Origin of the sequence: Streptomyces sp. 11x1, assembly GCF_032598905.1 — a bacterium.
Classification (GTDB): domain Bacteria; phylum Actinomycetota; class Actinomycetes; order Streptomycetales; family Streptomycetaceae; genus Streptomyces.
In genome coordinates this window covers 793,607-907,992 of sequence record NZ_CP122458.1, presented here as the reverse complement: position 1 = coordinate 907,992, position 114,386 = coordinate 793,607, and the positions used below count along the sequence as shown (strand labels likewise).

Annotated in this window: 102 protein-coding genes and 3 pseudogenes (2 of these 105 running past the window's edge); 51 read left to right on the top strand and 54 right to left on the bottom strand. The window is 71.8% G+C overall.

The window, feature by feature from the left end:
• On the top strand, positions 1-1,152 hold the end of the coding sequence (locus P8T65_RS04390) for a SpoIIE family protein phosphatase (RefSeq protein WP_316724082.1). Its footprint begins 1,476 nt before the window's first position; only the last 1,152 of its 2,628 coding nucleotides appear in the window; the start codon falls outside the window, past its left edge; its stop codon occupies positions 1,150-1,152.
• 12 nt (positions 1,153-1,164) lie between these two features.
• Positions 1,165-1,668, top strand: a complete 504-nt coding sequence (locus P8T65_RS04385) for a metallophosphoesterase (protein ID WP_316724081.1) — start codon at positions 1,165-1,167, stop codon at positions 1,666-1,668.
• Between the two features lie 21 nt (positions 1,669-1,689).
• Here the strand turns inward: P8T65_RS04385 and P8T65_RS04380 are convergent, their stop codons facing one another.
• Positions 1,690-2,799, bottom strand: coding sequence for an XdhC/CoxI family protein (locus P8T65_RS04380; RefSeq protein ID WP_316724080.1), 1,110 nt, complete (start codon positions 2,797-2,799; stop codon positions 1,690-1,692).
• A gap of 326 nt (positions 2,800-3,125) precedes the next feature.
• Here P8T65_RS04380 and P8T65_RS04375 point away from each other — a divergent pair, with 326 nt between their 5' ends.
• Entirely contained in the window at positions 3,126-3,599 is a 474-nt protein-coding gene (locus P8T65_RS04375; protein ID WP_316724079.1) for a hypothetical protein, read from the top strand.
• Between the two features lie 72 nt (positions 3,600-3,671).
• Complete coding sequence (locus tag P8T65_RS04370) at positions 3,672-4,175, top strand: hypothetical protein (protein ID WP_316724078.1); 504 nt, start codon at positions 3,672-3,674, stop codon at positions 4,173-4,175.
• A gap of 71 nt (positions 4,176-4,246) precedes the next feature.
• Here P8T65_RS04370 and P8T65_RS04365 read toward each other — a convergent pair whose 3' ends face one another.
• Positions 4,247-4,810: a hypothetical protein gene (locus P8T65_RS04365; RefSeq protein WP_316724077.1), complete on the bottom strand. Its 564-nt coding sequence runs from the start codon at positions 4,808-4,810 to the stop codon at positions 4,247-4,249.
• 592 nt (positions 4,811-5,402) lie between these two features.
• On the opposite strand from P8T65_RS04365, the gene P8T65_RS04360 reads away from it, so the two are divergent.
• On the top strand, positions 5,403-7,286 hold the full coding sequence (locus P8T65_RS04360) for an endoglycosylceramidase (protein WP_399098311.1): 1,884 nt from the start codon (positions 5,403-5,405) through the stop codon (positions 7,284-7,286).
• On the opposite strand, the gene P8T65_RS04355 is transcribed toward P8T65_RS04360, so the two are convergent.
• Positions 7,279-8,544 (bottom strand): PQQ-binding-like beta-propeller repeat protein, encoded by a 1,266-nt coding sequence (locus tag P8T65_RS04355; protein WP_316724075.1) that lies wholly within the window; start codon positions 8,542-8,544, stop codon positions 7,279-7,281. The two genes, P8T65_RS04360 and P8T65_RS04355, sit on opposite strands and share 8 nt — an antisense overlap.
• A gap of 163 nt (positions 8,545-8,707) precedes the next feature.
• On the opposite strand from P8T65_RS04355, the gene P8T65_RS04350 reads away from it, so the two are divergent.
• Complete coding sequence (locus P8T65_RS04350) at positions 8,708-9,400, top strand: TetR/AcrR family transcriptional regulator (RefSeq protein WP_316724074.1); 693 nt, start codon at positions 8,708-8,710, stop codon at positions 9,398-9,400.
• A 96-nt stretch (positions 9,401-9,496) separates the two neighbouring features.
• Here P8T65_RS04350 and P8T65_RS04345 read toward each other — a convergent pair whose 3' ends face one another.
• Entirely contained in the window at positions 9,497-10,726 is a 1,230-nt protein-coding gene (locus P8T65_RS04345; protein ID WP_316731474.1) for a glycosyltransferase, read from the bottom strand.
• A gap of 145 nt (positions 10,727-10,871) precedes the next feature.
• On the bottom strand, positions 10,872-11,237 hold the full coding sequence (locus tag P8T65_RS04340) for a nuclear transport factor 2 family protein (RefSeq protein ID WP_184902749.1): 366 nt from the start codon (positions 11,235-11,237) through the stop codon (positions 10,872-10,874).
• Positions 11,238-11,448: 211 nt separating this feature from the next.
• On the opposite strand from P8T65_RS04340, the pseudogene P8T65_RS04335 reads away from it, so the two are divergent.
• Both P8T65_RS04335 and P8T65_RS04330 read left to right on the top strand, forming a co-directional pair.
• Positions 11,449-11,732: pseudogene (locus tag P8T65_RS04335) on the top strand (hypothetical protein); the annotation flags it as partial.
• A 187-nt stretch (positions 11,733-11,919) separates the two neighbouring features.
• Positions 11,920-13,380: an aldehyde dehydrogenase family protein gene (locus P8T65_RS04330; protein WP_316724073.1), complete on the top strand. Its 1,461-nt coding sequence runs from the start codon at positions 11,920-11,922 to the stop codon at positions 13,378-13,380.
• 25 nt (positions 13,381-13,405) lie between these two features.
• Here P8T65_RS04330 and P8T65_RS04325 read toward each other — a convergent pair whose 3' ends face one another.
• The 3 genes from P8T65_RS04325 to P8T65_RS04315 all read right to left on the bottom strand — a co-directional run bounded on the left by P8T65_RS04325 (position 13,406) and on the right by P8T65_RS04315 (position 15,705).
• Positions 13,406-15,166 carry an ABC transporter ATP-binding protein gene (locus P8T65_RS04325; protein WP_184902752.1) on the bottom strand — a complete coding sequence of 587 codons (1,761 nt, stop codon included), beginning with the start codon at positions 15,164-15,166 and terminating at the stop codon, positions 13,406-13,408.
• 88 nt (positions 15,167-15,254) lie between these two features.
• The gene (locus P8T65_RS04320; RefSeq protein ID WP_316724072.1) at positions 15,255-15,437 is read right to left on the bottom strand and encodes a hypothetical protein; all 183 of its coding nucleotides are present in this window, start codon (positions 15,435-15,437) and stop codon (positions 15,255-15,257) included.
• A 4-nt stretch (positions 15,438-15,441) separates the two neighbouring features.
• Positions 15,442-15,705 (bottom strand): hypothetical protein, encoded by a 264-nt coding sequence (locus P8T65_RS04315; protein ID WP_316724071.1) that lies wholly within the window; start codon positions 15,703-15,705, stop codon positions 15,442-15,444.
• A gap of 72 nt (positions 15,706-15,777) precedes the next feature.
• On the opposite strand from P8T65_RS04315, the gene P8T65_RS04310 reads away from it, so the two are divergent.
• The 4 genes from P8T65_RS04310 to P8T65_RS04295 all read left to right on the top strand — a co-directional run bounded on the left by P8T65_RS04310 (position 15,778) and on the right by P8T65_RS04295 (position 19,325).
• Positions 15,778-16,281 carry a transketolase gene (locus P8T65_RS04310; RefSeq protein WP_316724070.1) on the top strand — a complete coding sequence of 168 codons (504 nt, stop codon included), beginning with the start codon at positions 15,778-15,780 and terminating at the stop codon, positions 16,279-16,281.
• A 163-nt stretch (positions 16,282-16,444) separates the two neighbouring features.
• Positions 16,445-17,533 (top strand): S-(hydroxymethyl)mycothiol dehydrogenase, encoded by a 1,089-nt coding sequence (locus P8T65_RS04305; protein ID WP_316724069.1) that lies wholly within the window; start codon positions 16,445-16,447, stop codon positions 17,531-17,533.
• The gene (locus P8T65_RS04300; protein ID WP_184902757.1) at positions 17,533-18,162 is read left to right on the top strand and encodes an MBL fold metallo-hydrolase; all 630 of its coding nucleotides are present in this window, start codon (positions 17,533-17,535) and stop codon (positions 18,160-18,162) included. The genes P8T65_RS04305 and P8T65_RS04300 overlap by 1 nt, the downstream gene beginning before the upstream one ends.
• Before the next feature lie 248 nt (positions 18,163-18,410).
• Positions 18,411-19,325, top strand: coding sequence for an SDR family oxidoreductase (locus P8T65_RS04295; RefSeq protein ID WP_316724068.1), 915 nt, complete (start codon positions 18,411-18,413; stop codon positions 19,323-19,325).
• Here P8T65_RS04295 and P8T65_RS04290 read toward each other — a convergent pair.
• A complete protein-coding gene (locus P8T65_RS04290) occupies positions 19,316-19,945 on the bottom strand; it encodes a hypothetical protein (RefSeq protein WP_316724067.1) in 630 nt (209 codons plus the stop codon). The two genes, P8T65_RS04295 and P8T65_RS04290, sit on opposite strands and share 10 nt — an antisense overlap.
• Positions 19,946-20,034: 89 nt before the next feature.
• On the opposite strand from P8T65_RS04290, the gene P8T65_RS04285 reads away from it, so the two are divergent.
• The gene (locus tag P8T65_RS04285; RefSeq protein WP_316724066.1) at positions 20,035-20,841 is read left to right on the top strand and encodes an SDR family NAD(P)-dependent oxidoreductase; all 807 of its coding nucleotides are present in this window, start codon (positions 20,035-20,037) and stop codon (positions 20,839-20,841) included.
• Between the two features lie 33 nt (positions 20,842-20,874).
• On the opposite strand, the gene P8T65_RS04280 is transcribed toward P8T65_RS04285, so the two are convergent.
• Positions 20,875-22,287, bottom strand: a complete 1,413-nt coding sequence (locus P8T65_RS04280; RefSeq protein WP_316724065.1) for a pyridoxal-dependent decarboxylase — start codon at positions 22,285-22,287, stop codon at positions 20,875-20,877.
• A 328-nt stretch (positions 22,288-22,615) separates the two neighbouring features.
• Between P8T65_RS04280 and P8T65_RS04275 the strand changes: the two genes are divergently transcribed.
• From P8T65_RS04275 to P8T65_RS04250, 6 genes are read left to right on the top strand one after another with little or no spacing between them, the layout of a single operon-like run.
• Positions 22,616-23,206, top strand: coding sequence for an antibiotic biosynthesis monooxygenase (locus tag P8T65_RS04275; protein WP_316724064.1), 591 nt, complete (start codon positions 22,616-22,618; stop codon positions 23,204-23,206).
• Between the two features lie 28 nt (positions 23,207-23,234).
• On the top strand, positions 23,235-25,382 hold the full coding sequence (pabB, locus tag P8T65_RS04270; protein ID WP_316724063.1) for an aminodeoxychorismate synthase component I: 2,148 nt from the start codon (positions 23,235-23,237) through the stop codon (positions 25,380-25,382).
• Positions 25,379-27,019 (top strand): benzoate-CoA ligase family protein, encoded by a 1,641-nt coding sequence (locus P8T65_RS04265; RefSeq protein WP_316724062.1) that lies wholly within the window; start codon positions 25,379-25,381, stop codon positions 27,017-27,019. Before pabB ends, P8T65_RS04265 begins: the two co-directional genes overlap by 4 nt.
• Positions 27,020-27,022: 3 nt before the next feature.
• A complete protein-coding gene (locus P8T65_RS04260) occupies positions 27,023-28,645 on the top strand; it encodes an AMP-binding protein (protein WP_316724061.1) in 1,623 nt (540 codons plus the stop codon).
• Positions 28,642-29,823, top strand: a complete 1,182-nt coding sequence (locus tag P8T65_RS04255) for an FAD-dependent monooxygenase (protein WP_316724060.1) — start codon at positions 28,642-28,644, stop codon at positions 29,821-29,823. Before P8T65_RS04260 ends, P8T65_RS04255 begins: the two co-directional genes overlap by 4 nt.
• A 25-nt stretch (positions 29,824-29,848) precedes the next feature.
• Positions 29,849-30,643 (top strand): aminotransferase class IV, encoded by a 795-nt coding sequence (locus P8T65_RS04250; protein WP_316724059.1) that lies wholly within the window; start codon positions 29,849-29,851, stop codon positions 30,641-30,643.
• 146 nt (positions 30,644-30,789) lie between these two features.
• On the opposite strand, the gene P8T65_RS04245 is transcribed toward P8T65_RS04250, so the two are convergent.
• On the bottom strand, positions 30,790-31,275 hold the full coding sequence (locus tag P8T65_RS04245; protein ID WP_316724058.1) for a carboxymuconolactone decarboxylase family protein: 486 nt from the start codon (positions 31,273-31,275) through the stop codon (positions 30,790-30,792).
• A gap of 134 nt (positions 31,276-31,409) precedes the next feature.
• Between P8T65_RS04245 and P8T65_RS04240 the strand changes: the two genes are divergently transcribed.
• Positions 31,410-32,105 carry a L,D-transpeptidase family protein gene (locus P8T65_RS04240; RefSeq protein ID WP_316724057.1) on the top strand — a complete coding sequence of 232 codons (696 nt, stop codon included), beginning with the start codon at positions 31,410-31,412 and terminating at the stop codon, positions 32,103-32,105.
• Between the two features lie 40 nt (positions 32,106-32,145).
• Here the strand turns inward: P8T65_RS04240 and P8T65_RS04235 are convergent, their stop codons facing one another.
• The 3 genes and pseudogenes from P8T65_RS04235 to P8T65_RS47170 form a co-directional block, all read right to left on the bottom strand.
• Entirely contained in the window at positions 32,146-33,348 is a 1,203-nt protein-coding gene (locus tag P8T65_RS04235) for a Gfo/Idh/MocA family oxidoreductase (protein ID WP_316724056.1), read from the bottom strand.
• Positions 33,349-33,362: 14 nt separating this feature from the next.
• A complete protein-coding gene (locus P8T65_RS04230; protein ID WP_316724055.1) occupies positions 33,363-33,497 on the bottom strand; it encodes a hypothetical protein in 135 nt (44 codons plus the stop codon).
• Between the two features lie 143 nt (positions 33,498-33,640).
• A pseudogene (locus tag P8T65_RS47170) lies at positions 33,641-33,778 on the bottom strand (sugar ABC transporter permease); the annotation flags it as partial.
• A gap of 169 nt (positions 33,779-33,947) precedes the next feature.
• On the opposite strand from P8T65_RS47170, the gene P8T65_RS04220 reads away from it, so the two are divergent.
• Together P8T65_RS04220 and P8T65_RS04215 are read left to right on the top strand one after the other, a co-directional pair.
• Positions 33,948-35,108 carry an ROK family transcriptional regulator gene (locus P8T65_RS04220; protein ID WP_316724054.1) on the top strand — a complete coding sequence of 387 codons (1,161 nt, stop codon included), beginning with the start codon at positions 33,948-33,950 and terminating at the stop codon, positions 35,106-35,108.
• Positions 35,109-35,186: 78 nt separating this feature from the next.
• The gene (locus tag P8T65_RS04215; RefSeq protein ID WP_316724053.1) at positions 35,187-35,369 is read left to right on the top strand and encodes a hypothetical protein; all 183 of its coding nucleotides are present in this window, start codon (positions 35,187-35,189) and stop codon (positions 35,367-35,369) included.
• 113 nt (positions 35,370-35,482) lie between these two features.
• On the opposite strand, the gene P8T65_RS04210 is transcribed toward P8T65_RS04215, so the two are convergent.
• The 3 genes from P8T65_RS04210 to P8T65_RS04200 form a co-directional block, all read right to left on the bottom strand.
• A complete protein-coding gene (locus P8T65_RS04210; protein ID WP_316724052.1) occupies positions 35,483-36,859 on the bottom strand; it encodes a S1 family peptidase in 1,377 nt (458 codons plus the stop codon).
• 98 nt (positions 36,860-36,957) lie between these two features.
• Positions 36,958-37,479 carry a GNAT family N-acetyltransferase gene (locus P8T65_RS04205; protein ID WP_316724051.1) on the bottom strand — a complete coding sequence of 174 codons (522 nt, stop codon included), beginning with the start codon at positions 37,477-37,479 and terminating at the stop codon, positions 36,958-36,960.
• On the bottom strand, positions 37,479-38,315 hold the full coding sequence (locus P8T65_RS04200; protein ID WP_316724050.1) for an SAM-dependent methyltransferase: 837 nt from the start codon (positions 38,313-38,315) through the stop codon (positions 37,479-37,481). The genes P8T65_RS04205 and P8T65_RS04200 overlap by 1 nt, the downstream gene beginning before the upstream one ends.
• 266 nt (positions 38,316-38,581) lie before the next feature.
• Between P8T65_RS04200 and P8T65_RS04195 the strand changes: the two genes are divergently transcribed.
• Positions 38,582-39,217 carry an HAD family acid phosphatase gene (locus P8T65_RS04195; RefSeq protein ID WP_316724049.1) on the top strand — a complete coding sequence of 212 codons (636 nt, stop codon included), beginning with the start codon at positions 38,582-38,584 and terminating at the stop codon, positions 39,215-39,217.
• Positions 39,218-39,311: 94 nt separating this feature from the next.
• Positions 39,312-39,701: a PPOX class F420-dependent oxidoreductase gene (locus P8T65_RS04190; protein ID WP_316724048.1), complete on the top strand. Its 390-nt coding sequence runs from the start codon at positions 39,312-39,314 to the stop codon at positions 39,699-39,701.
• 17 nt (positions 39,702-39,718) lie between these two features.
• Here P8T65_RS04190 and P8T65_RS04185 read toward each other — a convergent pair.
• A pseudogene (locus P8T65_RS04185) lies at positions 39,719-39,931 on the bottom strand (response regulator transcription factor); the annotation flags it as partial.
• A 149-nt stretch (positions 39,932-40,080) separates the two neighbouring features.
• Between P8T65_RS04185 and P8T65_RS04180 the strand changes: the two are divergent.
• The gene (locus P8T65_RS04180; protein WP_316724047.1) at positions 40,081-40,875 is read left to right on the top strand and encodes a peptidoglycan-binding domain-containing protein; all 795 of its coding nucleotides are present in this window, start codon (positions 40,081-40,083) and stop codon (positions 40,873-40,875) included.
• A gap of 411 nt (positions 40,876-41,286) precedes the next feature.
• A complete protein-coding gene (locus P8T65_RS04175) occupies positions 41,287-43,677 on the top strand; it encodes a SpoIIE family protein phosphatase (RefSeq protein ID WP_316724046.1) in 2,391 nt (796 codons plus the stop codon).
• Between the two features lie 79 nt (positions 43,678-43,756).
• On the opposite strand, the gene P8T65_RS04170 is transcribed toward P8T65_RS04175, so the two are convergent.
• Positions 43,757-45,667, bottom strand: a complete 1,911-nt coding sequence (locus tag P8T65_RS04170) for a phosphatase PAP2 family protein (RefSeq protein ID WP_316724045.1) — start codon at positions 45,665-45,667, stop codon at positions 43,757-43,759.
• 96 nt (positions 45,668-45,763) lie between these two features.
• Positions 45,764-46,678, bottom strand: coding sequence for a BadF/BadG/BcrA/BcrD ATPase family protein (locus tag P8T65_RS04165; RefSeq protein ID WP_316724044.1), 915 nt, complete (start codon positions 46,676-46,678; stop codon positions 45,764-45,766).
• Positions 46,679-46,922: 244 nt separating this feature from the next.
• Here P8T65_RS04165 and P8T65_RS04160 point away from each other — a divergent pair, with 244 nt between their 5' ends.
• The 6 genes from P8T65_RS04160 to P8T65_RS04135 all read left to right on the top strand — a co-directional run bounded on the left by P8T65_RS04160 (position 46,923) and on the right by P8T65_RS04135 (position 55,184).
• Complete coding sequence (locus P8T65_RS04160) at positions 46,923-48,044, top strand: ROK family protein (RefSeq protein ID WP_316724043.1); 1,122 nt, start codon at positions 46,923-46,925, stop codon at positions 48,042-48,044.
• 275 nt (positions 48,045-48,319) lie between these two features.
• Positions 48,320-49,645 (top strand): sugar ABC transporter substrate-binding protein, encoded by a 1,326-nt coding sequence (locus P8T65_RS04155; RefSeq protein WP_316724041.1) that lies wholly within the window; start codon positions 48,320-48,322, stop codon positions 49,643-49,645.
• Positions 49,646-49,768: 123 nt separating this feature from the next.
• Complete coding sequence (locus P8T65_RS04150; RefSeq protein WP_230223141.1) at positions 49,769-50,680, top strand: carbohydrate ABC transporter permease; 912 nt, start codon at positions 49,769-49,771, stop codon at positions 50,678-50,680.
• Entirely contained in the window at positions 50,677-51,579 is a 903-nt protein-coding gene (locus P8T65_RS04145) for a carbohydrate ABC transporter permease (RefSeq protein WP_184902800.1), read from the top strand. The genes P8T65_RS04150 and P8T65_RS04145 overlap by 4 nt, the downstream gene beginning before the upstream one ends.
• A 2-nt stretch (positions 51,580-51,581) precedes the next feature.
• On the top strand, positions 51,582-53,282 hold the full coding sequence (locus P8T65_RS04140) for a hypothetical protein (RefSeq protein WP_316724040.1): 1,701 nt from the start codon (positions 51,582-51,584) through the stop codon (positions 53,280-53,282).
• Positions 53,283-53,351: 69 nt separating this feature from the next.
• On the top strand, positions 53,352-55,184 hold the full coding sequence (locus P8T65_RS04135; protein ID WP_316731473.1) for a hypothetical protein: 1,833 nt from the start codon (positions 53,352-53,354) through the stop codon (positions 55,182-55,184).
• 84 nt (positions 55,185-55,268) lie between these two features.
• Here the strand turns inward: P8T65_RS04135 and P8T65_RS04130 are convergent, their stop codons facing one another.
• Positions 55,269-55,928: a nucleoside/nucleotide kinase family protein gene (locus P8T65_RS04130; RefSeq protein ID WP_316724039.1), complete on the bottom strand. Its 660-nt coding sequence runs from the start codon at positions 55,926-55,928 to the stop codon at positions 55,269-55,271.
• Between the two features lie 93 nt (positions 55,929-56,021).
• Between P8T65_RS04130 and P8T65_RS04125 the strand changes: the two genes are divergently transcribed.
• Positions 56,022-56,900 (top strand): ANTAR domain-containing protein, encoded by an 879-nt coding sequence (locus tag P8T65_RS04125; RefSeq protein WP_316724038.1) that lies wholly within the window; start codon positions 56,022-56,024, stop codon positions 56,898-56,900.
• A gap of 236 nt (positions 56,901-57,136) precedes the next feature.
• Here P8T65_RS04125 and P8T65_RS04120 read toward each other — a convergent pair whose 3' ends face one another.
• The 5 genes from P8T65_RS04120 to P8T65_RS04100 all read right to left on the bottom strand — a co-directional run bounded on the left by P8T65_RS04120 (position 57,137) and on the right by P8T65_RS04100 (position 61,783).
• Positions 57,137-58,252 carry a serine hydrolase domain-containing protein gene (locus tag P8T65_RS04120; protein ID WP_316724037.1) on the bottom strand — a complete coding sequence of 372 codons (1,116 nt, stop codon included), beginning with the start codon at positions 58,250-58,252 and terminating at the stop codon, positions 57,137-57,139.
• A 129-nt stretch (positions 58,253-58,381) separates the two neighbouring features.
• Complete coding sequence (locus tag P8T65_RS04115; protein WP_316724036.1) at positions 58,382-59,737, bottom strand: CAP domain-containing protein; 1,356 nt, start codon at positions 59,735-59,737, stop codon at positions 58,382-58,384.
• A gap of 40 nt (positions 59,738-59,777) precedes the next feature.
• Positions 59,778-60,095 carry a YkvA family protein gene (locus P8T65_RS04110; protein WP_184902814.1) on the bottom strand — a complete coding sequence of 106 codons (318 nt, stop codon included), beginning with the start codon at positions 60,093-60,095 and terminating at the stop codon, positions 59,778-59,780.
• 104 nt (positions 60,096-60,199) lie between these two features.
• On the bottom strand, positions 60,200-60,583 hold the full coding sequence (locus P8T65_RS04105; protein ID WP_316724035.1) for a hypothetical protein: 384 nt from the start codon (positions 60,581-60,583) through the stop codon (positions 60,200-60,202).
• 276 nt (positions 60,584-60,859) lie between these two features.
• Positions 60,860-61,783, bottom strand: a complete 924-nt coding sequence (locus P8T65_RS04100) for a MurR/RpiR family transcriptional regulator (RefSeq protein WP_230223158.1) — start codon at positions 61,781-61,783, stop codon at positions 60,860-60,862.
• 155 nt (positions 61,784-61,938) lie between these two features.
• Between P8T65_RS04100 and P8T65_RS04095 the strand changes: the two genes are divergently transcribed.
• Entirely contained in the window at positions 61,939-62,325 is a 387-nt protein-coding gene (locus P8T65_RS04095; RefSeq protein WP_316724034.1) for a hypothetical protein, read from the top strand.
• Positions 62,325-63,152 carry a DUF1206 domain-containing protein gene (locus tag P8T65_RS04090; protein ID WP_316724033.1) on the top strand — a complete coding sequence of 276 codons (828 nt, stop codon included), beginning with the start codon at positions 62,325-62,327 and terminating at the stop codon, positions 63,150-63,152. The genes P8T65_RS04095 and P8T65_RS04090 overlap by 1 nt, the downstream gene beginning before the upstream one ends.
• A gap of 67 nt (positions 63,153-63,219) precedes the next feature.
• Here the strand turns inward: P8T65_RS04090 and P8T65_RS04085 are convergent, their stop codons facing one another.
• The gene (locus P8T65_RS04085) at positions 63,220-64,932 is read right to left on the bottom strand and encodes a cholesterol oxidase substrate-binding domain-containing protein (RefSeq protein WP_316724032.1); all 1,713 of its coding nucleotides are present in this window, start codon (positions 64,930-64,932) and stop codon (positions 63,220-63,222) included.
• Positions 64,933-65,079: 147 nt separating this feature from the next.
• Between P8T65_RS04085 and P8T65_RS04080 the strand changes: the two genes are divergently transcribed.
• Positions 65,080-65,598 carry a DUF6328 family protein gene (locus P8T65_RS04080; protein WP_316724031.1) on the top strand — a complete coding sequence of 173 codons (519 nt, stop codon included), beginning with the start codon at positions 65,080-65,082 and terminating at the stop codon, positions 65,596-65,598.
• A 64-nt stretch (positions 65,599-65,662) separates the two neighbouring features.
• Positions 65,663-68,884 (top strand): amidohydrolase family protein, encoded by a 3,222-nt coding sequence (locus P8T65_RS04075; protein ID WP_316724030.1) that lies wholly within the window; start codon positions 65,663-65,665, stop codon positions 68,882-68,884.
• 22 nt (positions 68,885-68,906) lie between these two features.
• Here P8T65_RS04075 and P8T65_RS04070 read toward each other — a convergent pair whose 3' ends face one another.
• The 6 genes from P8T65_RS04070 to P8T65_RS04045 form a co-directional block, all read right to left on the bottom strand.
• Positions 68,907-70,130 carry a 4-hydroxybenzoate 3-monooxygenase gene (locus P8T65_RS04070; RefSeq protein ID WP_316724029.1) on the bottom strand — a complete coding sequence of 408 codons (1,224 nt, stop codon included), beginning with the start codon at positions 70,128-70,130 and terminating at the stop codon, positions 68,907-68,909.
• An 84-nt stretch (positions 70,131-70,214) separates the two neighbouring features.
• The gene (locus P8T65_RS04065) at positions 70,215-71,210 is read right to left on the bottom strand and encodes a pyridoxal-phosphate dependent enzyme (RefSeq protein WP_316731472.1); all 996 of its coding nucleotides are present in this window, start codon (positions 71,208-71,210) and stop codon (positions 70,215-70,217) included.
• Between the two features lie 294 nt (positions 71,211-71,504).
• Positions 71,505-71,855: a UBP-type zinc finger domain-containing protein gene (locus tag P8T65_RS04060; RefSeq protein ID WP_316724028.1), complete on the bottom strand. Its 351-nt coding sequence runs from the start codon at positions 71,853-71,855 to the stop codon at positions 71,505-71,507.
• The gene (locus tag P8T65_RS04055) at positions 71,852-73,336 is read right to left on the bottom strand and encodes an ATP-binding protein (protein ID WP_316724027.1); all 1,485 of its coding nucleotides are present in this window, start codon (positions 73,334-73,336) and stop codon (positions 71,852-71,854) included. The genes P8T65_RS04060 and P8T65_RS04055 overlap by 4 nt, the downstream gene beginning before the upstream one ends.
• Positions 73,337-73,355: 19 nt before the next feature.
• Entirely contained in the window at positions 73,356-75,032 is a 1,677-nt protein-coding gene (locus P8T65_RS04050) for an FAD-dependent oxidoreductase (RefSeq protein WP_316724026.1), read from the bottom strand.
• 96 nt (positions 75,033-75,128) lie between these two features.
• Positions 75,129-75,485, bottom strand: a complete 357-nt coding sequence (locus P8T65_RS04045; protein ID WP_316724025.1) for a VOC family protein — start codon at positions 75,483-75,485, stop codon at positions 75,129-75,131.
• 57 nt (positions 75,486-75,542) lie between these two features.
• On the opposite strand from P8T65_RS04045, the gene P8T65_RS04040 reads away from it, so the two are divergent.
• Complete coding sequence (locus P8T65_RS04040; protein WP_316724024.1) at positions 75,543-76,415, top strand: universal stress protein; 873 nt, start codon at positions 75,543-75,545, stop codon at positions 76,413-76,415.
• 58 nt (positions 76,416-76,473) lie between these two features.
• On the opposite strand, the gene P8T65_RS04035 is transcribed toward P8T65_RS04040, so the two are convergent.
• Positions 76,474-77,721 carry a DUF4032 domain-containing protein gene (locus P8T65_RS04035; protein WP_316724023.1) on the bottom strand — a complete coding sequence of 416 codons (1,248 nt, stop codon included), beginning with the start codon at positions 77,719-77,721 and terminating at the stop codon, positions 76,474-76,476.
• A gap of 157 nt (positions 77,722-77,878) precedes the next feature.
• Complete coding sequence (locus P8T65_RS04030) at positions 77,879-79,801, bottom strand: AMP-dependent synthetase/ligase (RefSeq protein ID WP_316724022.1); 1,923 nt, start codon at positions 79,799-79,801, stop codon at positions 77,879-77,881.
• 314 nt (positions 79,802-80,115) lie between these two features.
• Between P8T65_RS04030 and P8T65_RS04025 the strand changes: the two genes are divergently transcribed.
• A complete protein-coding gene (locus P8T65_RS04025) occupies positions 80,116-80,640 on the top strand; it encodes a hypothetical protein (protein ID WP_316724021.1) in 525 nt (174 codons plus the stop codon).
• 15 nt (positions 80,641-80,655) lie between these two features.
• Here the strand turns inward: P8T65_RS04025 and P8T65_RS04020 are convergent, their stop codons facing one another.
• The 3 genes from P8T65_RS04020 to P8T65_RS04010 are packed head-to-tail and all read right to left on the bottom strand — an operon-like array spanning position 80,656 to position 83,688.
• Entirely contained in the window at positions 80,656-82,155 is a 1,500-nt protein-coding gene (locus tag P8T65_RS04020) for a tripartite tricarboxylate transporter permease (RefSeq protein WP_316724020.1), read from the bottom strand.
• Between the two features lies 1 nt (position 82,156).
• On the bottom strand, positions 82,157-82,702 hold the full coding sequence (locus P8T65_RS04015; RefSeq protein ID WP_316724019.1) for a tripartite tricarboxylate transporter TctB family protein: 546 nt from the start codon (positions 82,700-82,702) through the stop codon (positions 82,157-82,159).
• The gene (locus P8T65_RS04010; RefSeq protein WP_316731471.1) at positions 82,699-83,688 is read right to left on the bottom strand and encodes a tripartite tricarboxylate transporter substrate binding protein; all 990 of its coding nucleotides are present in this window, start codon (positions 83,686-83,688) and stop codon (positions 82,699-82,701) included. Before P8T65_RS04010 ends, P8T65_RS04015 begins: the two co-directional genes overlap by 4 nt.
• 474 nt (positions 83,689-84,162) lie before the next feature.
• Between P8T65_RS04010 and P8T65_RS04005 the strand changes: the two genes are divergently transcribed.
• Positions 84,163-85,806 (top strand): ATP-binding protein, encoded by a 1,644-nt coding sequence (locus P8T65_RS04005; protein WP_316731470.1) that lies wholly within the window; start codon positions 84,163-84,165, stop codon positions 85,804-85,806.
• Positions 85,803-86,525 (top strand): response regulator, encoded by a 723-nt coding sequence (locus P8T65_RS04000; RefSeq protein WP_316724018.1) that lies wholly within the window; start codon positions 85,803-85,805, stop codon positions 86,523-86,525. The genes P8T65_RS04005 and P8T65_RS04000 overlap by 4 nt, the downstream gene beginning before the upstream one ends.
• Before the next feature lie 23 nt (positions 86,526-86,548).
• Here P8T65_RS04000 and P8T65_RS03995 read toward each other — a convergent pair whose 3' ends face one another.
• Genes P8T65_RS03995 through P8T65_RS03970 form a run of 6 tightly spaced genes read right to left on the bottom strand, consistent with a single transcriptional unit; the run spans position 86,549 to position 92,534 of the window.
• A complete protein-coding gene (locus P8T65_RS03995) occupies positions 86,549-87,298 on the bottom strand; it encodes an alpha/beta fold hydrolase (protein WP_316724017.1) in 750 nt (249 codons plus the stop codon).
• Complete coding sequence (locus P8T65_RS03990; RefSeq protein WP_316731469.1) at positions 87,295-88,173, bottom strand: STM4011 family radical SAM protein; 879 nt, start codon at positions 88,171-88,173, stop codon at positions 87,295-87,297. The genes P8T65_RS03995 and P8T65_RS03990 overlap by 4 nt, the downstream gene beginning before the upstream one ends.
• Positions 88,174-88,181: 8 nt before the next feature.
• Positions 88,182-89,522 (bottom strand): STM4012 family radical SAM protein, encoded by a 1,341-nt coding sequence (locus P8T65_RS03985; RefSeq protein WP_316724016.1) that lies wholly within the window; start codon positions 89,520-89,522, stop codon positions 88,182-88,184.
• Positions 89,519-90,325: an STM4013/SEN3800 family hydrolase gene (locus P8T65_RS03980; protein WP_316731468.1), complete on the bottom strand. Its 807-nt coding sequence runs from the start codon at positions 90,323-90,325 to the stop codon at positions 89,519-89,521. Before P8T65_RS03980 ends, P8T65_RS03985 begins: the two co-directional genes overlap by 4 nt.
• A gap of 31 nt (positions 90,326-90,356) precedes the next feature.
• Positions 90,357-91,532 (bottom strand): STM4014 family protein, encoded by a 1,176-nt coding sequence (locus P8T65_RS03975; RefSeq protein ID WP_316724015.1) that lies wholly within the window; start codon positions 91,530-91,532, stop codon positions 90,357-90,359.
• 33 nt (positions 91,533-91,565) lie between these two features.
• Complete coding sequence (locus P8T65_RS03970) at positions 91,566-92,534, bottom strand: STM4015 family protein (RefSeq protein WP_316724014.1); 969 nt, start codon at positions 92,532-92,534, stop codon at positions 91,566-91,568.
• 259 nt (positions 92,535-92,793) lie between these two features.
• Here P8T65_RS03970 and P8T65_RS03965 point away from each other — a divergent pair, with 259 nt between their 5' ends.
• Together P8T65_RS03965 and P8T65_RS03960 are read left to right on the top strand one after the other, a co-directional pair.
• A complete protein-coding gene (locus P8T65_RS03965) occupies positions 92,794-93,120 on the top strand; it encodes a hypothetical protein (RefSeq protein WP_316724013.1) in 327 nt (108 codons plus the stop codon).
• A gap of 73 nt (positions 93,121-93,193) precedes the next feature.
• The gene (locus tag P8T65_RS03960; RefSeq protein ID WP_316724012.1) at positions 93,194-94,219 is read left to right on the top strand and encodes a DUF6745 domain-containing protein; all 1,026 of its coding nucleotides are present in this window, start codon (positions 93,194-93,196) and stop codon (positions 94,217-94,219) included.
• Between the two features lie 21 nt (positions 94,220-94,240).
• Here P8T65_RS03960 and P8T65_RS03955 read toward each other — a convergent pair whose 3' ends face one another.
• Positions 94,241-94,861, bottom strand: a complete 621-nt coding sequence (locus P8T65_RS03955) for an L-threonylcarbamoyladenylate synthase (RefSeq protein ID WP_033528678.1) — start codon at positions 94,859-94,861, stop codon at positions 94,241-94,243.
• A 144-nt stretch (positions 94,862-95,005) separates the two neighbouring features.
• Positions 95,006-96,370: an FAD-dependent oxidoreductase gene (locus P8T65_RS03950; protein ID WP_316724011.1), complete on the bottom strand. Its 1,365-nt coding sequence runs from the start codon at positions 96,368-96,370 to the stop codon at positions 95,006-95,008.
• A gap of 238 nt (positions 96,371-96,608) precedes the next feature.
• Here P8T65_RS03950 and P8T65_RS03945 point away from each other — a divergent pair, with 238 nt between their 5' ends.
• Positions 96,609-97,094: a hypothetical protein gene (locus P8T65_RS03945; protein WP_316724010.1), complete on the top strand. Its 486-nt coding sequence runs from the start codon at positions 96,609-96,611 to the stop codon at positions 97,092-97,094.
• A 54-nt stretch (positions 97,095-97,148) separates the two neighbouring features.
• On the opposite strand, the gene P8T65_RS03940 is transcribed toward P8T65_RS03945, so the two are convergent.
• Complete coding sequence (locus P8T65_RS03940; RefSeq protein ID WP_316724009.1) at positions 97,149-98,132, bottom strand: aldo/keto reductase; 984 nt, start codon at positions 98,130-98,132, stop codon at positions 97,149-97,151.
• 192 nt (positions 98,133-98,324) lie between these two features.
• Between P8T65_RS03940 and P8T65_RS03935 the strand changes: the two genes are divergently transcribed.
• Positions 98,325-99,107: an alpha/beta fold hydrolase gene (locus P8T65_RS03935; RefSeq protein WP_316724008.1), complete on the top strand. Its 783-nt coding sequence runs from the start codon at positions 98,325-98,327 to the stop codon at positions 99,105-99,107.
• Here P8T65_RS03935 and P8T65_RS03930 read toward each other — a convergent pair.
• The 4 genes from P8T65_RS03930 to P8T65_RS03915 form a co-directional block, all read right to left on the bottom strand.
• On the bottom strand, positions 99,088-99,480 hold the full coding sequence (locus P8T65_RS03930) for a hypothetical protein (RefSeq protein WP_316724007.1): 393 nt from the start codon (positions 99,478-99,480) through the stop codon (positions 99,088-99,090). The two genes, P8T65_RS03935 and P8T65_RS03930, sit on opposite strands and share 20 nt — an antisense overlap.
• Positions 99,447-99,881 carry a hypothetical protein gene (locus P8T65_RS03925; protein ID WP_316724006.1) on the bottom strand — a complete coding sequence of 145 codons (435 nt, stop codon included), beginning with the start codon at positions 99,879-99,881 and terminating at the stop codon, positions 99,447-99,449. Before P8T65_RS03925 ends, P8T65_RS03930 begins: the two co-directional genes overlap by 34 nt.
• A 106-nt stretch (positions 99,882-99,987) precedes the next feature.
• Positions 99,988-100,875: a Gfo/Idh/MocA family oxidoreductase gene (locus tag P8T65_RS03920; RefSeq protein ID WP_316724005.1), complete on the bottom strand. Its 888-nt coding sequence runs from the start codon at positions 100,873-100,875 to the stop codon at positions 99,988-99,990.
• Positions 100,876-100,937: 62 nt separating this feature from the next.
• Complete coding sequence (locus P8T65_RS03915; protein ID WP_316724004.1) at positions 100,938-103,715, bottom strand: SpoIIE family protein phosphatase; 2,778 nt, start codon at positions 103,713-103,715, stop codon at positions 100,938-100,940.
• A gap of 329 nt (positions 103,716-104,044) precedes the next feature.
• Here P8T65_RS03915 and P8T65_RS03910 point away from each other — a divergent pair, with 329 nt between their 5' ends.
• From P8T65_RS03910 to P8T65_RS03895, 4 genes are all read left to right on the top strand, one after another.
• Complete coding sequence (locus tag P8T65_RS03910; RefSeq protein ID WP_316724003.1) at positions 104,045-106,111, top strand: DUF1996 domain-containing protein; 2,067 nt, start codon at positions 104,045-104,047, stop codon at positions 106,109-106,111.
• Positions 106,112-106,209: 98 nt separating this feature from the next.
• Entirely contained in the window at positions 106,210-106,848 is a 639-nt protein-coding gene (locus tag P8T65_RS03905) for a histidine kinase dimerization/phosphoacceptor domain-containing protein (RefSeq protein ID WP_316724002.1), read from the top strand.
• Positions 106,848-107,150, top strand: coding sequence for a hypothetical protein (locus P8T65_RS03900; protein ID WP_316724001.1), 303 nt, complete (start codon positions 106,848-106,850; stop codon positions 107,148-107,150). Before P8T65_RS03905 ends, P8T65_RS03900 begins: the two co-directional genes overlap by 1 nt.
• A 273-nt stretch (positions 107,151-107,423) precedes the next feature.
• Positions 107,424-108,938 carry a hypothetical protein gene (locus tag P8T65_RS03895; RefSeq protein ID WP_316724000.1) on the top strand — a complete coding sequence of 505 codons (1,515 nt, stop codon included), beginning with the start codon at positions 107,424-107,426 and terminating at the stop codon, positions 108,936-108,938.
• Between the two features lie 36 nt (positions 108,939-108,974).
• Here the strand turns inward: P8T65_RS03895 and P8T65_RS03890 are convergent, their stop codons facing one another.
• Entirely contained in the window at positions 108,975-109,439 is a 465-nt protein-coding gene (locus P8T65_RS03890) for an SRPBCC family protein (protein ID WP_316723999.1), read from the bottom strand.
• 309 nt (positions 109,440-109,748) lie between these two features.
• Between P8T65_RS03890 and P8T65_RS03885 the strand changes: the two genes are divergently transcribed.
• On the top strand, positions 109,749-110,726 hold the full coding sequence (locus P8T65_RS03885; protein WP_316723997.1) for a hypothetical protein: 978 nt from the start codon (positions 109,749-109,751) through the stop codon (positions 110,724-110,726).
• Between the two features lie 265 nt (positions 110,727-110,991).
• Here P8T65_RS03885 and P8T65_RS03880 read toward each other — a convergent pair whose 3' ends face one another.
• Complete coding sequence (locus P8T65_RS03880; RefSeq protein WP_215453523.1) at positions 110,992-111,357, bottom strand: cupin domain-containing protein; 366 nt, start codon at positions 111,355-111,357, stop codon at positions 110,992-110,994.
• A 147-nt stretch (positions 111,358-111,504) separates the two neighbouring features.
• Between P8T65_RS03880 and P8T65_RS03875 the strand changes: the two genes are divergently transcribed.
• Entirely contained in the window at positions 111,505-113,814 is a 2,310-nt protein-coding gene (locus tag P8T65_RS03875; protein ID WP_316723996.1) for an MMPL family transporter, read from the top strand.
• Positions 113,815-113,861: 47 nt separating this feature from the next.
• Here the strand turns inward: P8T65_RS03875 and P8T65_RS03870 are convergent, their stop codons facing one another.
• Positions 113,862-114,386, bottom strand: the final stretch of a protein-coding gene (locus P8T65_RS03870) for a M4 family metallopeptidase (RefSeq protein ID WP_316723995.1). 1,755 nt of this gene lie beyond the right edge of the window; 525 of the gene's 2,280 nt are visible here — the last part of the coding sequence; its start codon lies off the right edge, out of view; its stop codon occupies positions 113,862-113,864.

Here is a 114,386-nt window from a genome sequence, read left to right as displayed (position 1 = left end):
GCCCTGCTCACCGCCGCCTCGGGCCTGGCCGGGCAGGCCCTGATGCGGGCCCACGCCTTCGACGCCGAGCACGAACTCGTCGGCATGCTCCAGCGCACCCTGCTCCCGCGCCGACTGCCCCAGCTGCCCGGCGCGGTCGCCGTCGCCCGCTATCTGCCCACCACCGCCGGTCTGGAGGTCGGCGGCGACTGGTACGACGTGATCCCGCTGCCCGACAACCACGTGGCCCTCGTCATCGGCGACGTCCAGGGCCACAACGCGGGCGCCGCCACTCTGATGGGCCAGATGCGCACCGCGCTGCGCGCGTACGCCGTCGAGGGACACCCCCCGGACGTCGTCGTCTCGCACGCCAACCGGCTCCTCATGGACATGGAGACCGACCTCTTCGCCACCTGCTGCTACGTCGACATCGACATGGAGGAGGGCTCCGCCTGGTACGTCCGCGCCGGACACATCCCGCCTGTGCTGCGTCACCCGAACGGCAGCACCGAGATCAGTGAAGCCGAGGGCGGCCCGCCGCTCGGCGTCATGTTGCAGGCCGACTTCCCGATGAGCCCCCTGCGGCTGACCCCCGGCACCCTGCTGGCCCTCACCACGGACGGCCTCGTGGAGTCCGCCGACGTCGACGTCGAGGACGGCCTCGACCAGCTCGCCGCCGAACTGTCCGCCGCCGACCCCGCGCACCTCGGCGTGGTCGCCGACACCCTGCTCGGCGGCGCCAACCGTGACGACGACGTGGCCCTGCTCCTCGTCCGCTACGACGGCATGGCCCTGCGCCCCCAGCGCGAGAACTGGAGCGTGTGGCGCGTCCCCCAGGCGGTCGGCCAGGCCCGCCGCTACACCCGGCGCGTCCTGCGCCGCTGGGGCGTCGACTCCATGGCCGACACCGTGCTCCTCGTGGTCTCCGAACTGGTCACCAACGCCCTCGTGCACACCGACGGCCGCGTCCGCCTCGACCTCACCCTGCTCGCCGACCGCCTCCGGGTCTCCGTCGCCGACTCCTCCCCCCGTACCCCGATGAAACCCACCGTCATCGGCTGGGAGGCCACCGGCGGCCGTGGCATCCTCCTCGTCGAGGCCATGTCCACCGCGTGGGGTTCGGTCCCCGTCAGTGGCGGGAAGCAGGTGTGGGCGGAGATCCCCATCGAGTGACACGCTGGCCGGGTGCGCCTGCTGCTCCTCTCCGACACTCATCTGCCCAAGCGCGCGAAAGCGCTGCCCGCACCGCTCCTCGCCGAACTCCCGCGTGCCGACGTGGTCGTGCACGCCGGTGACTGGGTCGACGAGGACACCCTCGACCTCCTCCGGACCCGCTCACAGCGGCTGATCGCCGTGTACGGCAACAACGACGGCCCCGGCCTGCGCGCCCGTCTCCCCGAGGTGGCCCGCGCCGACCTCGCCGGGCTCCGCCTCGCCGTCGTCCACGAGACCGGCCCCGCCCAGGGCCGCGAATCCCGCTGCGCAGCCCGGTTCCCCGACACGGACGTCCTGGTCTTCGGCCACAGCCACATCCCCTGGGACACGACCGCCTCCACCGGCCTGCGCCTGCTCAACCCTGGCTCCCCGACCGACCGCCGCCGACAGCCCCACTGCACCTACATGACGGCGACGGTGGCGGACGGCGCGCTCACTCAGGTGCGCCTGCACCGACTGCCGCCCAGAACCTGACCCGGGGTCACGCCGTGCCTCTCACCCCGGCGGGGCCGGCGGATGGATCAGCCCGGTCGTCGCCGTCAGCGGCATCCCGCTGCCGCCCCACCTCAGCGCGACGATCTCCGCCGCGACCGACACGGCCACCTCCTCCGGCGTACGGGCGCCGAGGTCCAGGCCGACGGGGGAGCGCAGCCGGGACAGCTCCACGGTGCCGAGCCCGGCCTCCCGCAGCCGCCGGGCGCGATCCTCGTGCGTCCGCCGGCTCCCCATCGCCCCGATGTACGCGGCCGGCCGCCGCAACGCCTCCTCCAGCAGCGGCACGTCGAACTTGGGGTCGTGGGTGAGCACACAGACGACCGTCCGGTCGTCGGTGGCGGTGCCGCGCAGATAGCGGTGCGGCCAGTCGACGACCACCTCCACGCCGGCGGGGAAGCGTTGCGGGGTGGCGAACACCGGGCGGGCGTCACACACCGTGACCCGGTACCCAAGGAAGTCACCGATCCGGGCCACCGCCGCCGCGTAGTCGATCGCGCCGAAGACCAACATGCGGGGCGGGGGCGCGAACGAGTGCAGGAAGACGGCGACGGTGTCCTCACGCCGCTCGCCGTGCGGACCGTAGTGCCGGGTCGCGGTGACCCCCTGAGCCAGCTCCCCGCGAGCGTCGGCGGCCACCGCGGCGTCCAGGCCCGCCGTGCCGAGGGTGCCGAGGGCCCCGTCCGGCCACACGGCCAGCGTGGCGCCGCGCCGCCCCGGGCCGTCGAGCACGGTCGCCACCGTCACCGGGCCCCCGGCCGCCACCGTCTCGACGACCCGCCCGAACGACGGGTCCTCGGCCGCCGTCACCCGGCGCACCAGGAGCGTGATCTCCCCACCGCAGGTCAGCCCGACCGCGAACGCGTCGTCGTCGCTGTACCCGAAGGTCGCCGACCGCGCCTCGCCGGACGCCACGACCTCCTGGGCCAGCTCGAACACCGCGCCCTCCACACAGCCGCCGGACACACTGCCCACGACCTCGCCACCGGGCCCGACCGCCATGGCCGCTCCCGGATCGCGCGGCGCGCTCCGGCTGACCGCGACGACGGTGGCGAGGCCGAAGGGGGAGCCCGCCGCATACCACTCGCCGAGCGCCGGGAGGATCTCACGCATCGCCCGCTCCTCTCGCCACCACCGCGGGACGCCCGAGCGGGCCGGACGGTGGATGTGCCGGGGGGCCGCAGCCCCGGGGGTTCCCTTTCATCCAAGTACGAGGGCCGGGGTACGGCACACCGTCGGGTCGCCCCCGGCTGACGTGCGCACGTGGGCAGGCGGCCGATCGGGTGAACGGTCACCCAGGAGGGCGATGGCTCGCGCCTCTGTTCGGGTGGCCTGAGCCGTCCGCCGCGCAAGGTGCGTTGCCATGCATGGCCTGCGTGCATGGAATGACCATGCTCCTGAGTCCGAGCACCCACAGTCACAACCATCTGGGAGGATGCATGCCCTCAGCCACTGCCCGCGGCGCTGTGACGCTCGGCGCCCTGGCCGCAGCTCTCACCCTGTCGCTCGCCGCGCCGGCCGCGGCGGACGTCGGGGACGAGGACGTCGTGCGGGTCAAGCTCGTCGGTCATGCCGCGTACGACATCGCCCCGGAACACACCGCGCCGGGCGACAGCTGGACCACGTACCTGCACCTGCACGACCCGAAGGGCAAGTACGTCGGCGACGGCGGCTCGCGCTGTGCCGTCGTCGAAGCGGACCAGCACCGGTTCACCGCCCAGTGCACGCGGGTGCTGCGCCTCAAGGGCGGGGAGATCACCCTCCACGACATGATCAGCCGCACGGGTCACAAGCCCGTCACCGCCAAGACCTCCATCGCGGGCGGCACGGGCATCTACAACGACGCCGAGGGCGAGGGCTACATCACCCTGGAGCGCAAGCACATCGTCTTCGACCTCTACGTCGATGACTGACCGGCACACACGCGCCGACGGCGAGTCGGCCGTTCCGCCGTCCGAGTGCACGCTGTCCGACCTGGAGGTTCTGTGATCACATCGGCTGTCCGCAGGGTGGTCGTGGCCGCCCTCGGCACCGCTCTCGCCCTTCTTCCGACGTCGGCGCAGGCCGAGCAGAAGGACGAGGACAACGACATCGAGAAGGTCGAGCTCGTCGGCGTCAACCGGGTCGCCACCTGGCCGTCCCTGGACGGTGTGGTCGGCGGTACCTGGACCACGCCGCTGGACCTGTACTCCGAGCACAAGGTCAAGAAGACGGGGAGGACGGAGTTGCGCCACGCCGGTGACGGCGAGTCGGAGTGCGACGTGGTGCAGCGCCGGGCCCAGACGGTCACCGCCCAGTGCACCCGCGTGCTGCGCCTGAAGAAGGGCACGCTGACCCTCAGCGACATGGTCGACTACCGGCCCATGCAGCCGGTCACGGCCAAGACCGCCATCGTCGGCGGCACCGGGCACTACCGCTCCGCCTACGGAGACGGCTACATCACCCTGGACGGTTACCGGACCCACATCGTGCTGAACGTCGACGAGTGACGCGAGGCTGACCCCAACCGGTGTGGGAGACGTGATCCGCGTCCCCGCACCGGTGCCGTTGCGTGCCGTCCTCAGTCGTTCACGCCGGAGGTCTTCTCGATGAGGCGGGTGAACACGATGAGCGCGCCCAGGGCGGGCAGCAGACCGGCCAGTGTCCACAGGACGCAGAAGCCCGCCGACGCGCCGACCGTCATGAGCAGCAGTGTGGGCGCGTCCTCGGAGATCCCGGCCATCAGCAGCAGGAACACGATGGACAGGATCCCCATGCCGATGATGGTGAAGAACGGCCACAGATAGTGGACGACGGGGAGGAGGCGGGCCTTTCTCGCCTTGCGCAGAAAGGTGTTGTCGCAGGCGCGGGTGATCATCGCCAGGACGGCGAACACGGAGCCGATGATGACGCCCACCATGGACACGGCGACGCCCAGCACCTCGTCCATCGGCAGGTCGTCGTCGTGCCCGATCCAGGCGCCCCCGAGACCGCCGAGCGTCGCGGCCAGCGGTTCCCCCCACCACCAGCTCCGCAGGCTCACATGGACGACCCCCATGAACTCCTTGAAGTACTTGTTCCCCGTGGTGCGTCCCGAGGGCTCCTCCGGGAAGGAGTCGGTGTCGGTCCGCGGTTCTGTGCCCATGCAAGCCCAGCCCGATGGTGGTCCGTCTCGCCGAGCCCCTCACGCACGGCTCGGTCTCTGTCGCGTCACTTCGTCACGGGCCGGGCAGGAGGTTCTCACCACCCCGCCGGAGTCTCTCCGCCTCCACCGCGGCCTCGTACCTGCCCATGTCCCGTATCGCGTCGTACAGCGACGCACAGCGCTCGGCGCGTGTTTCCGGGGGCTTCAGGGCGCTCCTCGGGTCGAAGTCACGTGTGCCTGGCTTGTGTTCACGGAGCTCGCGAAAAGAGCTGTTCACCGCTGGTACCGCCTTTCATGTGTGTCGGACGGACTACGGAACAAAAAGGCGCAAACTGCGCTCAACCATAGGCCGGTTCCGTCGACAAGGCCCTTCGTGGTGACGTTCGGGTGAACATCGGCTGAATTCTGCGGGGTGCGGCGGCTGGTGTCACCCGTTCGGCTCGGAGGGCTCCGCGGCCGACGTGCGGCCCCCGCGCGGTGGTGCGTGGGCAAAGAATCGGTCGTAAAGGGTGAACTCTTTTGCGAAAACGGGTACTTACTCGTGCGTCAGTTGCTATTGACGGCTCGCCTGCCGATTGGGACGGTAGTGCACATGTCGAATGTGGCGGACATGTCAAGATTGCGCACTCGTCTGCTCGGTGTCCTGATCCTTGTCACCGGCTTCCTGACCACGGCGGGCCCCGCCCGGCCCGCCTCCGCTCTCACTGACGAACTCTGGTTCGACGCCCAGGCCGCGGCCACCCTCACGGTCGACGGCGGCACCTTCAAGGACGGTCTCGGCCGCGAGGTCGTCCTGCGCGGCTACAACGTCTCGGGGGAGACGAAACTCAAGGAGAACAACGGTCTGCCCTTCGCCTCGGTCGCCGACGCGAGGAAGTCGGCGACCGCGCTCAGGGCGCTCGGCGGCGGCAACTCCGTGCGCTTCCTGCTCTCCTGGGCGTACGCGGAACCGGTGCGCGGGCAGGTGAGCTCCGCCTACCTGTCGGCGGCCACCGCGCAGATGGGCGCGTTCCTGGACGCCGGGATCAAGGTCTACCCCGACTTCCACCAGGATCTCTACTCCCGCTGGCTGTTCGACTCCGACAGCTGGTACACCGGCGACGGCGCCCCCAAGTGGGCCGTCGACCTCGGTGACTACCCCGACGAGTACTGCGGGATCTGCCCGTTCTGGGGCCAGAACATCACCTCCAACGCGGCCGTCACGGAGGCGACGTACGACTTCTGGCACAACACCTACGGGCTCCAGGACTCCTTCCTGGACACCGCGCAGAAGACCATGACCTACATGAAGGCGAACCTCACGACCGCCCAGTTCCAGGGCGTCGTCGGCTTCGACCCGTGGAACGAGCCGCACCCCGGGAAGCTCGACTCCGGGCAGACCAGCCGGACGTGGGAGAAGAACGTCCTGTGGCCGTTCTACGTCAAGTTCCGCGCCCGGATGGACTCGGCGGGCTGGCAGTCCAAGCCGGCGTTCGTCGAGCCGAACCTCTTCTGGAACGCCAACATCGACTTCCAGAGGCAGGAGGGCGGCCTCCTCGACGCGGGCACGATCGGACCGCGCTACGTCTTCAACACCCACTTCTACGACCAGAAGGCGATCTCCGGCATCTTCATGTGGGGCAAGGCGGGGAACGGCCAGTACGTGAACGACTTCGGGACCGTCCGTGACCGCGCCGCCGCCGGCGGCACCACGGCGGTCGTCAGCGAGTTCGGGCACCCGCTCAACGGCTCGGTCTCCGACAAGGCGCCCACGGTCTACAAGGCCATGTACCAGGCGCTCGACTCCCGGGTGAAGGGCGTCGACTGGTGGTCGAACCCGGCCGCCTCCGGCCCGGTCCTCTCCGGTTCCCAGTGGCAGTGGGACATCTACTGGGGCCGCCACCACGAGCTGATGAACGACAACCCCGACAAGGTGCAGGTCGAGGGCGACGCCTGGAACGGCGAGGACCTCTCCGCCGTACGGCTCGACGACTCCGGCACGGCCGTGCTCCGCCAGGACGCCCGGATGCTGGACCGGATCTACCCGAGCGCCACCGCGGGCAGGGCCGTCGCCTTCACCTACGAGGACCGCTCGCGCGACGGCTCCACGACGCTGACGTGGAACCCGGTGCCCGGCTCCCTGCCGAACGTCTCCTCGCTCGTCGGCTCCGGCCAGTACTCCCTGCTGGTCTGGCGCTCGGACGGCAGCACCGAACCGACCGAGCTGCACCTGCCGGTGTCCTTCCCCACCGCGTCCACCACCGTGGTGTCCGACCTCGGAGTGACGGCCGCGCCGCCGGCGTACACCACCTCCACGCCGATCGCCGCCGCCAGGGAACCCGGTGGCACCGGCAGCCGCCGCCTGCTCCTCACCGCCGCCGACTCGGGCAAGCTGCACTACGCCCTGGTCACCAACGGCGCGACAGCCCCGACCGCGACGCAGCTGAACGCGGCGCGGACGGAGCTGTCGAACTGGCTGACCGTCAGGTTCAGTTAGCCGAAGGACCGGTCCAGTCGGCGGGCACCTTCGCCACACGCACCCGCTGGGGGTGGTCGCCGACTGCGACGGACACGGTCTTCTTCCCGGTGGCGAAGTCGATCGCCGTGACCTGGTCGGCGCCGCTCTCGGAGACCACACAGGACTTGCCGTCACCGCTGACGGTCGACCAGTACGGCTTGGAGACGGGGACCAGCGGGCCCTCCTGGAGGGTCGCGCGGTCCACGACGGTCGCGTAGTCGTCCATCGTGCCCGCGATGCACAGCTTGGTGCCGTCCGGCTTCATCGTCAGGCCGTGGTGGCGGGAGTCGTTGACGAAGGTGGTGCGGTCGTCGCTGACCCCGGGGGACTTCGGCAGGGTCTTGGTGCGGGTGATCTTGTCCGTGGCGATGTCGTACTCGAAGAAGCCGTTGAAGAACGACACCTGGAAGTACAGCTTCGTCTCGTCGGGCGAGAACGCGGCGGGCCGGACGGCGTCCGAGTAGTCGTTCAGCCCGATGGCGTTGAGCCGCTCGCGCATGTCGATCACCTTCACCTGCTGGAAGGTGTTCGCGTCGGCGACCGTGATCTTCCGGTCGCCCTTCGTCCAGTCCAGCCAGGGCGCGTCGGTCTGGGTGTTCACATCGCCGATCGCCATGTTCCAGATGTACTTGCCGTCCTTGGTGAAGATGTTCTCGTGCGGCTTGTCGCCGGTCTTGAACGAACCGACCTGCTTGCCGGTGACGATGTCCAGGACGTGCACGGTGTTCCCCGTCGACGCGGACACCGCGACGCGCTTGCCGTCGGGGGAGACCGCCATGTGGTCGGCGCGGTAACCGGACACCGCGAAGCGCCAGTTGATGGCGCCGGTCCTGATGTCGATGGAGACCACGTCGGCGAAGCTCGGCCGGGAGACCACCATGGAGGAGCCGTCCGGGGTGGAGTACATGTCGTCCACGAACTGGTCGTGGCCCTCGCCCACGCTGTTGCGGATCGTCATGAACGCGATCCAGCGGATCGGGTCGGCGTTGATCTCCGCCATCCGCGCGTTCTTGTCGGGGATGACGTTGACCCGGCCGATCTTCGCGAAGTCGCCGGAGGACTTGATGACGTCAGCGGTGCCCTCCCAGTTGTTGCCCACGAACATCACCTCCCGCAGGTCGGCGGCGGCGCTCGCCGGGGTCGCGGTCGCCGCGGCGGAGGCGGTCAGCGCGAGCGCGACGGCGACGGCACCGAGGTGCCGGCTTCTGCGACTACGGGGAGTGGGGGAGAGGGGCATGTCGGATCCTCCTGTGCGGGCGGAGTCTGAACAGGGCAGTTTTCAGAGCAGACTTACTGGAAAGTAAGGAACGGTCCCGCTTCACCACAAGACCAGGGACACGACAAAATCGAGCGACGGCGGCATCGGCCGTCGTACGGTGAGTCCGTCGGAAGGGAGAAACGTGTCGGGCAGGCTCAAACAGCCCACCGGCCGTTACGGGGGCAGATCCGCGGCGGAGCGCCGGGCCGAGCGCCGGGACCGCTTCCTCGACGCGGGGTTGCAGCTCTTCGGCGACAGCCCCGGCTACCGGGGGACCACGATCGGGGCGCTGAGCGAGGCCGCCGGGTTGTCGACCCGCCAGTTCTACGAGGAGTTCCACTCCCTGGAGGATGTGCTCGCCGCCCTCCACCTGCGGGTCAACGACTGGGCCGAGGAGGCCGCGTTCACCGGTCTCGCCACGGCTCAGGGGCGGCCGATCGCCGAGCGGGCCACCGCGGCGTTCCTCGCGTACGCCGCCAATGTCACCGGCGACCCGCGCCGGCTGCGCATCACCTTCACCGAGATCGTCGGCGTCAGTGCCCGGATGGAGCGCCAGCGCCTCGAACGCCGCGCCCGCTGGATCGACTTCATCTGCGCCGAGGCCGACGCCGCGGCGGAGCGTGGCGAGGCCGTCCACCGTGACTACCGCATCGCCGCCACCGCCTTCATCGGCAGCGTCAACGGCCTCCTCCACGACTGGCAGGCCGGCTGGGTCGACGCCCCCCTCGACGAGGTTGTCGACGAACTGGTCGGCCTGCTGCTGGGAATACTCCGCCCGCCGGGTTGGCGACCGGAGGAGGGCGGAGCGGTAGAGGGCGGAGGAGCAGAGCGGTAGGGGCGGCAGGGTGGTGCTGCGGGTGCGGGTCCGGTGGTGCTTCTCGCGCAGTTCCCCGCGCCGTCGCCTTTCAGGCCCGCAGGCGTCCTCGCACGCTCAACCCGCCAGACGGTTCACCGCGGTCAGGACCGGGGCCACTCCGTCCTCCGTGCGCAGTTCGGCCGCCAGGGTCCGGGCGCGGTGTGCGTACGACGGGTCGCCGGTCGCCCGGCGCAGGGCGGCCGTCAGGGCGGTGGCGGTGAAGCCCCGCAGGGGGACGGCTCCCGGCGACACCCCGAGGGCGACCAACCGGGCCGCCCAGAAGCCCTCGTCGAACTGCACCGGCACCGGCACGGCCGGGACCCCGGCGCGCAGGCCGGCCCCCGTCGTGCCCGCGCCCGCGTGGTGCACGACGGCCGCCGTCCTCGGGAAGAGCAGCGAGTGCGGCACCTCGCCCACGGTGAACATGTCGTCGCCCTCGCCCCGCAGTTCGCCCCAGCCCCGCTGGATCACCCCGCGCAGCCCGGCCGCCCGCAGGGCCCGTACGACCTCGCCGCTCATCCGCTCGGGATCGGGCACGGTGGCGCTGCCCAGGCCCACGAAGACCGGCGGCGGACCGGCGTCGAGGAAGTCAAGCAGCGGGGCGGGCAGCCGGTCCTCGCGGTCGTAGGGCCACCAGTAGCCGGTGACGTCCAGCCCGGCCCGCCAGTCCCCGGGGCGTGGCACCACCCGGGGACTGAAGCCGTGGAACACCGGCCGGTCCGGCCGTTCCCGGGGGCGCCGCGCCGCAGTCGGGCCGGTGGGCGCGAGTCCGTACGCGGCGCGCAGCCTGCGCACCTCCTCCTTGAAGATCCACTCGACGGCCGAGTTCACCGCGTGCCCCGCCGCCCGGTTGCCGAGCGGACCCCAGGAACGCACCCCGGTCATCGGGGGCGCGAACTCCCGTGTCGGTGCCAGGGGTTGGAGGTTGACGCCCAGGCTCGGGATCGACAGGCCCTGGGCGATGGTGTGGCCGAGGGGCGCGAGGGTGCCCGCCAGCAGCAGGGCGTCACTGGTGCGGGCGGCGGCCACCAGATCGCCGGCCATCCGCCCGACCAGACTCCGGGCCATCTCCACCGCCCGGTACAGCTTCCCGGCGCCCGTGGAACTGCGGTGCAGGCCCCGCCCGCGCTCCGACTCCAGCTCTGCCCGCGGATCCACGGGCAGCGCGTGGAAGGCGACCCCGGAGCCCGCAACCAGCGGTTCGAACCGGGTGTGGGTCACCAGCGTGACCTTGTGCCCCGCCCGCACCAGCCCGTGTCCGAGCCCGGTGTACGGCGCCACGTCGCCCCGGGAACCCGCCGTCATGATCGCTACACGCACGCCCGCCAGTATGGCGGCGCGACCACACCGAGTCAGGGGGAGCGCACCGGGATGACCCGAAACAGCCCCTGCGACCGGCCCGTTCGACGACGGAGCGACCTGCTCGTCCCCGGTGTCCCGGCCATCCCGACTATTCGTCCCAGGCCTGGATCATCGTGTGGTCGACGATCTTCCCGTCCTTCAGGGAGATCATCGAACTCGCCAGGACCCGCACCCCGTCGGGGTACTCGCAGGACTCGGTGAACGCGACCTGGTCGCCCTGGACCAGGCACTGCTCGACCTTGTGCGTCATCTCCCGGCTGCACACGTCGTCCAACATCGCGCCGATCTCGGACCGGCCGTGCAGGACCTTGGGGTGGCTGGGCTGGGTGTTGCGGTCCACGACGCGCAGCTCGGCGTCTTCCGCGTAGAGCGACGTCAGAGTCGCCGCGTTCGCTTCCTCCGTGCCCCTGCGCAGCGCTTCGACATCGAAGGCGGGGTTGGTCGAGGTGCCCATGGATGACCTCCTTCGAAGGCCGTGGCCCGGCACGGGTCAGCGGGCCGCGAACGGCCTCTCCCCACGAGACTCCTCCGCCCGGCGCGACACGGCAAGCGCAGGCGCGAGCGTGGGCGCGCGCGGCGGTGTGGGGCCCACGCCGCGCGTCCCGGGATGCGCCTCACGGGTGAGCGGCCGTGACCGTCGAGGGCTGGGGGCCGCCCCTGAGGGCATGATCTCAACTCGACGTATCGTCGCCGCCGTGGGTCTCGCCGTCGGCGTCACGGGCCTGGCCGCACCGATGGCGAACGCGGACGCCGTCGCGGAAGCGACCCGATGACCACGCTGGACTCGCTCGCCGTCAGCGACCTTCCCGAGGACCACCGGGCGGCCCTGCCCCGCCCCTCGCAGCAGCTGAAAGGCCTCAACCAGGTGCACGAGCTGAACCGGCTGAACGAACTGCACCCGGTCACCGACCTGGCCGCGCCCGCCCTCGGCCTGCTGGGCGCCATCGAGTGGCGGAGCCGGTCGTGCACGGACCGGGAGCCCCGCCACGGACCGCGTGGTGGGGCTCTTGACACGCCCGGGGACCGGGCAGAGGATCACGGAACAGTAACGTAATTGAAATTCGCACTACGAACGCTCCCGACCGATCATGCTCGATCACGTACCGTCGTCGATACGTACCCCCGAGGAAGCCGCAATGGCCATCACCCGTGACCTTCTGATCGGCGGCAAGGACGTGCCCGCCACGTCCGGCCGCACCGCCCATGACCTCGACCCGTACACGGGGGAGGTGTACGCGACGGTCGCGGCGGCCGGGCGGGAGGACGTCCGGCGGGCCGTGGACGCCGCAGACGCCGCCTTCGAGGAGTGGGCCGCGCTCACCCCCTTCGCGCGACGGGCGATCTTCTTCAAGGCGGCCGAACTGCTGGAGGGCCGGGGCGACCAGGTCGCCGAGATCATGGCCCGGGAGGCGGGCGGCACCCGGCCGTGGGCGTACTTCAACGTGGCGCTGGCGGCGAACATCCTGCGGGAGGCGGCGGCCGCGATCACCGCGCCGCGCGGCGAGGTCCTCAGCAGCCAGAAGGAGGGCGCGCTCGGTCTCGCGGTGCGTGAACCGCTGGGCGTGGTGGCGGCGTTCGCGCCGTGGAACGCGCCCGTCATCCTCGGTGTACGGGCCGTCGCGGCGCCGCTGGCCGCCGGGAACACGGTCGTCGTCAAGCCCAGCGAGGACGCGCCGATCGCCTGCGGCCTGCTGGTCGCGGACGTGTTCCGCGAGGCGGGCCTCCCCGACGGCGTGCTCAACGTCGTCACCAACGCCCCCGAGGACGCCGCGGAGATCGCCGAGGCGCTGATCTCCGACGAGCGGGTACGCGCGGTGAACTTCACCGGCTCCACCGGCGTCGGCCGGATCATCGGCGAGCACGCGGCCCGTCATCTCAAGCCCGCCGTGCTGGAGTTGGGCGGCAAGAACTCCGTGATCGTGCTCGACGACGCCGATGTGGACTACGCGGTCGACGCCGTCACCTTCAGCGTCTTCATGAACGCGGGGCAGATCTGCATGTCCGGCGACCGCATCCTCGTCCACGAGTCGCTGGCCGAGGAGTTCGCGCAGAAGTTCACCGCCAAGGTCGCCGGTCTCCAGGCCGGGGACCCGAACCACCCGCACACCGTGGTCGGCCCGCTGGTCAGCGCCTCCGCCGCACAGCGGATCGCCTCGCTGGTCAAGGACGCCGTCGCCAAGGGCGCCACGGTGCTCACCGGGGGCGGGCAGCCCGAGGGCGCGGTGCACCCGGCGACCGTGCTCACCGACGTCCCCGAGGACGCCGACCTCTACTACCAGGAGTCCTTCGGCCCGCTCTGCGTCGTGCGGTCGTTCGCCGACGACGCGGACGCCGTGGCGGTCGCCAACGACACCGACAACGGTCTGAGCTGCGGCATCATCACCGAGAACGCCACCCACGGACTGGCCGTCGCGCGCCGGATCCGTACCGGCATCGTGCACGTGAACGACCAGTCGGTGGCGGACGAGCCGATGGCCCCCTTCGGCGGGATCAAGGCCTCCGGCTACGGGCGCTTCGGCGGCCGCTGGGGCATCGAGGCGTTCTCCAACACCCGCTGGGTGACCATCGCCGGCCAACAGTCGCACTTCCCCTTCTGACGCCCCGGGGCGGGCGAGGCCCCGGCTAACCGGCCGTCGCGAGGAACTGCGTGGCCGCCAACTCCGCGTACAGCGGGTCGGCGGCCACGAGTTCACGGTGGGTGCCGACCGCGCGGACCCGGCCCGCGTCCATGACCACGATGCGGTCGGCCATCGTCACCGTGGACAGCCGGTGGGCCACCACCAGCACCGTCGTCGTGCGGGCCACGTCGGCGACCGTGTCCCGCAGCGCCGCCTCGTTCACCGCGTCCAACTGGCTCGTCGCCTCGTCGAGCAGCAGCAGCCGGGGGCGGCGCAGCAGGGCCCGCGCGATGGCGACCCGCTGACGCTCACCGCCGGAGAGCTTGGTGCCTCGGTGCCCGACCAGGGTCTCCAGGCCCTGCGGGAGCCGGGCGACCAGCCCGTCCAGCCGGGTCGTCTTCAGTACCCGGCCGACATCGCCCTCGTCGGCCAGCGGGTTGCCGAGGAGCAGGTTGTCCCGCAACGTCCCCGACAGCACCGGCGCGTCCTGTTCGACGTACCCGATCGCGGACCGTAGCCGGGACAGGTCCCATTCGGCGACATCGCGGCCGTCGACTGTGATGACGCCCGCCTCGGGGTCGTAGAACCGCTCGATCAGCGAGAAGACCGTCGTCTTGCCCGCGCCCGAAGGGCCGACGAACGCCGTCATGCCCCGTGCGGGGACCTCGAAGGTCACCCCGTGGTGGACGTACGGCAGGTCGTCGGCGTACCGGAAACGGACCTCGTCGAAGGCGAGCGCGGCCGGCTCCGCGTCCGGGGACGGCAGCGGAGCCGCCTCGCCGGCCGGTTCGGCGGGCAGCCGCAGCGCCTCCTGGATGCGGGCGAGCGCGGCGGCACCGGTCTGGTACTGCGTGATCGCGCCCACGACCTGCTGTATCGGCGACATCAGATAGAAGACGTACAGCAGGAACGCCACCAGCGTGCCCACGTCGATCGCGCCGGTCGCGACCCGCGCGCCGCCCACCGCCAGCACGGTGATGAAGGCGATCTGCATGGCGAGCCCGGCCGTGTTCCCGGCGGCCGCCGACCACTTGGCGGCCCGGACGCTCTGCCGCCACGACTCCTCGGCCGCCGCGTGGATCGTCTCCTCCTCGCGGTGCTCGGCGCCGGACGCCTTCACCGTGCGCAGCGCGCCGAGGATCCGCTCCAGCGAGGCGCCCATCGCGCCGACCGCGTCCTGCGCGGCCCTGCTCGCCCGGTTGATGCGTGGCACGATCACCCCGAACACCACGCCCGCGCCCACGATCACGCCCAGCGTCACGACCAGCAGCACCGGGTCCACCAGACCCATCAGCACCACCGTCGCCACCAGGGTGAGCCCGCCGGTGCCGAGGCCCACCAGGGTGTCGGTGGTGACCTCGCGCAGCAGAGTGGTGTCGGAGGTGATCCGCGCCATCAGATCGCCCGGCTCGCTGCGGTCCACCGCGGTGATCCGCAGCCGCAGCAGATACGACGACAGGGCGCGCCGCGCGCCGAGCACCACCGACTCGGCGGTGCGCCGCAGCACGTACGAACCCACCGCGCCCACGGCCGCGTTGGTGACGACCAGCACGGACATGAGGACCAGCGCCCAGGTGATCGTCCGGTCGTGCGACAGGTCGTCGATCAGCTCCCGGGCCACCAGCGGCAGGGCGAGGCCGGTGGCTCCGGTGACGAGCGACAGCACCGCGCCCAGCAGCAGGGTCCAGCGATGGGGCCGTACATAGCCGAGCAGCAGCCGCCAGGTGGGTGGCTGCCGCTCGGCGGTGGTCTCAGGGGTGCTCACGAGGCTCCTCGGCAGGTCGGTCGGGGAGTGGGGACCGGGGCGCGGAGCTTCAGCCTACGTCGGGAGCGAGGAGCACCGGGAACGACTTTCAACCGCCCAGCAGCAGCTCCCGGTCCCGGGTGACGGTGAGCACGGCCGACGGGGTGGTCGTGCCGATGTCGTCGGTCGGACATTCCTCGGTCGTGCGGGTCGGCACCTCGCCCGGATCCAGTTCGAGGTACGCCCACACACCGTCGCGGCGCAGCACGTCGAGCGCGTCGGAGAACCGCACGGGATCACGCAACTCCCGTACCCGGATGTCCGGTTCGGTGGCCTCGACCGCGACCGGCCGCGCGGTGAAGTCGGAGAGGCAGCGGGGTGTGCGGGGGCCTGAGGTCCAGGGTCCGCAGGGTGGCCCGGTACTCGTCGAGGAGGGGATCGAGGTGGGCCGAGTGCGCGGCCAGTCCCACGCCCAGCAGCCGGGTTCGACGGCCCCGGTCCGCCCAGCCGTCGTGCAGCGCCGTCACCGGGTCCCGGTCGCCGGTGCTGCTCGCACTCACCGAGACCGTCCCCGAGCGGCGCGAGCGGGGTGGAGTGCTCGTGGGCTGCGGAGCCGTGGACGAGCTGAACCGGTGCGCGACCACGCCCGGCTGGACCGTGCACGCCCCCGGACACCCCGACGAGGTGCGGCGCACCGTCACGGCCGCCCTCGCCCGCGGGGAGCGCGCGTACTCCTTGTCTCCGCGCGCTCCAACACCTCCGCGTACGAGGCCACCGGCGGCTTCCGTCTGGTACGACCGGGTCTCGACGGCGTCGTGCTCGCCGTGGGCGCCGCCCTCGACCCCGTGCTGCGCGCCACCGCGGGACTGGACCTCGCCGTCCTCGACGCCACCACCATCCGCCCCTTCGACGAGATCGGCCTGCGCACGGCCGTCCTCGCCGCCGACCACGCCGACGTCGTCCTCGTCGAGCCCTGCCTGCCCGCCACGACGGCGAGCCGGGCCGCCCGGACCCTCGTCCACGTGCCCCACCGTCTGCCGGCCCTCGGCGACGCGGACGGCCTGGACGAGAACGGGATCGCCAGGACCGTGCGGGACTTCCGGCGCTGGCGCGGCCGGCGCGTGCCACGCACGTGAGTGACCGCCGCGAGGCGAGGGAGGGCAGGGCGCCCCCCAGGTGTCGCGGGCAGCCTGTTTCGGCCACGGCTCCGGCCGCTCGGGAGGCCCTACTGGCTGGTCAGTCCGTAGGGTGACCGTGGGCGGGCGACCGCCCTCTCAGGGATCGACGGAAAGGTTCACCATGGCGCAGGAAGTACGCGGCGTGATCGCCCCCGGCAGGAACGAGCCGGTGCGGATCGAGACCATCGTGGTGCCCGACCCGGGACCGGGGGAGGCAGTGGTGAAGGTTCAGGCGTGCGGGGTGTGCCACACCGATCTGCACTACAAGCAGGGGGGCATCAACGACGACTTCCCCTTCCTGCTCGGCCATGAGGCGGCCGGTGTGGTGGAGTCGGTGGGGGAGGGAGTCACGGATGTCGCGCCCGGTGATTTCGTCATCCTCAACTGGCGTGCGGTGTGCGGCAGTTGCCGGGCCTGTCGGCGCGGTCGCCCCTGGTACTGCTTCGCCACCCACAACGCGACGCAGAAGATGACCCTCGCCTCCACCGGTCAGGAGCTGGCGCCCGCCCTCGGGATCGGCGCCTTCGCGGAGAAGACGCTCGTCGCCGCGGGCCAGTGCACCAAGGTCGACCCGGCCGCCGCCCCGGCGGTCGCCGGACTGCTGGGCTGCGGGGTGATGGCGGGCATCGGTGCCGCGATCAACACCGGGAACGTGGGGCGCGGGGACAGCGTCGCCGTCATCGGCTGTGGCGGCGTCGGGGACGCGGCCATCGCCGGGTCCCGGCTGGCCGGCGCCGAGAAGATCATCGCCGTCGACATCGACGACCGGAAGCTGACCACCGCCAAGAGCATCGGCGCCACCCACACGGTCAACTCCAAGAACACCGATCCCGTCGAGGCGATCCGTGAACTGACCGGTGGTTTCGGCGCCGACGTCGTCATCGAGGCGGTCGGCCGCCCGGAGACCTACAAGCAGGCCTTCTACGCCCGTGACCTGGCCGGCACGGTCGTCCTCGTCGGCGTGCCGACTCCGGAGATGAAGCTCGAACTGCCCCTCCTGGACGTCTTCGGCCGCGGCGGCGCCCTGAAGTCCTCCTGGTACGGCGACTGCCTGCCCGACCGCGACTTCCCCATGCTGATCAACCTCTACCTCCAGGGCCGCCTGGACCTGGAGGCGTTCGTCACGGAGACCATCGGGCTCGACGACGTGGAGAAGGCCTTCGAGCGGATGCACGGCGGCGACGTCCTGCGATCGGTGGTGACGCTCTGATGGCCGCCCGTATCGAACACCTCGTCACCTCGGGCCAGTTCAGCCTCGACGGCGGCACCTGGGACGTCGACAACAACGTCTGGCTCGTCGGCGACGACCACGAGGTGATCGTCATCGACGCCGCCCACGACGCCGACGCCATCGCGGAGGCCGTGGGCGACCGCCGGCTGAAGGCCATTGTCTGCACCCACGCGCACAACGACCACATCGACGCCGCCCCCGCGCTCGCCGAGCGCACCGGGGCGCCGATCTGGCTCCACCCCGACGACCTGCCGCTGTGGAAGCAGACCCACCCGGACCGACTGCCCGACCACTGGCTGGCCGACGGGCAGGTCATCGAGGCCGCCGGCGCCGACCTGACCGTCCTGCACACCCCCGGCCACGCCCCGGGCGCCGTCTGCCTCTACGACCCCGGCCTCGGCACGGTCTTCACCGGCGACACCCTCTTCTCCGGCGGCCCCGGCGCCACCGGCCGTTCCTACTCCCACTTCCCGACGATCATCGACTCGATCCGCGACCGCCTCCTCGCCCTCCCGCCCGACACGGTCGTGCGCACGGGCCACGGCGACAGCACGACGATCGGGGCCGAGGCCCCGCATCTGCAGGAGTGGATCAACAGGGGCCACTGATCCGGAGGAGTCCCGCACCCGCGCCCCGAAAGGGGCGCGGGGCTGTATCGAATATGCGGATCCGCCGCGTGGGCGCGACAAGCCACGACGAACCGGCAGCCGCCCGAACACCCCATCGACCGAGCTACTGGGCGCCCCACAGAAAACCCGACAGAAGATGTCCGGCTTCCACGACACCCTCGTGTCGACGACGCCGGACCACCCCCGGCGTCGGCCAAGCTGTCACCCGTACGCAATGGAGGTCGCAGATGTCGAAGCCGCTGGACGGCAGGGTCGCACTGGTCGCGGGAGCCACCCGCGGAGCGGGCCGGGGGATCGCAGTGGAGCTGGGGGCGGCCGGAGCGACGGTCTACGTGACGGGGCGTTCCACGCGGGAGCGGCGCTCCGAGTACGACCGCCCGGAGACCCTGGAGGACACCGCCGACCTGGTCACCGAGGCGGGCGGCCACGGCATCGCCGTACCCACCGACCATCTCGAACCGGAACAGGTCCGCTCCCTCGTCGACCGGATCGCCGAGGAGCGGGGCCGGCTGGACGTCCTGGTCAACGACGTCTGGGGCGGCGAGAAGCTCTTCGAATGGGAGAGTCCGGTCTGGGAGCACGATCTCGACAACGGGCTGCGGCTGCTGCGCCTCGCCGTCGAGACCCATGCCATCACCAGCCACTTCGCCCTGCCGCTGCTGCTGCGCAACCCCGGCGGCCTGGTCGTGGAGATGACCGACGGCACGGCCGAGTACAACGGGGCCAACTACCGCGCCACCTTCTTCTACGACCTCGCCAAGTCCGCCGTCCTGCGCATGGCGTTCGCCCTCGGCCATGAGCTGGGGCCGCGCGGCGCCACCGCCGTGGCCCTCACCCCCGGCTGGCTCCGCTCGGAGATGATGCTCGACGGGTTCGGGGTCACCGAGGAGAACTGGCGGGACGCCCTCGAACGCGTCCCCCACTTCGCCATCTCCGAGACCCCCCGCTTCGTCGGCCGGGCCGTCGCCGCCCTCGCCGCCGACCCGGAGGTCGCCCGCTTCAACGGGCAGTCCCTCTCCAGCGGTTCCCTCGCCCGGACCTACGGCTTCACCGACCTCGACGGCAGCCGGCCGGACGCCTGGCGCTACATCGTCGAGGTCCAGGACGCGGGCAAGCCGGCGGACACCACCGGCTACCGCTGACCGCCGTCACCGGCACCGGGTGGGCCGCCGTCACCGGCACCGGGTCGGTCGGTGTCACCCTGGTCCAGCCGTTCACCGTCGCCGTAATGGGGTGGCGGGGACGGCAGCTGCCAGCGCGCCGCGTGGCCGGGCGGGAGCGCCAGGTCCTCGCGCACGGCGACGTAGTAGGCCTCCCGCCCGGCGCGCTGCCGCTCCAGCAGCACCTGCCAGGCCGCCGGGTCACGGGTCCCGGCACGCAAGAACTCCTCCATCCTCATCACCGTGACGACCCAGGCGCGGGCCTTCTCCACCACCTCGGGGCTGCCGAGGAGCAGCAGTGCCTCGCCGGAGGGGTCCCGGGCGACCGTCGCCTCCGCCATGAGGGGCGCGGCCTCCTCCGGTGACAGGGGGTGGGGATGGGGGTCGTCGCCGAGATGGGAGGCGACCCGGTACGTCAGGGTGATGGACTGCTTCAGGGCCCGTGCCCAGTCGGCGTACACCGAGAGCCGCCGCTCCTCCCAACGGGTCTCCCGCTCGCGCCGGAACCGCACCTGCTCGCCCCGCATCACCACGAGGTACGAGCCGAGCGCGCCGATCACCACGCCGAGCAGGGCCGGGAGTTGCTGGATGAAAGTCGACATGATCAGACCGTATCGGGGGCCAGGATTCGCGGGCGAAGGGCGGCGTGACGGGCGGCTGTCGGCGGTCGGCGCGGAGTACGTTCTGCCGTATGCATGCGACGGGACGCTTCGAGGCGTACGGGGTTCTCATCACGGGCGCGGCGCGCGGGATCGGCGCGGCGACGGCCCGGCGGCTGGCCGAGGAGGGAGCACATGTACTCGTCACGGACGTCGACCTGGCGGCGGCCGAGCGTACCGTGACGGAGCTGCGGCAGCGGGGGCTGGCAGCGGAGGCGTACCGGTGCGACGTCGGGGACCGGGGGTCCGTCGAGGCGGCGGTCACGCACGCGGTGGCCGTCCTCGGTTCGCTCGACGTCCTGGTGAACAACGCCTTCGGCTGCACCCCGGACGTGCCGCTCTTCGAGGACACCCCGGACGAGGCCTGGGCCCGCGACCTCGACCTCACCCTGACCGGGGCGTTCCGGTGCTCCCGCGCCGCTCTGCCGCACCTGGTGGCCTCGGGGCGCGGTGCCATCGTCAACATCGGCTCCGTGAACGGCCTTCAGGACTTCGGCAACCACGCCTACAGCGCCGCGAAGGCCGGCCTCGGCTCCCTGACCCGTACCCTCGCGGGCGACGCAGCGCCCCGTGGCGTCCGGGTCAACCTGGTGGCCCCCGGCACGGTCCGCACCCCCGGCTGGGCGGGCCGCGAGGCCCACTTGGACGACCTCGCCGAGATCTATCCCCTGGGCCGTGTCGGCGAGCCGGCCGACATCGCGGCGGCCGTGGCCTTCCTCGCCTCCCGGGACGCGGCCTGGATCACCGGCACCACACTGCGCGTCGACGGCGGTCTGCTGGCCGTCAACACCGCGTTCGCCCGGGCGGCGCGAGCCTGGCGGGACGAGGAGCGGGCATAGGACCCTGGTGGGGTCACGGCCCGGCGGCAGCGGTCACGGTCCGGTCGCCGCGTCGACCGTCTCCGTCGCGGCGACCACGGCTGCGAGAACGCGTTCCGTGTCCGCCGCCGTCGTACGCCAGTTGCTGAACGCGGCCCGCAGTGCGTGCGTCCCACCGAGGACGGTCGGAGTCACGAAGGCCTCGCCGGAGACGGCGATCGCGTGGGCCAGGGCCTGGACCCGTTCCCGGGTGGGCCGTTCGGCGAGGGTGAAGCAGACGACGTTCAGCCGGACGGGGGCCACCAGGGTCAACCCCGGTACCTGGGCCAGCCGTTCACCGAGGGCACGCGCGAGCTCCACGTTGCGCTCGACGATCTCGCGGTGCCCTGCCCGGCCGTACGCCACGAGCGAGAACCAGGCCGGGAGGGCGCGCAGCCGACGGGAGTTCTCCGGTGTGAGGTGCAGGAAGTCGGGGTCGCCGGTGGGCAGGCCGAGGTACGGGGAGTCGTTGCGGAAGACACGCACCTGGAGGTCCTGGCGGCGGGTGAACTGGACGGCGGCGTCGTAGGGCACGTTCAGCCACTTGTGGAGGTCCACGCAGATCGAGTCGGCGCAGTCGAGGCCGTCGACGAGATGCGCGTACGACGGCGACAGCGCGGCGAAGCCGCCGAACGCGGCATCCACGTGGAGCCAGAAGTCATGGCGTTCCTTGAGCGCGCCGACCGCCCGCAGGTCGTCGAAGTCGACCGAGTTGACGGTCCCGGCGTTGGCCACGACGATCGCCGGCCGCCCGTCCAGTGCCTCCAGGGCGGCGGCGAGGGCCTCCACGTCCACGGCCTCACGGCCCCCGGGCAGCAGGGGGACGGTACGCAGCCGGTCACGGCCGACGCCGAGCACCGAGAGCGCCTTGGCGACGCTGGAGTGCGGGCTGCCGGAGAGCACGTCGACAGGGCCGAGGGCGGCGACGCCCTCCTGGGACACGTCCACGCCCAGCCGCTCGCCGAGCCACTCGCGGGCGACGGCGAGCCCCACGGTGTTGGAGACGGTCGCGCCGGTCACGAAGGCGCCGCCGTACTCCGCGCCCAGCCCGAACAACTCCCGCAGCCACCCCAGGGTCTGCCGTTCCAGGGCACTCGCGGAGGAGTCCTGGCCGCCCGAGACGTTCTGGTCGTACGCACCGGTCAGCCAGTCCCCGGCGACGGCGGCAGGCGTGGCCCCGCCGGTGACGAAGCCGAGGTACCGGGGGCCGGCCGATCCGGAGAATCCGCCGGCCCAGCGCTCGGCGAACTCCGTCAGGGCCCCAGACGTGCCGACGCCCTCGACCGGCAGCGGTACGGTCCCGGGCGGTCCGTCGAGCCGTGCGACGGGCCGGTCCGCGAGGCCCGCCACCTCCCCGGCGGCGAAGTCACGGGCGGCCTGCAGCAGTTCGGGAAGCCGGGAGAGATCGTCGGCGAGTACGGGGTCCATGATCGGCAGCGTAGGGCGGGGAGCGGAGCGTGGTCCCGGTCCACTCGCGAGCAACTGGACCTGTCGGCGAGCGAAGGCGTCCGGAGGCTCCGGGGGTCCGGGCACTCCTTCCCTTTACGGTGATTGGCCGGGGGCTGTCGGCGAATGATGCGCCTATTCCCACTCATCGGGCAAGCGCTTCCGTAAAATTACTGAAGTTACCCCGGCGTACTCCGCGACAGAAGCCGTCAAGGCATCTGAAAGACCGTCATAGGAGTGCGATCCGGACACCGTCGAAAAACTTCGTTGAGGCTTGAACGGCGCCCACGTTCTTCACGTATTCCACACCGTGAGCAGGATTCCCGTTACCGTCACCGTCGCGTACCAGGTGGTGCCGGGGCGTGAGGCCGACTTTCACTCCTGGGGGTGGGCCGCGCTGCGTACGAGTGCGCAGCAGCCGGGTTTTCTGGGAGGTGGCGTGCTTGTCGACGGAGAGGCTGATTGGCATGTGGTCTACCGCTTCGACAGCGAGGACTCGGTCCGGACCTGGGAGAATTCCGTGGTCTGGGCACAATTATCGGCCCGCGCCGACCCATTGGCGCAGGAGACGGGTCGTCGGAGCATCGTGGGTTCCAGGGCCTGGTTCGACGCCCAGGCCGCGCGGGCCCCGACACCGGCAGGCCCGCCGGGGCCACCCCCGAAATGGAAACTCTGGTTGGTGAATTCCAGTGCGGTCTTTCCGCCCGTGTTCTTGTTCAACCAGGCAATACTTCCCTATCTCAACGACCTGAATCCGCTTTTCCGTACACTTCTGCTGTGTCTGACCGTGGCAGCCATCGTCACCTGGATTCTCATGCCGAGACTCCAGAGATTCCTGAAGAAATGGCTGTATCCGCCGTTGCAGGCGTTGCGTGGTCGGCACAAACGACGGACCGCCTAGGTCCGAGAACGAAGAGGGGGGTGGGCGGGTGAAGACCCTGCTCATCGACAATTACGACTCGTACACGTACAACCTGTTCCAGCTGATCGCCGAGGTCAACGGCGAGGAGCCGGTGGTCGTGCTCAACGACGCCGACGACATTCCGGCGTTGGGGGAATTCGACAACGTGGTGGTGTCGCCGGGACCCGGCCACCCCGCACGAGCGCGTGACTTCGGTATCGCGGCCCGGGTGATCGCCGAGGCCGAGATTCCCGTCCTCGGCGTCTGCCTGGGACATCAGGGCATCGCTGTGGGGGAGAGAGCCGATGTCGAGCCCGCGCCGTGGCCCCGCCACGGTCACCTGTCCACGGTCCGGCACAACGGCCGCGACCTGTTCCGGGGCCTGCCGCAGAACTTCACGGTCGTCCGCTACCACTCGTTGTCCGTGCGCGAGCCGCTGCCGTCGGCCCTGGAGGCGACCGCCTGGTCCGAGGACGGCGTCCTCATGGGGCTGCGGCACCGCGAACGGCCGCTGTGGGGCGTCCAGTTCCACCCCGAGTCGATCCTCACCGACCACGGTCACCGGTTGCTGGTGAACTTCCGCGACCTCACGGCGGAACGGGCGGGCAGCCCCCGTACCGAGAACACGGCGGTCGCTCCCGTCCCCGGTGCCCACCCCGCCGTGCCCGGCCCTCTCGCGGCCGCCATCCCCCGCCCCCGGCGGGCCCCCGGTTCCGCGTACCGGCTGCACACCCGTCGCATCGCCGGCGCCGTCGACGCCGAGGCCGCCTTCACCCGGATGTACGCCGACGCGCCGCACGCCTTCTGGCTGGACAGCTCCCGCGTCGAGCCGGGCCTGTCGCGGTTCTCGTTCTTCGGCGACGGAGGCGGCCCCCTCGCCGAGGTCGTCCGCTACGACGTCGACAGCGGCCTGTGCGAGATCGAACGCGAGGGCCGGCCCACCCGCCGGGTCCGGGCGAGCGTCTTCGACTACCTCAAGCGGCAGTTGGCCGGCCGCAAGGTCGACGCGACGGGCCTGCCCTTCGACTTCACCGGCGGCTACGTCGGCTACTTCGGCTACGAACTCAAGGCCGACACCGGCTCCGCGAACCGGCACAAGGCCCAGACGCCCGACGCGGCCTGGCTGTTCGCGGACCGGCTGATCGCGGTGGACCACCAGGAGGGCCACACCTACGCGGTCTGCCTCTCCGAGGACACCCCGGCGGCCTGCCGCGAGGCCGGCGACTGGCTCGACACCGCGCTGGCCCAGCTGACCTTCGTCGGCTCGGACGCCACGGTCCCCCTGAAGGCGGCCACCGCGCCCTACCCGCGCGCCGCCGAACCCTGGCTGGTCCGCGACCGCGCCACCTACCTCGCCGACATCGACGCCTGCAAGGCGGAGCTGAACGCGGGCACCAGCTACGAGGTCTGTCTGACCAACGCGGCCCGGTTACCCGCTCCCTACGACCCGTACGACTTCTACCGGGTGCTGCGCCGGATCAACCCCGCCCCGTACGCCTCCTACCTGAGGTTCGGCGACCTCGACATCGCGGGCTCGTCACCCGAGCGCTTCCTGCGGATCACCCGCGACGGCATCGCCGAGGCCAAGCCCATCAAGGGCACCGCGCCCCGGGGCACCAGTCCGCAGGAGGACGACCGGCTTCGCGACGAACTGGCCGCCGACGCCAAGACCCGTGCCGAGAACCTGATGATCGTCGACCTGCTCCGCAACGACCTCGGCCGCGTCTCGCGGACGGGCTCCGTGAAGGTCACCCGTCTCATGGCCACCGAGACCTACGCCACCGTGCACCAACTCGTCTCCACGGTCGAGGGCAGACTGCGCGAGGGCACCGACGCCGTGGACTGCGTCCGGGCCTGCTTCCCCGGCGGTTCGATGACCGGAGCGCCCAAACTGCGCACCCTGGAGATCATCGACGCGCTGGAGACCGAGGCGCGCGGCGTGTACTCGGGAGCCCTCGGCTACCTCGGGTGCAGCGGCGGCGCGGACCTCAGCATCGTCATCCGTACCGCCGTGTTCCAGGGCGGCCGTATGCACCTGGGCGCGGGCGGAGCGATCGTCCTCGACTCCGATCCCGCCGCCGAGTACGACGAGATGCTGCTGAAGACGGCGGCACTGATGCGGGCCCATCGGGAGCATGCCTCCGCCCCGGCCGTCACCGAGGAGCCAACGCGATGACGATCACCACGACGTCCCGGCCCGCACGGCGGGCCGCCGACGCAGGCGCCCCCGGCAACCTGGCGGCCCATCTCGCCGCCCGCGCCGAGCGACGGGGCTGGGCCGACCGTCCGGCCTTCCACCAGGGCCACCGGGCCTGGTCCCACGGCGAGATCCACGACCTCGCGGCCCGCACGGCCACCGTCCTCGCCGACCACGGCGTCCGCCCCGGCGACCGCGTCCTCCTCGCCCTCCCGGACTCCGTCACCTGGGTCGCCACCTTCCTCGCCCTGGCCCGCCTGGGCGCGGTCGCGGTCCTGGTCAACCCCGAACTCACCCCGCCCGAACTCCAGTTCATGGCAGAGGACACGAACGCGGTCCTGTGGGTGACGGGACCCGGGCTGGACACATACCGTTCGGCCGGCATCCCCACGCCCCGTAAGGAGCGCGGGGCTGTGACACCTGCGGCTCCGCCGCGTGGGCGCGACCAGCCACGCACGAGCCGCACCGTGAAGACGGCCAAGCAAGCGCCGCGCCTCAGTTCCGACCAGCTGTCGGCTCTGAGCACCACAGCCACGCCCAGAAAGACGGCCCACCCCGTCGACGCCCACACCCCCCTCTACATCCAGTACACCTCGGGCACGACCGGCCACCCCAAGGGCGTCGTCCACGTCCACGCCGACCCCGAGACGTACCACGACCTCATCGGCCGGCGGCTCCTGCGCATCACCCCCGACGACGTCACCCTCTCCGTCTCCCGGCTGTACTTCGCCTACGGCTTCGGCAACGCCCTGGTCTTCCCGCTCTTCTCCGGCTCCTCCGCAGTTCTCGTCGACCGCCGTCCCACCCCCGCGGCGGTCGACGAACTCGTCGCCCGGCACCGTGTGACGCTGCTGTACTCGGTGCCCTCCGCGTACGCCGCCCTCGTCACCGACCTGGCGGACGGCCACCAGGACTGCTTCGCCTCGGTGCGCGCGGCGGTGTCGGCCGGTGAAGGCATGCCCGCCGGACTCGGCACGCGGGTCACCGAACTGCTCGGCGCCCCCGTCCTCGAACAGATCGGCTCCACCGAGGCCGGCCACGCCTTCTGCGCCAACAGCTTCGACCACAACCACCCCGGTACGGTCGGCCGGCCCGTCCCCGGCTTCGAGGTCGAACTCCGCGACCGCGCCGGCAAGCCGGTGCCGGACGGCGAGGCGGGCGAACTCTGGGTGCGCGGACCGACGGTGACACCCGGCTACCTGAACCGGCCCGAGGAGACCGCTCGCACCCTCGTCGGCGGCTGGCTCGCCACCCGGGACCGGGCCGTCCGCGAATCCGACGGCACCTACCGCCATCTCGGCCGCGCCGACGACATGGAGATGGTCGGCGGCATCACCGTCTCCCCGCTGGAGGTGGAGGCGCTGCTGCGCACCCATCCCGGCGTCCGCGACGTCGCCGTCGCCGCCGTCACCGACGAGCGCGGAGCCAGCAGACTGCGGGCCTTCGTCGTCCCCGTCCCGCCCATCGGGGTGGGCCTGGAGGCCGAACTGATCTGCATGGCCCGTGACAGACTCGCCGCCTTCAAGGTCCCCCGCAGCGTCAGCTTCGTGCCCACGCTGCCCCGCACGGCGACCGGCAAGCTCCGCCGCCACCTCGTCCGCCAAGGAGCGTGGTGAGCCATGGCCGACACCCTCGTCCCCGCAGAAAGGTCCGCCGCCATGCGAGACCGGCTCCCCACCGACCGGCAACCCGCCCTCGCCGGCCGCGGCTTCTACCTGGGCTCGATGTTCAGAGAGGCCGCCGACCGCCACGGACCCGTCTTCGTCACGCTGGACCGGCCCCTCGACGTCAACCCCGACATCGGCACCGACCTCACCTACACCGTCCTCGCCGACCTCGTCGACGAACTCTCCGGGCGCCTGTGGGAAGCGGGCGTCCGCCCCTCCGAGGAGGTGGTGGTCCACAAGACCGACAACGTCGACATCGTGCTGCTGACCTGCGCGGTCTCCCGGATCGGCGCTGTTCCCGTCCTGCTCTCGCCGGGCCTCGCCGGCCCGGTGGTCGGACAGCTCCTCGAACGCCTGCACAAGCCCTGGCTGATCACCGACCGGGCCAAGCTCGATGGGCCCCTGCAGGACGTCGACCTCACCGTCCTGGTCCGCCGGACACTCGGTGTCGACGACGCCCCGGGCGCGGAACCGCTGCAGAAGTACCAGGGCGCCCCGACCCCGGCAGCGGTCCGCCTGCACCCCCGGGACGCCTCCCTCATCACCCACAGCTCCGGCACCACCGGACTGCCCAAGCTGGCCGTGCACTGCCCGAACACCATGTGGAACCGGCTCGTCCCGCAGAAGGCGATGGGCTGGCCCACCCGGGGCGAGACCGCAGCCCTGCACATGTCGTTCGTGCACTCGCGCTTCTACCACCTGCTCGGCGTCCTGCTGCACTTCGGCAGCCCGCTGCTGCTGATCATCGACCCGGAACCGTCGAACGTCGGCCCGTTGCTGGCCCGCCACCGCCCCGGCATCGTCGAGACCCACCCCAACACCTTTGTGCTGTGGGAGGAGTTGGCCGACGCACCCGGTGCCCCGCTGTCCCGCGTCCGCTCCTACGGCTCCACCTTCGACGCCATCCACCCACGGACCGTGCAGCGGCTCCTGGACGCCTCGCGGCGCCGCTCGCCCTGGCTCATCCAGCTGTACGGGCAGAGCGAGACGGGCCCGGTCGCCTTCCAGTGGTTCACCCGCCGCAGCGCCGCCCGCGCCGACGGCCGCCGGGTCGGCATCGGCATCCCCGGCTTCACCCGCGTCCGGGTCGCCGACGACGCCGGGCGGCGGGTCGCCCCCGGCACCGCCGGCCGGATCGAGGCCCGCACCCGCGGCCGCATCCTCACCTACCTGGGCGCCCGGGACCGCTATCTGCGCCAACTCGACAGCGGTTGGTGGCAGATGGGCGACATGGGCTACCAGAGCCGCTGGGGCGCCCTCTACCTCATCGACCGTGAGATCGACCAGATCGACTCCGTGCACAGCAACCTGGAGGTCGAGGACACCCTGATGTCCCGCCTGGAGGAGCTGCGCGAGGTCGTCATCGTTCCCGGCGCCGACCGCGAACCCGTCCCCGTGGTCTGCGTACGCGGCGAACGGCCCCTGGACCTACTGCGCTGGCACGAGGCCACGGCCGATCTGCCCGCCATGGCGGAGCCGAGGCAGTGGCGCTTCGACGAACTGCCGATGACCTCCACCTGGAAGGTCAAGCGCGTCGAGATCACCCGCATGCTCGCCGAGAGCGCCCGCGCATGACGACCCCCGCCCTCGTCGTGGGCGCCGGGCCCGTGGGGCTGGCCGCCGCCCTCGCCCTGCGCGCCCACGACCTCCCCGTCACCCTGCTGGAAGCCGACCCCGAGGGCCGTGAACGCCCCGGCAGCCGCGCCCTGTTCGTGCACCGCGAGACCCTGAACCTGCTGGAGGAGATCCGTCCGGGGCTCGCCGCCGAGATCGCCGGGTACGGGCGGACCTGGCACACCAGGCGTACCCTCTACCGGGGCCGCGAGGTCTACGCCCGCACCTTCCCGCCGCCCACCGGCACCCCGCCCTTCACGAGCCTCCGCCAGGTCGACACCGAGCGCTTCCTGCTCGCCGCCTGCCGGGAGGCCGGCGTGGAGTTCGTGTGGGACGCCAGGATCACCGCCGTACGCACCGACCCGGACGGGGTGACCCTCACCGGCGAGGACGGCCGGACCTGGACGGGCATCCACGCGGTCGCCGCCGACGGCGCCCGCTCGGCGGTACGCCGCGAACTGGGCATCCCGCTGGAGGGCACCCACGGCGAGGGCTTCCACGTCGTGGTGGACCTCGCCGACATCCCCGGCGCCGAACTGCCCCTGGAGCGGGTCTTCCACTACGAGCACCCGGCCCTCGGCGGCCGCAGCGTCATGCGGGTGCCGTTCACCGGCGGCTTCCAGCTCGACCTCCAGTGCCGCGACGACGACGCGACAGAGGACTACGGCACCCGGAAGGCCGTACGCCGCTGGCTGCCCGACGTCGTCGGCGACGGCTACGGCGAGCGGATCCTATGGGTGTCCACCTACCGCTTCCTGCGCAAGGTCGCCGCCGACTTCGCCGACCCGCACCGCCGGGTGCTGCTGGCCGGCGAGGCCGCGCACCTCTTCCCGCCGTTCGGGGCGCGCGGCATGAACAGCGGCATCGCGGACGCGGTCGCCGCGGCCCGAGCGATCGCGGAGGGCACCCCCGAGGCGGTCGACTCCTTCGCTGGGATCCGGCGTGCGGCGGGCCTGTTCAACAGCGCCGCCGCCGGCACCGCCCTGGACCATCTGCGGCCCCGGCGCCGTATCGTCCGTGTCAAGCAGCGGGCGGCGGCCGCCCTCGCCCCGGTGGTGCCCCGCTGCGGAGCCTGGCTGGAGCACGCGCCCTACGGCCCCCGGCACGGCGCCCCGGCCGTCGCGGGCCGCAAATACTGAACCGGAAGACCCACAGGAGCACTGAGTGACACAACCCGCCATCGCGGAAGGTCTGCTGACCTGGTCACCCGAACACGGCCTCGTCCCCGGCCAGGCACAGGGCGGACGCCTCCTCGTAGCGGACTCGTGGCTGCTGCGCGACGGACGGGTGCGCGGCTTCGATCGGCACCGCGAACGGTTCGTACGGTCCTGCGGCGAGTGCGGCGCGCCGCCCCTGACACAGGTCGTCGACTTCTGGCAGGACATGACCGGCGCCCTGCCACGCACGGGGGAGTGGTTCCCCCGGGTGGAACTCGCGGCGGGATCCCTGGAGTTGAGGGTGCTGCTGCGGCACGCCCCGCAGCTCACGGCCGAGCTCCGGGTGTGGGCGGCCGGCCAGCCCGACCCGCGCACGGTGCCCCGCCGCAAGGGACCCGACCTCGACGCCCTGGCCCGGGTGCGCAGACGGGCGGCCGGGGCCGAAGCCGACGAGGCGGTACTGATCGCGCCCTCCGGTCTGGTGCTGGAGGCCGCCAACTCCAGCCTGCTGTGGTGGGAGGAGGACACCCTCTGCCTCCCGCCGCCCCGGCTGCCGCTCCTCGCCGGTGTCACCACGGCCCTCGTCCTGGAGCACGCGGCCCGCACCGGAGTGCGGGTCGACCACCGCGAGCGCTCCCTCGGCGAGTTGGACGGGCGTGAGGTGTGGCTCGTCAACGCCCTCCACGGCATCCGCCCGGTCGTCGCCTGGACCGGACGACCGATGACCCCCGGCCGGGCCGTCCGCGCCCCCGAATGGCGCCGCTGGCTGGACGGGCTCATGCGGCCGCTGCCCGACCACTGAATTCAACAGCGATGTAGGGGCGCGCAGAAGCGCCGGGCCGAAGAGGAATTCGGCCCGGCGCTGAAAGTCGTTCGCGGTACTTCTTCGCGGCATTTCGACGAAGCGTCTGGAATTTCCCGGAATTCCGGAATACCGGGCCTGCGGGGCTACTTCTGGGCGGGCTGGTAGGACCCCGGGACCATCCGCGTCGCGATGGCGATCCGGTTGTACGCGTTGATCACGGTCGCCGCCCAGATCAGCGCCGCGATCTGCTCCTCGTCGAACACCTCGGCGGCCTCGGCGTAGACGTCGTCGGGCACGTGCCCGTCGTGGACCAGCGTCACCGCCTCCGTCAACGCCAGGGCTGCGCGCTCGCGGGCGGAGAAGAAGGGGGTCTCGCGCCAGGCGCTGAGCGCGTAGATCCGCTGCTCGGTCTCGCCCTGCGCGCGGGCGTCCTTGGTGTGCATGTCCAGGCAGAAGGCGCAGCCGTTGATCTGCGAGGCACGAATTCGGAGCAGTTCGAGGATCTCGGGCTCGACCTTCGCGTCCCGGGCCGCGGAAACGGCGGCACCGTGCAGGGAGCCCATCGCCCCGGAGACATCGGGGGTAACTTTCTTCAACGCCACGCGAGTTATGGATTCGCTGTTGCTCATGGGGGTAACTGTATATCCGAATTCCCGGCTGTGTAACTGTTTCGTCTCAGCGTGGGCTCTCCCACAACCGTCGCAGCCGGTGGTCTGTCTAGGCAGGCAGGACATACAAACCACGTGAAAGGGAAAGGCCCGCCATGGGGGACATAGGCAGAAGAGGCGCCGTCGCACTCACGATCACCGGACTGCTGACACCGCTCACGCTCGCGCTCGGCACCGCGCCCGCGCAGGCGGCGAGTTGTACGACGTCGACGGGGCCGTACCAGAAGCAGGTCGAGAAGTTCCTCGGCCGGACGGTCGACGGCAAGCAGTCCGCCGGCGACTGCAAGGCGATCAAAGCCTTCCAGGCCAAGCACGGCATCACCCCGACCATCGGCTACGCGGGATCCGTCACCTGGGGCGTGATGGACCTCATGAACAAGCAGAAGGCCGTGGGCAAGAACCCCAACAAGGCCGGCAAGTGCCCCACGAACAAGGGCCGCATCGCCTGTGTGAACCTCACCCTCCAGCTCAGCTGGATCCAGGACGGCGGCAAGCTCGTCTACGGCCCCGTCCCGGTCCGCACCGGCCGCGACGGCTACGAGACCCGCACCGGCCTGAAGAAGATCTACTGGCGGAACATCGACCATGTCTCGTCGATCTACCACGTGCCCATGCCCTACGCCCAGTTCTTCGACGGCGGCCAGGCCTTCCACTCCGTGGGCGTCAGCATGTGGAACCCGCCCGGCTCCCACGGGTGCACCAACATGAGGAAGACCGACGCCAAGAAGTACTGGTCGCTGCTGAAGAAGGGCGACGACGTCTTCGTGTACGGCCGCAAGCCGGGCACCTGACGGACGGCCAGGAGCCCGGCTTCGCGACGAAGGCGGAACGTCACGCCTCGGGGGCGTCCCCGAAGTCCGGGATCTCCAGCCGGACCCCACCCTGCCGCGCGGACTCGTGCGCGACGATCCCCGGCAGGGTGTAGCGGGCCGCCACCCAGGCGTTCACCGACGGCAGGGTGCGGGTGTTGACGGCGGTCACGAAGTCGTCCACCAGGAAGTGGTGGCTGCCCTCGTGCCCGTTGTGCAGATGGTCGAACTCCCTCGGCAGCCGCGACCGGTCGTGCACCGGCGCGGAACCGGAGGTGAAAGCGGCCCGCAGATCCGGCGCGATGTGCTGGAGCGAGGGATCGTCCGGGGACAGGGTGGGCTTGGGCTCCAGGAGTTCACTGATGTCCTCGACGCCCTTCTTGTCCTGCCAGAACGCCACCGTCGCGAGCTGCTCCATGCTGGCGTCCGTGCCGAAGAACCGGAAACGCGACTCCCGTATCTGCGAGGGGTAACCGACCCGCCGGAACTCGTTCGTACGGAACGAACCGCCGCCCGCCACCTCGAACAGCGCGGTCGCGTTGGAGAAGTCGTTGCCGAACTGGCTGACCTCCTTGTCGAACACACCGTCACCGCGCCCGTCCACGACGCCGATCGCGGAGACGCTGACCGCGTGCGTCCGCCAGGCACCGAGCACCCCGCCCACCGAGTGCGTCGGGTACAGCAGCGGCGGGTAGCTGGCGGTCCGCTTCCACTCCTCGCCGCCGCTGTACCGGTAGGCCTCGTAGAACCCCAGGTCCATGTCGTGGACGTAGTCGCCCTCGGCGTAGAAGACCCGCCCGAACGCGCCCTCCGCCATCCGGTTGCGGGCGTGCACGGTCGCCGGGTTGTACTGGCTCGTCTCACCCATCATGTACGTCAGCCCGGTCGCCCCGACCGCGTCGATGATCGCCGCTGTCTCGTCGGCGGTGATCGCCATGGGGACCGCGGAGTAGACGTGCTTGCCGGCGTTCAGGCCCTGGAGCACCAGTGGCCCGTGAGTCCAGCGCTGGGTGAAGATCGCGACGGCGTCGACCGCCTTCGACTCCAGCATCGCCTCGTACGACGGGAAGGTGCCGGCCAGTTGCTGGGCGGCCACGAGGGTTTCGGCCCGCTCGGGCAGCAGGTCGGTGACGTAGACGTCGCCGACGCCGGGGTGCGCCTGGAACAGCGTGGCGAACTGGCCGGAGAACTGGCCGGCGCCCACGATGCCGAGGGAGAACGTCATCTGAGGAATGTCCTTCACTGGTCGGGAATCAGGTTGATCTGGTCGTCGGCCTCGTCGGGGCCGCTCACCGGCGCGCCGTTGCCGGCCGGGGTGGCGGGGAGGACGCCCCCGTACCGGCCGACCGTGGTCCGGCAGGGGCCGTTCATCATGCTGGCGCGCTTGCCGGTGGGCGCGGCAGGGGTCGCCGGGGTGGCCATGCGAGTTTCTCCGTCCCGTCAGCCGAGGTCGCTCCGGCCGGCCCTGGTGAGCCGGTACTGCGCAGACCCGCCACCACGTTGGACATCAGGTACGGCGTGAGCACGATGCCGCGCAGGGTCGGCCAGAGCAGGAAGACCAGGAAGCCGAGCATCGCCGGGGCGACGAAGTCGGCGGCCAGGAGGCCGGTGCCGCGCCTGCTGCGGGTCGGGGGACTGCTGGAGGCGGTGGTCATCGGTGCTCCCTCATCGGCGGCGGGTGCCTCTGACTCCGGCTTACTTTCGTGGCGAAAGAATTGTGGCGTCAAGGGGTAGGGGAGCGTCTTCTGGAACGGGCTTCGATCGGCTTGGAGCGGCTATGTTGTTTCCGTGACGAAAGGAAAAGGGTGTGGGAGTCTGGCCCCCATGACCGCACGCGATGCCGGCTGGCCGCCGCTCAGTCCCGGAGAACGCGCCGTGGCGATCCAGGTGCTCGTGCACGGCCCGCTCTCGCGTACGGACCTCGCCCGGCGCCTCGGCCTGTCCGCGGGGAGCCTCACCCGGCTGACCAAGCCGCTGATCGAGTCGGGGCTGCTGGTCGAGACCGCCGAGGGCGCCCCCTTCCCCGAGGTCCGGCAGGGACGCCCCTCGCAGCCGCTGGACGTCGTCGCCGAATCCCGCTCCTTCGTCGGGTTCAAGATCACCGACGACATGGTGTACGCCGTGGTCACCACGCTGCGCAGCGAGATCGTCACCCGCCACGACCGTCCGCTCCCCACGCACGAGCCGGAGCGGGTCGCCGACCTGCTCGCCGAGATGGCCGCCGAACTCGCCCGTACGCACCCCTCGTTGGCCGGCATCGGCATCGGGGTGGGCGGCCTCGTCCGGCGGCGCGCGGTGGTCGGCGAGTCGCCCTTCCTGTCGTGGCGCGACGTGCCGCTGGCCGAACTCGTCGAGGAGCGCACCGGTCTGCCGGTGGTCGTCGAGAACGACGTCGCCGCGCTCGTCGAGGCCGAGACCTGGTTCGGCGCGGGACGCGGCCTCGACCGGTTCGTCGTCCTCACCATCGGCGCGGGGATCGGCTACGGGCTGGTCCTGGGAGGCCGGCGGGTGCCCTGCGCCGAGGAGGACCGGGGGTTCGGCCGCCACTGGATCGTGGACCCCACCGGACCGCTCACCCCCGACGGGGAGCGCGGCAGCGCCGTCTCGCTACTGAGCATCCCCAGCATCCGCTACCAGGTGGAAGCGGCGACCGGACGTGCGGTGACGTACGAGGAGATCCTGGCCGGCGCGGCCGAGGGGGAGCCGATGTGCGCGCGGGTCGTCGGCGAGGCGGGGCGGGCACTGGGGATCCTGGTGGCCCAGATCGCCAACTTCGTGATGCCGCAGAAGATCCTGCTGGCGGGGGAGGGGGTGGGGCTGATGGCGGTGGCCGGGGAGAGCGTGCGCGAGGCGGTCCGGGCCCATCGGCATCCGCTGGCCCAGCCCGTGCCCCTGGAGACGAAGGTGTCCGACTTCCACGACTGGGCCCGGGGGGCGGCCGTGCTGGCCATTCAGGTGCTCGTGCTCGGAACGGTGGAGCCGTAAACGCAGAGTGATCAGCTTCACGGTCCGCAATGTCGGAAGTGGCACCTTTACTCACATCGGCTTCACGTTCGAGGACATATGGTTTACACCATGTCCACTACCCCTGATGTCGTCCTGGAAAGAGCGGAAGTACCGGCGCGAACGGCCGCCGAGGTCAACGAGGAGATCCGGGCGCTCTGGTTCCGGAGCGGTGGGACGTTGAACAGGGAGCAGCGGAGCGAGTACGAACGTCTGGTTCTCGAGTGGGCGGCCTCTTCGTAGGTCGTCGGCCGCGGGCCGGTGGGGGGCTGCTCGCGCAGTTCCCCGCGCCCCTTCGGAGCGCGCCCCTCGAAGGGGCGCGCTCGACTCGTTTCCAGCCCCGGCTCTGTGCGTTTCTAGCCCCAGCTCCGTGAGTACTGGCGGCGGTACGCCTGGCGGTCCTGTTCCGTGCGGATGAAGCGGGTGGCCGCCAGGGCGACCATGCTGCCGGCGATGACCAGCAGCCCGGGGCCGACGTTGCGGGGGTCGACGAGACGGTCGATGAGGTCCGAGGCGGCCTCGATGGACTCGACGGACTCCACGGCACCCGGTTCGGCGGAGCCCGGGGCGGCGGCACCCTGGGCATCCTCCTCGGAACCGTCGCCCGCCGCGGTCGGCCGGACGGCGGACTGCGGCAGACCGTTCAGCTGGACACCGAGATCGTCGAGGGCGTCGGACAGCGGCTGGAAGAACGTCGTGCCGCCCTCCTCGCAGTCGCCGTTGCCGCCAGAGGTCACCCCGAGCGCCACGCCCTCCGAGAAGAGCGGGCCCCCACTGTCGCCCGGCTCGGCGCAGACCGTGGTCTCGATGAGACCGGAGACCGTGCCCTCGGGGTAGTTGACCGTGGCGTCGAGGCCGGTCACCTCGCCGTTGCGGAAGCCGCTGGTGCTGCCGCTGCGGAAGACCCGCTGGCCGACCGCAGCGTCACCGACGGAGGTGATGCGCACACCGCGGCCGTCGCCGACGGAGACGACGTTGGTCTTGTTGCTCGGCGCGTCCTGGAGGTACTGGACGAGCGAGTAGTCGGCGCCGGGGAAGTTGGTCTCGGTCGTCCGGCCGATCTCCTGCCGGCCCTGGTCGTCCGAGAACCAGACGGAACCCGCGGGGCCGCAGTGCCCGGCGGTCAGCATGAAGTCGTTCTCGCCGTCGGTCACGTTGAAGCCGATCGAGCAGCGGCCGCCGGTGCCGAAGATCGGCTGCGCGCCGTTGAGCCGCATCGTGTACGCGCCCTCGGTGCGCTCCATCCGTACGGAACCGCCGATCTCCTCGGCGAGGTCGGTCAGGCTCGACCAGTCCTTCTTGGAGACGGTGCTGTCGGCGCGCACCACCACCTCGTTGGAGGCGGGGGCGATCGCCCAGGAGGTGCCCGGCACCCGGGGCGCCGAACGCAGTGCCTCCGTGGCGGACTTCAGGTCCTCGCCGCTGTACTCGACCATCTTCGGGCGGGCGCCCGCCCGCTCGACCTCGGCGGCGGCCTTCTCGTCGGTGACGGCGACGACCGGGCTGCCGTCCTCGGCGATCCAGGTGCCCGCCGTCCGCTCGGTGCCGAGTTCGCTCAGCAGGCTGTTCCCGGTGCCGGACGCGGCCAGCACCGCGCTGGGGGTCGCGGGCGGGGTGACGGCGGGTTCGGTCGCCATCGCCGCCTGCGTGACCATCAGGGCTCCGCAGATCACTCCACCCGCGGCTGTCAGCCGCGCCACCCGCTTCACGACTCGTCGTCGTGCGTGCCTCATCGCCTGGCTCCCGAACCCCGTCCGACACGGTGTCAACACCGCCAGGGCGTCCGGTCCTTGAGCGCCCTCCTTGCATACGTGCGATGACCGGCACATGTTCACCAGTTCGCGTCGACGTATCCCAACGTCCGGTTCATGGCGATCGCACGGCTGTTGGCCGGGTGGTGGACCGTACGGACGGTGCTCACCCCGCACATCCCGGCGAACCCGATGCCGAAGGTCTTCATGGCCACCGAGATACCCCGGCCGCGATGGCCGGTCCGCACGCCGGTCATCTCGTTGAACACGTATCCGGAATCGCGGCGGTCCGAGGTGGCCGCCATGCCGATCCACCGGTCGCCGTCGAGGGCCAGCACGACACCGCGCGGGTCGTAGGAGGGCACCTCGAAGCGGAGTCGGTGGTACTCGTCGTAGGCGAAGAAGGCGCCTCGCTCGGGGATGTCGGCCGAGCACTCCTTGTTGAGGCCGTACAACGCGCGGCGGTTCTCCGGGGTGTCGCCGAGTTCGGAGAGGGTCGTCAGCCGGATGCCGGAGGTCCGGCACTTGTCGACGTACGGCTGGAAACGTGCCAGGTCGAAGTGGGTGACGTCCAGTTGGAGCCGGACCAGGTGCGTCGCCATCAAGGCTTGCCTCCCACGCCGCAGTACATGGCCACTTCCTCCGGTTCACCGGCGTCCTCGTCGGTGGGCTCCGGGCGCCAGCGCGAGCAGGAGACGACGCCCGGTTCGAGGAGGTCGAGTCCGTCGAAGAAGCGGGCGATTGTCGCGGGGGTGCGCTGGTTCAGCCGCGGGGTGCCGTGCGCGTTCCACCAGGCCGCCGCGATGTCCACGTCGGGCCACCGCGGGTCGGTGACGGTGTGCGAGAGCATCAGATGGCTGCCGGAGGGCAGCGCGGCCATGAGGCGGCGGACGATGCCCTGCGGGTCCTCCTCGTCGGCCACGAAGGCCATCACGTCGAGCAGCATCAGCGCGACCGGCCGGCTCAGGTCCAGGGTCCGCGCGGCGTGTTCGAGGATCGAGTCGACGTTGCGCACGTCCTCGTCGACGTGGTCCGTACGGCCCTCGGGCGCGCTCGTCAGCAGGGCCCGCGCGTGCACCAGGACCAACGGGTCGTTGTCGACGTAGACGATCCGGGCGTCCGGGAGGACGCGCTGGGCGACCTCGTGGGTGTTCTCCGCGGTCGGTAGCCCGGCGCCGATGTCCAGGAACTGCCGGATCCCCAGGTCGGCGGCGAGATGGCGCACCGCCCGGCGCAGGAACCGCCGGTCCGCCCGCGCGTAGTCGTGGATGCTCGGATGCAGTCGGCGGATCTCGTCCCCGGCCTTGCGGTCGACCTCGTAGTAGTCCCTGCCGCCGAGCCAGTAGTTCCAGATCCGCGCGGCGCTCGGCCGCGTGGTGACGATGCGACGGTTCAGCGACGAGGAGGGGAAGTCCGAGGTGGCCGGGTTGTCCGTCACGGCATCAACTCCTGGATCTTCTGTGAAAGTGCGCTCGTCCAACGGGCAATGTAGACCCGCCGGTTGGTGTTTGCCGAGCGTTCTGCGATCTTCACGGCCCGCGGCCGGGCCCACAGGCCTCGTCCCGTCGAAGAACGTTCGTCGCGACCTCTCTACTAATCAGTAACTCTTGGGTAGTCTCCCGGCCACTGATGGACATGACCATGACGACTGCGGCGAGGGGTCCGACCACCTCGCCGCTTTGACATGACTAGAAGGGGACGAACATGACAGCAAGCGGTGTGGGACGCCGCATCACCACGGTCGCCACGGTGGCCGTCCTGGGCCTGGGCGCCTCGATGACCGCCGCCGTGCCGGCCGCCGCGGCGGCCGGCACGGCCGCGATCACCGCGGCCGCGGCCGCCGAAGTGGACTACGCGACCTGGCAGAAGGACGTGAAGACCGTCATCGACACGGCCACGCCCTACATCCAGCAGCGCACCGCGAACTCCTCGGGGCAGAGGCTCGCCATCGTCTTCGACATCGACAACACGACGCTGGAGACGCACTACACGCCCTGGTACCAGCTGCCGACCCCGGCGCTGAAGCCCTCCCTGGCGCTGGCCAAGTACGCCAAGTCCCGTGGGGTGGACGTCTTCTTCGTCACCGCCCGCCCCGGCATCATCGAGTCCCTCACCGAGTGGAACCTGAAGAACGTCGGCTACCCCGTCGACGGGCTCTATGTGCGCGACCTGCCCGATCTCTTCTCCGAGGTCTCCGCCTACAAGACCGCCTCGCGCGCGGACATCGAGTCCGACGGGTACACGATCATCGCCAACGTCGGCAACAACACCACCGACCTCGTCGGCGGCCACGCCGAGCGCACGTACAAGCTCCCCGACTACGACGGCCTGCTGGACTGACGCCGTCGCACCGTCCGTTGCTGGGAGTACGGCCGCCACGGTTCCGCCGGCGGTCGTGCGCCCGGGCCCCGCGCAGGGGCCCTAGACTCCTGTCATGGCGGACGACACCACGCTCGACGCGCTCGGCGCGGGCAAGTACCTGCTGGTCACCACCTACCGCAAGAACGGCTCCACCGTGCCGACTCCGGTGTGGGTGGTACGGGACGGCGACGCCCTCGGAGTCTGGACCGTCGCCGACTCCTGGAAGGTCAAACGCATCCGCAACCGCGCCGACGTCCTCGTCGGCCCCTGCGACGTGCGCGGCAACCCCACCGGCGACTCCGTCCCCGCCCGCGCCGACATCCTGGACGCGGCCGGCTCCGCCGCCTACCGGCGGCTGATCGCCCGCAAGTACGGGGTCCTCGGCCGGCTCACCCTCCTAGGCAGCCGACTGCGCCGCGGCGCCGACGGCACGATCGGCATCCGTATCACCCTCACGACGTGATCCTCACGCGGTGACCCTCACGCGCCGTCGCCCGCGTGCCCCGTCCGCCACGCCCACGCCCACGCCGCGATCTCGACCCGGTTCCGGGCCGCGAGCTTGAGCTGGATGCTGCCGAGGTGGGTCTTGACCGTGGAGAGGGACACGAACATCGAGGCGGCGATCTCCGCGTTGGTGTGCCCCAGCGCGACCAGACGGACGACGTCGAGCTCGCGGTCCGTCAACGCCTCCTGCGGGCGCGGGAGCACGGCCCCGGCTGGGACGTCGTCGCCGTGCTCCCGATCGCCCCCCGCAGCCGCCCCCTGCGCTGAACCTCCCGGCCCGGCTGCCCGTATCTCCTCTCGGGGATGGCGGGAGACCGCGTGCACGGAAGGAGAAGAGCGTGTCGAAACCGCCCGAACCGGGCCGGACGGCGAAGCGTCCCACGATCGAGCCGACCTACGTCATGCGCCGGCGCAGGACCGAGGCCCTGGCCGAGCTGCTGCGTGAGTTCGAACAGTACAAGGGGACACCCGCGCCCGACGACGAGTACGAGTCCGTCGTCGTACCCCCCACCCCGGCATCGGTGCCGACACCGCCGCCGTCGGCACCGACCCCCGCGGCCGCGACGGAGCCCGCCCCCGAGCGCATCCTGCCCCGGACGGAGTACGAGACCGAGGAACTCCCCCCGGTCATGGTCGGCGAGGACTTCGGCTCGGACGCGGTTCCGCGCGACGAGGGACACCGGCGACGGCAGCGGCGTCGGCCGGCCCCCGGCGACGGGCCGGGCCTCAAGCGCGCCGCCGTGGTCGTCGGCGTCGGCGCGGCCGCCCTGCTGGGCTTCGGCGCCGCACTGCTCCTGCCCGGCGGCGGCACGGAGAAGGAGGCACGCGTCGTCACCCCGACCCCGACCCCGTCGGCCCCCGCGACCTCGGCGCCCGCCCCGGACGACGGCGCCGACCCGGACGGCCCCGGCACCCTCCGCGAGGGCGACAGCGGCCCCGAGGTCTCCGAACTCCAGCAACGGCTGCTCCGTATCCCGAACGTGTACGACAACGGCTCCACCTCGGGCCGGTACGACGTCGTCCTGAAGGAAGCGGTGGCGCGTTTCCAGCTCTGGTACGGCATCCGGGGCGACGAGACCGGCGTCTACGGCAACGACACCCGCAAGGACCTCGAATCCCGCACCGTGCTCTAGGAGACCGCTGAAGATCTTGCTCTGGCCGCCCGACTCGCCCTGGATTGCCGGTAAATGTCAATCGCCATCAAGTAGGGCAAGCCGGGCGCATTTTCAAGATCTTCAGGACGCTTCTAGGCCCTGTCGTCGCATTCCCGTCGTCGCCCGAAGGGCGGCCCCGCGGCGTCGTGGGGGCACCTCCCGGTCGAGCGCAGCCGAGACCGGGGGAGCGTGCTCTCGGCGTGCCGGGCACTGACTCGCGTACCGGACGTACTCGGGTCGGTGCCCGGTGCGTCGAGAGCACGTGCAGGGCGCCGCGGGGCAGACGGGAATGTGACGCCAGGGCCTAGCCGCCCGGGCGGGGCCGCGACACCGGTGCGTCACGGGCGCACCCGGGTTGTTGCCCCGCCCTGGACGGACCATCCTGGCCATATGGTGACGAAGGCGTCCGGCGCGTCGCGGGCTGCCACGGCCGGTGAGGCGATGGCGGTGGTCGACGCGCGCGGCCTCGTCGCGGGGTGGAGCGAAGGCGCCCGACGGCTCACCGGGTACAGCGCCGAGGAGGTGACCGGCAGGCCGGCGGCCGACCTGGTGGACGGGGACCCGGCCGCGGTCTGGCGGACGCTGCTGACGCACGGCGACGCGGTGGTGGACCTGCGCTACCGGGACGGACGTCGGCAGAAGGTCGCGGTGCGGATCTGCCCGGTGCGGGGCGCGAAGGGGGAGCGGCGGCGGTTCGTCCTCCAGGCCGCGCCCGACCCGACCGAGCGGGGCCTCGGCGAGCTGGCCTTCACCCAGGCCTCGATGTCCATGTCCGTCTTCGACACCGGGCAGCGCTATCTGCGGATGAACGACTGGGCGTGCAAGGTCATGGGCCGGCCCGAGGAGGAGTTCCGGCACCAGTACTTCCCCGACACCGTCGAGGACGTCGAGCCCCACCAGGGCTTTCTGCGCCATCTGGAGATCGTCGTGGAGACCGGGCAGCCGGTCCGTTACGAGAGCTGGACCCGTTCGCCCTCCGGTCGCCGGATGCACGCGTGGACCTCCCAGATGTGGCCGGTGCGCGCCGCCTCCGGGGAGCTGATCGGCACCGCGCTCGCCGCCTTCGACAGCAGCGAGCAGTTCGCTGCCCGCCGGCGCCTGGCCCTGCTCAACGAGGCCGGCGCCTCCATCGGCACCAAGCTGGACGTCGTCCAGACCGCGCGTGAACTCGCCGAGCTGATCGTCCCCCGGCTCGCCGACTTCGCCAGCGTCGACCTCCTGGAGTCCGTCCTCCAGGGCGAGGAACCCGAGATGGGCCCCGTCGACGACGGTGTGCGGCTGCGCAGGGCCGCACACCACTCCGGTACGCCCGGTGTGCCGGAGGCGGCCATCGAACTCGGCGCCGCCGACGTCTACCCGCCCTTCTCCCCACCCGCCCGGGCTCTGCTCAGCGGTGAGCCCGTGCTCACCCGCACCGGCGAGGCGGACCTCGACTCCTGGTTCGCCCGGCACGGCGCCCGCACCGCCAAACTCCAGGAGGCCGAGGCCCCGGACCTCTCCCTGATGGCCGTACCGCTGGTCGCGCGCGGCATGACCCTCGGTGTCGCCGTCCTCGTACGGACCCTCACCCCCGAGCGCCCCGACGCCTTCGACCAGGACGACGTGTCCCTGGCCGAGGAGCTCTCCAGCCGTGCGGCCGTCTGCGTCGACAACGCCCGCCGCTACACCCGGGAACGCAGTACGGCACTGGCGCTCCAGCGCAGCCTGCTGCCGAAGACGGTCGCCGGGCAGGCGGCCGTCGAGTTCGCCTCCCGCTATCTGCCGGCGCTGTCGCAGGCCGGGGTGGGCGGTGACTGGTTCGACGTGATCCCGCTGTCCGGGACCCGGGTGGCACTGGTCGTCGGCGACGTGGTCGGCCACGGCATCCACGCCTCCGTCACCATGGGCCGACTGCGCACCGCCGTGTGGACGCTCGCCGACGTCGACCTGCCGCCCGACGAACTCCTCACCCACCTGGACGACCTGGTCGAACACCTCGCGGCCGGCGACGGCACAGGGGAGAGGGAGATCGGCGCGACCTGTCTGTACGCGGTCTACGACCCGGTGGACCGCAGCTGTTCGATCGCCTCGGCCGGACACCTCCCGCCCGTCGTGGTGCGGCCCGACGGCAGCGTCCAGGTCGTCGAGGTGGCGGCCGGGCCGATGCTCGGCGTCGGCGGCCTCCCGTTCGAGACCACGGAGCTCCAACTGCCCGAGGGCTCGGTCCTCGCCCTGTACACCGACGGTCTGGTCGAGGCCCGGGACCGTGACGTCGACACGGGCACCGCCGCCCTGTGCGCCGCGCTCGAAGGGCCGGTCGACGGCCTGGAGCGCGCCTGCGACACCGTGCTGAAGGCACTGCTGCCCGAGGTCCCGGCCGACGACGTGGCGCTGCTGCTCGCCCGCACCCGCGCCCTCGACGCGGAACAGGTCGCCGTCTGGAACCTCACCGACGACCCGGCGCTGGTCGCGGGCGCGCGCAAGCTCGCCACCGACCAGCTGAAGGGCTGGGGCCTGGAGGAGGCCGCGTTCGTCACCGAACTCGTGGTCAGCGAACTCGTCACCAACGCCATCCGCTACGGCGGCGCCCCCATCCAGCTGCGCCTGATCCGCGACCGCACCCTCATCTGTGAGGTCTCCGACGCCAGCAGCACCTCGCCCCATCTGCGCCGGGCCCGCAGCCTCGACGAGGGAGGCCGCGGTCTGCTCCTGGTCGCCCAGCTCACCGACCGCTGGGGCAGCCGCCCGAGCGGGGCGGGCAAGACCATCTGGGCCGAGCAGGCGCTGCCGCCGAGCCTGTAGAGGGCCGGAAGGTCGGAGGGCCGGAAACGGCTGTCAGGGCGGCGCACGCCACCCCCGACAGCTCTGCTCCCTCCGGGAGTTACTTCTTCCGCAGACGCACCGACACCCCGTGCGCGGTGAAGACCTGCTCAGCCGTCCAGCCCTCGACGGCCACGGAGACCTCTGCGAACCGGCCCTGCAGGGACCGCGCCGCGACGACCGCGACCGTGCTGCCGGAACGCGGCGCCTGCTGCGCGTCGAAGCGGACCACCAGCTTGCTGCCCCGCTCCAGGACCGCGCGCCCGTCGACCACGAGGGCGGCGCCGGTGCCCCGGTCCAGCGTCACGTCGAGGACACCGGCCTGCGCGTAGCCGCCGCGCACCCGCACGGTGCGGTCGCCGGTGGCCAGCGTGCCGCCCTTCACCCGGACGTCACCGCGCCCGAACGCCTCCTTCGAGCCCGCCGCGAGGACACCGGCCTCCACGACCGTGCCGCCCGTGTACCGGTTGGCCCCGGACAGGGTGAGCGTGCCGCTGCCCTTCTTGACGAGCCCGCCCGCACCGTCGATGTCGTTGCGCCAGGTGTCCGCCGCGGCGAAACCGCCGAGCGCGGCGTCCAGCGTGACGGTGACCTCCGAGTCGAAGGCGCCGTAGCCGTCCGCCGCCGCGAACAGGTTGAGCCGGCCCCACTGCTCCCAGCCGTCCAGCAGCACATAGCCCGACGGCAGCGCGGTCGTGCGCAGCACCTCGCGCCGCTGCGCCGCGTCGAGGTACGGCAGCCGTGTCTCCAGCAGGACCTCGGCGCCCTTGGGCACGGTCAGGTCCTCGGAACGCCCGCGCCGGGTCAGCACGTACGTCAGCTTCGGCTCGACCAGCCGCGCGTTGGCACAGCGGTCGGAGTACGGGTCCGTGTCGCTGCCCGCGGAGTGCGCGTACGCGTACAGCGTGTCGGCCGTCGTGCCGGTCTCGGCCTGGAAGTACTCGGCGGCCTGCCGTCGCGCGGCGGCCTTGAGCTCGGCGTTCTTCGGGTCGGCGAGCGCCGCGGCGGCCAGGGCCGTGGCCATGACGCGACCGCCGAGGACGTCGACCGCGGAGTGCATGCCGGAGATGATCCGGTCGTGGCTCGCCTCGAAGGCGCGGGTCACCATCTCCTGGAAGCGCTCGGGGACGGCGTACGCGTAGGCCAGGGCCGCCAGGTGCAGCGCGTTGGTGTGGCCGCTGGGGAAGCCGCCGTCCTCGGCCGGGTTCTCGCCGCGCTGCCGCAGCAGTTGCGGGGCGACGATCACGGCGGAGTCGTACACCGGGTACCCGAACTCGTCGATCGCGCCGGTGTCGACGACCTCGCTGTTCTCGTTCATCCGCCAGGGGCGCGGGTACTGGTAGGAGAACTTCGCGGGGTTGCTGGACGCGAACGGCCCGCGCACGGTGTTGACGAGTTCGGCCACCTTGCCGAGCCGCGAAGTGGTCGAGCCCGCGCCGTTCGCGGATCCGGCGGGCGCGTCGGCGGGGACGGAGTCGCTGATCTTGCCGGACGGGGTGCCGTCGGGGGCGGAGGTGATCGAGGTGACCGCCATGGCCCCGGCCTTGTACAGGTCGGCCAGCGGGCCGAGACCGCTGATCACCGAGTAGCTCTGGTGCTGCCGGTCGGTGATGAACGCCTCGCGGGCCTGCGCCTGGGTGCGGCGGCCGGTCAGGCGCGCGCAGTAGCGCATGTTGGCACGCAGGATCTCCGGCAGCAGCGGGGTGCCGGTGTTCCAGGCGTCGCCGGTCTTCCAGATCAAGGCGAAGCCGCCGAGCGCCCGGACCACGGCGTTGGTCTCGGGGGTCCGGTTCGCCGTGACGTTGGTGGTGTAGTCGTCGACGAACGCCGCGAACGCGGTGGCGGCCTTGGCCTCGGGCGCCTGCCAGAGGTTCGCGACGGTCGGAGCGGCGATCAGGCCGGCCGAGACGCCGAGGGAGTTCCGGAGGAAGACACGGCGGTTGAGGGTGTGGTGCCCGGCAGATGACGGCATGGAGCGCCGCTCCTTTCGCGGTGGGTTGGTCGGGTGCGGGCTGAGCGTGGAACTGACGGATGACCGGTCCATGCCCGGTCGACGACCGGGCGGTGATCAGCCGGTGGCCGGTCGGAGGAGAGTACGTGCAAGCGCCAACGCCCCTTCGACCGGGGGCACTTGGAGCACATGCGGTCGCGCGGACGGTACAGCCTCGGCGAGGGCTTCGGCGAATGCCGCGTACAGGGCGGGCCGGGACAGGATCGTCCCGCCGGCCACCACCACGTCGTCGACGGGGACCCGGCGGGTGTCGAGCCGCGCCACGAGCGAGGCGAGCGCGCGGCCCCCGTCCAAGATCACCCGGCGGGCGAGTTCCGAGCCCTCCTCGTCGGCCTCGAACACCTCGGGAGCGTGCCGGCCCCAGTCGGCGGACATCGCTGTGGCGGCCTCCAGGGCCCCGCCGAGCGCCGGCACCTCGCTCACCCCGAAGGAGGCGACGAGCCGGTCGGCGAGCGCGTCGGGTGCCTCGCCCCGGTCGTGCGCGGCCCAGACGGCACGGCATGCCTCCCGGACCAGACCGGCGGCGCCGCCCTCGTCACCGAGAACCGCGCCCCAGCCGCCGACCTGCACCGCCGTACCGTCGGCGGACCGGCCGACGGCCACCGAACCGGTGCCCGCGACCAGTCCCACCCCTTTGTCGAAACCGGCGGCCGGAGCCAGCAGCTCGGCGTCGCCCACCACCAGGCACGGCACCTGAAGCCGTTCCTGGAGGGCGAGACGTATCTCCTCGCACTGCCGGGGCGTCTCGCAGGCATGGGCGCCGACGGCCACGGCGGACGGAGGAGTGTGCGCGGGCAGCACCTCCCCGACCAGCGTGGCCAGCCATGCGGCCGCGGCCGCCCGGTCGTGCGGCCGCCAGCCACGGCTGGTGCGGATGTGGTCGGCGACCGGGTCCGTCCCCGTGACAGCACGGAGATGGGTCTTGGTGCCGCCCACGTCGATACCGACCGCGACGGGCCTTGAGTCCGGCACGTGAGGCCTCTTTCGTCGTTGCGTTGCGATGGGCGCAGCGACGGCTGGGCGAAACCGTGCCTGGACACACAGGGTCTGTGGGGGGTGCTCGGGAAGCCCCGGGACGGGCCTCTGACGGTGCGGTAGGCGAGTACCGCTTGACTTCGTTAGGAAATTAACTAACGAATAAGGGTGCGTCAAGGGTGAGGACGACGGATACCGCACAACCGTGCGGCCGGATGATCGCGGCACGACTGGGGAGACCATGCAACTGAGCGAGAGCGCGCGCGCCGTCTTCGCCGTACTGGCCGCGTCGAGCACCGCCACCCGACCCCAACTGGCCACCGGGGCGCGCCTTTCCAAGCCGACCGTCTCCACCGCCGTGGCCGAGCTGGAGGCCGCCGGGCTCGCCGCGCGCTCCGGCACCCTCACGGGCGGAACGGGCAGGTCAGCGGCCGTTTATGACCTGGGGATCGCCGCCGGCGCGGTCCTCGCCGTCGACCTCGGCCCGAGCGTCACCAGGGTGCGGGTCTGCGCCCTGGACGGTGCCCTGCTCGCCGAGGGCACCGGACCGCGGGCGGACACCGTCGACGTCGTCGCCAAGGCCCTGGGGCGGCTGTCGGCCGGGGCGCCGCTGCGGGCCATCGTGGTCGCCGTCGGCGACGTCACCACCCAGGGCCGGGAGGGCACGGCCGTGCGGCCCGCGACCGCCAAGGCGGGCCCCATCTTCGATGCCCTGACGGTGGCCCTCCCGCCCGGCGTGCCCGTGCACGTCGAGAACAACGTGAACTGCGCCGCCCTCGCCGAGCTGCACGAAGGCGCGGCCCGGGGTCGGGACACCTTCGGCTATCTGCGGATCGGCGTCGGCATCGGTCTCGGTGTCGTCATCGGCGGCCAGGTGCTGCGCGGCGCGAACGGCGCCGCGGGCGAGGTGGCCCGGCTGCCCTACCCGTGGGACGCGGACCGGGAGCCCCGCCACGAGGGCCTGGAGGCGCACATAGGAGCGGGTTCCCTGCTGCGGCGGGCGGCGGACGCCTGGCGGGGCGTGGACGGCGTGTGCCCCGACACCGTCGACGGGCTGTTCGCGCTGGCCGACGCGGGACACACCACGGCCCGCGCCGTCGTCGGCCGGCACGCCGCCGACGTGGGCCGACTGGCCGCCGCGGCGACCGCCGTGCTGGACCCCGGCCTGATCGTGCTGGGCGGCGCCGTCGGCTCCAAGGCCCGCCTGCTGCCCGGCGTACGGGCGGAGCTCGCCCGCCTGAGCTGGCCCACCGAGGTCGTGAGCAGTGCGCTCGGCGACAGCGGCACCGTGGTGGGGGCCAGCCGCCTGGCCGTGGCCCGGGGAATCCAAACCGTGACCGGAGGCTCGGGGGTGAAGCATTGACGGACTCCACCGGCATCTGCCAATGTCCGGACAAGCGCTTTCTAAGTCGGCCGGGACGCCGACTTGGGGCGAGCCATCCCGCCCGTACGCGACGTACGGCAACCGCACGAGGGCGTGCCCGTGCGGTGACAGCCAGAACGGCTGGGGAGCCCGCCCCGCGTGAGACGCGGCCGGGCGAGGCCGCGCCCGGAGAGCGACGTTTTCTGCAAACTGCACCCGTGCCGCCTCGGTCGGCGCCGTGCTCTGTCCCCATACGACGAAACAAGGGATCGAAGATGACCACTGTGGGTGTGCGGCGCTCCAGCCGACTCGGCCGCGGCGGTACGCGCCGCCTGGTTCCCCTCGCTGCCGGAGTCTCGGCGGCCGCACTGTTGCTCTCCGCCTGTGGAGGAGGGGAGTCCGACTCGGGCGGTACCTCCAAGTCGCTGACGTTCTGGATCTCCACGGTTCCGGGGCAGGACGCGGGCTGGAAGAAGATGGTGGCGCAGTACGAGAAGGAGACCGGCGTCAAGGTCAAGCTCGTCAACATCCCCTACGAGGGCTACACGACGAAGCTGCGCAACTCCGCGCAGGCCAACTCGCTCCCCGACGTGGCGGCCGTGCCGGCGCTCGACCCGATCTGGTCGAACAAGCTGATCGACCTCAGCGACATCGCCGACAACAAGGCGAACAAGATCAACGCCAACTTCCTGGCCAAGGACTCGTCCGGGAAGGTGCTGTCCATCCCCTCGGACGTCACCGCGTCCGGCATGTTCATCAACAAGTCGCTCTTCGAGAAGGCCGGCGTCGACTACCCGACCTCCCCCGACAAGACCTGGACCTGGGACGAGTTCATCAAGGCGGCGAACGAGGTCCAGGAGAAGACCAAGGCCAAGTACTCCCTGACCTTCGACCCGTCGCCGTCCCGGCTGCGCGCCATGGTCTACGAGATGGGCGGCAAGTACGTCCACGCCGACGACTCCGGCAAGTTCTCGGTGGACGACGCGACCAAGAAGGCCGTGAAGACCTTCGTCGGCTGGAACGACGACAAGACCATGCCGAAGTCGGTGTGGACCAGCGGCGCCGACCCGTCGGCCATGTTCCAGAGCGGTGACGTCGTCGCCTACTGGTCCGGCGTGTGGCAGGTCGCCGCCTACTCGGAGAGCATCACCAAGTTCGAGTGGGCGAGCGTCCCGACCCCCGCCCAGCCGGTGCAGGCCAGTGACGTCAACAGCGGCGGCATGACGGTCGGCTTCAACAACAACGCCGACGCGGCCGGCGCCGCGAAGAAGTTCCTGTCCTGGCTGTACGAGCCCGACCACTACAGGACGCTGTGCGAGACCTCCGGCTTCCTGCCGGTCGAGAGCGGTCTGAACCCGAAGTACCCCTTCAAGTCCGAGGCGGCACAGGCGGCGTTCAAGCTCTACAACGAGTCCATCCCGCTCTACGACCCGATCTCCGGCTACTTCAACAGCGCGCAGACGAACTGGGTGCTGAAGGGCAAGAGCCTCGCCGAGGACCCGACCAAGACGGAGCTCGGCAAGGCGATCAACGGCCAGCAGTCGTCGGACAAGGCCCTGGAGAACATCGTGGCGGGCTACAACCAGCAGGTCGGCGGCTGAGCGTAGGCCGACAGTCCCGGGCGGCGGGTTCGAGACGCCGCCGCCCGGGCCCCGGGCCCGCGTGATGCCGGGCTCAGGTCCTGAGCCCACCGGAACTCAATCCACCAGCACGGAGTCAGGAAGATGACCAAACGCGCCTCGGCCGTGTCCGCGAGCCCGCCCAGGAGACGCAGCAAGTACACCCTTGCGCCGCTCGTGCTCATCGCGGCCAATGTCGTGCTCTTCTCGCTGTTCTTCGTCTGGCCGGCGGTGATCGGGCTCGTCTACTCCTTCACCAACTACACAGGCGTGGGGGCGTTCCAGTTCATCGGACTGGACAACTACGACAACCTGCTCGGGGACTCCACCTTCTACGACGCGCTGACCCGGACGCTGCTGTACACCGTCCTCTTCGTCCCGCTGAACTTCGTGGTCTCGCTGCTCGCCGCCAACCTGGTGGTGAGCAAGCACGCCAAGGGCGGGTCGGTCGCCCGTGTCCTCTTCTTCATCCCGTGGCTGCTGTCGCCCATCGTCGTGGGTGTCCTGTGGCGGTGGATGTTCGGTGAGAACTTCGGACTGGTCAACTACGTCATCGAGAAGTTCGGCGGAGACGCCGTTCCGTGGCAGTCGAACGCGGACCTCTCGCTGCTCGTGGTGGTGATGGCGTCGGCCTGGGCCTGGACGGGCTTCACCATGCTGCTGTTCATCGCGGCGATCAAGAACGTGCCGGTGTCGTACTACGAGGCCGCCTCGCTCGACGGCGCCGGCCCCTGGCGCCAGTTCTTCAGCATCACCCTGCCGAGCATCGCGCCCACCTCGTTCATCGTCATCCTGCTCAACACGATCAACGCGATGAAGGAGTACCCGGTGTTCGTCGCCCTCAACAACGGCGGACCCGGCACGTCGAACAACCTGCTGGTGCAGTACATCTACGAGACCGGCTTCAAGCGGGGCCAGATCGGCTACGCGAGCGCCGCGTCGTTCGTGCTCATGCTCATCCTGATGGCCGTCGCGATCATCCAGCTGATCGTCAACCGGCGGGTGGAGAACCGATGACAACCACAGACATCCCACGCCCGGTCGACGCCGGTTCCGGTCGGACCGTCTCCAAGAAGCCGCCCCGCCGCGGGGGCCGCGGCGGTCTCCGGCAGGCGGTGTCCGCGACGACCCTGCTGTGGATCCTGGCGTGCCTGTACGGGCTGCCGGTGCTGTGGTTCGTCCTCAGCTCCCTCAAGCCGGCCGGCGACCTGTTCTCCGTTCCGCTGACGCTGATCCCGCAGAACCCCACGCTGTCGGGATTCAGGGCGGCGTGGGACAGCGCCAACTTCTCCCAGTACTTCATCAACACCACCATCGTGTGCGTGATCACGACGATCCTCACGGTGGGGGTGAGCTGCTGCACCGGGTACGCGTTGGCCAAGTACGACAACAGATGGCTCAAGGCCTTCTTCCTCTGCATCCTGGCCACCACGATGCTGCCGGGCGAGGTCATGCTCGCCCCGTCGTTCCTGGTGGTCCGCGACCTCGGCCTCTACAACTCGTTCGCCGGCATCATCCTCCCGGCCGTGCTCACCGCGACCGGATGCTTCATGTTCCGCCAGTTCTTCCTGACGGTTCCCGACGAACTCGTGGAGGCCGCGCGCATCGACGGCGCACGTGAGCTGTCGATCTTCCTGCGGATCATGGTGCCGATCTCCCGGCCCATCATGCTCACCCTCGCCATCCTGTCCTTCCAGTGGCGGTGGAACGACTACATCTGGCCGCTGCTGATGCTGAACGACCCCAACAAGTTCACCGTGCAGATCGGCATCCAGAGCATCGTCGGCGCGCAGAACATCAACTGGTCGGTCCTGCTGGGCGCCTCGGTGATCTCGATGATCCCGCTGATCGCCGTCTTCCTGGTCTTCCAGCGCTACGTCATGAACGCCGACATCAACGCCGGACTGAAGGACTGACCTTGCCCGTGCCGCTCGACCACGAATTCGTGCGCGCGGCGGCCCGCGCCGCCGACGGGTCGGCCGACCCGTCGGCGGACTTCATCGAGCCGCACCGCGCCCTGGCCCGGCGGGTGAAGACCCTGGTCGCGGCGTACCGCTCGCCGGAGTCGGCCCTGCACGGCAGCGAGCGGGCCGTCGCTGCCGCGCTGACCCACCTCCGTGCCCTGCGGTCCGTGCAGACGGCCTCCGGCCTCTTCGCGGGCGGCGACAACGTCCAGTCACCACCGGACTCCGCGTTCACCGTCAACGACGTGTGCGACGCGCACGTCCTCGCCGCGGGCGCGGGGCCCGAACTGGCCGACGTCACGGCGGCGCTCGCCGAGATCGCCGACGCCGCCACCGGCGCTCTCCTGACGGGCGGGGTGCACACCCCGAACCACCGCTGGGAGCTGAGCGCGGCGCTCGCCCGTCTGCACCGGTCGTTCCCCGACGACCGGCTGCTCGCCCGCGCCGAGGAGTGGCTCGCCGAGGGCGTCGACATCGACGCGGACGGCCTGTACTCGGAGCGGAGCGCCGTCTACGCGTCCATAGTGACCAACCCGGCGCTGCTGTTGCTGGCCGAGGTGCTCGGGCGTACCGACCTGGTGGACGTCGTCGAACGCAACCTCACCGCGACCCTGGACCTGATCAGGCCGGACGGCACGGTGGAGACGGTCCACTCGCGCCGCCAGGACCAGAGGCTGTCGTTCGCGCTGTGGCCCTACCTGCCGCACTACCGGCTGCTCGCGATCCGCTCCGGCCGGGGCGACTTCGCCCGCGCGGCCCGCCTGGCGGCGGCCGACGGTATCCACGACCCCGACCTGCTCGCCCAGACCCTCCTCACCCCGGACCTGTGCCGCGCCCTGCCGGCTCCGGACCCGGAGACACTCCCGCGCCACCGGTACCTCGCCACTGCACGCCTCGCCGCACACGCCTCGCCCACCGCGCACACGGTGGTGTACGGCGGCTCGGACGTGCCCGAGCACCGCCGCGTCCGCTCGGGCCTCGCCTGCAACCCCACCTTCCTGCGCCTGTTCGCCGGCGACGCCGTCCTCGACGCGGTCCGTCTCTCACGCGGGTTCTTCGACCTGGGCCCCTTCCGCGCCGCCGACATGCGACAGCTCACCGACGGCCGGTACGAGCTCACCCAAACCCTCACGGCCGCCTACTACCAGCCGCTCCCGGCGGACCGGCGACGGGACGACGGCGCGTACCGGCTGGTCGACGACGGACGTTTCTCGGCCTCCATGGCCTTCCCGGACCGGCCCCGCGACGAGGTCTCTCACACGACCCGCGTCGAGGTGGACCTGCGGGACGACGGCGCAGACCTGCGGATCGACATCAGCGGACCCCGGGTGCCCTGGGCCCTCGAACTGACCTTCCGGCCGGGCGGCGTGGCTGAGGGCGCCGAACCGATCGGCGACGGACGCTGGTGCCTGACGACCGGACCGATGACCTACCGCGTCGGAGACGACGAGATCAGGGTCGAGGTCGCCGTCGAGACGGGCGAACCGCTCGCCGGACCGGACCGGAGCGACGTATTGCGCTACGACCCCGGGCAGGACTACACCGTGGTCGGCGGCACCGACGCGACGACCGGCAACCGCGTCTGTCTCGGCGGACTCGGCCCGCACACCCTGACCCTCGCTCTGCGTGCCCGCCGGGCCGCCCCCGCCGGGTGACCCGATGAACCACACCATGGCCACCACAGGCATGAAGGACTGATCCCCGTGCACCCCACGTCCCCTCCCGTGCATCTCCCGCGCCAGCTCTACCCGCTGCACGACCTGCCGGACAGCCCCGAGGCGTACGACGCGGTCCTCGCCGACGTCGTCGAGCAGGCCCTGGAGCGGATCACGCCCGAGGGCAACCTCGAACACCCCGACTGCGTCGACGACATCGGCGACACATCCCTCGGCATCACCTCCCTGCTGGCCCTCGCCTGGCAGCGCACGAAGGATCCGCGGCTGCCGGAGGCGGTCGGCCGCAGCACGGACTTCCACCTCCGGGAGCGCGTCTTCACCGACGACAACCCCGGCTACCCGAACCTCAAGGTCCGCGACTCGGGCTTCCCGTACGCCCGTTACACCCTGGCGCCCGGCGCCCACCCCATCGGCGACTGGCCGAGCACCGTCTGGGCGCTGCTCCAGGCAGTCAACCTGCTCGACCTCGCCGACGGCCTCCTCACCGACGAACAGATCCACGCCCTGCGGGAGACCAGCCTCGGCTACTGGCGCTGGCTCACCGAGGCGACCTTCTTCAACCCGCAGGAGGCCGGCAACCAGGCCATCGGCTGCGTCGTCGGCGGCCTGATGCTGGCCCACCACCTTCCCCCCGAGGACGGCAGGCGGATCCGCGAGCAGGCCATCGCCCTGTACGTCGAGGAGATCCGTGCCCACCGGGTACGCGACCGGGGCGCCCTCCTCCCGCCCGAGCACGGCGGCGCCTACGACAACAACTACGGCCCGATCTCCCTGTCCTTCCTCGCTCAGGCCCACCTGGTGAGCGGCGAGCAGATCTTCGCCGAGGACGGGGAGGCGGTCGCCCGCTACATCGACGCGCGCCTCACGGTCGGCGGCTTCGACAACGGCGGCCCCCGCTACAGCGAGCAGCACTCCGGCTTCGAGTCCGTGCTCGGCCTGCGCTACTTCGGCCACCGCGTCGGCGCCGACCTGGGCCGCTACCGGGGCGACACCCGATGGGGCCGGCACGCGGTCAAGCCGGACGGCGGGGTCGACGGCCACTTCGCGTGGATGCTCATCTGGCAGATCCAGGACACCACGCCCTGGCACCGCACCCCGTCCACCGATCCGGTCAGGCACCAACTGCGCGCCGGCCGGGTCTCGGTCGCCTTCGACTCGAGGATGACACCCGCCCTGGTCGAGGCCGACGGAACGTACTTCCTCCCCGCCGCCGTCAACCGCCAGCACGGCTTCGGACCGGTCGTCGACGGCTTCCTGCTCTGCCGCCCCATGGGCGAGACCCGGGTCCGGGACGTCCGCGCCCACGGCCTGACGGCCAAGCTCGTCACCAAGCCCGTCGTCACCCGCGACCACGTCCTGCGGCACGTCCGGTCCCTGTACGTCACCGACGGCACCCGGCTGTGGACCACGGTCGCCGTCGAGCGCCTGCCCGGGGAGCCGTACCTCCTCGCCGGACTGCCGTACGTGGCGGACAGCGCCGAGGGCCTGTGCCGGATCGCGGACGCCGACGTCGCCTCCGCCGGGGACCTGTGGCTGACCCATCCGGCCGCCGAGGGCCCGGAGTTCTTCGACGCCCGCGCCGACACCACCCAGGAGCGCGCCGCCTTCGCCCTCGCCGCCGATCCCCGCGGCTACGGCAACCCCGACGAGGGCTGGTCCCACCTGGTCGCCTCCACGGCCGTCGAGGCCACCCCCGCGCCGGACGCGCCGGACGACCTCACCGTCTTCGCCGTCCGCCACGGCGGCTCCGGCGAGGTCTTCGACCCCGCCTTCGACCGTGTCGCGGAGGGGCTGAGGGTCCGCACGGAGGCGTTCACCGCCGTGATCGGCGATCCGGCGGGCGACCACCGGGGCGAACCGACACTGACCCTGCGAGTCTGACCTCCGCGGCCCCACCACGGGCCCCACGAGCCGGCAGCCCGACGTTCCTGACGACGTCGGGCTGTCTCGTTCCCCGGGCCGCCCCTACGCTCCCGCGTCCACCGCGGGCATCGCCGACCCCGGCACGATCAGGTCCGCGTACGGCCTGGTCGACGCCACCAGCTCCGCATTGCGCTCGTCCGTACGCAGCACCCAGTCGACCGCCTCGTCGTGCCCCTTGCCGAACTCCTCGTGCCGGGCCACCAGACGACGGACGCGTTCGGCCTCGTCGAGGTCGCAGAACCACACCTCGTCCAGGTGGGAGCGGACCCGCGACCAGGGCTCCCCGTTCACCAGCAGGTAGTTCCCCTCGGTGACGACCAGACGCGCGGACGGCGGGACCGGGATCGACCCCGCGATCGGCTGCTCCAGGGTCCGTTCGAACCCCGGCGCGTACACGACGTCGTCCTCGTCACCCCGCAACCGCTCCAGCAGGGCCGCGTACCCCGCCGCGTCGAACGTGTCCGGCGCGCCCTTGCGGTCCCGGCGGCCCAGGCGGTCCAGCTCCACGTCGGCCAGATGGAAACCGTCCATGGGGACATGGGCGACCCAGGGCTCGCCGCCGCCGTTGAGCTCCTGGGTCAGCCGCTCGGCCAGAGTGGTCTTCCCCGCGCCGGGGCCGCCGGCGACACCGAGGAGGGCACGACGGTCGGGGCGGACCAGGGCGGCGGCACGACGCAGCAGGTCGTCGAAGGTGACAGGCATGGGGAAGACGGTAGACCCGCCCGGCGTAGTCGCGCCCGGACCGGGCAGACGACCTCTGCTGTCATCGGAAAGTGAGCGAAGCGGAAGGTGCCCATGCGTGCGAGACCCTGGTCGGAGCCGGACGGCGACGACGAGGCGGTGCGGCAGGAACTGGCGCGACTGCGCGCCGAGGTACGGCAGCTGCGCACCCGGATGGAGGGCCGCCCGCTGGTCGCCCAGGCCCAGGGCATGCTGCGGGAGCGCTACGCCCTGCCGGACGCCGAGACCGCGTTCGCGCTGCTCCAGTGGGCCTCACAGCAGTACAACGTCAAGCTGCGCACCCTCGCCGAGGCGGCTGTGGGCGCGCCACGTCCCGATGACCGCGGCGCGCTGTGGTTCCCCGGCCGGGCCCGGCACGCCGAGCCGGCCCTGAGCTTCGATGAGGAACAGGACCGCCGTGCCGGACGCGGCAACCGGAGTCGCGTCCTGACCGCCGTCCTCAGCCAGACCCTCGCGATCGTCGACACCGACATGGGCAACGTGCAGATCGCCGACCGCACCGAGGGCGGACTGCGCATCGAGCGGCACACGGGACACACACCGGACTTCGTCGACTTCTTCGCGTACGTCGGGGACGAGGGCACCTCCTGCGCCAAGGCCGCGCGGGAGGTCGCCCAGGTGACCGTCGAGGACGTGGCGACGGACGCGGTGTTCAGCGAGGACGCCCGCTCCGCCATCCTCCACGCGGGCAGCCGGGCGTGCCACAGCGTGCCGCTCATCACCGCCTCCGGGCTCTGCGTGGGCATGGTCTCCGCTCATTTCGAGCGCCCGCTGAAGGGGCTGACGCGAGCTCAGCTCAAGGCGTTGGCCGTCGCCGGCGCCGAGGTGGGCGAGTGGCTGGCCTGGTACGACCGGACCGTCGTCCTGGACGCCCTCGAACACCTCCACGCCCTCGGCCGTGCCCACGGCGGCGGCAGCATCAGTCGCCGGTGAGAGGGGTTCTCACCCGTGCGGCCCACTGACTCCCGCCCCGCGGGGAACCCCCACCCCATGACAGACACGGCCCGCCCGACCACGTCGACCGGAGCGACCGACCACGGCGAGCGGGTCACCCTCGACGGGGGACAAGCCCCGGCGCCTGGACATCCCGTCCCCGAAACGACCCGGCTCGGCGCCGGACCAGCCCCCGCACCGGCGCCCGGGCCGCCACCGGGGCCGAGCGGGCTGAGTCAGCCGCAGAAGGCGGACTCCAGCGTGCGGTTCACCGTCGTGTACACGGTGCCGTTGTTCGACGTGTTGGCGAACGAGGTCACGCTGCGCTTGCCGTTCTTCGAGGTGAACGCCCAGGTGTAGTAGCCCTGCACGGTTCCCGTGTGCCCGTACACCGAGACCCCGCACGACAGGTCGCGCCGGCGCAGTCCCAGGCCATACGCCTGGGTGCTGTTGACCGGCGTCCACTTCAGCATCTCCTTCAGCCGGGCCGCCGAGGTGAGCTTGCCCTGCACCAGCGCGGACATGAACTTGTTCAGGTCCTTGGCACCGGAGACCAGACCGCCCGCGCTCTGCGCCCACGACGTCGTCTGCAACGTCGAGTCGATCTTCTTCCCGGTGGAGTCGGCGGTCATGTAGCCGCGCGAGTGCTTGCCGGGGATCGTGTTCTTCGGGTGGACGTAGAACGTGTCCGCCAGCTTCAGCGGTGTGATGATCCGGTCCTGGTACGCGGTCGCCACCGGCTTCTTGGTGAGCTTCTCGATGAGCATGCCCGCGACCACGAAGTTCGCGTTCGAGTACGCGTAGGACGCGCCCGGCTTGTTGGTGAGCGGCTTGGCGAGCGACAGGTCCATCAGCTGACGGTAGGTGAACACCTTGTTCCGTACGTTCTCGAACCCCGCCACGCTGGGGGAGAAGAGGGTGTTGGCGTAGTCGTACAGTCCGCTGCGGTGGCTGAGCACATGGCGCACGGTGATCTTCTTGTCGGGCAGCAGCCCCGGCAGATACGTGTTGACGGAGGTGTCGAGCTTGATCTTGCCCTCGTCGACCAGCTGCAGCAGGACCACCGCCGTGAACGTCTTGGTGACGCTGCCGACCCGGATGCGGTCCCCGGTACCGAGGGCCCGCTTGGTGGTCCGGTCCGCGACGCCCTCCGCCAGGTGGTGCACCTTGCCGTTGTCGTCGATCCTCGCGAACGCGCCCGGCGCTCCCTGTGACAGCGCCGTGCGCAGCGTTTTTCGCAGCTCGGTCGTGTCGGGCTCCGCCGCCGGGGCCGCGTGGGCGGGGACCGTCAGCAACGACAGCGCGACCGCGCCCAGCGTCACCACACCCGTGCCCACCGTTCTCGAAACCATCTGATCCGTCTCCTGTCACCCGCTGTCATCGACAGGGTGCATTGGAGTCGAGCGGTAACGGAGAGTCAAGTAGCGCAGTGCGGGGGTGAGTTGCCCGACTCGAAAGAGGGACAGTTCGACGGGTCGGTTTCATCCGCCGAAGAGCTGGGTCCAGTAGGTTCCGGCCGCGCCGCCTCCGGCGAAGCCGATACCTACATGGGTGAAGCCGGGTTTGAGGATGTTCGCCCGGTGGCCGGGGCTGTTCATCCAGCCGCGCACCACCTCAGCGGCGGATCGCTGACCGCAGGCGATGTTCTCGCCGATGGAGCGGCGGGTGGAACCGGCCGCCGCCGCGCGGTGCCAGGGTTCGCGGCCGTCGGGGGAGGTGTGGGAGTAGAAGGCCCTGGCCACCATGTCGGCGCTGTGCGCCTGGGCGGCGGTGGTGAGAAGGGGGTCGGGGGAGAGTGGGGGCAGGCCGGCCCCGGCCCGTTCGGAGTTGGTGAGGGTGATGACGTCGGTCGCGGTCCGGTGGAGGCCGTCGGAGGAGAAGGGGTGGGCCCAGAGGGCCGTCCAGAAGACGGTGCCCGAGCGGGGGTCCGTGGCCTGGCCGAGGCCCGTCTCGCTCCAGGAGGGTTCGCGCAGGGTGCGTCCGGCTTCGGGGTCGGAGCGGCAGTAGTCCACGAACTCGGCGGGGGTGCGGGGGCCGGAGACCAGGTGTTCGCCGATGGTGAGGTAGGCGTAGCCGGTGGTGGTGACGCGCTGGTGGACGGAGACGCCGTCCTTGCCTTCGGCCGCGAGGCGGCGCTGGGCGGCCATCGCGGTGGCGTGGGCCCGGGCGGCGGCCGAGAGGCGGGCGTCGAGAGAGACGGGGCGAGAACCAGCCGTGGCTCGGGTGGAGTTGACCAGGTCGAGGTAGTGGGTGAGGGGGTCGGTGGGAGGCCGTGCGCTTGTGGGGCGCGTCCACGTCGGTGGGGGCTCGTCGCGCAGTTCCCCGCGCCCCTGGAGGGGCGCTTGTGCGGGCGCCTCCTCTTCCAGCACCTCCACCCCGAAGTCCCTCGCCACCCCCGCCAGTCCGTCCGCGTAGCCCTGGCCCAGGGCCCGCAGCTTCCAGACCGGCCCCTTGCGGTACAGCTCCGCCAACAGAAGTACCGTCTCGCGGGTGGGTCTCGGTGGGGTGAAGCGGGCGAGCGGGCGGCCGTCGGGGGCGGTGACGAGCAGGGTCGGGGCGGGCAGGTGGCCCAACGGCGTGTCGGGAACGGACGGGCTGATCGCGAGGGTGAGACGAGTGGCGCCGGGACGCAGGCCCGGTCGGTTCACCGTCAGCGTGTCTCCGGACAGTCGGGCGCCGGGGGCCGTCGGCTGGTTGTAGAAGACGAAGTCCGCGTCCCCGCGGACCTTGCCGGTGTCGTCCGTGACGAGGGCGGAGACGTCGAAGGGGCCCGGCACCCTGATCGTCAGGGGGCCGGTCGGCAGAGGGGTGTTGCCCCCGGGTACCAGCTCGTTCATCGGTGCCGTCCGTCGCAGTGACCGTCAGCCCGACAACGTCTCATCCCCGCAGGGCGGTTCCCGTGCCCTCCTGTCGCCCCATGGCGGCCAGGGCGTCCTGGCGGCCGGAACGCATGGACCTGATCGCCAGGAGCAGGACCCCGATGTCGTCCAGGTAGACCGGGTCGGGGACCAGGTCGGTCGGCAGGACGAGATAGAGCACGGCGCCCCAGAAGACCCACTTGGGGCCGGTGGGGAGTCCGGCACGGCGCAGTTCGCGCCGGGTGCGGACGAGCCGGAGGAGCAGCCAGACGGCCGCTCCGAGAAGAGCGGCCGCGACCACCGCGACCGCGACGATCACCCACGTCCAGGAATCCATCGGTCCCGCCCCTCTGTCGGGCCGGGCGGTCCGCCCGGCCGGTGCCTGTCCATCGTCTTCCCCCCTGGGACGCGGTGTACCGCGACGCGCGGGGGAGGGGCGGGTCAGTGCGAGGCGCGGGCCAGGTTGTGGTCGACGAGGGCCTGGCTGACGGCCCGGATGGAGCGGGCCATGTGGTTCAGCTGCATGACCTCGGCGGCGTACATCTTGATGGTGTGCTCGATGACCGACTCGGACATGCCGAGGCTGGGCAGCTCGGAACGGGCGGTCTGCAGGGCGGTGCGGGCGACCCGGATCTCGTGCTGGACCTGGATCTGCGCGTGGCGGGCGAGCAGCACGGGGTGGCGCATCATCGCCGGGTAGGAGCCGTAACGGGCCGGTACCAGCTCGCGCAGCCACCTGGCCGCGGACCTCTCCCAGTCGTAACTGCCCGGTGTCTTGACCTGACACGGCCAGTCCGTGCGGAGGGGCGAGGAGGTGAGGGCCATGTTCAACGCTCCGGTCTTGCATCGACGCCATTGTGTGCAACGGGTGTGGAGTCTGGGCGGCCCCGGCATAGGGGATGGCCGGGGCCGCCTCACCCGGGGCGCCGTGCGGGTAGGAGCGGACGGACCCGGGTGGACGGCGTGCCCCGGAGTCCCCCGGGTCACGATCCGCGAGCAGTATTTATATATACCGATGAGTTTGCAAGGGCATGAAAAAATTCATGTCGGGAAAGCGGTGAATAACCCCCTGCTGTCCGGACCAGACCGGGGCGAACGGGATCAGTCCCGCAGGAAGAACTGGTGCTGCTCCGAGACCTGCTCGTACGCCTCCAGGCGGGCCTGGGTGCGCTCCGGGTCGGCGTCGGTCATGGCCTGGAGCAGGGCGGAGGACATCATCACGGGCGCCGCGTAGGAGTCGAAGACCAGGCGTGAGCCGGTGCCCGTGGCGAAGACGGCGTCCGCCTCGTCCGCGAGCGGCCCGAGCGCCAGATCGGTCACCAGGGCCACCCTGAGGCCGGCGCCGTGGGCGACCCGCAGCGCGGTCAGGGTCTCCTGCGCGTGCCGGGGCATGGAGAACGCCAGGACCCAGGTGCCCCCCGCCTCGCGGGACTGCAGCAGCGCGTCGTACGCGACCGTGCCGCCCTTCGTCACCAGCCGGACGTCGGGGTGGATACGGCGGGCGGCGTACGCGAAATACTCGGCGAGCGCGCCGGAGATCCGGAGGCCGAGGACGGTCAGCGGGGCCGAGCGGGACAGGGCACGGCCGATCTCGATCACCTGGTCGGGGTCGGCGAAGTCGCGCCGCAGGTTCTCCAGGTTCTCGATCTCGGCGTCCACGGCGGCCTGCAGTTCGTTGCTGCGGTCCGCCGCGGAGAGCGTCGGGGCACTGCCGAGGGTGGCGAGCGCGATGGCCTGGAGCCGCTCCCGCAGCGCGGGGTAGCCGCTGAAGCCGACGGCGGCCGCGAACCGGGTCACCGAGGGCTGGCTGACGCCGACCCGTTCCGCGAGATCGGTGATCGACAGGAACGCGGCCTCGGTGATGTGCTCGATCAGGTACTGGGCGATCCGCCGCTGCCCCGGGGAGAGGCGGGGGCCGTCGAACAGCTCTCTGAGCCGGGACGTGGGCGACTGCTCGGTGTCCGCGGCCGTCCGCCCCGACGTGATCGCTGATGCCTGCGCACGTGCCTGTTGCGGCGATGGCACCCGCGCGCCTCCTTCGTCTCCCACGAGCACTCAACATAGCCCACGGCCCGCGCGATGCCGGGTGGATCCCGCGACCTGCGAGAACCCCGTTTCGGGCACACCATGGGGGTACCCGGGGTACCCGCACCCTGTCGTCCACACGAGGGAGAAGGCTCGTGACCTTGCCCAGCCTGCCCGTGTCCCAGGTGGAGGTCGTGCTCTGCGACTGCTCCGCCCAGGACGCCGAACGCGTCTTCGCCTGTCTGCGCGCCCACTTCGAGTCCGACCGGCGCCCCGACGACCCGCCGCACGAGACCGGCACCGACCGGCCCACGATGTGGACCGGCATGTACGACACGGCCGCCGCTGTCACCACCGGCGGCCGGCACCCCGAGCCGCCGTCCGCGCCCGTCACGGTCGAGGTCCAGGGCAGCCCGCCGGCCGTACGGCTGCTGCGGTCCGCGCTGGAGGAGGAGTACGCCGTGCGTCAGGTCGGCGTCGAGGCCGGTGACCAGGAGGTCCAGCTCCAGCTGCGGGTCGAGGGGCGGGAGGGGCGGGGCTGATGACGACTCTGGGGGTGGGCGGCGGGCGCGCGGCACGGGGTTCGGTGACCGAGGGCGCGGCCCGCGCGGGACTGACGGCACGCGGTGTCATCTATCTGCTGGTCGGGGCGCTGGCTCTGCAGATCGCGTTCGGCGGGAGTTCGGAGCAGGCGGACCGGCAGGGCGCCCTGGAGGCGATCTCCGAGAAGCCGCTGGGCTCCGTGATGCTGTGGGCCCTGGGCATCGGCCTGGTGGGCATGGCGCTGTGGCGGCTGTCGGAGGCCGTGTTCGGGGCGGCGGGCCCCGACGGCTGCAAGTGGACCAAGCGGCTCGCGTCCGCCGCGCGCTTCGTCTTCTACACCTTCGTCGCCTACTCGGTGCTGACCTTCGCGGCAGGCGGTGGCAGCGGCGGAGGAGGCGGCGGTTCGAGCGACGAGCAGTCCCGGGACGTGACGGCCCGCGCGCTCGAACTCCCCGGCGGCCAGTGGCTCGTGGGCGCGGCGGGTCTCGGCGTGATCGCCGCGGGCGGCTGGATCGGCGTACGGGCCGCGATGCGCTCGTACCACAAGCACCTCCGGCTCGGCGAGATGTCACGGCGCACGCGCCGCCTCGTCGACGTCACGGGCGTGGCCGGCGGGGTCGCCCGCGGCCTGGTCTTCGCCACGGCCGGTGTCTTCGCCGTGCGTGCCGCTGTCGAGTACGAACCCGACAAGGCCAAGGGGCTCGACGACACCCTGCGCTCCTTCGCCGACTCCCCCGCGGGGCCGACGCTGCTGGCCTGTGTCGCGGTCGGGCTGGTCCTGTTCGGGCTGTTCTCGTTCGCCATGGCGCGCTGGCGCAAGGTGTGAGGCACGTCAGGAGAGCGAGCCGGCCGGAGGGCGGGGCGTACCGTCTCCGGCCGGGTGCCCGATTCGCTCACGGGAACAGTCGGTCGAGGAAGGCGTTCCCGTAGACCTGGTGCGGGTCGTGCCGGTCCAGGACCTCCCGCGCACCGGCCCAGTCCGGCCCCGCGCCGTCGTCGAAGGAGGCCGGTACGACCGTGCCGAGCACCTCCTCGTCGCTCCAGGCGGCCTCGTCCGTGTAGCCCCAGCCCTTGGACCACTCGACCCGGGTGAGGGCGTGGTCACCGTCGTACGTGGTGAGCAGGAACCGCTCCAGCTCCCGGAAGAACGCCTCCGCGTCCGGCGTCCCCGGCAGCGTCAGCACGTCCAGCCACACGGCGGTGTCCCACTCGGGCCGGTCGGCGCGCGGCCGCAGCGCCGACAGCAGCGGGGCTCGGGCGCCCGCCACCCCGACGTCCGCCGGGTCGTCGAGGCCGGTCACCCGGATCTCCACGGACCCGTTGACCGGGTACCGCCCCCGGGCCGCGTACGCGGCGAGCCGCTCCCGGTAGAACGCCGCGAACTCGGAGACCACGCGCTGCACCTGGTCCCGTGCGGTGAGCACCGCGTACCCGTTGGCCGTCACCCGCAGCGTGGTCGGCTTCAGATAGAGGAGCGTGTTCTTCGACGGCCCCCAGATGTCCGCCGAGAACGTGGCCGCCAGACCCGACGTGGCCGTGGCCAGCTGCGCGTTGCCCAGCACCGGCGCCAGATACCAGGCGGCATCGGACACCATCCGCCCGACGAGGTCGGCGACGACGGTCGGCACGTTGTCCGAGAAGGGGTAGTTGTAGGGCGAGGTCACACGCCGGGAGGTGAGCGGGCGGGTCGGCTCGACGCTCCACACCTTGAACCAGGGGAACTCGGTGAACGCGAACCAGATCGCCTCCAGGCGCCCCGCCTCGTCCAGGAAGCTCGCGAACGTCCGCCCTCCGGTGCCGGGCGCGGCGAACAGCTCCCCGGCCGGGATGTCGGTCCGGCTCAGGCACCGCAGATTGCTGTTCGCCCCCACCCGCAGCACGACCTCGGTGACCAGCGCGCGGCCGACATGGGTGAGCAGCGCGGCCCCGTCCGCGTCGTCCCGCCGGAAGGTCCGCAGGACGTAGGCGTCACTGCCGGCGTCCCACACCACCGCCGTCAGCGACAGCACGAGATTGCTGAGCGAGCCGTACGTGTGACCGGCCGGTCGTGTCTCCCCGGCCGCGGGTACGGCCGTGCCGTGCGCGTCGACCGCGAGGGCGCCGCCGAGGGAGAGGTCCCCGGGCGCGGGGCAGGCGGTCACTCCGAGGCCGTGGCCCTCCAGGAAGGTCAGCAGCGCTTCCAGCGAGGCGCCGGAGCCCACCCGGACGGCGGCCGGCTCGGTGGACTCCAGGGTCATGGCGGTGAGGTGCGTGGTCGTGTCGACGAGCAGCACCGGGGCGTCCGCGTCGGTGCCAGGGGTGATCGTCAGGGGCGACCAGCCGTGGGAGTGGCCGCGTGCGCGGACCGTCCAGCCCTGCCGCCGTGCCCAGTTGACGACCGCCACCACCTGCTCCGCGTCGGCCGGCGCGCACGCCCACAGGCCGGACGCGGTGATCTCCCCGTCCCAGTTGCGGTACACCGACCTGTACAGCTCGACGTCCGCGGGGAAGCCGGGCAGTTCGGCCGCGGCGGCGGCCGGGTCCTGGCGGACGAGCTGCGGGGTGAGGGCGAGGGCTGCGGTGCCGAGGAGGAAACCCCGGCGGGAGGTTGCTGAGGAGTCGGTCACGGTGATCACGCTAGGCCGGACATGGGCACAAGTGACCGATCCGCCATCTGGATTCACTCGTGCGAGTGAAGCCTCGGTGGGGTGGGCCAGGGCGGCGAGGTCACGGCACCATTCAGGGAAGGTGACATCGACCGACCGGGAGGACCTGTGACCGAGGTGCACGGCAGCCAGGGCCGAGGCCGCGACGAGACCGAGGACGAGCGGGCCGACCGCCGCTGGACCGACCTCATCCAGGAGGTACGGGTCGCCCAGACCGGCGTGCAGATCCTGTTCGGCTTCCTGCTCACCGTCGTCTTCACCTCGCGTTACGAGGACCTGCCGCAGACCGATAAGACCATCTACATCGTCACCGTCGTCCTCGGCGCCGCCACCACCGGCGCCCTGGTCGGCCCCGTATCCTTCCACCGGATGGTCGCCGGACGCCGTATCAAGCCCGCCGCCGTCGAGTGGGCGAGCAGACTGACCGTCGTCGGTCTGGTCCTGCTCCTTGTCACGATGACGGCGGCGCTGCTGCTGGTCCTGCGCGTGGCCACCCACGACGAGTACGTGCCGTGGCTCGTCGGCTGCGTGGTCCTCTGGTACCTGCTGTGCTGGGTCGCCCTCCCGGCCTGGATCCGCCGCCGCTACGCCGGCGACGAGCCGGGGCGTCGTCACACCCGCGAGTGAAGTCCCCGGTGGCGTGATTGGCGGTGTTGCCCATGGGCCGCGTGGTGCGCGAGCGTGCCGTGTCATGGACCGTGACCAGAGTCGCCCCACCCCACCCCTGACCCGCCGTCAACTCCTCGCCGCCACCGGTGCCACGGGGGCCGCCGCGGTCATCGGCACCGTCGGCCCGGCCGCCCACGCGGCCGCCCGGCCCCGTACCGCCGACGCGGCCCTCTCCCTCACCTTCACCCGGGCCACCAACGGCTCGGCGACCCTCGCACCCGCCGGCGACACACTGATCGCCGAGGCCCAGAGCGGCCTGTGGTCGCTTCCGCGCGGCGGCGGCCAGGCGGTCCCCCTCACCCCGGCCGGCCTCGAACCCAACCGGCCCACCCACTCCCCGGACGGCGCTCTCGTCGCGTTCTGCGCCTACCAGGGCGGCGGCTTCCACCTGTGGACCATGCGCCCCGACGGCTCCGACCTGAGGCAGCGCACCGACGGCCCCTGGGACGACCGGGCACCGGCCTGGTCGCCCGACGGCACCCGGCTCGCCTTCGGCTCCGAGCGCGGCGGCGACCCCGACGCCCCCTTGGGCGGAAGCCCCTACCGCATCCACGTCCTGCACCTCGGCACCGGCGCCGTCACCCCCGTCACCGGTCTGCCCGACCAGGACGGCCCCCTCCAGGACGGTCCGTGGGAGGACTTCGACCCCACCTGGTCACCGGACGGCACCCGGCTGCTGTTCGTGCGGGCCAAGGTCGTCACCACCGGCACCACCCCCACCGTCGAGTCCCGCACGATCGCCGCAGTGGCCGCCGACGGCAGCGGCGCGGTGACCGTCGAACACACCGAGACCGCCGCCGCGCAGGTCATGACCCCCGCTCTCGCCGCCGACGGCCGTCTCGCCCACCTGCGGACCACGGCCTCCCCGAACGGCTACTGCACCCTCGTCGTCGACGGGCGAGCCGTCCCGGTCGACGGCGACCTCGCGCCCGTGCCACCCCGCTGGACGCCGGACGGCCGACTGCTGGTCACGCTCGACGGCGCCTTCACCCTCGTACGCCCCGAGGAACCCGCGAAGCCGGAGGAGATCCCCTTCGAGGGCGTCCTCCCGGTGGAACGGCCGCGCTACCGCGTCAAGGAGTACGACCTCGGCCAGGAGCGGGTTCGCCCCGTGCGCGGCATCCACCTGCCCGCGCTGTCGCCGGACGGCCGCAGCATCGCCTTCGCCGCCCTCAACTCGCTCTGGCTGGCTGGTACTTCGGGCGGTCGCCGACCGAAGCGGTTGCGCGAGTCGCCGGCCACCCGCACCCTGCTCGCGCCCTCCTGGGCACCCGACGGACGCTCGCTCGTCTACGCCGACGACCGCGACGGACTGCTCGGTGTCTACCGACACGATCCGGCCACCGGCGAGGAGACCGCCCTCGCGACCGGCGGCCGGGTCATGCCCGCCCTCTCGCCCGACGGCGAGCGGCTCGCCTGCCTCGACATGGTCGGGCGGCTCGTCGTACGGGACCTGGCGAGCGGCGCGGAACGCGTCCTCGCGGCGCCGCTCGGCGGGGGCGGCATCCCCGGCAGACCGAGCTGGTCGCCCGACGGCCGCCACCTCGCGCTGTGCGATCGCAACCGTCTGGGCGCCCGCTTCCGGGAGGGTTACAACCTGATCCGGCTCGTCGACGCCACGACCGGCGCCGACCGGCTGCACACGGTCGCGCCCCACACCTCCATCGCCGACCGCTACGACTCCGGGCCCGTGTGGTCACCCGACGGACGCTGGATGGCCGTGATCGTCGAGTCCGCGCTCTGCCTGCTGCCCGTCACCCCCGACGGCACCCCGCGCGGCAGACTCCGCACCCTCACCACCGAACCCGCCGACCACCCCACCTGGTCCGGCGACTCCAAAACCCTGCTCTACCAGTCCGGCACCCGGCTCCGCCTGATCGACGTCTCCGGCGACCACGCCCGCACCGTCCGCGTGCCGCTCGACCACACCCGGCCCACCCCCGCCGACATCGTCGTCCACGCGGGGCAGGTGTGGGACGGCACCGGCGAGACGGTCCGCGACGACGTCGACATCGTCGTACGCCGCGGCCGGATCACCGCCGTCGAAGCGCACCGGGGCAACCGCCGCGCCGCGCTCCGCCGGATCGACGCCTCCGCGCACACCGTGATCCCCGGCCTCTGGGACAGCCACACCCACCCCTGGCAGAGCACCTACGGCAGCCGCCAGGCCACCGGACAGCTCACCTACGGTGTCACCACCGCCGTCTCCCTCGGCGGCTTCGCCCACGAACAGGCACGCATCCGCGAGGAGGTGAACGCCGGCCGGCTCGCCGGACCCCGGCTCCTCACCACCGGCGAACTCCTCGACGGCGCCCGGGTCGCCTACAGCATGGGACGCGCCCACCGCACGAGGGCCGGACTGCGCCGCTCCCTCGAACGCGCCGAGGCCCTCGACTGGGACTTCGTCAAGACCTATGTGCGGGCGCCCGGTTGGGTGATGGGTGAGGCGGCGCGCTTCGCCCACGAACGCCTCGGCGTGCGCACCGGCGGCCATCTGCTCTCCCCGGGCGTCCAACTCGGTCAGGACCTGACGACCCATCTCCAGGCCACCCAGCGCGCGGAGTTCGGCCACGCCATCACCACGACCGGGCGGGCCCACCAGGACGTGGCCGAGATCTACACCCGGCAGGGCGTGGACTTCTCCCTGATCGCCACCCCCTTCACGGCCTCACCCCTCATGGGCGCCGACCCGGCGCTGGCCGACGACCCCCGGGTCACGGTCGTCATGCCGCCGTGGGACGCCGCCGTCGTCCGGCAGGGCGCGGGGGCCCCGCCCACCCCCGCCCAACTCGCCGCCCTGCGGACGGAGACCGACATCTACCGGCGGATCCTCGCGGCGGGCGGCGTCGTCGCCCTCGGTACCGACCAGCCGCTCGGCCCCGTCGGCCTCTTCCTCCACCTCGCCCTGCGCGCCCTGCACGCCGGGGGCCTCAGCCCCGCCGAGACCCTGCGCACCGCGACCGTCCTTCCGGCCCGGCTCTTCGGTCTCGACGACGACCTCGGCACGGTCGAGACGGGCAAGCTCGCCGACCTGACGATCGTCGACGGAGACCCCTTCACGGACTTCGCCGACCTCGTCCGCACGGTGACGGTGCTGCGGGGCGGAACGCCGTACACCACCGAGGAGTTGGTGGCCGCCTACCGGCCCTCCGCCCGACGGGTGAAGGCCGCCGGGACGGAGGAGGACTGGCTGGAGGTCGGCCGGCTGATGCGCCGGGACGGCTGCTGCCACGACGGTCACTGAACGTCCCGACGACCGCTCGGGATCAGTGATCGGTTCCCTTGCCGATGAACAGCTCCGCGAAGGTGGACGCGGCGGCGGGAGAGCCGAGCACCCGGCGGAGCCTCGCGGTGGCGGCACCGGCCCGGAACGGGTCGCCGGACGACGGCCCGTGCAGCAGCTCCGCCAGCCACTGCGAGAACTCCTGGTAGTGCCAGACCCGGCGCAGGCAGGCGTCCGAATAGCCGCGCAGCCCACGGTCGTCGCCCGTGCGGAGGCGGGCGCTCAGGGCGTCCGCCAGCAGCAGGGCGTCGTACAGGGCCAGGTTCATGCCTTTCGCGGCGATGGGTGCGACGAGGTGCGCGGCGTCACCGGCGAGGTACAGCCGGCCGTACGTCATCGGCTCGGTGACGTAGTTGTGCATCTCGAGCACCCGCTTCTCGACCAGCGGGCCCTCGGTGAGTGGCCGGGCGCCGGGCGCAGCGAGGCGGGTGTGCAGCTCCGACCAGACCCGGTCGTCCGGCCAGTTCGCCGGGTCGTCGCCGGCCGGGACCTCCAGGTAGTAGCGGGTGACCTCGGGGCCGCGCGCCATGTGCCCGGCGAAGCCCCGGGGATGCACACCGAGGACGACGCAGTCGGACGACGGGGGTGCCTCCGCGAGCAGCGCCAGCCAGCCGACCCCGTGGTCGTGCCGGGCGACCGTGGCGTGCTCGGCCGGCAGGGCGGTCCGCGTGACACCTCGGGCGCCGTCACAGCCGACGACGAACTCGCAGGCGAGGACGTGCCGTTCACCGGTCGCCGGGTCCAGGTACGACACGGACGGGCGCTCGCCGTCGATGTCGTGCAGCGCGACCTCGTGCACGCCGAACCGGATGTCACCGCCCCGGACGTCCGCGTACTCCCTGACCAGATCCGTCACGAGCAGCGGCTGCGGGTAGACAAAGTGGTGATGACCGGTGATCTCCGTGTACGGGAAGCGCTGCCGCCCGCCCGCGAAACGGAACTCGAACTCCGTGTGCACCGGGGCCCGTTCCAGGAGCCGTCCGGCCAGTCCGCGCCGCTCCAGCGCGCGCACCGCCCACTCCTCCAGGAACCCGGCCCGGGGCCGCCCCTCGATGTACTCGCGGCTCTCGGTCTCCAGTACCACGCAGTCCACGGAGGCGGCGCGCAGGATGTTGCCGACGGTGAGCCCGGCCGGTCCGGCGCCGACGATGACGACGGGGGTGCGCTCGGGCGGGTGCGGACCCGGGAGGGGAGTGGGGGTGGTCACCCGAGCATTATGCCGGGTGACCGGAGACCGGGGGCTGTCCTCAAGTGCGGCGCGAGGTATGGGAGTCGGGGGCGGGGTTCCCCGTCACCTCAGTTCGAACCGGCGGGCCCACTCCGCGACGTCGGCCGTCGTCGCGTTCCCACCGCAGACCACGAGGCCCAGCCGGGCGCCGTCGCCGACGCGGTCGAGGACCTGCCGGGCGGCGGGCAGCAGACAGCCGGCGGCCGGCTCCGTCCACACCTTGCCGTGTTCGGCGAAGTCCAGGACCCCTTGCACCGCCTCGGCGTCGGAGACCACGAGGACGTCCTCGACGAGGGCGGTCACATGGTCGTAGGTGAGCCGGGAGACGGACGGGGCGCTGAGCGTGGTGACGACCGAGGAGAGAGGGACGGTCACGGGCCCGCCCGCCGCGATCGCGTCGGCCATCGCCGTGGCCCCGACGGTTTCCACGCCCCAGACCCGGACGCCCGGCAGCAGCGCCCTGAAGGCGGCGGCGACACCGGCGACGAGACCGCCGCCACCGATGCTGACGAGCACGTCCGTGGGCGCGCCGGCGTCCCCGGTGGCCGCCGTCGCCCCGGAGTTCCCGAGGTCCTCGGCGAACTCCAGGCCCACGGTGCCCTGCCCGGCGATCACCAACGGGTCGTCGAACGGGTGGACGAGGGTGAGGCCCTCCGACCGGAGCCGCTCGGTGAGCGCGAACGCCTCCGCCATCCCGTCGGTGAGCCGCAGCGAGGCGCCGGCGGCCTCGACGAGGTCGGCGGCCCGCCGGGGCGCGGACCTGGACATCACCACGGTCGCCTTGATGTGCAGGGCGGCGGCCATGTGCGCCAGCGCGATGCCGTGGTTGCCACCGCTGACCGCCACGACCCCGGCGGCCTGCTCCGCCTCCGAGAGCGTCAGCAGCTTCGCCGTCGCGCCGCGCGCCTTGAACGAGCCGGTGCGCTGCAGCAGTTCCAGCTTCGTGGTCACCGGGGCGCCGAGGAGCGCGGACAGCCCCGGGCTCGGCACGGTGGGCGTCCGCACGACATGGGCGGCGATCCGCTGGGCGGCGTCCTGGATCTCGCCGATCCCGATCAACACGATGTCACTCCGTTCGGTGGGGTGGGGGTGCCTGGGGTGTGGGTGCGGGTGCGTCGTCGGGTGCGGGTGAGTGGGGCTTCTCGCGCAGTTCCCGGCGCCCCTGAAAAGCAGGGGCTGCGCCCCGTGCCTTTCATCCCCGCCGGACCGTTGCATTTCAGGCCCGCAGGGCCTGGTCCTGCAGGCCCGTAGGGCCGTTGGTTTCAGGGGCGCGGGGAACTGCGCGAGAAGCCCCACCGGGCCCGCAGTCGACAACGCACCCCGCACCCGAATCCCCGCGCTCCCCCGCTGGGCTCACCGTAGCGCCGACGTCCAGTCCCGCGGGACGCGCCCCGCGGGGCCCGGCGACGGCTGTCCCTCCGGATGGCTGAGGGGCGGCGCGAGGTCCGGCCCCGACTCGTACATCTCGTCCGTCTCGTAGTTCCAGAACCACGACTCGCCCGGCTCGTAACTCTGGACGAAGGGATGCCCGGTGGCTCCCGCGTGGGCCGTGGCGTGCTGGGCCGGGGAGGAGTCGCAGCAGCCGACATGGCCGCACTGGGCGCAGCGCCGCAGGTGGAACCACCAGCCGCCGGCCTCCTCGCACTCCACGCACCCGTCGCCGCTCGGCGGAACGGTGGGGTCGATTCCGGCGGGCAGGGTCATGGGGTCTCCTCGGGGTCGTCGGCGAGCGTGACGTCCAGGTCGGCGGCCGGTGCCGTCAGCGGCAGGAGGACCTGGAAACGGGTCTCCCCCGGCCGGGAGTGGACCTCGATGTGTCCGTGGTGCTTGTTGACGACGATGCGCCAGGAGATGTCGAGGCCGAGCCCGGTGCCCTGCCCCACCGGCTTGGTCGTGAAGAAGGGGTCGAAGATCCGGCCCTTGATCTCCGCCGGGATGCCGGGGCCCGTGTCACGGAACTCGATCAGGACCTGATCGCGGTGGTCCAGTGCCGTCCGCACCGTCAACGTGCCCGCGCCACCGGTGTCGTTGATCGCGGCGACCGCGTTGTCGATCAGGTTCGTCCACACCTGGTTCAGCTCGCCCGGATACGCGGGGATGCGCGGCAGCGAGCGGTCGTACTCCTTCACCACCTCGATGCGGTCGCCGATCTTCCCGGACAGCATCAGCAGGGTGCTGTCGAGGAGTTCGTGGACGTCGGCGTTCTGGTAGGGCGCGCGGTCGAGCTGCGAGTACTGCTTCGCCGCGTCGACGAGCTGGGTGACACGGGCCGTGGAGTCCTCGATCTCGTTCATCAACAGCTCGGTCTCGACGGTGTAGTTGAGCCAGCGCACCGCGCCTTCGAGGGTGTGCTCGTCCACGGCCTCGGCGACCTGGTCCAGCCACGCGGTGTCGAGTCCGGCCTGCACGAAGTTCGGCGCGAGCTGCCAGCCGCCCGCGATCCCGTGGTCGTCGAGCCAGTCCGTCAGCTCGTCCTCCCGGTCGGAGGCCTCCAGCGGACTGAGCGGCGTCGCTTTCGCGACCTGCTCGGCCGTCCGCTCCTGCAGATCGACCAGCGACTCCAGCATCGCCCGCTTGTACGGGCCTGCGGCGATCGCCCCGAGCTTGTGCCGCATCCCGGCCACCCGCTCCCTCAACGCCGAGGTCGCCCGGACGGCCGCCGCGGCCGGGTTGTTCAGCTCGTGTGTCAGCCCGGCCGACAACGAGCCCAGCGCCAGCAGCCGTTCCCGCTGGTTGATGGTCCGCTGGGTGTTCTGGCTCCCGAAGAACAGCCCCTCCAGCAGATGGACCGCCATGGGGAACCAGTCACGCATGATCTGCGCGAAGGCCGCCGCGGGCAGGACGTAGAAGCGCGAGGGGACGGTGACCCGCATGGAGCCCTTGTAACGGGCCTGGTCCGCCTGGTCCCCGAGATACGCCTGGAAGGCGCCCGCGTACACCCCGACCTGGGAGCTGCGGCTGACCTCCACGTCGTCGTCGCCGACCTGCCGCGACAGCACCACCGTGCCCTCCAGGAGCACGAAGAAACAGGTGGCCGGCTCGCCCTCCCGGTAGACGTGACCCGGCTCGAACCGCTCCACCCGGCCCTCGCGGCACAGCCGGTCCAACTGCTCGTCGTCCAGCTTCTCGAACAGGAACAGACGGCCCAGCTCGGCCCGGTCGCACGGCGACGGCTGCCCGCTCACGACGACACCCCGGCGAATGTCATGACTGCTCCAGATACCTGTGCACCAGCATCACGGCCATCGCTCCCTCTCCTACGGCCGACGCGACCCGCTTCGCGGACTCTGACCGCGCGTCCCCGGCGACGAACACCCCGGGGACATTGGTCTCCAGGTGGTACGGCGGCCGGTCCAGCTCCCAGCCCGCCGGCGGGCCCCCGTCCGGGGTCATGTCCGGCCCGGCCACGATGAACCCGCGCTCGTCGCGCAGCACGGTCCCCTCCAGCCAGTCGGTGTGGGGCTCGGCGCCGATGAACACGAACAGCCACTGCGCGTCGACGAGTTCCTCACGCCCGCTCGCCACGTCCTTCAGCGTCAGCTGCTCCAGCTGGTTCGTGCCGTGCGCGGCCTCCACGACCGTGCCGGGGCGCACGAAGATGTTGGGGGCCTCGGCGAGCTGCTGGATCAGATAGTGCGACATGGACGCGGTCAGCGACTCGCCGCGCACGAGGAGGGTGACCGACTTGGCGCCCCGGGACAGGTACATCGCCGCCTGCCCGGCCGAGTTGGCGCCGCCCACGATGTACACGTCGTGCCCCTGGCAGCCGGCCGCCTCGGTCAGGGCGGAACCGTAGAACACCCCGCAGCCGGTGAGGTCCGCGCAGCCCGGCGCGGCGAGCTGCCGGTACGACACGCCGGTCGCGAGGATCACGCTGTGCGCGGCGACCGTCGAGCCGTCGGAGAACCGGACGGTCCGCGCCGCCCCGTTCACCTCCAGCCCGCTCGCCTCACGGGCGGTGAGGATCTCCGCGCCGAACTTGGTGGCCTGACGGCGCGCCCGGCCGGTGAGCTGACCGCCGGACACCCCGTCGGGGAACCCGAGGTAGTTCTCGATCCGTGAGCTCTGGCCCGCCTGGCCGCCCGTGGCCGACCGCTCGACCAGCAGCGTCCGCAGTCCCTCCGAGGCGCCGTACACGGCGGCGCCGAGCCCTGCGGGTCCGCCGCCGATGACGACCAGGTCGTAGAACTCCTGGGCCGGTGTGGTCGCCAGCCCCACCTTCTCCGCCAGCTCCGGGTCCTCCGGCGCCACCAGCGGCGTACCGTCCGGGGTGACGACCAGCGGCAGCCGTGTGCCGTCCGCCCCGGCCGCCGCGAGCAGCCGCCGTCCCTCCGGCTCGTCCGACGAGAACCAGCGGTACGGCACCTGGTTGCGCGCCAGGAACTCCCGTACGCCCGACGACCGCGCCGACCAGCGGTGCCCGACCACCTTCGTCGTGCCCGCGCGGGTACGGTCGGTGGCCCGCCAGGCCTGGAGCAGGTCGTCCAGGACCGGATAGAGCTTCTCCTCCGGCGGGTCCCAGGGCTTGAGCAGATAGTGGTCGAGGTCGATGACGTTGATCGCGTCGATCGCCGCGCCGGTGTCGGCGTACGCGGTGAGCAGGACCCGCCGCGCGCCCGGATGGACGTCCAGGGCCTGTTCCAGGAACTCGATGCCGTTCATCTCCGGCATGCGGTAGTCGGCCAGGATCACCGCCACCTGGTCGCCGCGCAGCTTCAGCTCCCGCAGGGCCTCCAGCGCGGCCTGCCCGGTCTCCGCCCGCACGATCCGGTACGACTCGCCGTACCTGCGGCGCAGATCCCTCGCCACCGCACGGGAGACCCCGGGATCGTCATCCACCGTGAGGATCACGTTCCGCGCGGGACCGACAGCCTGAGTCATACTCCTCCACCCCGAGACCAATGGGCCCATCGTATGTTCGACCGTGCCGCTGCGCGCGGCTTCCGCGCAGCCACGGTCCGGGGCCCGAGGGCGCCGTCAGGTCCGGCGCGGGGCCAGCACGCAGAACTCGTTGCCCTCCGGGTCCTGGAGCACGACCCAGGGCTCGTCACCGGTCTGCCCGATGTCCGCGTGCCGGGCCCCGAGGGCGAGGAGGCGGGTGACCTCCGCCTCCTGGTCGTCCGGGCGGAAATCCAGGTGGAGGCGGTTCTTGCCGTTCTTCGGGTCGGGGGCGCGCCCGAACAGGAGGCCGGGCAGACGGTCCGGGGCCGTACGGATCTCGTACTCGTCGGGGGACTCGTCGACCGCCACCCACCCGAGCGCCTGTGCCCACCAGCGGCCCAGCGCCGCCGGATCGGCCGCGTCCACCAGCACCTGCTCCCACTGCAAGGTCATGCGGCGAGCGTAGTGAAGACTGGAGCCGTCAGCCATGTGACAACCGAGAGGTGGCCGATGACGACGCGCCCGATCACCGCCGCAGTGGACGGTACCCCCGAGAGCCTCGCCGCACTGGCGTGGGCCGGCCGGGAGGCCGTACGCCGGGGCCTGGCGCTGCGGGTGGTGCACGCGTGGCGGTGGGAGCCGCACGAGGCGATCACCGTGGACCGGGACGGACAGGCGCGGTGGGCCGGCGAGGCCCTCGCCGAGACCGCGCGGGGGGTCGCCGAACGGCACCCGGAGCTGGAGGTGACCGCGGACCTCGTGGAGGGCCCGCCGGTCGAGACGCTGGTCGGCGCCGCCGAGCACGCCGAGACCCTGGTGCTGGGCTCGCGCGGGCACGGCACGGTGGTCGGCTTCCTGCTGGGCTCGGTCGGACAGCAGGTGATCGTCGAGTCACCGCGTCCCGTTGTGCTGGTGCGCGCCGAGGACACCCCGAGCACCGAGGCCGCCGGACGCGAGGTCGTCGTCGGCCAGCAGGGCACGCCGGAGGACAGCGCCGACACGCTCCGGTTCGCCTTCGAGACGGCCGCCGCGCGCGGGGCGTCCCTGCGCGCGGTGCGGGCGTGGACGCTGCCCCCGCTGTACGCGTACAGCCCCGGCTCGCTGAAGCTCCTCGACGAGGCCGGCGGGCTTGAGCCCTACGAGAAGAAGGCGCTGGCCGCCGCACTGGAGCCGTGGCAGGAGCGGTTCCCCGGGGTGCGGGTCACCCAGCACGTCGAGATGGGCAGCGCCGGGCAGGTGCTGCTGTCCGTGGCCCAGCGGGCCCAACTGGTGGTCGTCGGGCGCCGCGCCCGCCGTACGGCCGTCGGCGCCCGCATCGGGTCGGTCGCCCACGGCGTCCTGCACCACGCGCACTGCCCGGTGGCGGTCGTCCCCCACAGGTGACCCGCCCCGGCGACCCACGGCCGGCGCCCGGTGCCACCGGCCCCGGGCGCCCGGCGGCTCAGTCGGCGATGACGTCGTCGGCCTTCGGCGGCAGCAGCGCCAGGGTCTTCGGCAGGACGTTGTCGATGTAGTCCTTCACCGCCGTGTCCAGACCGATGTCGTGCTGGGCCCGCTCGGACAGGTACCAGCGGTGTTCGAGGAGCTGGTGGTAGATCTCCGCGGGGTCCATCGAGCCGCGCAGTTCGAGCGGGACGGCCCGCACGGTCGGCCGGAACACCTCCCGCACCCAGCGGTGGGCCAGCACCTCGGGACGGGCGCCGAGGGGGTCGTCCGGGGCGTAGTCGTCCTGGGTGGCCATCCAGCTCTCCAGGTCGGTGAGCAGCCGCCGGGCCTGGTTCTCCTCCGTGTCCAGACCGGTCAGCCGCAGCAGCTGCCGCTGGTGGTGGCCCGCGTCGACGACCTTGGGCACGAAGGTCACCGTGTCGCCGTTGTCGGCGTGCTCGATCTGCATCTCGGCGACGTCGAAACCGAGGTCGTTGAGACGGCGGATCCGGCGCTCGATGTAGTGGTACTTCCCGGCCGGGTACACCGACCTGCGGGTCAGCTCCTTCCAGAGCCGGTGGTAGCGGGAACAGATCTCGTTGCCGAAGTCGATCGGGTCCACCGACGGGTGCAGTGCCCCGGACGCCTCCAGGTCCAGCAGCTCGCCGCTGATGTTGACCCGGGCCAGATCGAGGTCGTACTCCCGCTGCCCGGTGCTCAGCCGCGCGTGCAGATCGCCCGTCTCGGCGTCCACCAGGTACGCCGCGTACGCGCCCGCGTCCCGCCGGAACAGCGTGTTGGACAGTGAGCAGTCGCCCCACGCGAACCCGGCCAGGTGCAGCCGCACCAGCAGGACGGCGAGGGCGTCCATCAGCCGGTGCATGGTGGCCGGGCGCATGGTCGTCTCGAACATCGAGCGGTACGGCATCGAACCGCCCAGGTGCCGGGTGATCAGCACCGGCTCCAACGGGTCGCCCGCCTCGTCGAGACGGCCGGTGACGACGCCGAGCGCGTCCACCGCGGGGATGCCGATCCGGTCGAGGTCGCGCAGCAGTTCGTACTCGCGCAGCGCGGGTCGCTCGGCCAGTTCCTTGACGGCGACGACCTCGTCGCCCGCGCGGGCGTAGCGCACCACGTGGCGGGAGATACCGCGGGGGAGCGGCACGAGATGGTGTTCGGGCCACTCCTCCAGCGGCAGGTGCCACGGCAGTTCGAGCAACAGCGCGGGGTGTTCGGGGTTGGTGGCGCTGATCTGCAGTGCCATGGGTCTCGGTCCTCTGCCTTCGTGTCACGGTGGTGCGGAGTGCGGCCGGGCGGGGCGGTCTCCCGCCTGCCGCCTGGAGCATCTCCGCATCCGAGACACCGTTTCGTCAACAGCGGCCCGACCCGTGGTCGGACGTTCGGGTGGTGCCCGGCCGCGGTCAGTGCCGGGCGCGGCGGAACACGTCGTCGGGGTCCGAGTCGTCCCAGCCCGCGAACTCGTCCGAGAGGGTACGGCGGGCGGTGCGCGCCGAGGTCGCGTACATCGCCTCGATCTCGGCCTCGTACCGCTGCACGATGGTGTCCCGGCGCAGCTTCATCGACGGCGTCAGCATCCCGTTGGCGAGGTCGAACGGCTCGGGCAGGATGCGGTAGACACGGATCGACTCCGAGCGCGACACCGTGCTGTTGGCCGCGGCGATCGCCCGCAGCACCTCCTGCCGCAGCGCGTTCTCCTCCCGCGCCTCCCGGCCCAGCAACTCGCCCGGCGCGGACAACGATCCCCGCCAGTGCGCGAGGAACTCCGGGTCCAGCGTCAGCAGGGCACCCACGCAGGGCCGGTTGTCCCCGACGACGACCGCCTGGTGGATCAGCGGATGCGTCCGCAGCTGCTCCTCCAGCGGCGCGGGGGCCACCCCCTTGCCCCCGCTGGTGATGATGATCTCCTTCTTGCGACCGGTGATCGACAGATAGCCCTCGGAGTCCAGCCGCCCGATGTCCCCCGTGGCCAGCCAGCCGTCCTGGAGCGCGGCCCGGGTGCCCGCCTCGTCGTTGACGTACCCCTGGAACACCGAGGGCCCGTTGACCAGGATCTCCCCGTCTCGCGCGACCCGGATCTCCGTGCCCGGCAGCGGACGGCCCACGGTGCCGAACTTCTCCCGGCCCACCGGCTGGGCGGTGATGCCCCCGGCGGTCTCGGTCAGGCCGTACCCGTCGTGCACGAGGATGCCGATACCCGCGTAGAACAGCGTCAGGTCGCGGTTGAGGGGGGAGCCGCCCGAACAGCCGCCGCGCACCCGGCCGCCCAGCGTCGCGCGCAGTTTGCGGTACACGGTCTTCTCGTAGAAGGCGTGTTGCAGCTTGAGATCCATCGCGGGCCCGGGACCGGTGCCCAGCCGCTGCCGCTCGACGGCGAAGGCGTAGTCCTGCGCCGTACGCACCGCGCGTTCGAACAGCGGCCCCCGGCCCGCCTGTTGGGCCTTGCGCAGGAAGTTCTTGTGGATCCGCTCGAAGAGGTACGGGACACCGTAGAGGAACGTCGGCCGGAACGAGCGCAGCGCGGCGGACAGCGCCTCCTCGTCGAACTCCGGCTCGTGCCCGAGGAGCAGCCCGCCGCGCAGACACATCCCCTGGATCATCAGGCCGTAGACGTGCGAGAACGGCAGGAAGGCCAGGATCGCGGGCTGTTCACCGGGCGCCGCCGCCGTGTGCCGCCAGCCGGCGAGCAGCGCGTCGCAGGGACTGGCGAGACTGCGGTGGGAGAGCGCGCAGCCCCGGGGCCGGCCGGTCGTGCCGGAGGTGTACGCGATGACGGCGGTGGAGTCCGGCATGACGATACGGCGCAGCGAGTCCACCGTCGCGTCCGGTACGTCCCGGCCCGCCTCGACCAACTGCGGCAGGGACTCGGCGTCCAGCTGCCAGACGTACCGCAGCAGCGGCAGCTTGGCGCACACCGAACCGACGGTCATCACGCCCAACTCGTCCTCGACGACCACGCCCACACAGGCCGCGTCCCGCAGGATCCACTCGATCTGGTCGCGCGACGACGTCGGACAGACCGGCACGATCTCGGCGCCCACGGCCCACAGCGCGACGGCGAGCACCGTCCACTCGTACCGGGTCCGCGCCATCACGGCCACCCGGTTGCCCGGCCGGATCCCGGACGCGATCAACCCCTTGGCCAGATCGGCCACTTCGTCCCGTGCCTCGGCCGCACTCACCCGTGTCCAGGTGTCGGGTGAGGCGCTGTCACGGCGCGCGAGCTGAGGCAGCGCGGGATCGCGGTGCGCCGTCTCGAACAGCGAATCGGCCAGCCCTCCGGTCATGACCGGGCCCGTCGACGGAGCGATGCCGAAGTTGCCCATGCGACGCTCAGAACCTTCCCTGCACGCGACCTCGCCGACGGTGCGCCAACCGGCGGTGATCGAACGTAGCGCACTGTGCCGGAGCCCGCTCGGGGAATCGGCAAGTCGGCCCCCGCGTATCCGCACAGTGAGCCGTGAACGTGATGTGCGGCACGTGGCGGACCTCCTTCGTGGCGCCCTCCCGGGAATCGTCGCTGCCCACGCCTTGATCACCTCTGACCGGCGATGATGCCCCGGATCCGGACGTCCGACGGGTGTGGCACTGTGGTGCGCGCGAACGCGGGAGGTGTCCCGCCGATGTGGAGAGGTGGACGGTGCGCGAGCCCAACGTGATCGGGGACTGGCAGGAGTACGACGGCGATCTGGCCGGCCTGCGTGTGCGCGTCCACGGAGTGGAGTGCGCGGAGCCCCCGCGGGGGCGCGACGACGCCGCCGAGGGCCTCACGTACTTCCGGTTCCGCGTGACCGTGGAGAACCGGGGCGGTGACCACGTCGGCCTGCACCTGGAGGACGGCCAGCTCGACATCCGGACCGGCCCCGACGGCGAGAGCGCCTTCCTCGACTGGCGCAACTCCCGGTTCATCGAGGGCTTCGACCTGTACCCGCTGCGCCGCGCCACCTCCGTCCTGTACGCGGCCGCCCCGGAGGCCCACCTCTCCCAGTTCGACATCCAGGTCCAGCTGCGCGCGGACGAGGAGTGGACCGAGCGGTACCTGTGGTCCGGTGGCATCGGCGTCGACGAGGACCTCCTCGACCCGGCGGGCGGCCCGGGCCGGGCGGACCTCGCGGGCCAGATCAGCGCCTTCCTGCACGAGGAGGCGGAGCGGGGCGCGAGCTGAGCGCCCGGCCGCCGGTCACCCGGCCTCGGCATCGCGCCTCCGCGTGACCAGCCGCTTCAGCAGCGGCCAGGCCAGCAGGAGCGCGATGATCACGTACACGGTCACCGAGAACGGCGTGTTCACCAGGCCGGTGACGCTGCCGTCGCTGATCTGCAGGGCCCGGCGCAGCTGCTGCTCGGCGCCCGGGCCGAGGATCACGCCGATGACGGCGGGCAGCACCGGCAGACCGTAACGGCGCATGCCGAATCCGATCAGACCGATGACCAGCAGGATCACCAGGTCGATCACCTCACCGCCGACCGCGTACGCGCCGACCGCCGCGAAGAACAGGATCCCCGCGTAGAGGTAGGGCCGCGGGATGCGCAGCAGCTTCGCCCACAGCGGGGCCAGCGGCAGGTTGAGCGCCAGCAGCAGGACCATGCCGACGAAGAGCGAGGCGATCAGGCCCCACACCAGGTCCGGCTCCCGTTCGAACAGCAGCGGGCCCGGCTGGATGCCGTACTGCTGGAACGCCGCCAGCATGACCGCCGCGACCGCCGTGGTCGGCAGGCCGAGGGTCAGCATGGAGACGAGGGTGCCCGCCGCCGAGGCCGACGCCGCCGACTCCGGGCCGGCGACGCCCTCGATGGCGCCCTTGCCCCACTCGTCCTGGTGCTTCGACAGCCGTTTCTCGGTGACGTACGACAGGAAGGGGGGGATCTCCGCGCCGCCCGCAGGGATCGCGCCGAACGGGAAGCCGATGAACGGGCCCCGCACCCAGGACTTCCAGGTCCGCCGCACATCGGAGCGGCCGAGCCACGGCCGGCCCACCGGGATGGGCTGCGGCGGACTGCGCCGCAGATGCGCCGCCACCCACAGGGCCTCCCCGATGGCGAACAGACCCACCGCGACGATCACCACGTCCACACCGTCGGCGAGCTGGAGCGAGCCGAAGGTCAGACGTTGCTGGCCGGTCATCTGGTCCAGGCCCACCAGACCGATCGTGAGGCCGATCAGCAGGGAGGCGAGGCCCCGGATGCGGGACGAGCCCAGCACGGACGTCACCGCGATGAACGCCAGCACCATGATCGCGAAGTAGTCCGGGGCGCCGATGTCCACGGCCAGCTCGGCGACCTTCGGCGCCAGGGCCACCAGCAGGACCGTGCCGACCATGCCGCCCGCGAAGTGCCCGATGGCGGCCGCCGCCAGCGCCTGCGCGCCGCGCCCGGACTTGGCCATGGGGTTGCCTTCCATGGCGGCGACCACGGCCGCGCTCTCCCCGGGCGTGTTGAGGAGGATCGACGTGGTGGAACCGCCGAACATCGCCCCGTAGTAGATGCCCGCGAACATGATGAACGCGCCGACCGGGTTCAGCCCGTACGTCACCGGCAGCAGCAGCGCCACCGCCATGGCGGGCCCGATCCCCGGCAGCACCCCGATCGCGGTGCCCAGCAGGACGCCGATCGCGGCCCACAGCAGGTTGACCGGTGTCAGGGCCGTACCGAAGCCGTCGAGGAGGGAGCTGAAGGCGTCCATGTCACAGCACTCCCATCAGCGGGCCACCGGGCAGCGGCACTCCGAGCAGCTTGTCGAACACGGCGTACGTGACCAGGGAGATGACGGCCGCGATGAGCGGGTCACGGTCCAGGCGGCGACTGCCGAGGGCGTACGCCGCGCCCCAGAACAGCAGGGCGCCGGATATGGGGAAGCCCAGCGGCTCGATCAGGACCGCCGTGCCGAGGAACACCCCGGCCAGCAGCAGCACCGTGCGCCAGTCGGCCGGCTCGGACAGATCGATGTCCTCGCCGGCCTCGGCCTGGCCCCGGCCGCCGCGCAGCACGTCCACCGCGAGCAGCGCGGCGATCAGCAGCAGACCGGCGCCGACCACGATCGGCACGGTCCGCGGCCCGACGGGACCGCGCTGGGCGATGTCGACGTCCATGGTGAGCGCGTCGGTCAGGACGAGGACGCCGAGCGCCAGCAGCAGGACGCAGACGCCGAGCTCGGAGTGGTCGCGCAGCCAGGAGCGTCGCTCGTCGGCGGGTGTCGGGGGAGTGCCGGTGGAGTCCGTCCGCGTCGTCACAGTCCCAGCTCCTTCAGCACCGACACCACGCGCCTGTCCTGGGCGTCCAGGAAGTCGCCGAACGCGTCGCCGGTGAGGAACGCGTCGTCCCAGCCGTTCTGTTTCAGGGACTGCCGCCACTCCGGCGAATCGTGCAACTCCTCGATCAGCCGGGTGAGCTTGTCGCGCTCGGCGTCGGTGAGGCCGGGCGGGGCGACGATGCCGCGCCAGTTGGTGAAGTTCACGTCGTAGCCGGCCTCCTGGAGGGTCGGCGCGTCCAGCCCGCGCACGCGTTCGGGGCCGGTCACCGCGAGCAGCCGCAGCTCGCCCGCCTTGATCTGGTCCAGGTACTCACCGACTCCGGACACGCCGAAGGCGACCTTGTCGCCCAGGATCGAGGCGAGCAGCTCACCGCCGCCGTCGAAGGGGATGTAGTTGACGTCCTTCGGCGCGATCCCGGCGGCCTGTGCCATCAGCATCGGCGCCAGGTGGTCGGGGCCGCCCGGTGCCGAACCGCCGCCCACCGGCAGTTTGCCCGGGTCGTCCTTCCAGGCCCCGACGAGGTCGTCGATCGTCTTGTACGGGGAGTCCTTGGCCACCACCACGACGTCCTGTTCCTCGGTGAGGCGGGCGATCGGGGTGGTGTCGGCGAGGGTCTTCGGCGCGTCGTTGGAGCGGACGGCGCCGACGACACCGAGCCCCATCGACATCGCGAGCCGGCCGTTGCCGTGCTCGCTCACCAGCCGGCTCAGGCCGACCGTGCCACCGGCACCCGGCAGGTTGAACACCTCGATGTTGTGGGTGAGCCCGGCGTCCTCCGCGTTCTTCGCGGCCGTCCGTGCCGTGATGTCGTAGCCGCCGCCCGGTGTGTTCGGCACCATGAAGCGCAGGCCGGGGATCTGGGTGCCGGAGCCGGTGCCGGTGTCGTCGCCGGTGGACAGCAGCGGCGGTCCCACGAGCACGAGCACGGCCGCCCCGAGCAGGGCGAGCGGGGTGCGCAGTTGCACGAATGCCACCACCTGTCGGTCGGGTCGATGAGGGGGGAGGTGACCTGGGCCACATCGTGCCCGCGTGGGAGGGCCCTGACGCCCTTGCGGAAGCAACGAAGGTTGTGGTCGTAGTGGTCACGGCCCCTGTCACCTTATGGGCACGTCCCCCGCACCTCCCTTTCCCGGATCGCACCCGGGCGCCATGATTGTGCGACCCACCGCACAGGGCGGCACCCGAGCCGCGGACCGCCCGGCGTGGTGCCGGACCGGGAAGAGTGAAACGCCGGACGTGGCGTCGACGCAGACAGGAGCGGGACGCCCGACTCGGCTTCCGGTACAGACAGGAGCTGGACGCCCGACTCGGCGTCCGGCACGAACAGGAGTCAGACGCCCCGCGCGGCGTCCGGTACAGATCAGGAGCGGCGCCCGGGACGGCGTCGGCAGAGAGAAGAGTCCGTCGTGGTGTTCCGTCGCCATACCCTCGCAGGCGAGATGCTGGTCCTCCAGCTCGCCATCGTCGTGGTGGTGCTGCTGGCGGTCGCGGCGGTCTCGCTCACGCAGTCGGCGGCGACCTTCAACCGGGTCGAGGGCCGCCGGGTCACCGCGCTCGCCGAGCAGCTCGCCGCCAACCCGCTGGTCCGCGACCGCCTCGCACGGCCCGTCGCGCACGAGGCGCTGGCGCCCCTGGTGAACTCCACCCAGACCCAGTCCGGGGTCACCTCGGTCACCGTCGCCGACGCCGACGGCCGGATCGTCAGCTCCACCGACCCCACCGCGATCGGCGACCCGCTGCCGGTGGGCGAGGGCGCCCTCGCGGGCCGCGGCTGGTCCGGCTCACTGACCCTGGACGGCAGCCGCGAGCTCGTGGCCCAGGTCCCCGTGCTCGGCGCGACGACCAACGACAACCTCGGCCTGCTGCTGGGCACGGTCATGATCGGCGAGGCTTCCCCGACCGTGTGGCAGCGTCTCAGCGGCGCCTCCTCCTACCTCCTCGCCTACCTCGGCATCGCCAGCGGCCTCGGCCTCGTCGGCTCCTGGCTGCTCGCCCGCCGCGTCAAACGGCAGACCCTCGGCCTGGAGCCGCAGGAGATCGCCGGCCTCGCCGAACACCGCGAGGCCATGCTCTACGGCATCGCCGAGGGCGTGATCGCCCTCGACCCCCACCACCGGCTCACCCTCGTCAACGAGATGGGCCGGCGCCTGCTGGACCTGCCGGAGGACTGCGTCGGCAAGAGCCTCGCCGACCTCGGGGTGGAGGGACGGCTGCGGGACGTCCTGGCCGGGGCCCAGGCGGAGGCACCCCACCAGCGCGACGAGGTCGTGATCCGCCGGGGCCGGGTCCTGGTGATGAACCGGATGACCGTCACCAAGGACGGCCGCCACCTCGGCTCCGTCACCACGCTCCGGGACCGCACCGAGCTGGCCCGCCTCGAACGCGAGATCGGCTCCTTCCGCAGCTCCTCCGAGCTGCTGCGCGCCCAGGCCCACGAGTTCGCCAACCAACTGCACACCATCTCCGGGCTCATCCAGATCGGCGAGCAGGACGAGGTCGTGCACTACATCCGGGCGCTGAGCCGGCACCGCCACTCCCTCGACGTCACCCTCAGCCGCCGCGTCCGCGACACCGCCGTCGCCGCCCTGCTCACGGCGAAGACCTCGCTGGCCGCCGAACGCCGGGTCACCCTGCGGATCTCGGACGCCACCAACCTCGACCGGCTGGCCCCCGAGGACGCCGCCGACGTGGCGACCGTCGTCGGCAACCTCGTCGACAACGCCGTGGACGCGGCCGCCACTCCTACCGCGCCCGACGACCCCGACCGCTGGGCCGGCGCCCACGCGCGCGAGGCCTGGGTCGAGGTGGAACTGCGCCAGGACGCCTCCAGCGTGGAGATCGTCGTCCGCGACTCGGGCCCCGGGGTGGCCCCCGAACTCGCCCGTGAGGTCTTCTCCCACGGTTTCACCACCAAGGCCGCGCGGGAAGGCGAACGCGGTATCGGCCTGGCCCTCACCCGCCTGGTCTGCGAACGACACGGCGGTGAGGTCTCGGTGACCAACACCCCCGACGGGGCCATGTTCACCGCCCGCATGACCGTCAGCCACCTCGCCGACGCGGTGGCGGAAGGAGCGACACCATGACCGGCACGAGCAGACCGTCCGGTACGAGCAGCCCGCCCGGCACCATCGACGTGCTCGTGGTCGACGACGACTTCATGGTGGCCCGGGTCCACCGCACCTTCGTCGAACGCGTCGAGCCGTTCCACGTGGTCGGCGTCGCCAGCACCGGCGAACAGGCCGTCGCCGCCGTCGACGAACTCCGCCCCGACCTGGTCCTCCTCGACCTCTACCTCCCCGACGGCTTCGGCCTCGACGTCATACCCCGGCTGCGCACCGCCGGACACGACTGCGACGTCATGGTCATCAGCGCCGCCCGGGAGGCCGACAGCGTGCGCGGCGCGGTCCGCCACGGCGTCGTCGACTACCTCCTCAAGCCCTTCGAGTTCGAAGAGCTGCGCTCCCGGCTCCAGCGGTACGCCGCCCAGCGCGGCCGGCTGCTCACCACCGTCGTCCGGGGCCAGGCCGACGTCGACCGGGTCCTCGCCGGAGCCACCGTGCCGGCGTCGACGGCCGGTGCCCTGCCCAAGGGCATGAGCGTGGAGACCGCCGAGCTGATCGAGGCCACCCTGCGCGCCGCCGACGGCACCCTCTCCGCCACCGAGTGCGCCACCCTCACCGGCATCTCCCGGGTCAGCGCCCGCCGCTACCTGGAGTACTTCCACGGCACCGGCAGCGCGGACGTCTCCCTGCGCTACGGCGTGGCCGGACGCCCGGAACGGCGCTACAGCTGGCGGGTGTGAGGGCTCGCCCCGCCACCCCCGGCCTACAGCCCCAGATGGCGGCGTACGACGTCGACGACCTCCCGCGGCCGGTCGTTGAGGTAGAAGTGGCCGCCGGGGAACACACACAGCTCGGTCGGTCCGTCGGTGTGGCCGCTCCAGGCCCGCGCGTCCGCCACCGGAGTCACCGGGTCGGCGTCGCCGGTGAGGACGGTGACCGGGCAGGACAGCCGGTCGCCGGGGCGCGGCTCGTACGTCTCCAGCGCCTTGTGGTCGCCGCGCAGCGCGGGCAGCACCAGCCGCACCAGCTCCTCGTCCTCGAAGACCTGCCCGTCGGTGCCGCCCAACCGGCGCACCGCCCGGAGCAGTTCGGCGTCGCTGCCGAGGTGCAGCGCGCGACCCGGCCGACGTACGGAGGGTGCGCGCCGCCCAGAGACGAACAGTCGCACCGGGACCCGGCCGGCCGCCTCCAGGGCCAGCGCCGCCTCGTGGGCGACCACCGCACCCATGCTGTGCCCGAAGAGGGCGAGCGGCCGGTCGTCGTCGCCGGTGACGGCCTCGACGATCCGCTCGGCCAGCTCCCGGACACTCTCCGACGGCGGCTCGGCGTAGCGGTCCTGACGCCCCGGGTACTGCGCGGCCAGCACATCGGCCGCCGGGGCGAGCGCCAGCGCCATGGGGTGGTAGGCGCTCGCCGAGCCACCCGCGTGCGGCAGACACAGCAGCCGTACGGCCGCCTCGGGCGCGGGCCGGTAACGCCGCAGCCACGGACCACTGTTGACCGCTGAGGTCATGGGCTCACTCGCTTTCGGACTCCGGGCCGCGCCGCCGGCGTCGGTACGCGCTCCAGGACGCCGCCCGCGAACACGTCGTACAGGGGGAGCGTTTCGAGGTGGACGTAGCCGATGTGGCAGTCGCAGACGGACAACGGGCAGGGGCGGGGCGCCAACGCGGCGCGGAAGGAGCCGTCGTAGAGATTGCCCAGCTCGGTCTTCACGAAGTGGCAGCGCCGGACCGTCCCCTCCCCGTCCACCGACACCACCGTGGAACCGGTGCGGCAGGCGCGGCCCGCCGAGCGGTGCGGGTGGCGGCTGAACGGGAACAGGGGGTCCAACTCGGTCCAGAGCGCCGCCTCCTCGTCGGTGTAGGTGTGTCCCTCGGCGGCGTTCACCCACAGATACACCTGCTCCGGCAGCTCCCCGCGCAACCGCCTGGCGTGCTCCAGATGCTCCGGCAGGCCGACGATCCCCACGCTGAAGCGGATCCCCGCCCCGGCCAGCCGGAGGGCCTTGCCGAGGAACCTCTCGTACGGTGTCTGTCCGGGGTGGTAGGTGCACCACAGGGCCACCGTGTCCGGGTCGGCCTCCGTCAGCCATTCCGTGCGGCAGCTCAGGTTCGTCTGGATCGCCACCCGGTCGATGTGCGGCTCGTGGGAGAGCTCGACCAGGGCCCTGCGGTACCAGGACCGCACCAGCCCCTCGCCCCACGGTGTGAACAGCACCGAGAGCCGGTCGCCGGTCTGTTCCCGGGCCCAGGCGGTGAAACGCTCCAGGGCCGCGCGGTCGGCCCGCAGCCGGTCCGTCGAGTCACGCCGCTTGGCGAACGGGCAGTAGGGGCAGTCGTAGTCGCAGGAGGCGAGCGGGCCCCGGTAGAGGATCGTCAGGTCCACGGGTGTCGTCACTTCGGCTCGTACGCGGCCATCGCCGCCCGGACGGCGGGGGAGAAGAACTCGGGGCCGATGGCGTCCGAGTGCGCCAGCCCCTCGGCGGAGAGCTTCAGCAGACCGGGGCCCGTCTCCGCGAGCCAGCCGCGCGCGGCCAGCAGGTCCAGCTCCACGGGGAAGTCCGCGTACGGCTCCGACCCGAACCGCCGCCGGTAGTCCGCCACCGGCAGTCCTCGCGCCTGGAGCAGGGACTGCAGCAGATGGCGACGCCGGGCCTCGTCCTCGTCGACCACCCGACCGTGCACGGCCCGGCCGAAGTCCTCGGTGGCGGTGTAGTCGTCGATGATCGTGCGGATCTCGCTCATGTGCACCGCGTAGTCGAAGGAGTAGTGCACCTGCGACGTGTACGAACGGGCTCCGCAGCCCAGGCCGATCATGCCGTCCGTCTGGCAGGCGTGGTCGTCCGGGCCCTGCGGCGGAGCGTCCGCGCGACGGAACATCCGCATGGAGACCTGCTCGTAGCCGTGGGCGAGCAGATGGTCGCGGCCCTCGCGGTAGCGCCGCAGCCGGGCCTCGTCCCAGTCGCGGTCCGCGAGCACCGGGTCCGCGTTCCGGCCGAGCCCGGTGAGCGGCCGGACGTACAGCGGATAGAGGTAGATCTCCTCCGGCCGCCAGGCGAGGGCCGCGTCCAGCGACAGCCGCCAACTGGCCGCCGTCTGCCCGTCGATGCCGTAGATCAGGTCGATGTTGAGGATCGGTATCGCGGCGTCCCGGATCCGGGACAGGGCCGCCTCCACGTCGGACCGCCGCTGCGGTCGTACGGCCGCACGCGCCTCCTCCGGTACGAAGCTCTGCACGCCGAGGCTCAGCCGTGTGGTGCCCCGCTCGGCGAGCACCGAGAGCCGGTCGGCGGTCGCCGTGGCCGGGGAGGCCTCCACCGACAGCGGGATCGCCCGCAGGTCCGCGCCCATGTGCTGCTCGGCGATGTCGCACAGCCGCTCCAACTCCGCGGCCTCCAGATAGGTCGGGGTGCCACCGCCGAACGCGGCGTTCGCGAACCGCACCGGCTCCGCGTCCCCGAGCGCCTCCCGCACCGCGATCGCCTGCCGTTCGAGGGCGTCGAGATAGCGGCCGGTCAGCCCGTCGGGAGCGCCGATCCGCGTGAAGAGGTTGCAGAAGCCGCAGCGCACCTCGCAGAACGGTATGTGCGCGTACAGCGACAGTGCCTGCCGGGACTCGCCGGCCCACAGGTCCGCGAGCAGCGGATCGTCGGGCAGTTTCCGGTATGCCGTCTTGTGCGGGTAGGCGTAGACGTAGTGCTGGTAAGGACGGACCAGCGGCGCGGTCACGGTCATGCGGACGGCTCCAGGAAGAAGTGGCTGTAGGGGACGGTCCACACGGCCTCGTGGCCGAGGCGGTGTCCGGTGTACCCGTCCTCGCCGTAGGTGGTCCCGTGGTCGGAGCAGACGATGGCGAAGCAGCGGCGCCGTGAACTCATCGCGGCGAAGAGCCGGCCGATGTGCCGGTCGACGTACTCCAGGGCCGCCGCGTGCGTGGCGAGGCTGTCGCCCGCCTCGCGGGTGGCGCCCGGCAGATGGAACCAGTTGGGCTGGTGCAGCGCGGAGACGTTGAGGAAGAGGAACAGCCGCCGGTCGGCGGGGAGTTCGGCCACGACCTGTTCGGCGCGGGCCACCTGGGACTCGAACGACGTGGGTGAGGCCACGGAGAACTCCGGCTCCCAGTGGCTCTCCTGGAACAGGTCCGGCAGGACACTGCCGAGCGCCCCCTGCTTGTTGAAGAAGCCGACACCGCCCACACACACCGTGCGGTAGCCGCGCTCGGCGAGCCCCGAGACCAGGTCGGGACCGTCGAACACGAAGGTGCGCTCCTCGGTGGTCTCGCTGCCGGCGAACCGGCCCGCGAAGAGCCGCGGATGCGGTCCGGGCCTCGCCGGGGTGGGCAGGAACCCCGCGAACATCGCCTGGTGCGAGGCGTACGTGAAACTGCCGGGCGCGTGCCGTTTCTCCCAGGTGCCGCCCGGCAGACGGGCGGCCAGATTCGGTAGCCGGCCCTCCGCCGCGAGCTTCACGGCCACGTCGTGGCGCAGGGTGTCGAGAGTGAGCAGCAGCAGGTCGTCGCGGCCCACCACCTCGTTCATGTCCGGCTCGGCCGTGGTGGTGCCGGCCGGGTCAGAAGCGTGCATGGTCTTTCCTTGCCTGGGGGAGGTGCGCGGGCGCCGGGAGCATCGCGTTCCGCACCGCCGCGAGTTGTGCCGTGTACGTGTCGAGGCCCTCCGCCGGGCCGCCCGGGAGTCCGGTCAGCCGGGGCAGCAGATCGCCGAACGCGTTGACCTCGCCCACCGTGAACCGGCGCCAGCCGATCGCCGGGAGCAGGTCCACGCCGACGCACAGCGTGTCCGGGAAGCAGGCGGCGGCCTGCTCGCAGATGTCCAGCGCCTGCCGCCAGCGGTCGCCGGCCGCGTCCACGACCGAGGTCAGATCGCCCCGTGCCCCGCCGAGATGGAGGTTCGTCATCGGGAATCGGCTGGTGCGGACGACCGCGTGCGTGGCCCGGCCCGCCACGACCAGCACCCGCAGATCGGCGGACCGCCCCTGCGCGGATGCCTTTGGCAGCCACCGCTCGATGTGCAGCCCGTCGGCCGCGAGGGCGTCGACGATGCCGGCGATCTCCCGCTCGTCCGCGTAGCGCCGCACCCGCAGGGAGTTGTGCAGCCGCGGCGGGGTGTGCGGCCCGCCGTCCGCGGACACCTCCACCGAGGTGGTGGCCCGCAGCCGTCCGCTCGCCGACGACTCGACGGCCAGCACACCGGACGCGGAGGAGCCGTGGGCCGGTTTCACGAAGACGCGCGGCATGCCGTGCTCCCGCATCACCGCCCGCACGTCGTCCCAGCCGCCCACCGCGAGCGTGCGGCCCGAGGTCGGCGACGGCGGCACCGGGACCCCGGCCGCGTCGAGCCGGGCGTGGCACAGCCGCTTGTCGAACAGCACCGCCAGATCCGCCGGACCGTCCAGCCGCAGCCCGCCCCGCAGTGAGCCCACGGCGGCCAGGAAACGGGCGTACCAGGTGGCTGAGCCCTCCACCCGTGTCGGGTCCCCGACATCGCGCAACAGCCGGTCCACCTCGGCGTTCTCACCCGGCGACTCCAGCCGGACGATCTCGTCGTCGGCGAACTCGTGGCCGCCGTCGCGCAGCACGTCCCGCCACTCGACGACGCGGGGTCTCCCGGCGCCGGCCGTCTCGGCCGCCGCGACGAACAGCCCGACCCGCCGGTTCTCCCCGTTCCCGACGACCACCCACCTGTACGGGCCGGGTCCCACCCCCGCCGCACCGCTCCAACCGGACACTTGGCCCCCCTTCGTCCGCGGATCCCTACGCGCTCACTCGCCCACCGCGACGAACCGCCACACCGTGCCGTCCTCCTCCTCGTCCGACTCGGCGTCGTCGGCGTCGACGTCGACCTGGACCCCCTCGGCCTCCAGGGAGTCCCGCAGGCGGTCGCGTATCTCCGCGCTGAGGTAGTTGTGGTGCAGGTCCAGCGTCTTGAGGTGGGTGAGCGGCTGACCGGTCAGGAGCGCGGTCGCGCCGTCGTCGGTGAGGACGCCCATCGACAGGTCCAGCACGTCGAGGCGGGCCACCACCGGGGCGGCGGCCAGGGCCGCGCAGATGTCGTCCTGCATCTCGCTGTTGCGCAGCCCCAGATACTTGAGGGCGGGGAGCCGGGTGCCCGCGAGGATCGGCGCCAGGTCGGCCACCTCGCTGTCGCCGCCGTACTCGGAGGTGCCGAGCCACAGGTCCAGCTCGACGAGGGCCGGCAGGTCGCTGCCCGCGACACCCCGGACGGCCTCGGCGGGCATGCCGCCGGTCTCCACCGTCAGCGAGCGCAGCCGCTCGTGCCGCAACGGCGGGAAGACGAGTCCCTGGCCGCCGCGCACCCCGAACTCCTCCAGTTCCGGGAAGGCTTCCAGAAGCGGGCCCACGTTCCCCTGGTTGATCCAGGAGATCTCGCACTCCTCCATCACGATGTCCCCGAGGAACAGCGCGCGCAGCGAGGGCAGCCGGTCCTTCGCCGCCACCAGGGCCTGGACGATCTTCTCGGGGCCGTTGTCGTAGACCTCGTTCCAGGCGCCCACCACCAGCGCCCGCACCTTCTCGGTGTCGACCGAGGCCAGGAACCGGCCGAACGCCTCCTCCCAGCCCTCCTCGGTGTCGTACGAGTCCACGGTGATGTTCCAGGCCACCGACTCGGGCGCGGGTAGACCGGCGGCGCCCGGCCGGTCCTTCACCGACTTGGGGAAGCGGTGGACCGGCAGGTCGTGGAACTCCTCAAGATGGCTCCCGATGGTCATGTGCGCCCCGCCCCTTCGTTCCATGTCCATGGGCGGAGGCCGGGTCCCCGCCCGGTCCGCCCGTCGCGCACCCGGGGCACACAGCGCCGCCGGGTAGGGGAGTTCTACCAAGTCCCACTGACACCGCGTGCGGCGGACCCCTGTCCTGTGGACGAACACCCGCGCTCGCCCCGGCGAACGGCCGTGCGGGGGCCGATTGTCAGTGGCCGCCCCTACGGTCGTCTCGTGGCACGGGAAGTGCCCGACGGGAGGGAGACCCATGTACCGGCAAGGAGACGTCCTCATCGTGCCGTTGGCGGAGAGCGCGGTGCCCGGAAGTGCGCTCGATGCCACGTCGGAGCCGCGCGACGGGCGCGGCCGGCTCGTCCTCGCCCTCGGCGAGGTCACCGGTCACGCGCACGCCGTGGTCGGTCCCGGCCGTCTGATCCGCGAGGCGAGCGTCTTCGGGCCGATGCTGCTGCATGTGCCGGAGGGCGCCCGCGTCGTCCACGAGGAGCACGCGGCGATCTCCCTGCCCAAGGGCTGGTACCGCGTGATCCGCCAACGCGAGTACGTACCGGGGTCGGTGCGGATCGTCGCCGACTGAATCCGTGGGAAGAGAGGGCGGCCGTGATGTGCGGCGGCCGTGTGTACAGGCATCGACATCCAGGAGGAACGGCGTGACGGAACAGGCGAGTTGGCGGGCGGTCGCGGCGGCCACCGGGGCGGGCGACCGGACGCGCACCGAGGCGGGCGTGCGTCTGGCGTACCGGCGGGCGGGGCTGGCGGAGCCCGAGCGGATCGTGTGGGCCCGCTCGCCCCTGGCGGCGCTGCGCCTGCTCTCGGGAGCGGCCGCGGAGGACGGCGAGGCGCTCCCGGCGACCGGGGCGAGCGTCCGTGACGCCGTCCGCGACCGACCGGTCGCCGCCGCCCGCGCCCGGCTGCACACCCGGCTGGGCCCCACCGGCTGGGGCGACCACTGGCGGGCGTCCGGCGCCGACCTCTGGGAGACCACCCGGCCCCTCGTCGACCGCGTCCGCACCGGAATCGTCGAGGCCCTGGCCTCCGCCGACCGCAAGCAGGAAACGGGTGTCCGGCTGCTGCTCCTGGACGCGGTCCTGGGCCAGCACGACGCGGCCTGGCTGGCCGCCTTCGACGCCGCTCCCGAGCTGGACGGACTCGCCGAGGTGGCCCGCACGGCCGGATGGTGGTGGCCGTACGAGCATGTCGCCGTCGTCGCCGAACGGCCTGTGGAACTGCACCGGGACGAGGCGGGCCGCCTGGACCGCGGGGACGGGCCCGCGCTCGCCTTCTCCGACGGGTTCGCCCTGCACGCCTGGCGCGGACTGCCCGTGCCGGCTGAATTCCTCGACCGGTTGGGCGGGTTGACCCCGCAGGAGATCCGGGCGGAGGAGAACGCCGAGCTGCGCCGCGTGATGCTGGAGTACTACGGCTACGACCGCTACCTGGAGGAGTCCGGGGCGAAGCCGGTGCACCGCGACGAGACGGGCGTGCTCTGGCGGATAGCCCTGCCGGGCGACGAGGACGTGGTGATGGTGGAGGTCGTCAACTCCACACCGGAGCCGGACGGCACCAGCCGCACCTACTGGCTGCGGGTGCCGCCCACCACGACCACGGCCCGGGAGGGCGTGGCCTGGACGTTCGGCCTGCGACCCGAGGTGTACGAGCCGCTGCGGCAGACCTGAGCCCCGACTGGGGCCCGGACCTCACTCGAACCGTGAGGTGTCGCCCGCGCCCTTGCGGATGATCTCGGCCTCGCCGCTGGAGAAGTCGATGACGGTCGTCGGTTCCGTGCCGCAGTCGCCGGAGTCCACCACCGCGTCGACCAGGTAGTCCAGGCGCTCCTTGATCTCCCAGCCCTGCGTCAGCGGCTCCTCCTCGTCGGGCAGCAGCAGCGTGCTGGAGACGAGCGGCTCGCCGAGCTCCGCGAGCAGAGCCTGGGCAACCCGGTGGTCGGGGATGCGCACCCCGACGGTCTTCTTCTTGGGGTGCAGAAGCTTGCGGGGCACCTCCCTCGTGGCGGGGAGGATGAAGGTGTAACTGCCGGGCGTCGACGCCTTCACGGCACGGAACACGTCGTTGTCGACGTGCACGAACTGGCCCAGCTGCGCGAAGTTCTCGCACACCAGGGTGAAGTGGTGACGGTCGTCGAGCTGCCGGATCGTACGGATCCGCTCGATGCCGTCACGACTGCCCAGTTGGCACCCCAGCGCGAAGCAGGAGTCCGTCGGATACGCGATCAGCCCACCCTGACGAATGCTGTCGGCCACCTGCCCGATGGCACGCGGCTGAGGATTGTCGGGGTGGACGTCGTAGTACTTGGCCATTGTCCGAGCTTATGCCTCAGGGGCCCGCGCACCCGTCGATGGGGCCGCAGGCCCCTGAAAGGGGCGCGGGGAACTGCGCGACCAGCCACGAACGACCCGCAGCTCGATCACGGCCCGCAGTTCCCCCAGCCCGTCGGCGGAGCACTACGCGCCACTCGCGCGCAGCATGTCCTCCCGCTCGACGATCTTCACTCGCTCACGGCCCTGCGGCTCACCGAGCGCCTTCTCCGCCGCGTCGAGCTTGTACCAGCCCTCCCACGTGGTGAAGCGCACGTTCCGCTCCGCGAGGAACGCGTCGACGGCCTCCGGCGCGGGCGCCGACGGCTCGTGCAGCCGGCCGTTCGCGAAGTCGTCCAGGAGGTTGGCGACGGTCTCGTTGGCGTCGCCCTTGGTGTGCCCGATGAGGCCCACCGGACCGCGTCGGATCCAGCCGGTGACGTACGTCGACTGCAGGTGCGCGCCGGTCTCCTCGATGACCCGGCCGCCCTCGTCGGGGACGGTGCCCGAGTCGACGTCCCAGGGCAGCTTGGGCAGCTTGTCCGAGAGGTAGCCGACCGCGCGGTAGACGCCGGTGACGTCCCAGTCCTTGAACTCGCCGGTGCCCTTGACGTTGCCGGTGCCGTCCAGGGCGGTGCGCTCGGTGCGCAGGCCGACGACCTTGCCGTCCTCGCCGAGGATCTCGGTGGGCGACTCGAAGAAGTGCAGGTACAGCTTGTGCGGGCGGTCGCCGGTGTCGCGGATCGCCCAGTTCTCCAGGGTCTTGGCGACCATGTCGGCCTGCTTGTTGCCGCGCCGGGTCGCGATGGAGCCCTCGTCGTAGTCGATGTCCTCGGGGTCGACGATGACCTCGATGGTGGGGGAGTGGTCCAGCTCCCGCAGCTCCATCGGGGAGAACTTCGCCTGCGCCGGGCCGCGGCGGCCGAAGACGTGGATCTCCAGGGCCTTGTTGGCCTTGAGACCCTCGTAGACGTTCGTGGGGATCTCGGTCGGGAGCAGCTCGTCCGCCGTCTTGGCGAGGACCCGGGCCACGTCGAGCGCCACGTTGCCGACACCGAGGACGGCGACCTTCTCGGCCTCCAGGGGCCAGGTGCGCGGGACGTCGGGGTGGCCGTCGTACCAGGAGACGAAGTCGGCCGCGCCGTAGGAGCCGTCGAGGCCGATACCGGGGATGTCCAGCGCCCGGTCGGCCGTCGCGCCCGTGGAGAAGATCACGGCGTCGTAGAACGCGCGCAGATCGTCCAGGTTGATGTCCGACGGGTAGTCGACGTTGCCGAAGAGACGGATCTGCGGCTTGTCGAGCACCTGGTGCAGGGCGGTGATGATGCCCTTGATGCGGGGGTGGTCGGGGGCCACGCCGTAACGGATCAGTCCGAACGGGGCGGGCATCCGCTCGTAGAGGTCGATGGACACACCGGGCTCGGTGGCGACGTCGGACTTCAGCAGCGCGTCGGCGGCGTAGATCCCGGCGGGTCCGGCTCCGACAATGGCTACCCGCAGAGGGCGGGGCATGTTCAGGTTCCCTTCGAGCGGAAGAAAAGCGTCTCGTCGGGAACCCTAAACTAAGGTGACCCTAACCAGGTACGCGGGTCGGGTCTATGACCTCATAAAGCGATCTTATGCCATGCGGGGGAATGGCCGGACGGCGGGGAAGGCCCCGGCAAAGGGCCGGCAAAGGGCCGGTGGAGACCTTCGCGGCCCTTCTGTGGCCCCTCTGTGGCCGCTCCCCGGCCTCTCTGCCTGACATGACGTGTTTGCCGCGGCGGTGAACGGCAACGCGGTTTCCATGACTCGACCGAACAAAGACCCGAACGAGAACTCCGCGTCCGCCGAGACGGCCGCGGCCAAGGCCCGTCGCACCACCGGCAAGGCGACCGCACCCGCCACCGCGTCCGCGAAGGCGGCCGCGATCAAGGTGGACGACGCGACGTCGTCCACCAAGGCCGGGGCGGGACGCGCGGCCGACGCGGCCAAGCGCGCAGCCGACAGCACGAACGGTGCCGTGCACAGCGCCGTGAAGGGGGTCGAGGCGGGGCGCCAGGCGGTGGTGCAGGCCTCCGGCCAGGTGGCCGCCACCGCGAAGACCGCCACGACGGTGATCGCCCACCGCAAGCTCGTCGCCGCCGGCGTGGGCGCGGGCCTCACCGTCCTGACCGCCGCCTCCTACGCGGCGGGCCGCCGCTCCGGCCGCCACGTCCACGGCCCGATCACCCGGCTCACCGGCGGCCGTATCTGACGTGCCCGCGGGGGTCGTCCGGCGTGCCGCGCCGGACAACCCCCGCACGCCGTCCTACCAGCGGCTTTCCACCTGCTCCTTGATCCGGCGGTCGTACAGTTCCCGGATCGCCGTGAGCGTCTCGCCGGACAGCTCAGGCAGTGCGGCGGCCGACGCGTTGGCGCGGGCCTGCTCGGGCGTGCGGGCGCCCGGGATGACCGTCGTGACGCCCGGCAGCTGGATGATCCAGCGCAGCGCCAGCTGGGCCGGGGTGAAGCCCTCGGGAGCGAGCGCGGCGAACTCGACGGCCGCCTCCACGCCCGTGCCGTAGTCCACGCCGGAGAAGGTCTCGCCCTGGTCGAAGGACTCGCCGTGCCGGTTGTAGGTGCGGTGGTCGTTCTCCGCGAAGACCGTGTCCTTGGTGTACTTGCCGGACAGCAGCCCCGAGGCCAGCGGAACGCGCGCGATGATCGCGACCCCCGCCTCCTCGGCCGCCGGGAGGACGTCGAGGAGCGGCTTCATCCGGAACGGGTTGAGGATGATCTGCACGCTCGCCACGCCGGGCCGGGCGATGGCCGTCAGCGCCTCCGCGCAGGTCTCCACGCTGACCCCGTACGCGGCGATGCGTTCCTCCGCGACCAGGGTGTCGAGCGCGTCGAACACCTCGTCGGAGGAGTAGACCGGCGTGGGCGGGCAGTGCAGCTGGACCAGGTCGAGGCGGTCCACGCCGAGGTTGCGGCGGGAGCGGTCGTTCCAGGCCCGGAAGTTGTCGAGGACGTAGTTCTCGGGGATCTGCTCCACACGGCGGCCCATCTTCGTCGCGACGAAGACATGCAGGTCGGGCCTGCTCCGCAGGAACGTGGCGATGGTCTGCTCGCTGCGTCCGTCACCGTAGACGTCGGCCGTGTCGAAGAAGGTCACCCCCGACTCGGCCGCGGCCTCCAGCACCGCGAGGGCTTCCTTGTCGTCGACGTCTCCCCAGTCGGCGCCCAGCTGCCACGTGCCGAGACCGACCACGGACGCGTGCTGACCCGACCTACCGAATGCGCGTTCTTCCATGGCGCCAGTCTGTCACCTGTTTCCCGTGGTCAGTGTGTGGTCAGTGCGGGAGAACGCGCGGCGGACGCTGCCGGGCACGCCTTGAGGTGGTCGGCAGGCGCTCAGGATTTACGCGGGCCGGGCCAACGGTTACCGTACCGGCCAGTAACCGGATCGACCGGACCGGACCGGACCGCATCGCAGGAGGCCCCCATGCCGCAGCTCGAAGTCGACGGCGCCGTGCTGACGTACGACGACGAGGGCCCCCGCGAAGGCGACGGCGTGCCCCTGGTGTTCGTCCACGGCTGGACCGCGGACCGGCACCGCTGGGACCACCAGGTCGCGCACTTCGCCGCGAAGCGGCGCGTGATCCGCCTCGACCTGCGCGGGCACGGCGAGAGCGGCGGCGCCGGGGTGCGCACGATCGAGGAGCTGGCCAGAGACGTGCTCGCCCTCCTCGATCACCTGGAGGTCGAGCGCTTCGTCCTGATCGGCCACTCCATGGGCGGCATGATCTCCCAGACCATCACCCTCGCCCACCCGGAGCGGGTGGAGCGCCTGGTGCTGGTCAACTCCATCGCCCGCATGACCTACAGCCGTGGCCGCGGCCTGCTGATGGCGGTCTCCACCCGCGTCCCGTTCAAGCTGTTCGTCGCCGCCAACATCCAGCGCGCCTTCGCGCCCGGCTACCCCCGCGAGGAGATCCGGGAGTACATCCGCGCCTCCGCCGCCACTCCGCGCGAGGTCGTGCGGACCCTGTACGGCGCCATGCGCGCCTTCGACGTCCTCGACCGCCTCGGCGAGATCAGCACCCCCGTCCTCCTCGTCCACGGCTACCACGACATCCAACTGCCCGTCGCCCAGATGCTCCGCATGGCCAAGGCCTGCCAGGACGCCGAGGTGCGGATCCTGGACGCCGGCCACGAACTGCCCGTGGAGAAGCCGGCGGAGCTGACCGCCACCCTGGACCGCTTCCTCACCGGCTCCCGGGTCTGAGCCCGCCGCCGACCGAGGAGCCGAGGCCACCGAGGGAGCGGAGCCACCCGGCCACCGCGTCGACCACCGCCCGGGTCCGCGACAGCCGGTCGATGTCCGCGGCGAGGGACAGCGCCGCCCCCGTCCACGCGAAGCCGAAGGACCACACCGACAGCCACTCGCACAGGTACAGAGGTGTGACCGTCCAGTCGTCGCCCACCTCGGTGGCCGCCGCCACGGCGGCCAGCGCCATGAAGACGAGGATCAGTACACCGGCCACCAGATAGGGACGCCGCGCGTACGGCCGGTCCTTGAAGCCGCGCGCCCGGTACATGGAGATGCAGAAGGCCGCCATCGCCGTCAACAGGGCGACCGCGAAGACCTGGTGGAACACCGAGACCGTCCGCTGTCCCGTGTCGCCCCCGGACCCCGGCGCGGTGGGAAAGAGGGCGACGCCCAGGGCACAGGCGCCGGCGACGGTGCCCAGGATGTCGTTGAACGGTCGAACCGGTAGACGATCAGGAAGATCCCGAGCGCGCACAGGGCGCCGACGAAGACGTCACGGGTGCTCGTGTAGTACGCCCCGCTCATGGAACCGGGCCAGGAGTCCTCACCGGTCCGCCCGTCGATCCGCGCCGCGATCCAGTTGCCGGCCGGCAGCGCCAGGGGGAGCAGGACACCGATGACCCCGACCCCCAGGCGCAGCCGCATGACCGTCCGCGCGTCCTGGTCCTTCTTCCGGGCCGCCGCCCCGCGCCGCGGGGGCTCGGCGCCGTCCCCGTCCGTCACACTCACGGGCGCCTCCTCACCGAAACGCGCGAGGCGAAGGCGTGCCCGCCACCGGACGATGTCCGGTACACGTCGAACGCAAACTCGAACGCGGGGCCCCGAGTCGGGCTCGTCAGCCGGTCAACTGCCCTTCCGCGGCAGCCAGTAGCTCCGTCACGCGCAGCGCGAACGCGGCGTCGCACGGATGCGGACGACCACTACGGACCGCCGCCAGCAGCGCGTCCCCCGCCCGCACCAGAGCCGGTACGACCTCTTCGTCGGTCGTGGGCAGTACGGCCGTCCCGGCCCGGCCGCGCAGCTCGACCGTGGCACCGGCGGCCGCGGGCGGGGCGGTGAGGCTGAGGGTGAGCGTGCTGGACGCCCCGCCGGTGTGCAGGAGCACCAGATGGACCGTGTCCCGGGGCCCCCGCACGGCGGCGGCCACGTTCACCACGTCCCCGAGGACCGGCAGCAGCACGGACAGGGCGTGCGGGCCCACGTCCCACAGTCCGCCTTTCTCCCGCCGCCACGGCGAGTTGGCGAACGGACTGTCGCTCTCCCCGTCGAACAGCGACCCGAACCACTCCGCGCGACCCGTGAACCAGCCCTCCCGGGCGGCCTGTTCGGTGATCCACGCGTCGATCGCGGTCTGGAACCGGGCGGTGAAGAAGACGACCGAGGCGACCCCGCTCTCCTCGACCGCCGCGACGACGGCCCGCCCCTGCTCGACGTCGATCGACAGCGGCTTGTCGAGCAGCAGATGACAGCCCGCCCGCGCAGCGCGCACCGCGAGCGGTGCCTGCACGGAGGGCGGCAGGGCCACGGCGACCGCGTCCACGTCCGCGAACAGGGCGTCGACGTCCTCGTACACCGGCAGCCCGCCGTGCCGGTCGGCCAGTTCCTTGGCCGCCTCCGGGCGCCTGCCCCACACCCCCGCGAACTCCAGCTCCTGGTGGGCGCTCAGCGCGGGGGCGTAGGCCATCTCGGCCCACGGTCCGGTTCCGAGCAGTCCTATGCGCATGCTCCGGTCTCTCCTTGTGCGTTGGGTGCCGGGTCCTTCCGGACGCGGCTGTCCGACGGCCGTCAGGGCAGCGCCTGTTCGGTCCAGATCGTCTTGCCGGTGGGGGAGTAGCGCGTGCCCCAGCGCTGGGTGAGCTGGGCGATGAGGTACAGGCCCCGGCCGCCCTCGTCGGTCGTGGCGGCGTACCGCAGATGGGGCGAGGTGTGACTGCTGTCGGTGACCTCGCAGATCAGCTGCCGGTCGTGGATGAGCCGGACCCGGATCGGCCCGCCGCCGTACCGGATGGCGTTGGTGACCAGCTCGCTGAGGATCAGCTCGGTGGTGAACTCCAGCTCCTCCAGGCCCCAGACGGCCAGCTGCCGGGTGGCCTCCGAGCGCGCCCGGCGGACCGCGGCGGGGTCGCCCGGCACCTCCCACTCGACGACACGGCCCGAGTCCAGCGCCCGGGTGCGGGCGACGATCAGCGCGATGTCGTCGCTCGCCCGGCTCGGCGGCAGCGCGTCGAGAACGGCCTCACAGGTGCCCTGAGGCGAGCCGTCGGCCCCCGCCAGGGCGGCGCGCAGCAGTTCGAGCCCGTCGTCGATGTCCCGCTCCCGGTCCTCGACGAGACCGTCGGTGTACAGCACGATGCGGCTGCCCTCGGCGAGGTCCAGCTCGGCCGTCTCGAAGGGCAGCCCGCCCAGACCGAGCGGCGGGCCGGCCGGCACGTCGGGGAAGTCGACCGTGCCGTCGGGCCGGGCCACCGCGAGCGGCGGATGACCGGCGCGGGCGACGGTGCAATGCCGTGAGACCGGGTCGTAGATCGCGTACAGGCAGGTGGCCCCGGTGATCGGGGCGTTGCCGTCGAGCACCGCCTCGTCCTGGTCGATCCGGCTGACCATCTCGTCCAGCAGCCCCAGGATCTCGTCGGGCGGCAGGTCCAGCGCGGTGAAGTTGTGGACCGCCGTGCGCAGCCGTCCCATCGTGGCCGCCGCGTGCAGACCATGACCGACCACGTCGCCCACGACGACGGCGACCCGGGTACCGGACAGCGGCAGTACGTCGAACCAGTCGCCGCCCACCCCGGCCTGGGCGGGCAGATAGCGGTAGGCGACCTCCAGGGCGCTCTGCTCGGGCAGGTTGCGCGGCAGGAGGCTGCGCTGCAGGGTCTCGGCCATCGTGTGCTCGCGGGTGTAGCGGCGCGCGTTGTCGATGGAGACCGCCGCGCGCGCCACGAGCTCCTCGGCGAGCGCCAGCTCCTCCTGGTCGAACGGCTCGGGTTTCTCCGAGCGCCAGAAGGTGGCGACGCCCAGCACCAGCTGGCCCACCCGCAACGGCACGGCGATCAGTGAGTGGATGCCGTACTCGACGACCTGCGCGGACCGTTCGAGGTCCTGGGCCTGCCAGCCGGTCGCCCGGCTGAGGTCGGCCACGAGGGTCGAGCTGCCGCCGTCGATGCTGCGGGCCTGCGGCGAGGAGGGGACCAGGTCGATCCGCTCGCCCACCTTGTACAGCGGCGCGTCCTTGCGGATCCCGGTGCACGCCGTACGGCGCAGCGTGGTGGCCGTCTCGGGCTCCTCGCCGCTGAGCGCGGCCGGGGCCAGGTCCACGGTGACGAAGTCCGCGAACCGGGGGACCGCGACCTCCGCCAGTTCTTCGGCGGTACGGGTCACGTCCAGGCCGGTGCCGACGCCCACCCCGGCGTCGTAGAGCAGCTTCAGCCGCTCCCGCGCCGCCTCCGCGCGGCCGGAGAGGGCACGCAGCTCGGTGGAGTCGCGGAGCGTGGCGACGCTGCCGGAGGGCTCGCCCTGGAGATCGGTGGGCCGCTGGTTGACCGCCAGCAGCCGGTCGCCCACCAGGTGCACCTCGTCGTTGGCGAGCCGCCCGGAGGTCAGCAGGTCCGCCACGTGCGCCTCGAGGCCCAGGGAGTGGACGTCCCGGCCCTCAGCGTCCGCGGGGAGGTCCAGCAACCGGTGCGCCTCGTCGTTGGCGAGCAGCAGCCGGCCCCCGCCGCCGACGATGATCACGCCCTCCCGTACGGCGTGCAGCACCGCGTCGTGGTGCTCATACATGCGAGTCATCTCGGACGGGCCGAGCCCGTGGGTCTGCCGCAGCAGGCGCTTGCTGACGAGCGCCGTGCCCGCCGTCGCCAGGGCGAGGGCCGCCGCGGCGGCGGCCAGCACGAGGGGCAGCTGCTGCTCGGCCACCCCGCCCACGTTCTCGGTGGTGATGCCGGCCGACACCAGGCCCACCACCTTGCCGTCGGGATCCTTGACCGGCACCACGGCCTGGACCAGCGGGCCCAGGGTGCCGTTCACCTCCTCGGTGAAGGACTCGCCCTTCAGCGCGGGCTCGACGGTGCCGACGAACTGCTTGCCGATGCGGTCGGTCTTCGGATGGGTGTACCGGATCCCGTCGGTGTTCATCACGACGATGAAGTCCACCTTGGACTGGACCCGGGCGGCCTCGGCGCGTGGCTGGAGCACCGCCGTCGGATCGGGGGCGTTCAGCGCCTCCCGGGTGCCCGGCGCGTTGGCGAACGTCTCCGCCACGGCGAGCGAACGGTTGTGCGCCTCCTTGGAGCTGTCGTGCCGCACCTGGAGGACCAGTGCCACCACGGCCGACACCACCAGTACCAGCACGATCACGACCTGCAGCAGGAACACCTGCCCGGCGACACTGCGCCCGCTCAGCGCCGACCGCAACCCCGAGAGCGGGCCCCGGCCGTGTTCCGGCTCCCGGCTCGCGCCGCCGTCCGATCCATGCGGTACCCGCCGGGCGCGGTCGTCCCGGCCCTGCGCAGGCCGACCCTGGGGACGGCGGGTCGATTGAGAGCGAGATCGACCCAGGAGACGGACCATGTGCCCATGTCTACACTGCCCCGCGCCCGGAGGCGAGAGGGGGTCGTGCGCTGCCCCGGACGAGACCTTCGACAGCTCGGTCGCGAGAGCGCTTGCTACCCCTTTGACCATGTGTGATGCCCTGCCGCCTATGGGATTTCTGTGAATCTGCGAGGCGTTTGAACACATCGACGCCCGGCTCCGTATAAGGCTGGGGTTTTTTATGCCCGGACCCGACCACGACGTTGTAGGAGCTATCCGTGGGACGCACCACCAGGCGCAGACGCCCATCCGGAGCACGGCGCGCGACCTCTGCCGCGATCGCGTTGATCTTGGGCGGAGGTGGTCTCGTGGCCGTCAACGTCTACGCGTCGGCCACCGAGGACGGTGCGCCCGACGACTGGGTCGAGCGGGTCGCCTCCGCCGCCGGCACGATCGACTGCCCGGACGTCGGCAGCGAGCTGACGGAGGTGCCCGAGGGGGCACGGGAAGGCGTCGACAAGGAACTCGCCGCCCTGGACCAGCAGATAGCCGAGGCATACCAGCGGCTGCAGAACTCCGTCCAGGCCCAGCAGCAGGACAGCGGGTTCGCCGACAACGCGATCATGAACCCGCTGAAGGAGAAGCGGGCGGCGACGATCGAGCGGATCGCGATCGCCATCGACCGCGTCGGGGACCGCCCCGACGGACTCGACTCCCTCGCCGCCTGCGAACTGCGCCCCGCCGAGAACCAGGACGCCGGTCAGGACGGCGGTGAGCAGAACGGCGACGGCCAGAACCAGGGCGGCCAGGGAGATCAGAACCAGGGCGGGCAGCAGGGCGGCCAGGGACAGCAGGGCAACGGGGGCCAGGCCGGCAACGGGCCGGTGGCCGCGGACTACGCCGACATCAGGTCCGTCCAGCCGAACGCCGGGAACCGCGGCGGACAGAACGGCTCCACCGGCTCCTTCAGCACCGACTGCGGGGTGAACGCCAACGGCGTGTTCAACTCGGACAACGTGATCGTCGCCCCCGGTGTCTCCAACGGTGCGCACCACTTCCACGACTACATCGGCAACCAGGGCAACAACGCCTTCGCCGGCGACGAGGACCTCGCAGCCGCCGACACCAGCTGTGAGAACCAGGGCGACAGGTCGTCGTACTTCTGGCCCGTGATCCGTCTGCAGAACGGCACCGCCGAGCAGGACGCCAACTCGCCCGGCGGCGGCATCGAGGGCAACGCCGGTGAGATCGTGACGCCCAAGGAGGTCACCATGACCTTCGTCGGCAGCCCGCGGGGCGAGGTCGTGGAGATGCCGCGGCTGCTGCGCATCATCACCGGCGACGCCAAGGCCTTCGTCAACGGCCCGGCCAACGCCAATGCGTCCTGGAGCTGCACCGGCTTCGAGGACCGGCAGCTGAAGGACAAGTACCCGCTCTGCCCCTCCGGCAGCGACGTGGTCCGCACCTTCAAGTTCCAGAGCTGCTGGGACGGGCGCAACATCGACAGCGCCAACCACCGCACCCACGTGGCCTTCGCCGCCGCGGACGGCAGCTGCGCGGCCGGCTTCAAGGCCATCCCGCAGCTGGTCCAGCGCATCGTCTACGACGTCGACGCCCCGAGCCTCCAGGACGGCGGCCGTACGACGCCGCTGTTCGCCGTGGACACCTTCCCCGAGCAGCTCCACAAGGCCGTCACCGACCACGGTGACTTCATCAACGTCTTCGACGAGGACCTGATGCGGGCGATGGTGGACTGCATCAACGACGGCCGCGAGTGCGACGCGGCCGACCTCGGCGGCGGCCAGGGCGACGGCGACGGTGACCAGGGCAACGGTGGCGGCCAGGGTGACGGTGGCGACCAAGGCAACGGTGGCGACCAAGGCAACGGTGGTGACCAGGGCGGCGACGCCGGCCAGGACGACGACCAGGGTCAGGACCCGGGCCAGGGCCAGGACGGCGGTCAGGACCAGGGTGAGGAGCAGGACCAGGGTCAGCAGAAGCCGGGCGACGGGCAGGACGAGGGTGCTGACCAGGGCAAGGACGAGAATGCGGCCGAGCCCTCCGAGACCGCCCAGGCACCCGGCGGCGCGGACGACCAGGCGAACCAGGGCGGCGACAAGGAGCCCCAGGTCCTCGGCTCGGTGAAGGCGACCCAGCGCGGCAACCCCGCGGGCGGCGACCAGCCGGACCAGGGTGACCAGGGCGGCGACGGCGCGGGCGACGCCGGGGACGGTGGCGACGCGGTCGCGGCCCCCGAGCAGACGCCCGCGGCGAACGTGCCGTCGGCCGCCGGGCAGCCCGGCGCGCAGGGGTCCGGGTCGGCGTCGGGCAGCCTCGCCGAGACCGGTTCGCAGCTGTGGCCCGCGATGATCGGCGGTGTGGCGGTGCTGGCCGGTGTCGTCCTGCTGCGCCGGGTCAGGCGCGGAAGCTACTGATCCCTGTACTGCCCCCTGGATGCGATCCCCATGCTTCGCCAACCTTGTTGGTTTGAGCGGGACTTGATCCTGCATCAGCTGACGGGGCGGGGCGGAGCATGGCGGAGGGCCGGGCCCGGCGGCGGCGGTTGCCACCGGGCGACGTGGCGGCCGCCGCCGTGCTGTTCGTGGCCATGACCGTCGTACGGCTCGGCGCAGGGGAGGGCCCCGACGCCTCCCCGCCCCTCGTCCTGGCCCTCGGCGCGATGATCGCCGGGGGCCTGGCGGTCCGGCGCCGCGCCCCGCTCGCCGGGTACGCGGTGGGCACGGCGGGGCTCGTCGTGGAGACCCTGTGGGTGGGGCCCGGCCAGTTGACGCCGGTCGCGAACCTCATCGGCGTCCACTCGCTGGGCCTGTACGCCAGTCCGCGCAGGGCCGTGCTCGGCGCGCTCCTCGTACCGCCCGGTGTGCTGGCCCACTTCGCCCCGAAGGACGACCAGTGGGTGACCCGGGCCGCGGTCGTCCTCGTCTGGCTGCTGGTGTGGGCGGCGGGCTGCGCCACGGCCCGCCGCCGCAGGGAGACGGAGGAGCTGCGGCGGTTGCTGCGCCGCGAGACGGTCGTCGCCGAACGGGTGTGCATCGCCCGGGAATTGCACGACATCGTCGGACACTCGGTGAACGCCATGCTGGTCCAGGCCGGTGCGGGACGCATGGTGCTCGACACCGACCCCGAACGCACCGCACCCGTGACCTCCTGATGAGCGTCGAGCGCACCGGCCGTGACGCCCTCGCCGAACTCGACCGGCTCCTGGGCGTCCTGCGCGCCGACGACGACGCCACCGACATCACCGGCGCCCCCGTCATGACCTTCCCGGAGGACACGGCACGCGGGCCGCGTCCCGTACGACCCGACCGCCCCTACGCACTCCTGCTGTTGGCGGGTGTCTTCACGACCGGTGCGGCCGTCGTCGTCCTCGCCCAGGCGTCCCCCGCCCGCCGCGCGCCCGTGCCTGCTCCGGTCGAGGAGAACCTGTCGCCCGCCGGGCGAACCGGAACGTGACCCGGAGGCGTCAACCAGCTGTGGGGCCTGTGGTTCCCACGCACCGACCAGCGATGCGGCCGATGTTTTCGCGCCATTTCTCGGGCAGTGGTCACGAAGTGAAATCGATCTCCGTCCGCGCCCGAGAATCACCTGTCGCGGCATCGAGTTTCGGCCGTACACTGACAATTCGTAAGCATGCGGGTGGAGTTGACGGGGGGATCCGAGATGTCCGGGGATCAGTACGGGGTAAGAGACCAGGACGGCTGGAGTCACAGTTATGTGGTGCCGCCGATGCCCTCGGCACCGCCCCCCGGCCCCGCGGACGGCTGGCGGGCCGTCGGGGTGGGCCTGCTGAACCTCAGCGGGCTGGGGCTCGGCTACGCGCTGATGCGCCGCCCGCTCCTGACCCTGGTGTGCTGGGCGGCCACCGGACTGCTGCTCTTCTCGGTGCTGCCGGCCGACCCTGACGGCGTCTCGGGCACCACCCTCACCGTCTACGGCCTCTTCCTTCTGCTCGTGGCGGCCCACGGCGCCTTCCTGGGCCTGCGCAACCGCCTGGTGTGGCCGGCGAAGTCCCCGCTCGCCATCGCGCTCGGTGTCCTCCTGCTCGGTGTCCCCGTCGCGAGCGGCCTGCTGTACGAGACCGCGCGGAAGGAAGCCGTCGAGGAGATGCTCCTGGACCGGCTGGAGAAGGCCGACGAGCTCGTGGACAAGGCCTCCGGTGAGTCCTTCTCGACCACCCAGTCCGAGTACCGCAGGGCTCTGGCCGCCTACGACGACCTGAGCACCGACCACCCCGACTCCCGCGCCGCCGAGAAGGTGCCCGACCGGTTGAAGACCTTCTACACGACCGTCGGCGCCCCTTACGAGGACAAGGAGTACTGCGAGGCGGTCGCTCCCCTCGAATACCTGCGTACGGTGCCCCGGACCGTGAGCAAGCAGGACCTCGGCTCGCTGGCGGCCTGGCCCGACGACCGGCTCGCCACCTCGCTGTACGAGTGCGCCTCCGAGAGCCTGGCGGCCGACACCGCCGGCTGGCAGGACCAGTTCAGCGACCTTCTCACCACCTTCCCCGACTCCGATCAGGCGGCGAAGGTCCAACCCGACGTCGAGCGGGCCGTCGACAAGGCGGTCAAGGCCGTCGGCGGCGACGACCCGTGCGCCGCCGTGGACCGGCTGGAGACGCTCGGCTCCCAGGTCAAGGCGTTGCCGGGGGAGAAGGCAGGGGTGGCCGACGGGCTCGCCGCCGCCGCCGGAAAGGCCGAGAAGTCCGCCTCCGCCGGTGTCTACACCTGCGGCGTCGACCAGTACAAGGACGGCGACTTCGCCGAGGCGGTGACGTCGATGAACGACTTCGTCGACGCCAACAAGAACCACAAGAACGCGTCGCGCGCCAAGAAGATAGCGATCGCCGCCGAGATCGCGCAGGAGGTCCCGGAGGCGGGCAAGAAGCTGCCCACCACACGGACCGGCGGCAGCATCTCCGTGACGGTGAAGAACGACAGCCCCGACGAGATCCAGGTCATGTACACCGGCCCGGTGACCGGCACGTTCACCCTGAAGGGCTGCTCCACCTGCACCAGCTACGACTGGAGCAGCACCCTGGTCTCCAGCTTCAAGCCGTGCAGCGGCAACGACAAGTACCCGCAGCGCACGATCAGCCTGCCCGTCGGCACCACGTACTTCCTCCACAAGCCGAAGGGCGACAACGCCTCCAGCGCCGCCTCCGACACGGCCAAGCTGGAGTCCGGCTACATCTACACGGAGTGCGCCTATGTGACCTCGGGCTACGGCCTGAACTCCTGACGCGCACCCGGGCCCGGTGACCGAGGGCCGCGCGGCTCAGCCCCTGCGGCCCTCCACCCACCCGGCGACGTCGTCCAGGTCCTTCGCGATCGCCTTGCGGACGGCACGGGCGCCCAGGGGGCCCATGATCCTGGCGAGCAGACCCGCGACGGTGCCGGTCGGTCGGGCGGAGAAGGTCGTCACGATCGTCGTCGCCCCCGGTCCGTCGGCCCGCAGCACCCACTCCGAGACATAGCGGGAGCCGTGCGATTCGGCCTCCACCACATAGCGCTCGGGTGGCTCGCTGACGGTCACCCACATCTCCTCGGTGGCGTCCGTGCCGAACATACGACGGGTCTCCCGCCACCGAGTGCCCACCCCGAAGCCCCCGTCCGTGAGGACCTCGACCCTCATGACACCACTGAGCATCCGATCCATACCGCCGAGGTCCGTCACGGCCTCCCACACCCGGCCCTGGGAAGCGGCCACCCGTCGCTCGACGACGACACTTCTGCTGGTCATGCCTCCCATGAAAGCACCGGGCGCGGACGGCCGCCCCAGGACGGCCGCCGTGCCGGGGCGTGCCCGGGCCGGCGCGCCAGGTTCCGTAACCAGGGTGCGTAGTTCTACGGACGACCGTGCGGCAGGCGTTCTGGAAGCCTCGGATCCGCAGGTGCGTCCGGGGGCGGTGGGGCCGCATGGAAGGGATCCGGCCGTGGGTATTCCTCCTCCACGTGTTCGACCACGACACCCCGCCGCCCCGTCCCGCGGCCCCGCGGGGCGACCCGGCTCCGCCGCAGCACCCCGTCCACCACGACCGAGGAGAACCCGATGACCGAACGCCCCGAGGGTGCACCGGCACAGCCACAGCCGCAGGACCAGCCGTCCGCGTCCCCGTCGGCACCCCCGCCGCAGACACCCACCCAGGCCGAGATACCGGCCCAGCCCGCGCAGGCGCAGGCCCCGACGCAGGCGGCCGTCCCCAGCGCCTACCCCTACCCCGATCCGCAGTCCCCGGCGGCGAGCCCCCAGCCCCCAGCCGGCTACGGCCCTCCGGTCGCCCCCGTGGCCGCCCAGGCGAACCCGTACGGCCAGCCGCCGGGTGGCTACCCGCCGAGCGGTTACCCGCCGGGTGGCTACCCGCCCCTCGGCGCACCGCCCGCCACGGGTGCCGGCGGGCGGGCCGTGCTGTGGGCGCTGGTCGGCGCGGCGGTGGCCTCGGCGGCCTGGGCCGGCGGGGTGTTCCTGCTCGGCAAGGACGAGACGGAGGCCGACCTGCGCGGCTACCGGGCCAAGTCGGACATCTGCCCGTCCGTGGACTACTCGTCCTTCAAGAACGAGTACCCGGAGGAGGACGACGCCCCGGTCAACAACTCCCTGGAGCACGCGGCCCTCGACCAGAGCTACTGCAGCATCTCCCTGAAGGAGTCCTCGACCTCCACGCTCTCCGACGCGTACTTCTCGGTCCAGATCGACCTGCACAAGAAGACCGACCCCGGTCCCGAGTTCACCGCCATGTGGTCCGAGTACGACCAGCGCTACGAGGACTACGAGGTCGAGAAGGTCGACGGCTTCGGGGACGAGGCCTACGTCATCACCGAGGACACCACCTCGGGCGACGACACCAGCGGCAGCCGGTCGGCCACCCTCGCGGTGCGCGACGGCTGGATGACGTACGAGATGCGGTGGAGCGCCTACGGTTCCAGCTACGACGACGTGACCATGCCGGACGTGGACGACGTCGTCGACTGGCTCAAGAACGACACGAACGCGACCCTGGGCAACCTGCGGGGGGCCGACGGCATCTAGGCCCTGTCGTCACATTCCCGTCTGCCCCGCGACGCCCTGCACGTGCTCTCGGCTGCGCTCGACCGGGAGGTACCCCCACGACGCCGCGGGGCCGCCCTTCGGGCGACGACGGGAATGCGACGACAGGGCCTAGGGCGCCGGACGCGGGACGCGGGAGCGTGCGCGGAGGTCGTGGGAGTGCGGGCCGTTGTGGGTGTGGCGGCGTGGATGGAGGCGGGGTGTGTGGTGCCCCGCCTCCACTCCCTCTCGCACCCGGACTGTCGGCTCAGTCCCCCTTCGCCTTCGCGTAGTCCTGGGCCATCTGGCCGGCGAAGTCGTACAGCAGGCACTGCTCGTCACCCACGACCCACGCGTCGTGCCCCGGCGGACACACGAAGGTGTCGCCCGGTCCGACCTCGCCCTCACCGCCGTCGTCCATGCGGATGTGCATGCGCCCCTGGACCACGTAGCCGTTGTGGTGGACCTGGCAGCTCTCCGTGCCCGCGAGAGGGGCGACGGACTCCGACCAGCGCCAGCCCGGCTCGAAGGTGGCCACGGCGAAGTCGAGCCCGGTGAGGTGCACGGCCTCGAGGTGACCCCGAGGGAAGTCGCGCCGCTCGTCCGGCTTCTCGACCGATTTGATCTCCAGCATGACGGCTCCTTCCGTTCCGTCCCACCCCCCCTCATCGTCCGCCTGTCAAGCCGGGGCCGCCAACCGGGGGACCGTGATCTCCCGAGGTGCCGGGGCACCGGGAGTGTCGTGTAATGAGGGCCGGAGACCGCTGCCGTGGGAGAGACGATGCGCTCAGGTCGTTCCGGTGGGAAACGTCCCGGCGGGGAAGAGGGGTCCGAGGTTGCCGGGGGCGTGCTGCGGCGGCTCGGCGAATGGTGCGCCCGGCACTTCGTGATCGTCATCGTCTCCTGGCTGGTCGCCCTCGCGGCCGTCCAGGTGCTGAACCGGTCCTACGGCGGCGACTACTCGGACGACTTCACCCTTCCGGGAGTGCAGTCCGAGAAGGGCCTGGACGTGCTGAAGGAGCACGATCCGGCGGCCGGCGGCTACGGCAGCCAGATCGTCGTGCACGACGAGGACAAGGCCCTCACCTCGCTCGGCTCCCAGATGTCCGAGACGGTCGACGACCTGCAGAAGCTGCCGCACGTGCTGTCGGTCCAGAACCCGCTGACCGCGCCCGCCACCCAGCCCTCGCAGTCGTCGGACCAGTCGCAGCAGCCGAACGTCGGTCCTCTGTCCTCCGACCAGAAGACGGCGTACATCACGATCCGCTTCGACGTACAGCCCTCGACCCTCGGGGACGGCTATCTCGACGGCGTGGACGACTCGGTCCAGCCGCTGCGGTCCGCGGGCGCCGAGGTCGAGTACGGCGGACCGCTCGGCGAACTGGCCCGTCCCGCCGCCGACGACCGGGTGAGCGAGCTGATCGGATTCGCGGTCGCGATCGTCGTCCTGCTGATCGGATTCGGTAGCGTCATCGCCGCCGGACTACCCCTGGTGACCGCGTTGCTGAGCGTCATCGGCGGCCTCGCCTGCCTCGGTCTGCTGGCCGCCGCGTTCACGTTCGCGACCGTCTCCCCGACCCTGGCGACGATGATCGGGCTCGGCGTCGGCATCGACTACGCGCTGTTCCTGACCACCCGTCACCGGCAGAACCTCATGGACGGCGACGACCCGGTACGGGCGGCCGGCCGGGCCGCCTCGACCAGCGGCCACGCCGTCCTCGTCTCCGGCTGCACGGTGATCGTCGCCCTCACCGGGCTGTACACGTCCGGCGTGAACTTCATCGGCAACCTGGGGCTCGCCGCCGCCGTGACCGTCGTCTCCGCGATCATCGGCTCCCTCACCCTGGTCCCGGCGCTGCTCGGCCTCATCGGCAGACGCATCGACCGCTACCACGTCCGCAAGCCGGTCGCCGAGACCGGCGCGGAGGCGGGCGAGGAGATCACCGGCACCTGGCACCGGTACGCCCAGCGCGTGGAGCACCATCCGTGGCGCTTCCTCGCGGCCGGTGTCACGACGGTGGCGGTCCTCGCCATCCCCGTCTTCTCCATCCAGCTCGGTCACATCGGCGACGGCGCCGACCCCACCTCCTTCACCGACCGCCGCGCCTACGACCTGATGACCGACGCCTTCGGGCCGGGCTCCAACGGTCCGCTCACGGTCGTCATCGACCAGACCTCGGTGCCCTCGTCGGACCGCCAGAGCCTGCAGAGCACCGCGCAGAAGAACCTGGACGCGGTCGAGGGGGCGTACGTGGTCACCCCGCTGACCCCCACCCAGGACGGGGACGTGCTGGTCGGCACGGTCTACTCCAAGGAGTCCCCGCAGAACGCCGACACCACGGACCTGACGAACCGCCTCGTCGACGACACGCTCCCCGCCTCGGTCTCCGGCACCAAGGCGAAGGGCTATGTCACCGGGACCACGGCCTCCCAGGTCGACTTCCGTGACATCGTGGCGAGCCGGCTGCCCATCATCATCGCCGTGGTCGTCGCCCTCGCCTTCCTGATCATCCTCGCCGTCTTCCGGGGTCTCCTGGTCGCGGTGAAGGCGGCGGTCCTCAACGTGCTGTCCATCGCGGCCTCGTACGGCGTCGTCGTCGCCGTCTTCCAGTGGGGCTGGGGCGGGCCCGCCCTGGGCGTCAACGGCACGGTGCCCATCGAGAGCTATGTGCCGATGATGATGTTCGCCATCATCTTCGGCCTCAGCATGGACTACGAGATCTTCCTGCTCTCCCGCGTCCACGAGGCATGGACACGCACCGGCGACGCCCGGGCCTCGGTGGCCCACGCGCTGGAGATCACGGCCCGGGTCATCACCTGCGCGGCCCTGATCATGGTCAGTGTCTTCGCCGCGTTCATCGTCAGCGACAACGTCGTGGTCAAGATGCTGGGGCTGGGGCTCGCCGTCAGCGTTCTCGTCGACGCCACGGTCGTCCGGCTGCTCATGGTCCCCGCGGTGATGACCCTCCTGGGCCGCCACGCCTGGTGGATCCCGCACTGGCTGGACCGGATCATGCCGCACATCGACGCGGAGGGGGACACGGCGAAGCGGCCGGTCCCGACGGGTCGGGACCGGCCGCTCGGTGACTGACCGGCCTCAGGCGCCAGTCAGTTGACGAACTATCAGTTGACGATTCGTCAGAACGTCAGCTTCCAGCTGTTGATGTAGCCGGTGTCGAGGCTGGCCACGTCCTGCACCCGCAGCTTCCAGGTGCCGGCGGCCGTCTCCGAGGAGGCGTCCACCGTGTACGTGGCGATCACGTCGTCCGCCGAGTCGGACGCCGAGGAGTTCTTCAGCCGGTACGCCGTGCCGTCCGGGGCCACGAGGTCGACGACCAGGTCACCGCGCCAGGTGTGGACGATGTTCACGTCCACGGTGAGCGTGCTGGGCGCCGCTCCGGCCCGGTTGACGTTGATCGGCGACTCCACGGTGGAGTTGTCGGGGATCTGGTAGTCGGCGGTGTTCTCGAACACCGACTGGTTCCCCTCCTCGTCCACGCGCCAGGCGAAGCTCGCCGTGCCGGTCTCGCCGGCCGCGTCCGTCACGGTGACCGTCGGCGTCGAGTTGCCCGCCGTGGTCGGGGAGCCGGAGATCCGGCCCGTGACGGCGTCGATCGACAGCCCGTCCGGCAGTCCGGTGGCCGCGTACGACAGGGCGCCTGC

Coding starts and splice junctions, on each gene's coding strand:
- P8T65_RS04380 (WP_316724080.1), bottom strand. CDS start 2,799: ATGCGTGAGATCCTCCCGGCGCTCGGCGAGTGGTATGCGGCGGGCTCC.
- P8T65_RS04375 (WP_316724079.1), top strand. CDS start 3,126: ATGCCCTCAGCCACTGCCCGCGGCGCTGTGACGCTCGGCGCCCTGGCC.
- P8T65_RS04365 (WP_316724077.1), bottom strand. CDS start 4,810: ATGGGCACAGAACCGCGGACCGACACCGACTCCTTCCCGGAGGAGCCC.
- P8T65_RS04360 (WP_399098311.1), top strand. CDS start 5,403: ATGTCGAATGTGGCGGACATGTCAAGATTGCGCACTCGTCTGCTCGGT.
- P8T65_RS04355 (WP_316724075.1), bottom strand. CDS start 8,544: ATGCCCCTCTCCCCCACTCCCCGTAGTCGCAGAAGCCGGCACCTCGGT.
- P8T65_RS04345 (WP_316731474.1), bottom strand. CDS start 10,726: ATGACGGCGGGTTCCCGGGGCGACGTGGCGCCGTACACCGGGCTCGGA.
- P8T65_RS04340 (WP_184902749.1), bottom strand. CDS start 11,237: ATGGGCACCTCGACCAACCCCGCCTTCGATGTCGAAGCGCTGCGCAGG.
- P8T65_RS04330 (WP_316724073.1), top strand. CDS start 11,920: ATGGCCATCACCCGTGACCTTCTGATCGGCGGCAAGGACGTGCCCGCC.
- P8T65_RS04305 (WP_316724069.1), top strand. CDS start 16,445: ATGGCGCAGGAAGTACGCGGCGTGATCGCCCCCGGCAGGAACGAGCCG.
- P8T65_RS04300 (WP_184902757.1), top strand. CDS start 17,533: ATGGCCGCCCGTATCGAACACCTCGTCACCTCGGGCCAGTTCAGCCTC.
- P8T65_RS04295 (WP_316724068.1), top strand. CDS start 18,411: ATGTCGAAGCCGCTGGACGGCAGGGTCGCACTGGTCGCGGGAGCCACC.
- P8T65_RS04290 (WP_316724067.1), bottom strand. CDS start 19,945: ATGTCGACTTTCATCCAGCAACTCCCGGCCCTGCTCGGCGTGGTGATC.
- P8T65_RS04285 (WP_316724066.1), top strand. CDS start 20,035: ATGCATGCGACGGGACGCTTCGAGGCGTACGGGGTTCTCATCACGGGC.
- P8T65_RS04280 (WP_316724065.1), bottom strand. CDS start 22,287: ATGGACCCCGTACTCGCCGACGATCTCTCCCGGCTTCCCGAACTGCTG.
- P8T65_RS04265 (WP_316724062.1), top strand. CDS start 25,379: ATGACGATCACCACGACGTCCCGGCCCGCACGGCGGGCCGCCGACGCA.
- P8T65_RS04260 (WP_316724061.1), top strand. CDS start 27,023: ATGGCCGACACCCTCGTCCCCGCAGAAAGGTCCGCCGCCATGCGAGAC.
- P8T65_RS04255 (WP_316724060.1), top strand. CDS start 28,642: ATGACGACCCCCGCCCTCGTCGTGGGCGCCGGGCCCGTGGGGCTGGCC.
- P8T65_RS04245 (WP_316724058.1), bottom strand. CDS start 31,275: ATGAGCAACAGCGAATCCATAACTCGCGTGGCGTTGAAGAAAGTTACC.
- P8T65_RS04240 (WP_316724057.1), top strand. CDS start 31,410: ATGGGGGACATAGGCAGAAGAGGCGCCGTCGCACTCACGATCACCGGA.
- P8T65_RS04235 (WP_316724056.1), bottom strand. CDS start 33,348: ATGACGTTCTCCCTCGGCATCGTGGGCGCCGGCCAGTTCTCCGGCCAG.
- P8T65_RS04230 (WP_316724055.1), bottom strand. CDS start 33,497: ATGATGAACGGCCCCTGCCGGACCACGGTCGGCCGGTACGGGGGCGTC.
- P8T65_RS04220 (WP_316724054.1), top strand. CDS start 33,948: ATGACCGCACGCGATGCCGGCTGGCCGCCGCTCAGTCCCGGAGAACGC.
- P8T65_RS04215 (WP_316724053.1), top strand. CDS start 35,187: ATGGTTTACACCATGTCCACTACCCCTGATGTCGTCCTGGAAAGAGCG.
- P8T65_RS04210 (WP_316724052.1), bottom strand. CDS start 36,859: ATGAGGCACGCACGACGACGAGTCGTGAAGCGGGTGGCGCGGCTGACA.
- P8T65_RS04205 (WP_316724051.1), bottom strand. CDS start 37,479: ATGGCGACGCACCTGGTCCGGCTCCAACTGGACGTCACCCACTTCGAC.
- P8T65_RS04195 (WP_316724049.1), top strand. CDS start 38,582: ATGACAGCAAGCGGTGTGGGACGCCGCATCACCACGGTCGCCACGGTG.
- P8T65_RS04190 (WP_316724048.1), top strand. CDS start 39,312: ATGGCGGACGACACCACGCTCGACGCGCTCGGCGCGGGCAAGTACCTG.
- P8T65_RS04175 (WP_316724046.1), top strand. CDS start 41,287: ATGGTGACGAAGGCGTCCGGCGCGTCGCGGGCTGCCACGGCCGGTGAG.
- P8T65_RS04170 (WP_316724045.1), bottom strand. CDS start 45,667: ATGCCGTCATCTGCCGGGCACCACACCCTCAACCGCCGTGTCTTCCTC.
- P8T65_RS04160 (WP_316724043.1), top strand. CDS start 46,923: ATGCAACTGAGCGAGAGCGCGCGCGCCGTCTTCGCCGTACTGGCCGCG.
- P8T65_RS04155 (WP_316724041.1), top strand. CDS start 48,320: ATGACCACTGTGGGTGTGCGGCGCTCCAGCCGACTCGGCCGCGGCGGT.
- P8T65_RS04150 (WP_230223141.1), top strand. CDS start 49,769: ATGACCAAACGCGCCTCGGCCGTGTCCGCGAGCCCGCCCAGGAGACGC.
- P8T65_RS04145 (WP_184902800.1), top strand. CDS start 50,677: ATGACAACCACAGACATCCCACGCCCGGTCGACGCCGGTTCCGGTCGG.
- P8T65_RS04130 (WP_316724039.1), bottom strand. CDS start 55,928: ATGCCTGTCACCTTCGACGACCTGCTGCGTCGTGCCGCCGCCCTGGTC.
- P8T65_RS04125 (WP_316724038.1), top strand. CDS start 56,022: ATGCGTGCGAGACCCTGGTCGGAGCCGGACGGCGACGACGAGGCGGTG.
- P8T65_RS04120 (WP_316724037.1), bottom strand. CDS start 58,252: ATGGTTTCGAGAACGGTGGGCACGGGTGTGGTGACGCTGGGCGCGGTC.
- P8T65_RS04115 (WP_316724036.1), bottom strand. CDS start 59,737: ATGAACGAGCTGGTACCCGGGGGCAACACCCCTCTGCCGACCGGCCCC.
- P8T65_RS04110 (WP_184902814.1), bottom strand. CDS start 60,095: ATGGATTCCTGGACGTGGGTGATCGTCGCGGTCGCGGTGGTCGCGGCC.
- P8T65_RS04105 (WP_316724035.1), bottom strand. CDS start 60,583: ATGGCCCTCACCTCCTCGCCCCTCCGCACGGACTGGCCGTGTCAGGTC.
- P8T65_RS04090 (WP_316724033.1), top strand. CDS start 62,325: ATGACGACTCTGGGGGTGGGCGGCGGGCGCGCGGCACGGGGTTCGGTG.
- P8T65_RS04075 (WP_316724030.1), top strand. CDS start 65,663: ATGGACCGTGACCAGAGTCGCCCCACCCCACCCCTGACCCGCCGTCAA.
- P8T65_RS04060 (WP_316724028.1), bottom strand. CDS start 71,855: ATGACCCTGCCCGCCGGAATCGACCCCACCGTTCCGCCGAGCGGCGAC.
- P8T65_RS04050 (WP_316724026.1), bottom strand. CDS start 75,032: ATGACTCAGGCTGTCGGTCCCGCGCGGAACGTGATCCTCACGGTGGAT.
- P8T65_RS04045 (WP_316724025.1), bottom strand. CDS start 75,485: ATGACCTTGCAGTGGGAGCAGGTGCTGGTGGACGCGGCCGATCCGGCG.
- P8T65_RS04040 (WP_316724024.1), top strand. CDS start 75,543: ATGACGACGCGCCCGATCACCGCCGCAGTGGACGGTACCCCCGAGAGC.
- P8T65_RS04035 (WP_316724023.1), bottom strand. CDS start 77,721: ATGGCACTGCAGATCAGCGCCACCAACCCCGAACACCCCGCGCTGTTG.
- P8T65_RS04030 (WP_316724022.1), bottom strand. CDS start 79,801: ATGGGCAACTTCGGCATCGCTCCGTCGACGGGCCCGGTCATGACCGGA.
- P8T65_RS04020 (WP_316724020.1), bottom strand. CDS start 82,155: ATGGACGCCTTCAGCTCCCTCCTCGACGGCTTCGGTACGGCCCTGACA.
- P8T65_RS04005 (WP_316731470.1), top strand. CDS start 84,163: ATGCTGGTCCTCCAGCTCGCCATCGTCGTGGTGGTGCTGCTGGCGGTC.
- P8T65_RS04000 (WP_316724018.1), top strand. CDS start 85,803: ATGACCGGCACGAGCAGACCGTCCGGTACGAGCAGCCCGCCCGGCACC.
- P8T65_RS03995 (WP_316724017.1), bottom strand. CDS start 87,298: ATGACCTCAGCGGTCAACAGTGGTCCGTGGCTGCGGCGTTACCGGCCC.
- P8T65_RS03985 (WP_316724016.1), bottom strand. CDS start 89,522: ATGACCGTGACCGCGCCGCTGGTCCGTCCTTACCAGCACTACGTCTAC.
- P8T65_RS03980 (WP_316731468.1), bottom strand. CDS start 90,325: ATGAACGAGGTGGTGGGCCGCGACGACCTGCTGCTGCTCACTCTCGAC.
- P8T65_RS03970 (WP_316724014.1), bottom strand. CDS start 92,534: ATGACCATCGGGAGCCATCTTGAGGAGTTCCACGACCTGCCGGTCCAC.
- P8T65_RS03965 (WP_316724013.1), top strand. CDS start 92,794: ATGTACCGGCAAGGAGACGTCCTCATCGTGCCGTTGGCGGAGAGCGCG.
- P8T65_RS03955 (WP_033528678.1), bottom strand. CDS start 94,861: ATGGCCAAGTACTACGACGTCCACCCCGACAATCCTCAGCCGCGTGCC.
- P8T65_RS03950 (WP_316724011.1), bottom strand. CDS start 96,370: ATGCCCCGCCCTCTGCGGGTAGCCATTGTCGGAGCCGGACCCGCCGGG.
- P8T65_RS03940 (WP_316724009.1), bottom strand. CDS start 98,132: ATGGAAGAACGCGCATTCGGTAGGTCGGGTCAGCACGCGTCCGTGGTC.
- P8T65_RS03935 (WP_316724008.1), top strand. CDS start 98,325: ATGCCGCAGCTCGAAGTCGACGGCGCCGTGCTGACGTACGACGACGAG.
- P8T65_RS03920 (WP_316724005.1), bottom strand. CDS start 100,875: ATGCGCATAGGACTGCTCGGAACCGGACCGTGGGCCGAGATGGCCTAC.
- P8T65_RS03915 (WP_316724004.1), bottom strand. CDS start 103,715: ATGGTCCGTCTCCTGGGTCGATCTCGCTCTCAATCGACCCGCCGTCCC.
- P8T65_RS03905 (WP_316724002.1), top strand. CDS start 106,210: ATGGCGGAGGGCCGGGCCCGGCGGCGGCGGTTGCCACCGGGCGACGTG.
- P8T65_RS03900 (WP_316724001.1), top strand. CDS start 106,848: ATGAGCGTCGAGCGCACCGGCCGTGACGCCCTCGCCGAACTCGACCGG.
- P8T65_RS03895 (WP_316724000.1), top strand. CDS start 107,424: ATGCCCTCGGCACCGCCCCCCGGCCCCGCGGACGGCTGGCGGGCCGTC.
- P8T65_RS03890 (WP_316723999.1), bottom strand. CDS start 109,439: ATGACCAGCAGAAGTGTCGTCGTCGAGCGACGGGTGGCCGCTTCCCAG.
- P8T65_RS03885 (WP_316723997.1), top strand. CDS start 109,749: ATGACCGAACGCCCCGAGGGTGCACCGGCACAGCCACAGCCGCAGGAC.
- P8T65_RS03880 (WP_215453523.1), bottom strand. CDS start 111,357: ATGCTGGAGATCAAATCGGTCGAGAAGCCGGACGAGCGGCGCGACTTC.
- P8T65_RS03875 (WP_316723996.1), top strand. CDS start 111,505: ATGCGCTCAGGTCGTTCCGGTGGGAAACGTCCCGGCGGGGAAGAGGGG.